This is a genomic window from Polaribacter litoreus (genome assembly GCF_054584775.1).
This window is the reverse complement of record NZ_JBTLRD010000008.1, coordinates 57672-173014: the sequence shown is the minus strand read 5'-3', so window position 1 is coordinate 173014 and position 115343 is coordinate 57672. Positions and strand designations below refer to the sequence as shown.

Sequence of the window (115343 nt, the reverse complement as noted above, 5' to 3'; positions counted from 1 at the left end):
TTAGGTTGTGGTGCTACAATAGCCAAAGAAATTTCTTTAGGAAAAAAAATAGGGATTATAGATTTAACAAGAGGAGAGTTGGGTACTCGTGGATCTGCAGATTTAAGAGATATAGAGGCTAAAAATGCAGCGCAAATACTAGGCGTTAGTATTCGAGAAAATCTACATTTTGCTGATGGTTTTTTTACAAATGATAAAGAGCATCAAATAGAAGTTATAAAGATGATTCGTAAATATCAGCCTGATATTGTTTTATGTAATTCAATTGATGATAGACATATAGATCATCCAAAAGGTAGTAAATTAGTATCTGATGCTTGTTTTTTAAGTGGATTATTAAAAATAAAAACAACAGTAGAAGGGAAGCAACAAGAAAAATGGAGACCAAAACAAGTATACCATTACATACAATGGAAAAACATTGAACCTGATTTTGTAATTGATGTTAGTGGCTTTATTGATATTAAAGAAAAAGCTGTGATGGCATATACATCTCAATTTTTTAACCCGAATAGCAAAGAACCAGAAACGCCTATAACAAGTAAAAATTTTATAGATAGCATACATTATAGAGCAAGAGATTTAGGAAGGCTTATAAATGTAGATTTTGCAGAAGGTTTTACTTCAGAGCGTTACGTTGCTGTAGAAAGTTTTGAAAAATTAATTTAATTTTTTCTTTTTTTTAAACTTAAAATATATTTATATTTGCACCCGCAACAAATGGTGGTTGTAGCTCAGTTGGTTAGAGCGTCGGTTTGTGGTACCGAAAGTCGTGGGTTCGAGCCCCATCTTCCACCCAAAATTGTACTATAAAACCTATCCTTGTGATAGGTTTTTTTATGCTTAAAAACTAAATAAATGCTATTGTTTTAGGGATCAATACCAAAAGTTGTGGGAAAGCAAAAATTGATATTTTCTAAAAAATTATGTTATTAATTAGAGTTTTTAATTGAATCTTCAATGTTCAACAATTTTTGAATGATATCTTTTGTTAGTTCTTCAAATTCTTTTCTAACTATTTTTTTAATATGAATTTCGATTGGTGATTCTTCTGGTGGAAATTGTAAATGGCTAATGTTATGATTTCTTGTTTTACTTCCTGTTCCTGTAAATAGCCAAACAGGGTCTATATCTGCTATGTGATCTATAATAGCAAGTAAAATTGTAGCATTAGGCTTTTTGGTATAATTCACTACGGCGCTTACCAATTGTTGGGAAACCCCTATGAGTTCCGAAAATTGCCTTTGGTTTAATCCTGAGTTGTTAAAAACTTCAATGACTCTGTCTGCTCGTTGTTTGTCTTCTCTTTTCATATAAACATGTCAAATATACTATTATTTTTACTACAAACAATGATTTTTTACCATTTATAACGACTAAATTGCTGTTAAAATTCTATAAAAAACTGAATTAGAGATCAATAATACTTATAGGTGAAGTTTTTAAAATGATTAAATATAGCACTCAAATCCTATAAATAATATTTTTTTTATGCCTATGGATTATTTATCCAGCTTAAAAAGCAAAAATAGTTTAGAAAAAGGGAAGGTTAGTAGTTTCCAGATCTTAAATCTACTATACTGTATAGTTCAACATATTTAAATTATATATTGTTATTGTATAAATACAAGAGGGCAAAAACCCTCTACATCCTTAGCTTGGAGTATTTTACCATTATTAAATAATTAACGATTGTGTAAGATTTTAAATAAACCACAAATAATGTTATTTTACTACAAGTGATGTTTGTGAGAATTAAATCAGAAATTATTTTTTAAGAGCATTAATGATTTCACTTTTTTTTCTTGCTGATACAGGAATATTAGAAGAATCATTTAATATTAAATATCCTCCATCAGATTTAATAAACTCTTTAATAAAAGATTTATTTATTAAGTGGCTTTGATGAACTCTTAAAAAATTTACATCCTTTAAAATGTCTGAATAGTATTTTAAAGTTTTTGAAACGAGAATTTTAGACTTATCTTGAAGGTAAAATGTAGTGTAATTGTTGTCTGATTTACACCTTACAATATCTTTAATGGCAACTACTATAATTTTTTCTGAGGTGTGCAATGATAATCTTGTAGGTTTTTCTAGAGGCTTTGTAACAATTTGCTTTAAAAGACTTAATTGTTGCTTTTGGGGTTGTATCTGTGCTTTAGCTTTACGAATTGCGGACGTTAAATCTTTTAAAGAATAAGGTTTTAAAAGGTAATCTACAGCTGCAAATTTAAATGCTTTAATAGCGTAATCTTCGCTAGCAGTAACAAATATTACCTTAGCATTAAGGTTGGGTACAATTTCTAAAATGTCAAAACCAGTGCCATCTCCCAGCATTATATCTAAAAATAAAATATCTGGTTTTTTAGTTTGTAGTATTTTGCAAGCCTCTACAACACTTGATGCTTTTCCGATTATCTCTATCTCTGGATGCGTTTTTTTTATATCATTAGATAAAAGATCTAGAGCATCTGGAATATCATCTACCACAAACGATGTAAGTTTATTCATTATGGTTGTATTTTTAAATTAATAGTCTGTTTTTAGTGGTATTTTAAAACTAACTTTTGTACCTAATACCTTATTATCTGTTAGTATCTCGTTAATTCTAAAAGAGCTGTTTTTAGTCAATACAAATAACCGCTCTTTAGCTATTTTTATAGCTACAGGTTTATGTGTAGAATTGCCTTTTCTTTTTTGCGATTGATAAATCCCTATACCATTATCTGCAATAGTACATTCTAAAAAGCGATGTTTAACACTAAAACTTATTGTAATTTCACCTGTAGCGTTTATTTTAAATGCGTGTTTTATACAATTTTCAACAAAAGGTTGTAAGAGCATTGTGGGAATCAATATTTCATCAGGATCTATGTGATTTAAGTGAGTTACAATTCTATAGCAAAATGATTTTGAGCTCATTTTTTGTTCTAATTCGATATAATTCTTTAATAATAATATTTCATCTTTTAAAGATATTTCATCCTTTCTAGAGTTGTTTAATATTCCTCTTAACAGTACTGAAAACTTAGAGATAGTATTGTTTAATTCATTGATATCTCCTCTGTTTCCTAATGCTTTTATTCCGTTTAATACATTAAAAATAAAGTGAGGATTCATTTGTAATTGTAATGCTTTATGTTCTAAAGAAAGTAATTGATTTTTTTGTTTGAGTTGATTAATTTTTTGTTTGTTTCTAGTATTGATTTGCTTTAAATAGTAATCTAAGTAAAGATAACTAGCTAGTAAAAGAGTTATAACAACAGTGAAAATAAACCAAGCTTTTTGATAAAAAGGAGTTTTAATCATAAAGGCTAATGATTTTATTTTACTTTTTTTATTCTCAATTTTTGATTGTATTTTAAACTGGTAACTACCAGCATTTAAATTGGGTAATTGTACGTTGTTGTTAAAAGTCCATGGAGAAAAATAATCATTGAGCTGATATCTATATTGTATTTTTTTAGGATAGGATAGATTAACCGTTTTAAATGAAATGGAAATATTATTTTCTAAATGAGACAAGATGAATTTCTTTTTTGCGAGTAAAGTATCTGCATTTTGATGATTTACTTGGAAATTTTCAAAATAAACCACAGGTTTAAAATCAGATGTATTTTTACTAACCAAATTTTTTAAAACATAAACTCCTTTTGATGAAGCAATATAAGTAGTTTGATCATCTGTTTTAAAAACATCGTAAATGGTATTGGTTTGCAAAGAATTGTACTTGTTTATTTTTTGTTTAAATGTAAAAGAAGGCAGTGAGTACACTTCAATTCCGTTAGTTTTAGAGCTTACCCAAACTTCATTTTTTATTTTTCTTATTGAATTGGCATTACTTATCGTTTCTATGGTTTTTAGAATAGAATCGTTTTTAACTTCAATAATTTTACCATTTGATTCAGTAGCAATATAGCTGTTATAAGATTTATCTATAGAGGTGAAAACACCTTTTTCAATTTTATTTAAATAGCTTTTATTCAGTGATATATGTAATTTATATAAACCTTTAGTTGATGTGATAATAATCCCTTTTTCGGTAGATATCATACCGTTAACAGAAGGTAAATTTACAGTACTATTATTTAGTAATGGATATAATTCTTTATTTTCTAAGCTATAGATACCTTCTATAGTACCTGTATAAATCTTGTTTTTGTGTTTAACGATAGAAAGAATTTTTTCTGATTTTATAAAATATTCGTTTGATTTGTTTTTAATAAATAATCCGTTCTCTAAACCTGCGTATATAGTAGATCCATCAATAAAAAGAGTGGTTGTTTTTAGAGAGTTGATTAACGTAAAATCATCACCATCAAATTTAACCAATCCTTTTTCTGTGGCTATCCATAAGTACCCTATTTTATCTTGTTGAATATCATACACAATATTGCTAGGTAAACCATCTTGAATGGTTAAATTTTTAACGCTATAATTCTGAGCATCGATTTTCATCACAAAAAAGAGAAAGAAAATAACGATATACTTTTTAAAAACATACATAAAACAAACTTACTAATTAAAACGTCATCATACTATTTTTGTATAACAACGTTTTCTAACAAAACTTTTTTGACCTATTTATTTTATAGCATACAATCGCTTGTTATTAGTATCTGGTGTTATGTATTCTAAATCTCCATAAGGTTTAATTAATGGTTTTAACACTATTAACACTGTGGTTTTACCTTTTATAGTTAACATGCTATTGTGCATTGAATATGTCCATCTAAATTTTTCAATTGGTATGTTAAGCTGCTCCACTTCTAAAAATAGCGCTTCTTGCTGTTCAATAAAATCAATGATTTGATCTTGATTTTCAAAAGTTGGAATTTCTTCATCAGAATTATGGTAATCTAATTGAAATTTTAAAGGGATTGTAAATTGTTTGGTATAAGCTTCACCTATAAAACGTTCTTCGTAATTATATAAAGCATCTAACCAATTGATGTCTTTTTCAGAATCATATTTTTTAGCAATTTCTTTAGATAAATCTACTTTTCCTGGTGAATGCGCAGTTGGATAAAAAACATAGTATGGTTTGGCCAAGTAATGTTGTGTAAATTCACCATCAAAAACTGTATAATATGGTGATGTCATAATATTAGGTAATTCGTTAGCGTATAAAGCATCCTTAAATGTAGTTAATAATTCTTTATTATTACTTAAGCCATTAGCATGAAAAATTATTTTAGAATTGGCATTTACACTTTCTTGTAAAACAGGTAAAGTACCTTTTGTAATATGTTTTCTAAGGCTTTCTGCAGTAACTTTTTCTCCGTTAATAACAGTTTCTAAAGTTAAACCCTGAAAGGCATTGCTGTTGTTTACAATGTGAATTTCTCCATAGGGTTTTTCTGATTTATTTTCATTTAACCAATTTATAATTTCTTCTAATGAATATTGATCTTCTATAATCTCATAATTGTTATCTTTAAAGTATGTTCTTGCATTGTGGTAAAATCTTTCTACACCTTTATCAAAGCCTGTAATAAAAACGATAGAATTTCGGGTAGCTACAGTCTTTTTAATACCATATTCTTTAATATTTTCTACAACTTTAGTTTTAAAATCATCGTTTGTGGTAATGTCTTTATGGTTGCAATTGGTAAAAAAAGCTGCTGTTAAAATTAGAGCTGATGCTAAAACCGATTTTTTAAGTGTTAAGTTCATAATTCTTGTTTTTTAAATGTTAATACATGATAAAAATACAAGGGAACACTTCTTTAATTTTGGACATATTAGAATTCGTGAAAAGTCAATTAGAATTCGTAATAGTTTAAACAAAAAAAACCTTACAAAATTTTAAAATTTTGTAAGGTTTTTGAAAAATGTTGGGGGATAATTTTACATGCAAATATACTATTAGATATTACTGAACTACATAAATATGTTGTGAAATATTGTAAAATTGTTGTAACCTAAATAATTATTGATGTTTAATGTTTTGAAAAATATTAAGGTTTTAAGCTTTAAAGTTGAAGTATATGTACATTCCATTTTTTGGATTGATTTCTGCTTCTTCACCCAATTGATTTACCAATCTTAATATTAAGTTTATACCTATTGATTTATTTTTATCTAAAGCTTTAAGGTCAAAACCTTGTCCATTATCTTTGTAAAAGAAAGAGTACCCCTTGCTTGATTCGCGAATGGTTATGGTAATAAGGTTTTTATATGTACTTTCTGTAAATGCATATTTAAAAGAGTTGGTTATCAATTCATTAATAATAAGTCCAATGGTTGTTTTTTTATCAGTATCTAAAAACAAGTTTGGTTGTATATCAATGCTAAAGTCTACTTTAATCTCTGGATTTATAATAGATTTTACCAAATAATCTTTTAAAGTAGTAATATAATTTAAAAGATCTACTTTATCTAATTGATTTTGAGAGTACAAGCTATTATGAATTTGAGAAAGTACTTTTACTCTATTAACTGCAGATTTAAAGTGTAATTTAGAATTTTCGTCCTTTATTTTAGATGCTTGCAAAGAAATTACACTACTTACCATTTGTAAATTATTTTTTACACGATGATTAAGTTCTTTAAGAAGCGTATTATTATTTTTTAAAGCGGTTTCTATTTTGTTTTTTTGAGATTCTACAAGTACTTGCTTTTTCTTAATATCAAAATAGAAATAAAGTAGTACCAGAAAAAAAACAACGGTTATAAAAGATACCACTAAAGATAATCTAATCTTCATAGATTTAGAATAATCTTGTGCTTCTAACAATCTTATTTGCTTTTCTTGGCTTTTTAATTTGGCATTAACTTCTAAAACCCCTAAAGATTCTATTTTTTGCTGTTTCAGTTTTTGATTAAAAATAGAATCTGAAATTTTAATAAGTTTTTTAGAATACAATAAAGTAGAGTCTTTATTTCTTAATTTTGTAAAATATTCTACTTTTAAATCGTAATAAATAGATTTTAATTTTTTTAGTTTTTCAATATAGTTCTCTCCCTTTTTAAATTGATTTGTATGTATATAACATCTTGCAATTCTGTTGTATACTTTTTCTGAATCAAACCAATCATAAGTATTATAATAATCTCTGCATGCTTCAATTTCGTAGAGATATCTAGGTATTGCTTCTTTATAGTTACCTTGTTTTAAAAGGCAAGTACCAATATTACCAGCAACAACACCTAGCATAAGTTTTACATCTCGACTTCTATAACTAGAATCTTTCTCTTTTTGTTGTTTAAAAAGTAAGTTTGCTTTATTATAATAATACAGTGCAGAATCAATTTTATTATCATACATAAAATACACTCCAAAATCGTTGTTATGAAATGCTTGGGTATATAAATCATGCCTTTTATACGTTGGTTTACCATAATCTATATGCACTCTGTAGTCCTTGAGAGCCAAATCATATAAACCCATGTTAAAGTAGATATTGAATAACATAGCATCGTTTTTACCACAGGTTTTAAACTTTTCTTTGTTTAAGCGAATTAATTCTAGATTATTATTCTTTAAATAATAACAGGTTTCTAACTCTTGTAAAAGATTACATAATAGAGTTTTATGTGTTTTTTTTTCTGAATTAATGTAGTATGTTTCTATCCCTAATTCAATAGCTTTTTCTAATTGACTAGAAATTCGATATAAATGTACAAGAATAAAATTTACATAAAGTGATTCTTCTGTGTTGCTATACTTTTCACTCTTTTTTTTAAAATATGCAATCCATTCATCTATATTATCTACGTAATTATTAGAGTATATCGTAGATCGTATATAAAAAGAGTATTGTTCTTGTGGATTTGATAATGAAGTGATTTTTTTAAATTTTGACTCATTCTCAACTAAATTTTGCGAATAAAACGTAAAGCAAATAAAAAAGGTTAGTGTAAACTGTAGGAACTTGTTAATTTGAAAAGTCATTTTGATTCGTTAATTTAAAAGCGACTTTAAATAAGGTTTAAACTCTTTAGAAACAGGTATTTGTACATTATTTATAAATACATAATTTAAATTAAAACTTTCAATTTCATCAATATTAATTATATAAGATTTATTGCATTTATAAAAATGAGAAGGTAATTTTTTTATGAACTCTTTTAAAGTGTTTCTAACTAAAAACTTTTGATTGTTTTTCGTAAATATTTCTAAGTAAATATTGTCTGATTTTACAAAGTAAATTTCATTATATTTTATCTTATGATACAGATTATTTTTTTTCAGATACAAAAATTCTCGCAAATTAGAATTGTCCATTTGCTTTTTATTAAAACTATTTACAGCTACTTCAATGGATGTATAAATGGTTTTTACATCAAAAGGTTTTACTAAATAGGATGCTGGCAATGTTTTTGAAGCTTCCCCAATAGTTTGATCATCTATATTAGAGGTTAAAAATATAAACGGAATTTTTAAATTAAGGTTTATGTATTCTGCTAAATCTATACCTGTTTTATGAGTGGCTAAATTAATATCTATCAGTACCAAATCTACTTTATGATGCGATAAAAAATGAACTGCTTTTTCATAAGAAATTACATTTCCAGGCACATCATAACCAAAACCTTCAATGATTTGTTGCAAATCATCGGCTATAATTACATTATCTTCTACGATTAGAATTTTAAATTTAGTGCTCAAGGTAGATTTAATTTCCTTTAAAAATAAGAAAATTAATAGAAGTAAAAATTTTTTACTTCATAAACATTAAAAAAAAGTACAACTTATTTTGATAAAAAAACCAAATTATTTAGCTTTCTCTACAAGCTCTAGTTTGGCTAGTGTTGTTTTAGTGGTAAAAACACCATAATTAATTGTTACATTTTTTCGGTCTATTTTATCAATAGTACCAACAGAATTTGAGTCGATAATTCTTACCTTATCGTTCACTTTAAAAATATATTCAGATTTTGCTTTGGCAATTTTAGCCTCTTCTATTTTCTTTACTTTTCGTACTTCAACTACTTTTTCTAAAACCTCTTTTTCTACTTTTTTTATGGTTTCCTGCATTTGCTTTTTCACAATTTTTGCTTTTTGCTTTTGCGATTTGGTTTTTGGCTGTACAGGATTTTTTTTGACATGCTTTACTTTTTCATCAGCCACCCATTTGTTAAAACTTATATTTAACTCCTTTTTATTGTTGGTCTGAAAGTATTTGTTTAAAAGCTCATTTAATTTTCTCCCTAAAGACAACATTTTTTGATTCTGATCATACAATTCTTGAAAACCCGCTAATTTCTCTTGTATGCGTTGTTCTTTTTCTTGCAAACTCTCTAAATGCTCTTGGCCTTTTGTTTTTTGTTTTTCTAAGCTATCAGAATTTTTTTGCAGTCTATTTCTTTCTTTTTGTAATTTAGAAATCGTTTTATCCAAACGAACTTTTTCAGTCTCCACGCGCTTTTTAGCTTTGTTAATTAAACTAAAAGGAATTCCGTTTTTCTGTGCTACTTCAAAGGTAAAAGAGCTACCTGCTTGCCCTACAAATAATTTGTACAAAGGCTCTAAAGAACGTTCATCAAACTGCATATTTGCGTTAGTAACATTTTCTAATTCGTTAGCTAGCACTTTTAGGTTAGAGTAGTGGGTGGTTATAATACCAAATGCTTTTTTGTTATAAAATTCTTCTAAAAAAATTTCAGCTAATGCTCCTCCTAGTTCTGGGTCAGATCCTGTACCAAATTCATCAATTAAAAACAAGGTGTTTTCATTACATTTTCGTAAAAAGTAACGCATATTTTTCAAACGATAACTATAAGTACTTAGTTGATTTTCAATAGATTGATTATCTCCAATATCCGTTAAAACAGTATCAAAAATATAAGTTTCACTGCGTTCATCAACAGGAATTAAAATACCACTTTGTACCATAATTTGCAGTAAACCAATGGTTTTTAAGGTAATACTTTTACCTCCCGCATTTGGCCCAGAAATAACAATTATTTGTTGTTTATCATGTAAAGTAATGGTTTGAGAAACAGTAGTAATGTTTTGTATTTTATTTTTTTTCCATAAAACAGGATGGTAAGCATTTTTAAAAAATATTTTTTTCTTTTTGGTTATTTTTGGCAAAACTGCATTCATTTCTAAAGCATATTTTGCTTTGGCGCCAACAGCATCAATATGAATTAGAAATTCGATATACTCTCTTAATAAAGAAACCAAAGGTCTAATTGTGTCTCCTAAAGCTCGTAAAATTTTTACAACTTCTTGTTTTTCTTCGTACACTAAATTTTGATATTCTCTACTGTATGCCAATGTGGCTTGCGGAGCAATATATACAATACTACCAGATTTTGATGATCCTAATAAACTACCAGCAACTTTTCTTCTATACATGGCAGAAACAGCTAAAACACGCTGATTGTCTATAACAGTTTCTTTAATATCATCTAAATATCCTGCTGCACTAGCTTTTGATAAAGCTGATGAAAAACTGGAGCCTATTTTACCACGAATATTGTTAATATCTCTTCTTATTTGCTTTAATGTAGGTGATGCACTGTTTTTAACTTCACCAGATATATCTATAATTTTCTTAATTTCATCATTTATATAAGTGGTAAATTCTATTTGTTGTGAAAGTGTAAAAAAGGTAGGAAACTGAATTTGAAACTTCTTGAAAAACTTAATTAATTCATTTACAGTTAATGAGGTGGTGGCTATTTTTAAAAATGCTTCAGTTTCAATAAAACTATTTTCTATGGCCAATCGTTTTACACTTTCTGTGATATTATCAAAACCATGATTCGGAATTCTATTTTCGCTCTCAAAAGAAGCCAAATACTCATCTACAAGATGCAACTCTTTAAAAAGCTGTTTTCTACTACCAATTGGTTTTGTTTCAAATATGCGTTCTTTTCCTAAACCAGAAATACAAAACGTTGAAATGTGTTGTAAAACTGTCGAAAACTCTAAATCTTGAAGTGTTTTTTCTGAAATATTCAATTTTGTATCTTTACGAACTTATAAATCCTCTTCGGCTTTTAAATCTCTCGAGGTCTTTAATTCGTCACAAAAATAATAAACAATGCAAGTAAAAATAGCTGATTCTTGGAAAAATATTTTACAGCCAGAATTTGAAAAACCCTACTTTTTAGAACTAGTAAATTTTGTAAAAAAAGAGTACGAAACGCATATTTGTTACCCTAAAGGAAATGCCATTTTTGCGGCTTTCGATTTTTGTGCTTTTAATGATTTAAAAGTAGTAATTATTGGTCAAGATCCTTATCACGGACCAAATCAAGCCAATGGATTGTGTTTTTCTGTAAAAGATAATATTTCTCATCCACCATCATTAATTAATATTTTTAAAGAAATCTCTAACGATTTAAACATAGAATATCCAAAAAGTGGAAATTTAGAAAAATGGGCAAAACAAGGCGTTTTATTATTAAATGCTACGTTAACAGTAAGAGCACATGAGGCTGCTAGTCATCAAAATAAAGGTTGGGAAACTTTTACAGATCAAGTAATTCAGCAAATTTCAAATCAAAAAGAAAATATTGTTTTTTTACTTTGGGGAGGATTTGCGAAAAAGAAAAAAAAGTTAATAGACACCAAAAAACATCATGTTTTAGAATCTGGTCATCCATCACCTTTAAGTGCAAATAGAGGGTATTGGTTTGGTAACCAGCATTTTTCTAAAACAAATTTGTATTTAAAGTCAATTGACAAAAATCCAATTAATTGGTGATGTTTAACAGCGTAAATAAAACACCAATTCATGTTAGAAATACTTTTGTCTTTTGCACTTGCTACTGCTGTGTTGGCATTGTCTCCAGGGCCAGATAATATTTTTGTGTTGACGCAAAGTATTGTAAATGGAAGAAAGTTTGGTTTAGCAACTGTTTTTGGTTTAATTTCAGGCTGTTTGGTACATACCACTTTATTGGCTTTTGGTGTTTCAGCGATGATAAAACAATCAGAAAATTTATTTTTTGCCATCAAATTATTTGGAGCCATTTATTTGTTGTTTTTGACTTATAAAGTATACAAATCAGATGCAAACATTGTTTTATCCCATAAAAATGTTGCAGAAAAAACAACCACACAATTATTTAAACAAGGGTTTATTATGAATGTGTTAAACCCTAAAGTATCTATTTTCTTTTTGGCTTTTTTTCCTGGGTTCTTATTTTCTGATCATCTTTCAATAGTTATACAATTTTATGTATTGGGAGGTGTTTTTATGATGGTTTCTTTCATCATTTTCTCTACAATTGCCATTTTAGCAGGTGCAATTTCTAATACAATAAAAGAAAATCAAAAAATCGCATTGTATTTAAAATGGATGCAAATTGTGGTTTTTTTAGCTATTGCTGTTTTTATTTTGGTATAGATTTGCTAAGGTAATTGGTCATAAATATATTTATAATTTTTATGTCAGTTAGTTAAAATATTGTTGATTTGTAGTTTATGCTACAAACTTAAACTGTTGGGTTTGCAAGTTATTTCAAATGTCTTTTTAAATATCTGATTATTTATTGGATAACTACATCTTATTCCATTTCCATCAATTATCTCAAAATAAACATTATATATACCTGAATTAGAAAGCTCTTTTTTGGGTATTGTCATTTTAAACATAACATGATTTTCTTTTGAATTTTCTGAAATACCAAAGCTTTTTTCACAGGTTGCTCCCGAGTTAAAGTAACATGTTGAGGAACTATTATTTGAAAACATTATAGATTTACAGACTTCATAAGTATTCTTTTTTGAAAATGGAGAAAAGAACCTATCTATCAAAGAATCTACTTTTTGATTATTGTTAAAATCAACCCAAATTTGGTAATAATCAACTTTTGGCCATTTGCCATGTATATCGTTTGATTTGTCTCCAATGAGATCAAAAGAGAATTCAATAGTATCTTCTTTACATTGATATGAAATTACATGTAAATTATTTCTCACTAAATCAGTTTTATTTTCAATTACAGATAATTTAGAAAGAAAGATTAAAATATATAAATAGCTTTGATAAGGAATAATCATTTTTTTAATTTAATTTTCATTCGTGTGTTAGTTTTTAAACTTCGGTTTTAAGCAGGGCAGTTTGAACTACCCCTGTTCAAAGTTAAAGATTTCTCTTATCTTAATTAATGTATCAACAAACAAAAAAACATCTTTTTAAGAAATAAAATTCAACAAAAAACCAAATCTTGATAAATATTATAAACCGTCAAAAATATATCGATTATCATTTGGAAGTTATTGCATAATATTAAGATATTTGTACAAATAAAAAAAGTAATGAACTTTATTCAAACACATCACCATCATTTTTACAATTGCTCTCAAGCGATTTAAAAATGTATTGAATAAAATCAAGATATTTATAAACCTGTTTGAGCAAATCAAACAGGTTTTTTAATTTTAAAACCAATTTGCTCAAACCAAACTAAAAAAAATGAGTAACTTAAGAATTGCAGTACAAAAATCAGGAAGATTAAACGAAGATTCAATGCGAATCTTAAAAGACATTGGTATTTCTATCGATAATGGAAAAGACCAATTAAAAGCAGCTGCAAGAGATTTTCCTGTAGAAGTTTTTTATCTTAGAAATGGCGATATTCCTCAGTATTTAAAAGACGGAGTAGTAGATGCAGCCATAATTGGCGAGAATGTTTTAATTGAAAAAGGAAACGATATTCAGTTTGTAGAACGTTTGGGTTTTTCGAAATGTAAAGTTTCTATTGCTGTGCCAAAAGAATCAAATGCTAGTTCATTAAAAGATTTGGCAGGCAAACGAATTGCAACTTCTTACCCAGAAACTGTAAAAAAGTTTTTAAAAGAACAAAATATTGATGCTCAGTTACATAAAATTAATGGTTCAGTAGAAATTGCACCCAATATTGGTTTAGCAGATGGTATTTGCGATATCGTTTCTAGTGGAAGTACACTATTTAAAAACGGTTTAAAAGAGATTGAAGTTTTATTAAAATCGGAAGCAGTTTTAGCGGTTTCACCTCAAATTAACGAAGAAAGAAAAGCAATTTTACAGAAAATACAATTTAGAATTCAGTCAGTTTTAAAAGGCAGAAATTCCAAATATATATTGCTAAATGCACCAAATGATAAATTAGAAAGTATCTTAAAATTGTTACCAGGTATGAGAAGTCCTACTGTTTTGCCTTTGGCAGAAAAAGGTTGGAGCTCAGTGCACACTGTAATTTCTAAAAACGAATTTTGGGAAATCATAGACGAATTAAAAGCCAATGGAGCAGAAGGTATTTTAGTATGTCCAATCGAAAAAATGGTGCTTTAATTTTCCTGCAAGGTTTTAGCAACCTTGTAGGTATAAATGAACAAGATAAATAATTTTTTGGGCGTTTTAACGGGCTTTCATTACTCGCTTTTTTTGAGAAAAACAAAAAAGAGCTCAAACAAGCCATTCAATCCCTAACGCTCACGCAAGTTTATAGAATTTAATCATTATGAAAATTATCAATAATCCATCTAAAGAAACTTGGTCTCAAATTTTAGAAAGACCAACAAAAACAGTTGATGATATAGAAGGTATAGTAAATGAAGTTTTTGCTGATATTCAGAAAAATGGAGATCAAGCTGTACAAAAATATACAGCCAAGTTCGATGGTATTTCTTTAGAAAACAATATTGTTTCAGAAGTAGAAATTGCAGAAGCTATAAATTTAGTTTCAGAAGATTTAAAAGCAGCTATACAATTAGCAAAAGAAAATATTACTAATTTTCATAAAGCTCAAAAAACAGAAAAAGTTTTTGTAGAAACTGCAAACGGAGTAGAATGTTGGCAAGAAAAAAGACCAATTCAAAAAGTAGGTTTGTACATTCCTGGAGGTACAGCACCTTTATTTTCTACAGTTTTAATGTTGGCTGTTCCTGCTCAAATTGCAGGCTGTAGCGAAATTGTTTTGTGTTCTCCACCAAATGCAGCAGGTAAAATTAATCCAGCTATTTTATACACAGCTAATTTATGTGGTGTAACTAAAATTGTAAAAGTTGGTGGAATTCAAGCCATTGCCGGTTTTACATTCGGAACAGAAACTATACCACAAGTGTATAAAATTTTCGGACCTGGAAATCAATTTGTAACGGTTGCCAAACAATTAGCAACTAAATTTGGGGTGGCAATAGATATGCCTGCAGGACCAAGTGAATTGTTAGTAGTTGCAGACAATGCTGCAAATGCAAGTTTTGTGGCATCAGATTTATTAAGTCAGGCAGAACATGGAGTAGATAGTCAGGTTATTTTAGTTTCCACATCAAAAGAATTGATTAATGAAGTTGAAAAAGAAATAGAAAAACAATTAGCAGTATTACCAAGAGTAGAAATTGCCCAAAAAGCCATTGCCAACTCTAAATCTATTTTAGTTGAGAATGATGAAGTTGCTTTAGAATTAATCAACGAATATGGACCAGAACATTTTATTGTTTGTACCAATAATAATGATTTTTATGTAGATCATATTGCAAATGCAGGCTCTGTTTTTATTGGCAATTATACACCAGAAAGTGCAGGAGATTATGCGTCTGGTACAAATCATACTTTACCAACAAATGGATTTTCTAAAGCCTATTCAGGTGTAAATTTAGATAGTTTTACAAAAAGTATTACTTTTCAAAAAATATCTAAAGAGGGGATAAAAAATATTGGAAATGCCATAGAATTAATGGCAGAAGCAGAAGGTTTAAATGCACATAAAAATGCAGTTACATTGCGTTTAAAAGATTTAAAATAAGATGTAACACAAAGGCAAACTTTACAGTCTTTTAAATATATGAAAGCAAATTTTAACATACAAAATCTCGTTAGAGAAAATATCAAATCTTTAAAACCATATTCATCTGCAAGAGATGAATATAAAGACATCAGTAATAAGGATATGATTTTTTTAGATGCCAATGAAAACCCTTTCGAAAATGGCGTAAATCGTTATCCAGATCCACAACAAATTAACGTAAAAAAAATATTAGCAGAAATAAAAGGGATTGACACTCAACATATTTTATTGGGTAATGGAAGTGATGAAGTTTTAGATTTATTATTTAGAGCCTTTTGTGAACCCCATGTAGATAATGTAATTACATTGCCACCAACTTATGGAATGTATGGCGTTTTAGCGAATGTAAATGCTATAGAAAACAAACAAATATTATTAAAAGATAATTTTGAACCTAATGTAAAAGCTATTCTTAGTGAATGTGATGTAAGAACTAAAATTCTGTTTTTATGTTCGCCTAACAATCCTACAGGAAATACTTTTAACGAAAAAAGTGTTCACGAATTATTAATTCGTTTTAAAGGTTTAGTAGTTATTGATGAGGCATATATCGATTTTTCTCAGCAAAAAAGTTGGCTAAAAAAATTGAATAAATTTCCGAATTTAATTATTACGCAAACCTTATCAAAGGCTTATGGTTTAGCAGGTATTCGTTTGGGGGTTTGTTACGCATCAAAAGAAATCATTCAAATATTAAATAATATAAAACCTCCTTACAATGTTAACGAATTAACGCAACAAAGAGCAATAAGTAGATTGCAAAAGATTGATGAAATAAATAACGAAATTGCACAGTTAATCAGCGAAAGAAAACGCTTAAAGCAAGAGTTAGAATGTTGCGTAAGTTTTATAGAAAAAGTATATCCTTCTGATGGTAATTTTTTATTATTAAAGGTTGATGATGCCAACAAACGTTACCAACAGTTGATAGAATATGGAGTAGTAATTCGTAACAGAACAACACAACCATTATGTAAAAATTGCTTAAGAATTAGTGTTGGAGTTTGCGAAGAAAATCAAAGATTAATTAGAGCTTTAAAATCATTACAATAATGAAAAAAGTATTATTTATAGATAGAGATGGAACTCTAGTTTTAGAACCACCTGTAGATTATCAATTAGATAGTTTAGAAAAGTTAGAGTACTATCCTAAAGTATTTCAATACATGGCAAAAATTGCCTCAGAATTAGATTACGAATTGGTAATGGTTACCAACCAAGATGGTTTGGGTACAGCTTCTTTTCCTGAAGATACTTTTTGGCCAGCTCAGAATAAAATCATTGCTGCATTCGAAAAAGAAGGCGTTGTTTTTTCTGAAGTTTGTATCGATAAAACTTTTCCGCATGAAAATGCTGAAACCCGTAAACCAAGAACAGGCTTATTAACCAAATATTTTTCTGAAGATTATGATTTAGAAAATTCATTTGTTTTGGGTGATCGAATTACAGACATGGAATTAGCTAAAAATCTTGGAGCAAAAGGGATATTTTTATCAGAAAATCCGGAGTTAGGTGCAGATGAAATTGAAACTTCTAAACAAGAAATTTTAAATTGTATTGCTTTAACGTCTACAGATTGGAAAGCCATTTACGAGTTTCTAAAACTAGAAGATAGAGTTTCTGAAATTACCAGAAATACCAATGAAACTAAAATTTACATCAAACTAAATTTAGATGGTTCTGGGAAAAATGATATTGATACAGGTGTTAAGTTTTTCGATCACATGTTAGATCAAATTGGTAGACATGGAGCTATGGATTTAACTGTAAAAGTTGATGGTGATTTAGAGGTTGATGAACACCATACCATAGAAGATACTATGATTGCTTTAGGTGAATTATTTCACAAAGCATTAGGTAATAAATTAGGCATAGAACGTTATGGTTTTTGTTTGCCTATGGACGATTGTTTAGCGCAAGCAGCAGTTGATTTTGGTGGTAGACCTTGGCTAGTTTGGGATGCAGATTTTAAACGAGAAATGATTGGAGACATGCCCACAGAAATGTTTTTACACTTATTTAAATCGTTTACAGATGGTGCAAAATGTAATTTAAACATAAAAGCAGAAGGAGTAAACGAACATCACAAAATAGAAGGAATTTTTAAAGCATTTGCAAAAGCTATGAAAATGGCAGTAAAAAGAGATGCTAATAAGATGTTTTTACCATCTACAAAAGGACTTCTTTAGTTGATAGATGATAATTTTTAGTCGTTAGTTTTTTTTTGAACCATCAACCAAAAACTATCAACCAAAAACCAATAGAAAAATGAAATTAGTGATTATAAATTATGGAGCAGGTAACATAAAAAGCATTCAATTTGCCTTTAAACGTCTGGGGATTGATGCTGTTTTATCGAATAATATTGATGAAATTAAAGCTGCTGATAAAGTAATTTTTCCAGGAGTTGGAGAAGCAAGTTCTGCTATGAAAATGTTACAAGAAAGTGGTTTAGATAAAGTAATACCTACTTTAACACAACCAGTTTTAGGTATTTGTTTGGGCATGCAATTGATGTGTAATTTTTCTGAAGAAGGAAATACTAAAGGCTTAGGAATTTTTGATGTTGAAGTAAAACGTTTTTCTAATGATGTAAAAGTGCCTCAAATGGGATGGAATGTAATTTACAACCTAGAGTCTGAATTATTTGCTGGCATTAAAGAAAAAGAATTTATGTATTTGGTGCATAGTTTTTACGCAGAAGAATGCGCAGAATCAATTGCAACTACAGATTATGAAATCGAATATGCATCAGCATTAAAAAAAGATAATTTTTATGGAGTGCAATTTCATCCAGAGAAGTCTGGAATTATAGGTTCAAAAATTCTTGAGAATTTTCTGAACCTATAATTCCATTCTGAACTTGTTTCAGAAACTTTTAAAATGAAAAAATATTATTGTTACATATTATCAAATAAAAATAGGTCAGTTTTATATGTTGGTTATTCAGAAAATCTAAAAAAAAGAATCTGGCAGCATAAAACAGGAAATGGAGCATTATTTACAAAAAAATATAATGTTATTGATTTAATTTATTTTGAAGAATTTGAAACATCAAAATTAGCGAGAAATAGAGAAAAACAGTTAAAAAATTGGCACAAAGAATGGAAATGGAACTTAGTTAAGCTATCCAATCCTAAATTATTAAAAATAGAAATATAAAAAAGGCCCTGAAACAAGTTCAGGGTTGATTAACAAGTAAATCAATGCGTATAATTCCAGCCATAGATATCATAGAAGGAAAATGTGTTCGTTTAACAAAAGGCGATTACAATACCAAAAAAATATATAACGAAAATCCGTTAGAAGTTGCTACAGCATTTGAAGCAGCAGGAATCGAATATTTACACGTTGTAGATTTAGATGGCGCTAAAGCAAGCCAAATCATCAATTATAAAGTGTTAGAGCAAATTGCTACCAAAACCAATTTAAAAATTGATTTTGGAGGTGGATTAAAGTCTGATAAAGATTTAGAAATTGCTTTTAATTCAGGCGCAAATCAAATTACTGGAGGCAGTATTGCTGTTAAAAATCCACAAATATTTGAAAGTTGGATTGCTAAATATGGTTCAGAGAAAATAATTTTGGGAGCCGATTTTTATCCTGATGCAACAGGAGGAAAAATTGCTACAAATGGTTGGCAAGAAGAAAGTGCTTTAGAGTTGATTCCTTTTATTTCTGATTATCAACAAAAAGGAATTCAGTATGTAATTTGTACAGATATTTCTAAAGATGGTATGTTGCAAGGCCCAAGTTTTGATGTTTATAATGATATTTTAAGTAAAACTGTCATTTCGAACGGAGTTGAGAAATCTCTAAAACTTATTGCGTCTGGAGGAATTTCTAAATTCGATGAATTGCCAAAACTAGCGGAAAATGGTTGCGAAGGCGTAATTATTGGTAAAGCGATTTATGAGAATAAAATCAGCTTAAAACAATTAGAGAATTTTATAATTAATAAACAATGAAAAAACTAACTTTAGCATTAGATTGGACACCAAATATTAACCATATTGGTTTTTTTGTAGCCAAAGAAAAGGGGTTTTATAAAAGTTTAGGTATTGATTTAAATATAGTTGATCCTTCTGTTGATAATTACCAGATTACACCAGCAAAGAAAGTTGAATTAGAACAAGCTGATTTTGCATTGTGTCCTACAGAAAGTGTTATCAGTTATCAAACTAAAAAAAAATCATTTGATTTGGTAGCAATTGCAGCAGTATTAAAAGAAGATTTAAGTGCAATTGTTGTTAAAAAAAAATCAGAAATCACTTCGCCAAAAAATTTAGATGGCAAAATTTATAGCTCTTACAAAGCAAAATACGAAGACGGTATTGTAAAAGAAATGATTAAAAATGATGGTGGATTTGGAAATTTAAAAATTACTTATCCAGGTAAATTGGGCATATGGAATACTCTACTAAATGGAGGTTCAGATGCAACTTGGATTTTTCTAAATTGGGAAGGTGTTGAAGCTGAAAATTATAAAGAAGAACTGGCTTATTTTAAAATGAAAGAATTTGATATTCCTTATTCGTATTCTCCAGTAATCGCATCAAGTTTATCAAAATCTATAAAAAACAAACAAGCCGTAAAAGATTTCTTAAAAGCAACCAAAAAAGGTTTTTTATACTGTAAAGATAATCCAGAAGAATCATCAAAAATTTTATCGAAATTCATTTCAACTTCTGATCAAAAAATCAATTTAGATAAAGCTTTAGCCATAAGTAGCCCATATTTTGGAAACACTTTAAATTGGGGAAGGTTAGATGAAAATGTAATCTCTAAATTTATAGATTGGATAAAGGATAAAAATTTAGAAGAGAGTACAATCAATACAGCAACCATTTTTACAAATCAATTTTTAGAATAATGCTAACAAAAAGAATAGTACCTTGTTTAGATATCAAAAACGGAAGAACTGTAAAAGGGGTAAATTTCGTGAATTTAATTGATGCTGGAGATCCTGTGGTTTTAGCAAAACAATATGCAGATTTAGGTGCAGACGAATTGGTTTTTTTAGACATTGCAGCTACTTTAGAAAATAGAGGAACTACTTTAGATATGGTTTTAAAAGTGGCAGAACAAGTAAATATTCCGTTTACAGTTGGTGGTGGAATATCTTCTGTAGAGCATGTAGATGCCTTATTAAAATGTGGTGCAGATAAGGTTTCTATAAATTCATCCGCAGTAAAAAGGCCAGAATTGGCAAGTGAATTGGCAGATAAATTCGGAAGCCAATGTGTGGTTGTTGCAATTGATGCAAAACAGATTGATGGAGAATGGTTTGTGCATTTGGCAGGAGGTACAATACCAACAGATATTAAATTATTTGATTGGGCAAAAGAAGTGGAAGAAAGAGGAGCAGGAGAAATTTTATTTACTTCTATGAATCATGATGGTACAAAAGCTGGTTTTGCAAATGAAGCTCTGGCACAGTTATCAGAATTGGTAAATATTCCGATTATTGCTTCTGGTGGAGCAGGAACAATTCAGCATTTTGCAGATACTTTTATTGATGGGAAATCTGATGCTGCTTTGGCTGCTAGTGTTTTTCATTTTGGTGAAATACCAATTTTAGAATTAAAACAAGCATTAAAAGAACAAAATATACCTGTAAGATTGTAGTGTCATTACGAGGAAGAATGACAAAGTAATCTTATTAAATAAACAGATTGCCACAGCAAATTATCATTTGCTTCGCAATGACAGAAAAATAATATTATGAATATAGATTTCAATAAAAATAACGATGGTTTAGTACCTGCCATCATTCAAGATGCAACGACAAAAAATGTGTTGATGTTGGCATATATGAATGAAGAAGCATTCAACAAAACCAAAGAAACGAATTTGGTAACTTTTTTTTCTAGAACTAAAAACAGGTTATGGACTAAAGGTGAAGAAAGTGGCAATGTGTTGAATTTAGTGGATATGAAACTAGATTGTGATAATGATACTTTATTAATTCAGGTAAATCCAAAAGGGCCAACTTGCCATAAAGGATCAGATACTTGTTGGAACGAAGAAAATAATTCGAATTTTGGTTTCTTTTCTACTTTAGAAGATGTGATTAAAGAACGCGTTGAAAATAAGGATACTAAGAAATCTTATGTGGCGAGTTTGTTTGCAAAAGGGATTAATAAAGTAGCACAAAAAGTAGGAGAGGAGGCTGTAGAAACAGTTATTGAGGCTATGGATAATAATGATGAGTTATTTTTATACGAGTCAGCAGATTTACTATTCCATTATTTAATGTTATTACAAGCCAAAGGATTTACTTTAAAAGATATTGAAGCCGAATTAAAAGGCAGACATAAATAAATTTTACTACTGTCATTCCTTTTGAAAAATCCAAATAGATATTCGTTTATAAAGCCCAAAAAAATTCCGTTTTTTTACGGTTATGTAGTTTTATTTTTTGGAAGTATTGGAGTGTTATTTAGTATTCCTGGTCAAACTGTAGGAGTTTCTGTATTTACAGACCCTGTAAAAGACGCATTAGGCTTAACAAGAAATCAGTTTAGTAACGCATATATGATAGGCACTTTATTAAGTGCTTTTTTTGTAACCAAAGCAGGGAGATTGTTTGATAAATTTGGAGCAAGAATGGTAGGCTTTTTTGCTGCTTTTGTTTTAAGTTTGTCATTGGTGTTTTTTTCATTTTCTGAAATTATTAGTAAAACAATTCAAAAATTGTTTCATTCAGAATCTTGGCTAATACCATTTATTTTATTGTGCTTTTTGTTTTTTTTAGTCCGTTTTTGTGGCCAAGGTGTTTTAACAATGTCTTCTAAAAACATGATTATGATGTGGTTTGATAAACATAGAGGCAAGGTAAACTCTGTTAGTAGTATTGCTATTTCTTTAGGATTTTCTAGCTCACCAATGTTTATAAATTATTTAATTGATAATAATGGATGGGAATTTAGCTGGCAAATATTAGCACTTTGTTTGTTGCTTTTTAGCTTCTTAGTGTTACAGTTTTACAGAAATAAACCAGAAGATTTTGGGATGCTTCCAGACGGAATTAAGAGCGATACAAAGCAGAAATCGATTGATAAATCTGTTGAAAAAAACATCACCTTACAAGAAGCAAAAAAAACAAGGGCTTTTTGGATGTTTGGTTGTGCTTTGGCTTTTAGTAGTTTTTTAATAACGGGTTTTACGTTTCATGTAATTTCAATTTTTGAATCAAATTCATTTACAAGAGAAGAAGCAATTTCAATTTTCTTACCCATTTCATTAATAGCCATTACAGTTTCAACAATTGCTAATATTTTAAGTGATTATGTTGCACATAAAATTTACCTATATCTAATGATTTGTAGTGGTTTTTTAGCTTCATACGGACTGTTAATTTTAGAAAATTCAAACGGAATTTATTTTTTAATAGCAGGTTTAGGAATGTATAGTGGTTTATTTGCTGTGGTAAATGCTGTAACTTGGCCAAGATATTATGGCAGAAAATTTTTAGGAGAAATTACTGGTAAAGTAGCTAGTTTTTTGGTAATTGCAAGTGCAATAGCTCCTACTTTATTTAGTTACTGTTTTACTTCTTTTGGCGATTATAAATTTATAAGTTACCTCTTACTTCCTTTTTTAATTTTTATGTTTTTTGCGGCATTTAAAGTTCAAAATCCGCAGGTGAGTTTATCAAATCTAAAGTAACTATATACACATCTTTTTGTAGTATTTTTGCTTTTAGTCAGGCGTAAAAACGCATCACAAAAATACCTTCTTTTTCTCTTATTACCCAATCAAAAGAATTGGCTACTTTTTTATGAAATTATCAGAAGTTACAATTTCGGGGTTTTTATAGTAGGTTTCAATAAGTGTAAAAAAAGCAATTACTTTAATAAAAATATGATGTTTTATTTTGTTTAAGATAGATTCTTTGAGCTCTTTTCTAATTTCAAATAACGTATAAAGTTAATCGTAAAAAGTGTATGTAATGCTCTTAAATCAATTAAATTTTAACGCATTTCAAAAATACATCATATTTAACTTTTATAAAATTCTTTTAACAGCTCATTAACTGTGAAGCCTTTAAATATACTATAACTTTAAATGAATTTAAAAATTAAAACAATGAGTATAATTAAGGAAAACAAAAAGTTTAAACGAGAAAAAAGACAAAAATCAACAACAAATCCTGATGGTAAACTTAGTGATAACAAAAAGTTTAATCTAGAACACAAAACCATTAAAGATCAACAAACAAAGCATTAAATTTTTTGGTTTTTGAAAAAGTAATATTTTAGAAAAGCGTGAGTTTTATTTAAAAAATATTGTGTATTAGTTCGTTAAATTTTGTTCAAACATCAATTATATTATGTTTTTAAATGAAATATAATTACGTAAATTATTTCGAACTCGCGTTTTATTAATGAAAACAATAAACTTAAAAAAATACGATAAATACATTAAGTTAATTTTAATGTGTAACAAACTTATTACAAAATAAATAATAGTATGAAGAAACAACCGTTATTACAAAATTTTAATAACATCGATAATTTACCACTCAAAAACAGAATTGTAATGGCACCTATGACAAGAAGCCGTGCAAATAACGAGGGTAATTATCCCACAGAAGATTTACAAGGATTATACTATGCACAAAGGGCATCTGCAGGATTGATAATTACAGAAGGATCTCAAGTATCTAAAGAAGCTGTTGGATACATTAATACACCTGGTATTTACAGCGATCAGCAAATTGCTGGTTGGCAAAAAGTTACAGAAAAAGTTCATAAAAATGGAGGAAATATCTTTATTCAGCTTTGGCATGTTGGAAGAATTTCTCATCCTGATTTTCACAATGGTAATTTGCCATTAGCTCCATCTGCAATAAATCCTAACGAAAAGGTTTTTACGTTTGATGGAGAAAAGAAAACAGTAACGCCAAAAGAAATGACCAAAGAGGATATTAAAAGAACTGTTAACGATTTTAAGAATGCAGCAAAAAATGCAATGGATTCTGGTTTTGACGGTGTTGAAATTCATTCTTCAAATGGATATTTATTCCATCAATTTTTTAACAAATCATCAAATAAAAGAACAGATGAATATGGTGGAAGTATAGAAAACAGAGCACGTTTCTTTTTTGAAGTTTTAGAAGCAATTAAGGAAGTATTACCAGACCAAAAAATAGGGGCAAGATTTAATCCTTCTTTAGATGGATTATTTGGTATGAAAATGGACAATGAAACCATACCTACTTTTGAATACGTTATAAAAAAGCTTAACAATTATAATTTAGCGTATGTACATTTATCTGAGCCTTTTACAGACGTTTCTGATATACCATATGCAATTCAAAACATTGCAGCGCATTTTAGACCATTATATAATGGTACCTTAATGATTAATGGTGGTTTTAATCAAGAATTAGGAAACAAAGTACTTGAAAATGGTTATGCAGATTTAGTGGCATTTGGAAAACCATTTATTTCCAATCCTGATTTAGCAGAACGTTTTGAAAAAAAATTAGAACTTACAGATTGGAATAAAGACACATTTTATACGCCTGGACCTGAAGGTTATACAGATTATAAAAATGCTGAAAAAAATCAACTTATTTCTAGTTAAAATATATCTTTACATTTATTGATACAAAAAAAGCTTGTAGATATTTCATACAAGCTTTTTTATGTCTTGTGTTTTGAACCTACAAAACAATTTAGGTTAATCTATCCAAATTGTTTTGGCATTTACAAATTCTTTAATACCAAAGCTAGACAATTCTCTTCCATAACCGCTGTTTTTAATTCCACCAAAAGGTAATCTCGGGTCAGAGGCTACTAACTTATTTACAAAACTATTTCCAGCTTCTAATTGAAGGGCAATTTTTTCACCTCTATTTACATCACTTGTACAAACTCCAGAACCTAAGCCAAACACTGAATTATTAGCCAATTCTATAGCTTCTTGTTCATTTTTAGCTTTTATTACAGCTGCTACTGGACCAAATAACTCTTCATCAAAAGCAACCATTCCAGGGGTTACATCAGCTAAAATAGTTGCAGGATAATACGCTCCTTTTTGTTTTGGTATCTGCCCTCCCAAAATTAATTTACCACCTCCTTCAATAGTTTTTTTAACTTGTAGATGTAGTTCGTCACGTAAATCTAACCTTGCTAATGGACCATAATAACTGTTTTCATCTATTGGATTTCCCATTTTAGCATCTTGCATTTTTTTTGTAAGAAGTTTTAGGAAATCATCGTAAACTTCTTCCAAAACAATAAATCTTTTTGCGGCAATACAAGTTTGTCCATTATTTTGTAACCTACCATGTAAAGCAAGGTCTGTTACTTTTTCTAAATCTACATCTTCTAAAATAATGTAAGCATCAGAGCCACCTAATTCTAAAACCGTCTTTTTTAAATTTTTTCCAGCAATTTCTGCTACATTGCGTCCTGCAGGTGCACTACCTGTTAAAGTTACAGCAACAATATTTTTATGTTCGATACTATTTTTTATTTCACTTGAAGACACATTTATATTGGTAAATACACCTTCTGGAAAGCCAGCTTTTTTAAAAGCGTCTTCTAAAGCAAATGCACAGCCTTGAACATTGGATGCGTGTTTTAGTACTCCCACATTACCTGTTATTATTGCAGGCGCTGCAAAACGTATAACTTGATAAAACGGAAAATTCCATGGCATAATAGCGAGTACTACACCTAAAGGCTGATAAGTAACATAACTTTTGTAAGCCTCAGTTTTTATCATTTCATCGGCTAATAAAGTTTCAATATTTTTGGCATAATACCTACAAACCATGGCGCATTTTTCAATTTCTGCTCTAGATTGTTTAATAATTTTACCCATTTCTTGTGTAGCTAATTGGGCATAGGCTTCTTTATGATCTTCAAATACAGTTGCCAATTTGTACATTAATGCAGATCGTTCTTTTAAACTGGTTTTTTTCCAAGTTAGATAAGTTTTATTAGCGATGTTTATTTTTCTTTTTGCTTCTTCTTTAGATATTCTCTCGTAAGACGCTATTTTTTTTTCTGTGGCAGGGTTTATACTTATGGCTTTATTCATTTTTATAGGTAATGTTATGATGAAATAGTTGATTATACAAGTCTTAAAATTACTAATAATAGCAAGCTTTACAAGGAAAATCATCACTAAAAAAAAGTTAATCTTAAGCAAATAATGTTATAAAAAGTTAAATTCTTAAAAGCGTTAAAGATTAATGTAAATGAACAAACCTTTAGAAGCATAAAGAAATACTTTAGCTAAAAATATCACTTAAAACAGACTAAAAATGATAAAACCAAGAGAAAAAACACCAGAAATAGAAATAAGTTTAGTAAATGATACCAATTGGATTTTGAGTGAACAAAATCCTAAAAACTTTACACTAATTGTTTTTTATAGAGGAAAACATTGCCCTGTGTGTAAAAAACAATTAGAAGAGTTGCAGAAAAATATCGATAAATTCACTGAAAGAGGTGTAAATGTTATTGCCATTAGTGCCAATACAAAAGAATTGGCAAAAGAAACACATAAAGAATGGGAAATTGAAGATTTACCTCTTGGCTATAATTTTACTGTAGATGAAGCTCGTAAATGGGGATTATTTATAAGTAAGGCCATAAAAGATACTGAACCTGACACATTTTTTGAACCAGGTATATTTTTAATAGATACTGCACAAAAAGTATATTGGCAGTCTGTACAATCTATGCCATTTGGTAGGCCAAAATTTAGAGAAATTTTAAATGGAATAGATTATATTTTAAAAGAAAATTATCCTGCTAGGGGTGAAGCATAAATAAAAAATCACCTTTTATATATGGTATAATATTCTTTTTAAAAATCAAAATAACAGACTTGAACAACAAATTTAAAATAATACATTTTCCAAAATTACTATTTCAAACAAGTAAAAATTGGTTGAATAACGAGCCTTTTGCACTTAGTGCAATTGTGGCTTATTATGCCATTTTATCATTACCCGCTTTAATGGTAATCATTTTGAATTTAGTAGGTAATATTTGGGGTAAAGATATTGTACAAGGAGAGCTTTTAGAAGAAATTACAGCTGCTGTTGGTGTACAAACTGCAGAATCTATTAGGCAGATGATGTTAGATAGAGGTAATGAATCTGTATCTGTTTTTACAACAGTTGTAGGTTTTGGTACATTAATTTATGGTGCTACAGGTGTTTTTTACCAACTACAGGCAGCTTTTGATAAAATTTGGAAAGTAAGTGAAGAAGCTAAACCAACAGGAATTATAGAAATTTTAATAAGCAGACTTAAAAGTTTTGGATTTATTTTAATTATCGGTTTTTTATTGTTGATTAGCTTTTTGCTTACTTCTCTAATAAGCGCTTTTAGCAGGCGTTTAGAAAGTTTTTTGCCAGATTCACTTTTTGATTATATGTATGTAATTGATTTCTTTATTTCGTTATTATTTATTTATGCTCTTTTTGCAGCCATGTTTAAATACCTACCTTCTAAAACTTTACAATGGAAAGCTGTTAGAATTGGGGCAGGACTTACGGCTATTTTATTTGTTATCGGTAAATTTTTAATGGCTTGGTACTTTAGAGAAATGGAACCAGGTTCTACTTATGGTGCAGCAGGATCTGTAATTTTAATTATGCTTTGGGTTTCTTACTCTAGTTTAATTCTTTTTTTCGGAGCTCATTTTACTAAGGTATATTCAGATAATTATTTATTAGAAAATAATAAGGTTTAATTACAATAAAACAAGTTTAGAAACTGTTTTAAAAGTGTAAAACTTATTATTTTGATAGTATTAGAAAATATTATTTAGATAATTAAATGCATATATTTTTAAACTTCTCTCAAAATAGCGTGTAAATCTACTTTTTAAAACAGCTTCTTTAAATTAAAAGAAAAATAGAACGTTTAATATTCATTCATTAGAGTTACCTTTAAATTCGGATAGTTTGTTTTTAATTCTTGCTCTAAACCAATAACATGTGCAGCCCCAACAATAACAATATTTTTTCTTTTTTCTGATGCTAAAACTTGGGTAGCTATATTTTTAGCCATCCTCATATTGCGTTCGTTCCAATATTTTCTACCTTCTAAACAACCTTTTGTATTTTCTGTAACATAACTAAAAGAACTCATTGTATGCAATTCATTTAATGATTTCCTTTTATTTGTATGCTTGCCTAATCTTCTTAAAATAGCCGGTATTTTAGCAGCATTGTATTGTTTTTTATTGATTTTAGAGCCAACTGCGTTACTACCATTTTTACTACCCTCTTTTACACACTTACGCCAAGCAATATGATATTGTTTATTGGTTTGCTGATCGTCCATATTTTTTACTTTTAAGTTTTTTTGAAGTGCCAATTTAAAAGTTAAATCACCATCTTCATGTCTTGTTGGTTTCTTAGCACCATTAATTCCGTGTTTTTTTAAATAAGAGATCAATTGATAATTACCATGATCTCGTTGATATAGGTATGCACTAATCAAATAATCGATTTCTGTTGATGTTAAGTGTTCGTAATTCTTCTTTGACAAGAGATCAAATTTCTTAGTATTGAATGTAAATGTGTTTTGGATTGAATCAGATTTTTTATAAAATTTTTGATATCCTTTAGACCATCCATTTTTTAAATATTCCCAAGATTTGTTGTCTTTAGCCATAGGCGATTCTACATAAATAGCCTCTGGATTGTAGTTTTTTGCAAAACGATACATGGGTTTATAACTCTTTTTTACAATTTTAGGTACAGTATGCATAGTACCCACAATTAAAATTTCTTGAGGTTCTTTTTGTGAAAATCCATTAAAAATTGATACAAATAAAACAGTAATTAGTGTAATTTTAAATTTCATAATTCTAAATTTTGTGGTGAAACTTTCTTTGACAAAAGTAAAAATCACATCACAATAAACTCAATATTTACAAGTGTTTGGGGCGAAATACAGCTATTCTGTGGTAGAATTCAGAAGGCTTTTTACATTACTTTGGTAGGTTCTAGAAACAGGCACTTCTATGTGGTGAAATAAAATTACAAACAGTTTGCTTTTTTCTGTTTTCCATTGTAAAAAATGATATGGATTTATCAAATACGAACGATGAGTTCTTAATAATTCAGGAAATTCATTAGCAATAACAGACAACTTGTTTCTAATTAAAGTTTTGCTCAATTCTTTTCCGTTTACGTAAAAAACCTCAATATAATTGTCAGAAGATTGAATGGAAATTATATCATTTAAAAATAAACGTAAGCCTTCATAATTTCCTTCACCTTTAATTTCTATCTTTTTTGCTTCTATTTGTTTGTCTTTATATTTTCCAAAAGCAAAACGTCCAAAAATAATAATGGGTAAAATAGTAGCAATGGCAGGTAAAAAAATACGTTGTAGCATGTACCACAATTCATAAGGGTTATTTTCATTTGCCATTATAATATACAAATAATATAATCGAGCAATGCTTATGGTACAAAAGCTAAATGTAAAAATGAATAAAAACTCGCTAAAAACTGTCCATTTTTTATTGTTCTTATTAAAAATTACATATTGAAAAGGTAAAAAAAGGAGATAGCAAAACCCTCCAATAAAACTATATCCTGATAAAAAAATTAGTTTTTCATCTTCATAAAATTCGTGAACATCTAAGGGTTCAGTAAAGTAAAGAAAAATAAAAATCCATAAATACAAGCCTAAAGCAACAATAACATGATGTTTTACAGACGGATCAAAAGGATATTTACGCTTCAATTTTTAACTATTTTTTAAGGTTATAATTGGTGGTTATTTTAATAATTAATAAACCAAATCTAGATTTTTTAACTCAAATATAGCATTTCTAAACTTTGTTTTAAAAAAATCAATAGCACGAATATTAATGCTATTTTTGAACTTTTAAAACATCTAACTTGAAAAACTCTAAAGTACTCATTATCTTATCGTTTATAGCTATTTATGTAATTTGGGGTTCAACGTATGTTTTTAATAAAGTAGCGGTTACAGAGTTACCACCTTTCTTTTTAGCTTCTATTCGGTTTTTTACAGCAGGTTGTATAATGGTGAGTATTGCTTATTTTACCAAAGCTAAATTAAACATATCAAAAGAAGAGTTTAAAAACATTTGCATTACTTCTTTTTTCTTTTTGGTGTATGGCAATAGTGTGTTTGTATGGGCTTTGCAATTTGTAGATAGCGGTTTTGGTTCTTTAATTGCTTCTACAAATCCTTTGTATGTTCTTATTATGATGCGTATTATCGATAGAAAACCAATGCAAAACAAATCTATTTTAGGAGTTGTTTTAGGTATTTCAGGAATGATTTTGTTGGTAAGTCAACAAGAGCTAACCACATCTAAAAACAGTTTGATTGGTATTTTGGTAATGTTGAGTTGTGTTTTGAGTTGGAGCTATGGTAGCATTTTTGTATCAAAAGCAAAATTACCGAAAAACTTTTTAGTAAGTACTGGTTATCAAATGGTTATTGGTGGTGTTTTCTTGGCATTAATCAGTACTCTTTTTCATGAAAGTTGGTCTTCGCCTACCTCATGGACTTCAAACGTACAGCTATCTATGTTTTTCTTGGTTCTTTTTGGAGGAATTATTGCTTTTACTTCTTTTAATTACTTATTAAAAGTAGTACCCACAGAAAAAGTATCTACTTCTGCTTATGTAAATCCTGTTATTGCCCTGTTTATGGGATGGTATTTTTTAGATGAAAAATTAACCTTACAATCTGTAATTGCATCAGTAATACTTTTAACAGGTGTATATTTTATTACTTCTAGAAAAAAAGTAAAAACTAAGTAATCTTCTTTTTTTTATGATTTTCATAAAGTATTGATTAATTAAATACACTAAAAATAATATTTAATGAAAAATTAACAATTTCATAAAAAAAAAGTTACATTTGTTTTTTGGTAAAAATAAAATCTTTTGAAACATAATAATCTAACTGCTATAGAACAATCTGTTCTTAATGCATTACAAAATGAACACCTAACAAGTTTTGAAATTTTAAAAAAAGTAGAGAATGTATCTTTAATTTTATCTCTATATAATATTTTAGATAACCTGAGTAGTAAAGGTGTTTTAAAAAGCTATGTTAAACAAAATCGCAAATACCATTACGCTGCCTAATTTTATAAAATATAGTATAATTTATCATAAAGTTAGTATATGGTTTTTAACCATTAATCTATAGATAAATGCATTACATATAACTTATTATTGCTTTTAGCTAATAATTAAAAGCGCATTTTATATAAATTGTAATTTTACGTAGTATTAAAATCCATAACTATGAAACTTAACAATTTAACAGAACAGCAATTATCGGTATTAAATGTTATTAAAGAGCAACCCTTAACAAGTTTTCAAATTTTAAAAAAAGTAGAAAACATTAATATGATTTTGTCTTTGTACAATATTATGGACGAACTTAAAAATAAGGGAGCTTTAAAAACAATTACAAAAGAAAATATAAAATATCATATTGCTTCGTAATTGCCTTTTTATATTTAAAAAGGTCTAATATCTACAGCAACATTTAAAGTGCTATCTCCAGAACCATAAATAACACCTTTTAAAGGAGGTACGTCATAATAATCTCTGCCATAAGCAACAACAATATGTTGATTTTTTGGTATCTGATTATTGGTAGGGTCAAAGTCTATCCAACCAAAATCTGGAATATAAACAGAAAACCAGGCATGAGATGCGTCTGTACCAAATAATTTTTCTTTTCCTGGAGGTGGAAAGGTTTCTATGTAGCCACTTACATATCTTGCAGGCAAGCCTACAGAACGCAAACAAGCTATGGCAATTTGTGCAAAATCTTGGCAAACCCCTTTTTTTGCTTCCATTACTTCATCAATTGGTGTTGCTACAGTACTAAAGTTAGCATCAAATGTAAATTCTTCAAAAATACGTTGCATTAATTCGTGTGTAGCATCAAAAACCGATCGTTCTTTTTGAAATGATATACTTGCATATTGATGTATTTGATTTGAAATATTTTTAATAAAAGTAGCATCTAATAGATATTGCTTAATATTTATAATTTCTGGAGACAACACCTTTAGTTTAAACAATGCCTGCTCTAAAGTAATGCTTTTACAAGCTTCTGAAATCAATGCATTTTTTTGATTTTCAAAACAACGCTTTACCTTACTTTTGGCAGTTACTATAAGTTTTTTGTGTTGTTTTTCTATAGAAAAATGAGCTACCGTATTTCCAAAAAAGTCTATATTTTCTTTTAATACAGTTGGCTTTGGTTCTATTACCAATTCATATTCTAGCAGTTCTTGACCAGCAAAAGTTTTGGGTTTTAAGATTGCTAAATTATGACAATACGTTACATTATTTGCGTAATTGTATGTTGTTTTATGAATAACAGAAAAAATCATATTAAAAGGTATAACTTTGATTAACTAACTGTATTTGTTCGTCAGAATGATTGAAATACATATCTGTTAAAGACATTGAGGTTTGATGAATTAAATCACTTAAACTGGCCAGTAAAACCTCTAATTGAGTTCTTGTAAATCCATTGTTATCAACTTGTATCAACGCATTTGCATTTGCATTTTCAATGATCTTGCATGCCTCTAAAATAGTTGTTTCTAAAGGTGTTGTTGCAGTATCATTATTTCTTTTTGGTAACCTGGCAATATCTCTTCGAATTCTATTGATTTGGTACTTTAATGATCTGGAGTAAGCATTATCTAATAAAATAAGTTTAATTACATTTTCTACATTTAAATAAGATTTAAAGCTGTACCTGTAAATGTTTAAACTTTCATGGCTGTTTAATAACGATTCTAAAATTTCATACTCAACATCTTCTTCATAAGAAATGATTAATAGAGCTCTTGTTTTATCAATAGTTATAATGGCTTGTTCCATTTGTAAACCAATAAAATAGAGTAATAAACCTTGGTCTACCAAAATACTTTCTTCAATTAAACCAATAAAGGCAATAAGTTTGGTAATTACAGTATCTAGTAATTTTGTAATTTTTTGAACATTATGATAGTCTTTTTTATCAAAATCATTCCAATCTTTTTTCAACATATCAAACACCCTCCACATGTCTTTAGACCAAAGATTTCTTAAAGTGTAATATGAGTTGTTAAATGAGGATAGGGAATGGGCTAAACTTCCCATTTTAGTTTCATCAAACAAAACTATTGCAATTTCTTTAAGTGGATTTTCAATTGCCTTTTCTTTATTTTCTCCAGTAAAACCAGGAAAAATAGAGGTAAGATGAGTAATAGATTGATACAGAATATGCAGCGTTTCTGTATCAGATTCTCTTTTATTAAATTCAGAATTTGTCATCTGATTTAGTACCATTCTAATATACCTAGCTGTAACCAAGGTTCTTGCTAAATATCTACCAGACCAAAATAAGTTTTCGGCAGTGTTACTTGGTAAATTTCCAATTCCAGAAAAGGTATTTGTATTAGAATGATGCCAATGATAACGTTGTCTTTTTTTATGAGATTTATTTGCAGAATTTGTTACCCAAAAATCTTTACTTGTGCCTCCTTTTTGATTAGAGACTCTCAATTCTTCTCTTTCAGCAGCTACTCTTACCAAACCTCCAGGCATTATACTATAAGATGTACCTTTTGCAACTGCAAATGTTCTACACATTACTTTTCTGGGTTCTAAACTATCTTTTGTTAAGTTAGGAGCCGTAGAAAATGATATCTTTTCTTGGGCTACATATCGATATGGTTTTGCTAAAATTTCTTGTTTTAATGCGTCAATTTCTTTGTTGCTTAAAAACTCACAAAAATAAATATGTTTTCTTTGGGTATTATCTATAGGTTTTACAACTAATTTTCTAATGTTTTCTAACACATATTTCAGTTCCTTTTCTTGTCCACACCACCAAGAAGCAATCTGAGGTAAGATTAAATCTTCTTTTAAGTAATATTTACAAACTGAATTCATAAATGGAATTAAACCTGGGTTTTCTAAAACCCCACTTCCTATTGGGTTTATGATGGCTACATTTTGTTGCCTAACTACATTTAGCAATCCAGCAACGCCTAAATAAGAATTTCCTTTTAACTCTAAGGGATCTGAATAGGCATCATCTACACGCCTATAAATAACATCAACTTGTATTAAACCTTTTAATGTTTTAATCCATACTTTATTATCTCTAACAACTAAATCGTTTCCTTTTACCAAAGGATATCCTAAGAAAGATGACAAATAGGCATGCTCAAAATACGTTTCATTGTGAGGCCCAGGTGTTAGAATAACAATGGTTGGATTTTCTTTGTTTGTTGGGGCAGCACTAATTAATAAATCATTAAAATCATTAAAGAAACTAAAAGGTTGTTTTACATTAATTTCTTTAAAAAAATCAGGCACAACTTGCCTTACAGAAAAACGATTTTCTAAAGAATATCCCATTCCAGAAGGCGCTTCGGTTCTGTCGTTTACCACCCACATTCTGCCATTTGGGCCTCTTGCCAAATCTGTAGAATGTATTAATAAATGTTGTGCGGTTTTATATTGAATTTGATGACATGGTCTTAAAAAACCCTTGTGTGCAAAAATAATTTCATACGGTACAATTCCGTTTTTTATAAGATTTCTTTCGCCGTAAATATCCTTTAAAACCAAATCTAAAAGATGCGCTCTCTGTTGCAGGCCTTTTTCTATGGTTTTCCATTCTTTTTGGTCGATTACAAACGGAATTATATTTAAACTCCAAGGTCTGTTCAATCCATTAGGATCGTTATACACGTTGTAAGTTACTCCGTTTTCTGCCAACAGCCAATCTAAATCGTCCTGTCTTTTATTCAAATCGTCCATACCTAACTTAGAAAAATTAGTTAATAATTTTTCCCAAGTTGGATTAATATTCATATCAGATTTTAAAACTTCATCATAATTTTCAAAATCTTTAAAATAATCACTAAAAAAAGAGGTTATTGGTTTTTTTGTCAATCTGTATTATTTTTTAAGACGCAAATCTAAGGTATTTGGATATTCTGGGTTTACAGGAATCTCTTTAAAACTGAATTTTTTTGAACTTCCTTGAATTGCTACCGTTCTTCCAATGTCATTTTTATTATCAATAATCGTTTCTTTTTTCTTTTCTTTTTTATCCGATATTTCTCCCTGTGTATGTCCAAAATCCCAAAATCTATTAATTCTACGAGATTCTGCTTCAAAACTATTTACTGGGTAGGTTTCATAAGATCTGCCTCCAGGATGTGCTACAAAGTAAGTACATCCACCAATAGAACGTTTGTTCCAAGTATCTACAATATCAAAAACCAAAGGAGTGTCAACCCCAATTGTTGGATGTAAGGCAGAGTAGGGGTTCCAGGCTTTATATCTTACCCCTGCTACATACTCTCCATGAACTCCAGTGTTTTTTAGTTGTACTTTTACACCATTACAAGTTAATGTGTATCTTTCTTCAGTAAAATTAGTGACTTTTACTTGCAATCTTTCTAAAGACGAATCGACGTATCTGGCAGTTCCTCCTCCAGTCATTTCTTCACCCAACACATTCCAAGGTTCAATTCCTGCTCTTAATTCTAGATGAATATTATTGATATCTACCATACCATATAAAGGAAAACGGAATTCAAAAAATGGATCAAACCAATCTTCTTTAAATTTATAACCAGCTTTATTTAATTGATTTACAATGTCTTTAATATCTTCTCTAACAAAATGTTCAATTAAAAACTTGTCGTGTAATTCTGTACCCCATCTTACTAGGTTGTGTTCATAAGGTTTTTTCCAAAACCAAGAAACTAATGTTCTTACCAATAAGTTTTGTAATAAACTCATTTGTGCATGAGGGGGCATATCAAAACCTCTTAGCTCTAAAATACCCAATCTTCCAGAAGAAGAATCTGGTGAATATAATTTATCAATACAAAATTCTGCTCTGTGTGTGTTTCCTGTTAAATCGGTTAACAAATGACGAAACAATCGGTCTGTTAACCAAAAAGGAACATCGCCGTCTTTAGGAATTTGACTAAAAGCAATTTCCAATTCGTATAAACTATCGTGTCGTGCTTCATCTACTCTTGGTGCTTGACTTGTAGGCCCAATAAAAGAACCAGAAAACAAGTACGACAATCCTGGGTGATGTTGCCAAAACGTTAGTAAACTTCTTAGCAAACTTGGTTTACGCAACAAAGGACTATCTTTTGGTGAAACACCTCCTAAGGTAACATGATTACCTCCTCCAGTACCTGTGTGTTTGCCATCCAACATAAACTTTTCAGTTCCCAATCTTGCTTTTTTGGCTTCTTCATAAATTGTAAATGTGGTTTCTTTTAAGTCTTTCCAGCTTTTTGATGGATGCACATTTACCTCTATAACTCCTGGATCTGGCGTAATTTTCATAGACTCTAAACGATTGTCATGTGGTGGACCATATCCTTCTAAAACAACAGGGATTTCTAACTCTCGAGCTGTTGCTTCTATAGATGCCAATAAATCTAAATAGTCTGCAGCTGCTTCTAAAGGAGGTAAAAATAAATGCAACTTAGCATCTCTAACTTCAGAGCACAAAGCTGTTCTTACAAAATAATTAGGCATATTTTTAGGTACACCATTTTCTAAAAAGTTTTTATGACGTTTAGAAACCATTTGCCTAAAACTTGGCAAGCGTTTCTTTTTAGAAAATAAATCTGGCTCATAGATTGGAAAAAGTTCGTGTTCTGGTTTTTGTTGTAGAGAATTTAGAGGCAAACGTAATCCTATGGGAGAGTTTCCAGGTGTTAAATAGATGTGATTTCTTCTAAATGTCCATTCGCTACTAAACCATTTGCCTTCGGTTTTATTTAGAGGCAATACGTAACCTACAGGCTTTGAGGTGCCTTCCTCAAGAATTTCTTTAATTTTTTGATCTGCTAAAGAAGCATCTTTATCTTCTGCAGGGTTGTAATCAATGGGCATATTCCCTTTTTCATACATCAATAAAAAAGCATCTTCAAACGTAGGTTTAATATGTTTTTGCGTAACCCCTAAGTAACGTGTTAACGTTTCTAAAAATAGGATAGCTGCATTTTCTGGAAGTTCAGTTTTAGGACCAATTGCCGCTAATAAATTTTGATTAAACCATATTTTTCTACCGTCTTTTCTCCAACATAACTCAATAGACCAACGAGGTAAAGGTTCTCCTGGATACCATTTTCCTTGCGCATGATGTAAAAAACCGCCTTCGGTAAATTTATCCAAAAATCGTTTAGATAATTCTTTGGCTAGCGCTCTTTTATGTTCTCCATCAGCAGCAGTATTCCACTGTTCGCTTTCCATATCATCAATAGAAACGAAGGTAGGTTCACCACCCATAGTTAAACGTACATCGTTTTTTTGCAGTTCTTTTTCAACCTTTTTACCTAATTTATCTATAGCTTTCCATTGGTATTCAGTATACGGTTTTGTAACTCTTGGCGATTCAAAAATTCGTTTCACAGAATTTTCAAATTCAAATGTCGTTTCACAAACATCAGAAAGTCCAAATACAGGAGCTGCGCTTTCAAAAGAAGGTGTACAGGCCAAAGGGATATGACCTTCGCCAGCTAATAAACCAGAGGTAGCATCAAAACCAATCCAACCAGCGCCAGGCAAATACACTTCTGCCCAAGCATGTAAATCTGTAAAATCTTCTGCGGGTCCAGAAGGGCCATCTAAAGATTGCTCATCAGATTTTAATTGTACTAAATATCCAGAAACAAAACGCGCCCCAAAACCTAAATGACGTAAAGCTTGTACAAACAACCACGCATAATCTCTACAAGATCCATTTTTTTGGCCTAAAGTTTCTTCACAAGATTGCACCCCAGGCTCCATACGGATATTATAATTTAAATATTCGTATATTTTTCTATTGATATCAATTAAAAAATAAATGGTTTTACGAGGCGTCATATCTAAAGACGCTAAAAAGTTTTTTAATAAAGGACCGTTTTCTGTAATTTCTAAATATGGTAAAAGCTCTTTTTTTATGGTATCATTGTATTCAAAAGGAAATTCTTCTGCAGATTCTTCTACAAAAAAATCAAACGGATTTATGGTTTTTAAATCGGCAATAATTTCTACATCTATAGAAAGTTCGGTAGTTTTATCAGGAAAAACAACTCTTGCCAAATAATTACCAAAAGGATCTTGTTGCCAATTGAAAAAATGGTTTTCAGGTTCTATCTTTAAAGAATAAGACTCTATGGGTGTTCTTGAATGTGGTGCTGGCCTTAATCTAAAAATATGAGGAGAAAGTTGTACAGAACGATCGTATATATATTTTGTTTTATGAGAAATTACAATTTTTAATGCCATAAATGACTTTTTAATTTTTAAAGTTAATTGTATTTGTGAAATTACTAAAACTGATACAAATATTACAAAATAAATGCTACTTATTGCAAATTATTGTATTTTTAATGAAAAAGATTTTTTTTTGAATAAAAAATGTGTTTTTATTAAAGTTGATTAAAATAATTTAATAATATTGCCAAATATCAACTAAAAATTACATTTTATTTTATTAAATTTACGCAAAAAAGTATTTGATTTGAAAGCACCAACCAATTTACCTATTTTTTCTTCTTATGAATATGATTCTCGTTTTTATGATGAGATTTTTACAAAAAACAATGAAGTAAGACAAGTATATCAAACGTTATTTAACTTATTTAGTGAATATTCTGTAAATGATTTTGCCAACTTAAATGATAAAGCAAAAGACGCTTTTTTTAATCAAGGAATTACGTTTCAAGTTTATGGCGATAAAGAAACCAAAGAAAAAATATTTCCTTTCGATTTATTTCCAAGAATCATTAGCCATAAAGAATGGTGCAAAATTGAAACTGGTGCATTACAACGTAGTAAAGCATTAAATGCTTTTTTAGACGATTTATATCACGATCAAAAAATTATTAAAGAAGGCGTAGTACCTATTCAATTAATTAATTCATCTGTTAATTTCTTAAAAGAGATGAAAGGGTTTAATCCTCCTGGTGGTGTATACAATCATGTGTCTGGTACAGATTTAATAAAACATTCTGATGGAGATTATTATGTATTAGAAGACAATATTAGATGCCCTTCTGGAGTAAGTTATGTGGTAGGAAATAGGGCTGCTTTAAAACGAACCTTGTTTGGAGTTTTTGATCATTATCAATCGTATAATGTATCTGATTATGGCGAAAATTTGTTAGATATTATAGAATCTGTAAAACCAAAAGGTGTAGATATTCCTAAATGTGTGGTATTAACTCCTGGTGTTTACAATTCTGCATATTATGAACACTCTTTCTTAGCAAAACAAATGGGGGTAGAACTTGTGGAAGGCCGCGATTTATTTATAGAAAATGATTTCGTGTACATGAAAACCATTCGAGGAAAAGTTAGGATAGATGTAATTTATAGACGTGTAGATGATTTATTTATAGATCCGTTAGTATTTAAAAAAGACTCTTTATTAGGTGTTCCTGGTTTATTTAACAGTTATTTAAAAGGTAAAGTGTGTTTGGTAAATGCTCCAGGAACAGGTGTTGCTGATGATAAAGCCATTTACACTTACATGCCAGAAATTATTAAGTTTTATTTAGGCGAAGAACCTATTTTAAATAATGTACATACGTACCATTGCAGCAGACCAGATGAACTAAAATATGTATTAGAAAATGTAGATAAATTAGTGGTTAAACCCGTAGATGAGTCTGGTGGTTATGGAATATCTATTGGTAATAGATTGACCAAAGAAGAAATTGAAAAAGTAAAAATTACCATAAAAGAAGATCCAAGAAAGTATATTGCCCAACCAATTATGTCTCTTTCTACACATGCAACTTATATTGAAGAAGAAAACTCGTTTGAACCTAGACATGTAGATTTAAGAACATTTACCTTACTAGGTAAAGACAAAAGCTTTGTGTTAAAAGGCGGGTTAACTAGAGTAGCATTAAAAAAAGGCAACTTAGTTGTAAATTCTTCTCAAGGAGGTGGGTCTAAAGATACTTGGGTATTAAAAAAATAATAGAAGTTTATGTTAGCAAGAGTAGCCAATAATTTATTTTGGATGGGACGTTATTTAGAACGTTCAGAACATATCGCAAGGTATATGAATGTCAATTATTTCTCGTCATTAGATGCTCCTACAGAGTTATCTCAATCAAGACAGTTTGTATTGCGTTCTATGCTTTTTGTAGCGGATGAAGAAGAGCTAAAAGAAGCTAAAGAATTAGAAGAAAAAAAGGTGTTGTTTGATATAGGCTTAAATCCAGAAAAGCAATTTTCTATTTTATCTTCTATTAGCAATGCACAACAAAATGCCAATAGCGCAAGAGATTTAATATCATCAGAATTGTACGAATCTATAAATACTTTAAATAGAAACGTAAAAAATTACGATAAAGATCTATTTGTAAAAAACGGTTTGTTCGATTTTACAACAATGATTACCGCCAATATAGCTTCTTTAAGAACTAAAATAAGAGGCACTTTATTACATGATGAAGTGTACGCAATTATTATGTTAGGTATTTATATTGAAAGAGCCAATCAGGTTATTAGAATCATCAACTCTAAATATAATGATGCCTTAGTAGAAAAAGTAAATTCTGGTGCATCAGTAACTGCAAGTTTTGAGTGGACTACCTTACTAAAATGCGTACAAACTTATGACATGATGCGTAGGTATTATAGAAAAATACCTTCAAGCCACAATGTATTAGACTTTTTAATTTTAAACCCATATTGTCCACGTTCAATCATGAATTCATTAAATCGTATTCAGCATTATATAGGGTTTTTATCTAAAGACGAAATACCTCAAAAAGATACAGCAGCATTTTTAATAGGAAAACTAAAATACGAACATCAATACACTACTATTGAAGATGTTCAAGGCAATTTAAAAGAATTTATAGAAAAATTAGTAGCTGATTTATTTTTAGTTGGTGAAAAAATGCATAAAGACTACTTTAGTTTAGATTAATGATTCACAATATTTTAAAGTCTAAAATATTTAGCTTATCTTGATGGTATGTTATTTCAGACCAAAAAAATATGTTCAACTGTTTTTATAATTCTTTTTGTCTTAGTTGCCTGCCAAAATAAAAAAGAACAAAAAGAAGTTCTAAAAACCGAAAATGATGTTAATGAAATTATTATCAATTCTTCTGATAAAGATTTAAAAGATATTAAAAAAGAGGGTACTTTAAGAGCTTTAGTTGTATATAGTAGCACCAGTTACTTTTTATATAAAGGGCAACCTATGGGTTTTGAGTATGAATTATTACAGCGATTGGCAAAACACTTAAATTTAAAATTAGAAATTGTAGTTTCTGATAATTTAGATACCCAATTTGAAGTTCTAAATCGTGGAGAGGTAGACTTAATTGCTCATGGAATGACTATTACCAATCAACGAAAATGGGAGGTAGATTTTACAGAGTACTTGTATCTAACCAAGCAGGTTTTGGTCCAAAAAAAACCAGATAACTATAGAACAATGTCTTGGGGTAGTCTACAAAAACATGTTATTGACGATCCTTTAGATTTAATTGGTGATACTGTTTCTATTCGTAAAAACTCATCTTATGTAGAGCGTATTGTAAGCTTAGCCAACGAAATTGGGGGAGAAATTTATATTGACACTTTAGATAGTAAACTCTCTACAGGTGAAATTATAGATATGGTTGTAGATGGTACAATAAAATATACAATTGCTGATGAAAATTTAGCCAAAATCAATGCATCTAGCAATCCTATTTTAAAAATCGATGTTCCTATTTCATTTTCACAACGCATTGCTTGGGTTACTAGAAAAAAAGCAACTAATTTTAGAAAAGTTGTAAATGAATGGATTTTATCGGAAAGAAAAGAGTTAGACTATTTTGTAATTTATAACAAATACTTTAAAAATAAACGATTTTTTAAACGCAGAATTAAAAGCGATTATTACAGTTTAAAGAACAATCAAATTAGTGAATATGACGATTTAATTAAACAATATACTAAAAAATTAGGTTGGGATTGGCGTTTATTAGCTTCACAAATTTATCAAGAATCTAAGTTTGATCCTGATGCTAAATCCTGGGCTGGTGCTAAAGGGTTAATGCAGATTATGCCACCAACTGCAGAAGAATTAGGAATTACAGATGTTACAGACCCTGTGCAAAGTATAAGAGGTGGAACTACCTATCTGAATCAGATTTATGAGCGTTTTACAGATATACCTGATGAAATTAATCGCATTAAATTTACATTAGCTTCTTTTAATTGTGGTTATGGGCATGTTAGAGATGCGCAACGTTTAGCAGATGTCAACAAATTAAATCCTTTAATTTGGGAAGATAATGTTGATAAAATGTTATTAGCGCTACGTTTTCCGAAAAATTATAATAAAGAATTTATTAAATATGGCTATGTAAGAGGCACAGAACCTTTTATTTATGTAGAGCAAATCTTCGACAGATTTCAGCACTATAAACAATTTATTGATGATGATGAGCAAAAGAAACAAGAAGCACCAAAATAGTTTTTTTTAATTATTAATTCACCTTTTTGATAGAAGTAAAACTAACCTTTATATAGTTTTAGCTGTTTTTTGCCAAGTAAAACCAATCGTTAATCCTTTTCCTTTTTCTGAAGAAACTGAAATTGTACCATTATTATTGGTTACTATTTTTTTAACAATTGCTAACCCTATACCTGTGCTATTCACTTCTTTTTGATTGACCTCTAATTGACTAAAAATTCTAAAAATTTTACTGTGATACTGTTTTTCTACTCCAGGACCATTATCACTAACAGTAAAAAGGTATTCATCGCCTTTATCAACAAATGCAACTCTTATAATTGCTATATCTTTGTCATTATATTTTATAGAATTTCCCATTAAGTTTTGAAAAACATGTTCAAATTCCAATTTGTTGGCGTACACTTTTACATCTTTTTCTGGCAGTTTAAGAGTGCTTTTTTTATGATGCTGTATTAAATTAAAAACTTTTGTTAATGTAGTATTAACGCTAAACCACTCTTTACGTTTGCTTCCTTTAGCAACTTTAGAGTATTCTAAAAGTCCGTTTATAGAGGCTTCCATTTTAGAAATCACATCTTTCATCATACCAATATGCTGTGCCGTATTTTCATCTAAACTATCCTTTAAATCTTCTTCTATAAACGAGGCCAAAGAATAAACAGAAACCAATGGAGTTTTTAAATCGTGAGAAACAATATGATTAAAATCTTCTAACTCTTCGTTATTGTTTTCTAACAGTTTTAAGTTTTCCTCTAATTGTAAATTTACACTGGTTAATTGTTTAGACTTTTTAGAAATTTCTTTTTTCTGAGCTAAAGCAAGCGTGTTTGCAGTTTCAAGGTCTCTAAAAGAGTTAGAGAATCTTCGTAACAAAAGCATCGAAATTAATAAAAACACTACAATATAGCCAAATTTCACTTGAATTAAAGCAAGTTCATTTTGTTGTATAAAAAACACAATGTTAGCTAAAAATACAGTAGTACCAAATACAATACCTATTAACAATAATTTTGAGGCTTTATTTTTATCTACAATTGCTCTAATGGTTGTAAAAACAATATACGCAATAGTTAACATCATAAAAACTAAAAAAACAGGTATTAAATAGGTAAAATAAGGTGCAGGTAACACCATAGCAGCAAAAATAAAACTTGCTGTGCTATATTGTATTACATTTTTAAACCAAGAATGAACATATTTTTTAAGTACTATAATAAAAAACATACTTGCACAATACCCAACAAGATAAGAAGCAATATATTCTGTTTTAGCTAGAAAAACCCAACTAATATCTTTAAAAACTTCGGAAAGAGGTGCGTATCTATCATTTAAAGTATGATAAGATAAGGCAAGGCACATCAATGAAAAAAACAAAACAGCTTTATCTTTATTCCAATACAAAAGATAAAAAATTAAAAAAAGAAATCCAATAAAAGAAAAACTACCTACAGCAGTCATATCTGCCATAATTTGTAATGATTTTTTGTAAAAAAGATGCTCTGTACTACCCAAAAGTATCGGTTCTGTAATTCCTGCATTTTTGTTGTAAAAGTTAGCTACTTGTATAACTATTTCAAAATCGGTATCATTAGAATTTAAAGGAATAATTTTAGTAAATCGTCTGTGTAGTGTAGTATTTTGAGTAGTTCCAACACGACCAGTTTCTAAAATAAATACTCCATTTACCCAAATCTTATAAGCACCAATAATTCTTGGTATATATAAAGAGGTATTGGGTCTATCTTTAGGTATTGTAAATTGTTTTCTGTAAGTAGCGTATCCAAAAGCGGGTAAATTTTCATTGTTTTTATCTACATAATTGGTCCAAGAGGTTAGGGATACAAATGTTAATTGCTCTTGTTTTTTAAAATCTTTTGGGTTGATGAAAGCGTTCCAATAAAATTCCCAATTGGTATCTAATCGAACACCTTTTTTTTGAAACAAGGTATCATTACTAAAGTTTAAAGTGTTTTTGTTATTTTCTTGATAAAGATTCCCAAAACTATTCTGAAAACTAAAAACTAGCCAAACAAGTAAAATATAATGTTTTAAGGGATTCATATGTAGTTAGGGTAATGCCAAATAAAAGCCAATAAATGTAATTATTTTTTTTGATTATTGATAAAATTTAAATTAAAAATTAGGTATGTAATATAAATTTAAAGCATTTACAACAACGGATAAAGAATTTCCCAAACAGTATTGGCTACTATTTTATGCCCTTTTTGAGTAGGATGAATACCATCTTCTTGATTTAATTCTGGTATGCCACCAACATTTTTTAATAAAAACGGAATTAAAGAAATGTTATTTTTAGTTGCCAATTCTGGAAATATAGCTTTAAACTCAGCAGTGTAATCTTGTCCAAAATTTGGTGGAATTTGCATACCTGCTAAAACTATTGTGGCATCAGGATATTTTTTTTGAACAGCATCAATCATAAATTGTAAATTCTTTCTGGTTTCTGTTAAAGGCACACCACGTAAACCATCATTAGCACCTAGTTCTAAAATAAAAAGATCTGGTTTTGTATTCAACACCCAATCAATTCTATTTTTACCTCCAGCTGTAGTTTCTCCACTAACACCAGAGTTTACCACAGTATAGGGCAGTTCTAAACTATCAATTTTTGTTTGAATAATGCCAGGATACGCATCTTCAACATCTTCTAAACCATAACCAGCAGTTAAACTATCTCCAAAAAAAACTATGCGTTTTGTAGTATTTTGTTCCTTACTTTTTGTGGATGTAATTGTTGTGGTAGTATTATTTTCTTTTGTGTTAGATGCGTCAGATTTACAAGAAATTAAAAGTATTATAAGAGAAAAATAACAAAATTTTAAGAAAATATTTCTGGTTCTATTGTGCATATTCATTGTCAATTGTCTATTTTTCAATATCAGCATACTTAAGAAAAATTTAAAATATAATGTCAAAGATATTAAAGATTAATGATGTAGAGAAAACCTACACCAGTGGTTCTAAAAAATTAACAGTTATTAGCAATATTTCTTTTGAAATAACGCAAGGAAGTGTTTTTTCTATCGTAGGCCCGTCAGGTAGTGGAAAAACAACCTTGTTAGGTTTGTGTGCAGGATTAGATTACCCAACTTCTGGTACAGTTGAATTATGTGGCGCTATTTTACAAGATTTAAATGAAGATGAACGTGCTGCTTTACGCAATAAAGAAGTGGGTTTCATTTTTCAGAATTTTCAACTTTTACCCACCTTAACCGCGTTAGAAAATGTAATTGTGCCTTTAGAACTGCAAGGAGATAAAAATGCTGCCAAATATGGTAAAGCATTGTTAGACAAAGTAGGCTTGGGGCATCGTTTACATCATTACCCAACACAATTGTCTGGTGGTGAGCAACAAAGGGTAGCTTTAGCAAGAGCTTTTTCTAACAAACCTTCTATTTTATTTGCTGATGAACCTACTGGAAATTTAGACGAGGAAACTGGCGAAAAAGTAATTCAATTGCTTTTTGAATTGAATAAAGAAGCAGGAACAACTTTAGTTATTATTACCCACAATTTAGATTTGGCAAATAGAACCCAACAAATTTTACGCTTAAAAGGAGGAAAGATTGTTTCAAACGATAAAATAGCTACTATATAATGACCAATACGAATTCAAAAGCTGATTTTAATTGGTTGCTAAAAATGGCTTGGAGAGATGGTAGAGCGAGTATTTCTCGATTATTGTTGTTTATGGCTTCCATCATTTTAGGAATAGCAGCTGTAGTTGCTATACAACTTTTTAGCGATAATTTAAAAAACAACATTCAAAAGCAATCCAAATCTTTAATGGGTGCTGATTTTATTATTGATAGTAGGCAAAAGCCATCCGAAAAAGTACAAACCATCATTGATTCTTTAAAAGCAGATGCCTCTGAAGTTAACTTTGTATCTATGGCAGCTTTCCCAAAAAATGGAGGTACAAAATTGGTAAAAGTACGTGCCATGGAGGGAGCTTTCCCTTTTTATGGCAATATTACTACTTCACCAGAAAATGCTGGTAAAAATTACCAAAAATTGGGTGGTGCTTTAGTAGATGCCACTTTAATGTTACAATACGAAATTAATCCAGGAGATTCTATAAAACTAGGCAAAGTAACATTTCCTATTATTGGCGCTTTAAAATCAATTCCAGGCAGCACTGCTATTTCATCTTCAGTAGCTCCTACAGTGTTAATTCCTTTTCGTTTTTTAGCACAAACCGAATTGTTACAATTAGGCAGCCGAAAAGAATATCAATATTTCTTTAAAGCACCTACAACAGATTTAGAATTGTTAGATAAGAAGATTGATCCTATTTTAGATGATGAAAAAGCCGATTTAGACACGCATACAAGCACCAGCAGAAATTTAGGCAGACGCTATGAAAACGTGAATCGCTTTTTAAACTTGGTTGCTTTTATAGCGTTGTTATTAGGCTGTGTTGGTATTGCCAGTTCAGTACATATTTATATCAAAGAAAAATTAAAAAATGTAGCTGTTTTAAAATGTTTAGGGGCTTCTAGAAAGCAAAGTTTTTTAATTTATGTAATTCAAATTATTGGTATAGGACTTATTGGCGGTATTATTGGTGCTATTATTGGCACTACTTTGCAATTTGCATTTCCGTATCTTTTACAAGATTTTTTACCTTTTGATATAGAACTATCAATATCTATACAACCTTTATTTATAGGGATAATATTGGGGGTTTTAATGTCGGTTTTATTTGCATTACTACCACTTTTAAACACTTGGTATGTATCGCCTTTAGAAGTATTAAGGGGTAGTGAAGATCATCTTCAAAAACCCAAAAAAGCAAAAATCATTATGGTTGTTATCATCTTGTTGTTTGTTTTTTTGTTTTCTTTTTGGATGTTAAAAGACGCTGTAAATAGCTTGATTTTTACAGTCGGTATTTTAGTAACATTTGCAATAATGGCAGGTATTTCTAGCTTGTTTATCAAACTTATAAAAAAATATTATCCTGCTTCTTGGGGATATACGCAACGTCAAAGTTTATTGAATTTGTTTAGGCCTAATAATCAAACTATGGTGCTAGTATTGTCTATTGGCTTGGGTACGTTTTTAATCAGTACATTATATTTTACTAAAGATATTTTACTAGAAAAAACATCTATAAAACAAAAAAAGAGTGATGCTAATATCATTTTAATGGACGTGCAAAGTAGGCAAGAAAAAGCACTGTTAGCAAATTTTAAAAGTAAAGGTTTAGAGGTTATTGATAATATACCTATTATTACCATGCGCATGCACAGTATTCGTGGAAAATCGGTTAACGAAATCAGAAAAGATACTGCTGTAAAAATGCGAAAATGGATGTTAAACCGTGAGTTTAGAGTTACCTATAGAGAAAATTTAGCGGAAACTGAAGAAATTATAGAAGGAGAGTGGATTGGAAAAGTGCAACATGAAGAACCTATTCCTATTTCCATTTCAGAAAGTATTGCCAAAGATGCTAACTTAAAATTGAATGACGAATTAGCATTTAACATTCAAGGAGTGGTAATGCAAACCAAAGTTGCTAGCATCAGAAAAGTAGATTGGAGTAGTATGCAAGTCAATTTTTTAGTGTTATTTCCAACAGGAGTGTTAGAAAATGCGCCACAATTTAATGTAATGACTACTTATGTGCCTAACAAAAAACGCTCAGCTGAGTTGCAAAGAGATTTGGTAAAAAACTTTCCTAACGTTACTATTTTAGATTTACGACAAGTATTTACCATCATCAAAGATATTTTAGATAAAGTTTCTTGGATTATCAACTTTATGGCATTTTTTAGCATTCTTACAGGTTTTATTGTTTTAATTGGCTCTGTAAGAAACAGCAAATACCAACGTATTAAAGAAAGTGTTTTGCTAAGAACTTTAGGCGCAAAAGGCAAACAGATTATACAAATAACAGCTTTAGAATATGTGTATTTAGGAGTTTTAGGTAGTTTAACTGGAATTTTATTATCTTTAGTAGGCAGCCAATTATTAGCTACATTTTTATTTAAAGAACCTTTTATACCCTCTATAGTTCCGTTTGTTGTGTTTTTACCTGTAGTAACTTTATTGGTAGTTGGTATTGGGTTAAGCAATTTAAAATCGGTATTACAAAGTCCGCCTTTAGAAGTTTTACGTAAAGAGGTATAAAATATGTGTTAACAGATTATTTTTACGAATCAAAAATTATATCAGTATTTTTTACTAATAAAATAGCGCTTAATTTTTTAATTCTTTTTTATTTAAGTAACTTACAGTAAATCAATAATTAAATTAATAACTATGTATAATTTACTCCAAATAATTAATCTTCAATTACCCATTGGAACGCCTAACCCAGATGATAACCAACCCTTGGATTTATCGGATCCTTTTGAAGTTATTGTTTTTATTGTATTGCCTATTTTGGTTATTATTTTTTACTTTTTATGGAAAAAGCAAAACAACAACAAAAAGTAATGTTACTTTTCTTTACCATAATCTGTATCTAACTCTATATTTTCAATAGGTTCGTTGTCATTCGTTTTTTTATTTACTTGATTAGAATGCCTATCATTAGTTAATGGTCTGGCCATTCTACTACCAGGAATGTCTAAATTATTTTTTGCAATTTCTGGCTCATTTTTACTTTTTTTTAGTGTTTTTCCTGTTTTTTTTTCAGTTTGTAAGTTTTTATGATCTTTCATTATCTTTTTTTTATGTGATTATTAACGCTTATTAATTAAGCATTGTTTTAAGATACACTCAAATTACACAGAATATGTTTTTAAGATTAACGCAAATCAATAAAATCTTAATGCTTTTGATAATCATAAAAGCACTTAGCAAAATGATTTAGAAATTCTTACCAATTTCGAAGTAGATTGCAAACACACATAAACGTTTATAGCTAAAAATCTCTCTTATTTAAAAAGGCGATTTTATTTAGAAGAATATTTATTAAATCATACAGGATATAAATGAACTCATAACAAATACCTTCTTTTGCACAGATACTAGATTACATTTTATGAGAAACTATAACTTTCCCTTTTTCTTGAATTGCATAATCCCCCCAATCTGCAATAGATTGTACTAACGGAATTAATGTCTTTCCAAAATCGGTTAAAGAATACTCTACTTTTAATGGTGGTTTAGAAGTATACACTTTTCGTTTTATAATACCATCTTCTTCCAAAGTTTTAAGTTGTAAACTTAAAGTGCGTTCTGTAACTGTTGGCATTGCCTTTCTTAACTCGTTGTAACGCAAAGTACCACCAATTAAATGGTATAAAATAACTGTTTTCCATTTACCACCAATAATACCCATAGTTAAACTTGCGCAGCAAGGATATTCTTTTCCTTTAAATAAATACATCTGTTTTAAATAAGTTTTTGCAAAAATAATATACCATAGTCAATTGTACAACTATAATTTTTATAGTGTAAAAATAAATACATAAAGTATTGATAGTAAATATTTTAATTTAACAATAGTATACTATCATTTTTAACCGTTATTGCAAGGCACATTTACTATAACTATTTTTGCTACTATATTAAATATAGTATTAATATAAATAGATATAAAATGAATACACCTAATATTGCAAAAGAAGATATTTTAAAAGCTTTTAATTATAGGCACGCAACCAAAGAATTTGATGCCAAAAAACGCATTTCAGAAGAAGATATTAAATTTATATTAAAAACAGCAAACTTATCTCCAAGTTCGTTTGGTTTTGAACCATGGCATTTTATTGTTGTACAAAGCAAAGAGTTAAGAGAGTTACTAAAGCCTGTAGCTTGGGGTGCCCCTTTAAAACTAGATACTGCAAGTCATTTTGTTTTGGGTTTAAGCATGAAAGCGCCTATGGTTAAGCACGATGCTGCTTATATTACTCACATGATGAAAGACGTAAAACAAATGCCAGAAGATGTTATTGAAATGTATGCTAAGTTTTATAAAGAGTTTCAAGAACGTGATTTTACTTTAGATACTGACAAAAAATTGTTTGATTGGTCTTCTAAACAAACCTATATTGCTTTAGGTAATATGATGACTTCGGCTGCTTTAATAGGTATTGATAGTTGTCCTATAGAAGGTTTTCACCAAGAAAAAGCCGAGGCATTATTACAAGATAAGTTTGAGGTTGATACCGATAAATATGGTTTATCTTTTATGATTGCTTTTGGATACCGAAAAACAGATCCAGAACATCCAAAAACCAGAAGAAGGCTAGAAGATGTAGTTACTTGGAAATAAAATTATAAAAACAGTGTTCTTTACCAATATAAATCGCATCGTTTTGTGATAATTCTATATTGATAAAAAAAAAATTATTGAGCGCTTTTGATGATGAGTTGTATTTTAAATAGTTCATTATCAAAAGCATTTTTTTCATATATAATATATAAGCAACTACACAAAGTAATTTTTATCAATACGCTTTTGTTTTCATCGATTAATTAGTAGCTTTCGTGCTCAATTAACCACTCATGAAATATATTCATTTTCTATGTGTTTTGGTGTTGTTGTCTTCTTGTAAAAAAGAGCATCAAAACCTTACTAAAATAACTGCAAAAAACATTGCAATAGACACTAGTATTGCAGCTTCTAAAGAAATCAATTCGTTGATCAATCCATATAAAGAAGAACTTACTGGAGACATGAAAGAGCCTTTAACTTTTACACCTATAGTGCTAACCAAAGAAAATAGGAACAAACAAAGTGTATTGGGGAATTTGTTGGCAGATTTGTGTATGGAAATGGCAAACCCTGTGTATCAGAAAACAACTAACACGAATATCGATTTTGCCCTATTTAATTCAGGCGGAATTCGTGCAATCATCCCTCAAGGGGTGGTTACCAAAGAGCATGCCTTTAAAGTAATGCCTTTTGAAAACGAATTGGTGGCAGTTACGCTTAGTGGCGCTAAAATGGAGGAGTTACTACACTATTTTATAAAAACCAAAGCTGCACATCCTTTGTCTAAAAACATCAATTTAACCATTAGTGATGATGCTTATGCGTTAAAAATAAACGGAACTCCTTTTGATATCAATAAAAATTACACGGTTTTAACCACAGACTATTTACAAGGAGGTGGAGATAGAATGAACTTTTTTAAAGAACCTGTTAAATTAACCGTTTTAGACTATAAAATGAGAGATGCTATTATCGATTATTTTAATAAAGTAGATACTTTACAAACAGCTATTGATAACCGCATAAAACTACAATAATGAAAAGAAGAGATTTTATAAAACGTACAGGAGCTGTTTCTACATTTGCATTGGCTGGTGGTTTGGTTTTACCCTCAATGATAGCTAAAAAGCAAAAGCACATTACCATTTTACATACCAATGATACACACAGTCATATAGAACCTTTTAGTGCCAATCATAGTAGAAATCCGAATAGAGGAGGAGTAGCCAGAAGAGCAACTTTAATTCAGCAAATAAGACAAGAAAACAGCAATACCTTATTGTTAGATGCTGGCGATATTTTTCAGGGAACTCCGTATTTTAATTATTTTGGTGGCGAGTTGGAATTTAAACTGATGAGCATGTTAAAGTATGATGTAGCTACCATCGGAAATCACGATTTTGACAATTCCATAGAAGGCTTATACAAACAATTGCCCAATGCAAAGTTCGATTTTGTGTCTGCCAATTACGATTTTAAAAATACTGTTTTAGACACCCACGTAAAGCCTTATAAAATTATGGTAAAAGAGGGCATTAAAATCGGAATCTTCGGATTAGGAATTGAATTGGAAGGCTTGGTAAACAAAAAGATGTACAAAGAAACTGCTTATTTAGATCCTTTAACAGTTACACAAGACATTACAGATCAACTTAAAAATAAAGAACAATGCGATTTAATTATCTGCTTATCGCACTTGGGTTATTATTACAAAAACAATCCGAATAAAATCTCTGATTTAAACTTGGCAAAAGCCACCAAAAACATCGATTTAATTATTGGGGGGCATACCCATACCTTTTTACCAAAACCTACCATTGTAAAAAACAGTGAGGGTAAAAACACATTAATCAATCAAGTGGGTGCTTATGGTTTAAACTTAGGTAGAATCGATTTCTATTTTGATGAAAATAATGAGAAATCATCTAAAGGTGCTACGATTTTGGTGTAACTTTATTTTAATATTTTTTGTTGTATTTCAATACTACATAACAGAAGTCATTGTTTTACTAACATTCCCTTTTTTAACCCTAAATACATCATATAAATTCAGACAAGTTCAACACAAAAGAACTTTAGGCATATCAATTCAAATTCAAACTAGTACACTTATGAAAACTTTGTCCACTTTTCTATTGTTTTGCGTCGCAATTTCTTTGCAAGCGCAAAAAAAAGTAATGCAACATGAAGATAAAGCATTATGGAATCAGATTAAAAATGCAAGCATATCCAATTCTGGGGATTATGTTTTATACGGCTTAGCCCAAGACGAAAAAGACCAAACCTTATACTTAAAAAGTACTAAGGGCAATGCTATTATGGAATATCCTCGTGCGAAAGGAGGAGATTTCACCTACGATTCTAAATTCGTGGTTTTTTCGGTGAATGCATCTAAAGACAGTATTACTGCATTGAAACGTAAAAAGACCAAAAAGAAAGATTTTCCGAAAGATACTTTGGTGATTTATAACATTCAGAAAGAAAAGGTAGAAAAAATACCGAATGTAAAATGGTACAAAATTCCGGAAAAATGGGCTGGTATTGTGGCTTATCAATTAGAACCGGTAACACCTAAAAAAGGGAAATCAGAAAAAACAGAAAAGCCAAAGAAAGAAAAGCAACCTGAAAAAACAGCAAAGGCAAAAACCAAAAAACCAAAAGTAAAAAAGGTATCGAGTAAAAATGGCTATCATATTGTAATCCGTCAATTAGAAACAGGTATAGAAGATACCTTAAAGTTTGTTACCAAACATGCTTTGTCTAAAGAAGGTAAGGTAATAACCTATGCAACTACAGGTACAAAATCGGGAATTAAAAGTGGTGTTTACCAATACAATGTAAAAGATGGAGCATCTACATTGATTTTTGAGAGTCATGCTAAAACCAAATACCCACAAATGGGTATCTCTGATTCTGGAAAACGCATTGGTTTTGTAGTAGATGCAGATTCTACCAAAAGCCTAATTAAAAAGCCAAGTTTGTTTGCTTGGAAAAGCGGAACTGCTACTGCACAGGAATTGGTAGCCTCTGAAGAGAATGCAGCCAACTTATTGGTATCGCCAGATGAACGATTGGCCTTTTCTAAAAATGAAGAACGTTTGTACTTTGGATTAAGAAAACCGCCTATTGTACAAGATACTACCTTACTTAAAGAAGAAATTGTAAATGTAGAAGTGTGGAGTTATAACGAACCAAGATTGTACACTGTACAAGAAATGCAAGTAAAAAGAGATCGGAAAAAAGCCTTTTTGTCTTTGTATGATTTTAGCTCGAACACAATGGTGCAGATTGCAGATGCTGAGTTTGATGTTGCACGTTATGCAGATGAAGGCAACTCAGACTATGCCGTTATTGGTAACAATACGCCTTATATGTTAGAGAGTCAATGGACAGGGCAACGTGCTATGGACATGATGAAAGTAGATTTATCTACGGGTAAAAAAACGATGTTGGGTAAAAAGATTTACGGAGGAAACGCATTGAGTCCGAAAGGGAATTATATGTATGGCTATTCTAGAAAAGACTCCACTTGGTTTACTTACAACCTTAAAACATCGAACTACAAAGCCTTAACCAAAGGAAAACAATTCTATAATGAGTTGCACGATTATCCTGATGATCCAAGAAGTTATCGAGCTATGGGCTGGACAGAAAACGACGAAAAGCTATTGGTTTACGATCGTTATGATATTTGGGCTTTTGATCCTGATACAGGAGCTGCAGAACAATTGACAAATGGTAGGGCTAAAAAGACCAGCTATCGTTATATTAAATTAGATGATGATGAAAAGTCCATCTCAACAAAGAACACTTGGTTGTTAAGAACCTTTAATGATGAGACCAAGTTTGGTGGAATAGCAAGTTTTCATCCGAAGAACAATAAAATAACCCAATTGGTGGAATCTGGCCATACGTATGGAGCCTATAAAATGGCGCAAGAAGATAAGAAAAAGAGAATGCTGTTTACACGTCAAAATTTTACGGAATTCCCGAATTATTATGTTACAGACGTTAGCCTAAAATCACCCAAACAAATAACAGATGCTAATCCGCAACAAAAAGACTACAATTGGGGAACAATTGAAATGGTGGAATGGACTTCTTTAGATGGCAAACCCTTAAAAGGGATGTTGGTAAAACCAGAAAACTTTGATCCGAATAAGAAATACCCAATGATTGTGAATTTCTATGAGAAAAATTCAGACGGTATTTACAGACATCGTGCGCCTTCTTATGGTAGATCTACCATCAATTATCCTTTTTATGCCAGTCGTGGATATTTAATTTTTAATCCTGATATTTATTATAGAGATGGGTATCCTGGAGAAAGTGCTTTGAACTGTGTTATACCTGGAATTACCTCTTTAATAGACAAAGGATTTGTAGACAAAGACAATATTGGTGTGCAAGGGCACAGCTGGGGAGGGTATCAAATTGCCTATTTAGTTACCAAAACCAATATCTTTAAAGCTGCAGAATCAGGAGCACCTGTACCGAATATGATTAGTGCTTATGGAGGAATCCGTTGGTGGACAGGTTTAAGCAGGCAGTTTCAGTACGAGCATACCCAAAGTAGAATAGGAGGTACGCCATGGGAATATCCGCAGCGTTATGTAGAAAACTCACCGATTTTTAATATCGATAAAATACAAACTCCATTATTAATTATGCACAATGATGCAGACGGCCATGTGCCATGGTATCAGGGAATTGAATTCTTTGTAAGCTTAAGACGTTTGGGCAAACCTTCGTGGTTATTGAATTATAATGGCGAACCCCACTGGCCTTTAAAAATGCAAAATAGAATAGACTTTAACATTCGTTTGGCGCAATTCTTTGATTATTATTTAAAAGGAGCCCCAAAACCAATGTGGATGGAACGTGGGGTACCTGCTATAGAAAAAGGAATTAACCAAGGGTACGAACTCATAAAAGAAGATAAATAACAGATAGTATGAAATTTAAAACAATAAAAATTAGTCTTCTTTTTGTATTGATGGCATTGGGAATTAAAGCTCAAGATTTCGATGCTTTTCAGTACAGAACTGTAGGGCCAGAAAGAGGAGGAAGAGTAACCACAGTAACAGGAACTCCACAATTACCAGGCACCTTTTATTTAGGAGCTACTGGTGGTGGCGTTTGGAAAACAGATGACTATGGAGTGTCTTGGAACAACGTATCTGATGGTTATTTTGCTACCCCATCTATTGGAGCTATAGAAATAGCCGTTAACGACCCTAATATTGTATATGTTGGTACAGGTTCTGACGGATTACGAAGCAATGTAATTGCGGGTAAAGGAATGTACAAATCTATAGATGGTGCAAAAACTTGGGAGCATATAGGATTAAAGGATGTAGGCCAAATTGGAGCTGTAGAAATAGACCCGAACAACCATAATGTAGTTTGGGTAGCAGCCATTGGGAATGCTTTTAAAGCCAATAGCGAACGCGGTATTTATAAAACCACAGACGGAGGGAAACATTGGGAAAAAGTTTTATTTGTGTCTGACCAAGTAGGTTTTGCCGATTTGGAATTGTTACCCAACAATCCGGATATTGTGTATGCTGCAGCTTGGAAAGCAGAACGCAAACCTTGGACGATTATTTCTGGAGGAAACAAAGATGAAGGCGGAATCTATAAATCTATTAACGGTGGTAAAGACTGGGTAAAATTAGAAAACGGATTGCCTAAAGGATTGATTGGTAAAATTGATTTGGCAGTATCGCCTGTAAATTCTAGCATTGTGTATGCGGTTATAGAAGCCCCTGGCAAAGAAGGCGGTTTGTATAAATCAGTAGATCAAGGGAAATCTTTTACACACATTTCTAACAACAAAGGTTTGGTAAACCGACCATTTTACTATACCAATATAGAATTAGATCCTACCAATCCAGATATTGTGTATTCTAATGCCAATCCGTTGTTAAAATCAACCGATGGTGGAAAAACTTGGAAACGTATGAGCGTACCCCATGGAGACAATCATGATATTTGGTTGAATCCGAAGAATCCATCACTATTAATTCAGGCCAATGATGGTGGGGCCAATATATCGCATAATGGAGGGAAAACTTGGTCTACCCAATTTAACCAACCCACAGCAGAATTGTATCAAGTAGAAGTAGACGACCAATATCCGTATTGGTTGTATGCAGGGCAGCAAGACAATAGTAGCACTGTTTCTGTGCCTAGTTTTCCGCCAAGTGCCATTCAATATCCGGGTGTAGGCTGGATTATGAATACAGGAGGTTGCGAAACAGGCCCAGCAGTACCCAAACCAGGCAATGCCAATATTGTGTATGCCAATTGTAAAGGTCGCTTTTTTGTATTCGACAAAACCACAGGTACCGAAAAAAGTTATTATGTTGGAGCATCTAACATTTATGGACACAATCCTAAAGATTTAAAATACCGTTTTCAGCGCGTAGCACCCATTCATGTATCGCCTCACAATCCTGATGTGGTGTATCATGGATCGCAATATTTGCATAAAACCGTAAACGATGGCGAGAGTTGGGAAACCATATCACCCGATTTAACCGCTTTTGAAGCCGACAAACAAGTGATTTCTGGCGGGCCGATTACGAGAGACATCACCGGAGAAGAATATTACAGTACTTTGTATTCCATTAGAGAATCGAAACTAAAAGAAGGGTTGATTTGGACAGGATCTAACGATGGAGTAATTTCTATCACCCAAGATGGAGGGAAAACTTGGAAAAATATGACCCCTAAAAAAATGCCTAAAGGCGGACGCGTAGAGTCTGTAGAACCTTCGCACCACAATCCTGCTAAAGCCTATATTGCCGTAGAAAGACATTTGTTGGGTGATGCGACACCGTATATTTATAAAACAGAAAACTATGGAAAAAGTTGGGAATTGCTTACCACAGCAACTAACGGAATACCTACTGATTACTATACGCGAGTGTTAAGAGAAGACCCTGTACGAGAAGGTTTGTTGTATGCAGGTACAGAATATGGGATGTTTGTTTCTTTTGATGATGGTGAGCAGTGGCACTCTTTTCAGCAGAATTTACCTGTAACTCCCATTACCGATCTTAAAATATTTAGAGGCGATTTGGTATTGAGTACCATGGGACGAGCATTTTGGATTCTAGACAATATTACGGCTTTGAGAGATGCACGTATTACTCAATTAAAAGATGCCCCTGTGTTGTTTCAGCCAGACAATATTATCCGTTATCGATATCCGAAGGTAAGCAGTAGAGCAGGGGTGGCACAATACCCTAGAACCAGTGTACGTATTGATTATTATTTGCCAAAAGGCCACAAAGGCCCTATTGAATTGGAAATTATAGATGCCCAAAACAAAACGGTTGCTAGTATTGTAAGCAACAAAACCTTATTGCCAAAAGTAGAAGAGGTAGAAGACATGAACCTGAGTCAGGTTTTTCGATATGTAGATACTAAGCTAGAAACCAAAGCAGGAATTAATCGTTTTGCGTGGGATTTACGACAAAAAGGAGCATGGTCTAGCAACCCAAGAAGAAGTTTTAAAAGAGGGCCTATAGTAGCGCCTGGCCTGTATACCGTAAACTTAAAAGTAAACGGACAAACGTTAAGCCAGCCTTTTGAAATTAAAATGGATCCTAGAGTTGCCAAAAGTGGATTGCGCAAAACGGATTTGGTGAATCAGATTGCGTTGCAAGAAAAAGTAATTGTATTACTTTCTGACGCTAGAAAACTGCAAGCCCAATTGGAGAAAAGCAAGTCAGAAACTGCTAAAAAAGTACTACAACAACTTAAAAATGATGATGTAGTGTATCCGCAACAAATGTTTGTAGCTCAAGTAGGGTATTTGCTAAACATGATTAGCAATGCAGACCAAAAACCAGGACAAGAAGCCGAAAACCGTTACAAAGAATTATTGCAACAGTTTAAAGCATTGCAACAAGAAGCTGCAAAGTAAGGCTTTTTGAACAACACTTTTTTAAAATTGGTATGGTTACTTTTAGAAGTAATGCTACCAATTTTTTTTATGCTGTTTTTGGGGTTTAAACATGCTTTTATTGAATGCCTAATTGCAAAATATCAATAGATTTTCTTGATTTGTGTATTATTTACTAGCTTTATAGTTTGAATTACGAAACAAAACATCAAAAAACAACAATGTAGGTAATATGGCAAACGACATTCCGTATATAAAATTTAATCATTCTACAATTGAAAATATAGGTTTTGAAATTGTACCTATAAAAAAAATTGCTCAAACAAAAGAACAGCAAGAACACAATCCAGAATTACCACATCAGCTAAAATTTTATAATTTAATTTTTTTCACTGAAGGAATAGGTAGGCATTATATTGACTTTAAATGGTATCCTGTTAAAAAAAACACATTGGTTTACCTTACTAAAGAACAGGTAAATGCGTTTGAATTTTCAGAGGGTTTAAAAGGGGTTTGCATGGTATTTACAGAAGAGTATTTTATTAGTTGTTTTTCTAATTTAACAGAAAATTTTGTGTTTAGGCTCTTCAATCCACAATTATTCTCACCTATTCTCCAAATCCCAAATGAATCTGAATTTGAAGAATATTTTAAGTTACTACAAAAAGAACACAATAATTTTCAATCATTAAATCAAAAAAACATCATTAACTCGCTTTTTATAATTCTTATATTAAAAGCGGAAAACATCAAACAAAACCAAACCATATATATTAAGGAAACTTCAAAAATTGGTGTTTTTCAGAAATATACTTCACTTATAGAGCATAATTACTCTCAAAGTAGAAGTGCAAATTTTTATGCTGATAAATTGGCTATAACATATAAACATCTTAACACTATTTGTAAAGAGTTAGTAAATAAAACAGCCAAAAAAGTAATTGATGATTACATTGTGCTACAGGCAAAAAGAAGCCTAATTAATTCAAGTTCAAAAAGTACCGAATTAGCTTATAAATTAGGTTTTGAAGACCCTACAAACTTCACTAAATATTTTAAGAAAAATACAGGTTTAACCCCAAATTCTTTTATAAAATCAGTTTCCATCATCTAAAGGTTCGGTTTTAACCATTTTAATACCTTTTTTCATCTTTTTTACAGATGTTTCTTGTCTCATCTTTGTATCAAGCAAAACACATAGATATGAAACAAATAATTACAACTGTTACAATGGCTCTTTTAATAGCATCTTGTAGCACAACTAAAAAAGAATTGATCACAAAAAAAGTAGAAAAAATGGAAACAAAAACGGAATTATCAAACAAAGAAAAAGCTGCAGCACTAATTAAAAGTATGGAAACAGGGGATCAATCAACAATTGCCTATATAAATCCTACGAATTACAAACAACACAACCTAATGGTTGCAGATGGTTTAAAAGGATTTGGAGAGGTATTGCATAACGCCCCAGAAGGTGGTTTTAAAGCAAAAGTTATTCGCTCTTTTCAAGATGGAAATTTTGCATTCACACATACAATTTATGACTTTTTTGGACCAAAAGTTGGATTTGATGTTTTTCGTTTTGAAAATGGACAAATTGTAGAACATTGGGACAATTTAATTGCTATTCAGCCTAAAAATCCAAGTGGTAGAACACAAACAGATGGAGAAACTACTTTAACAGATTTAGATAAAACGGAAAATAATAGAAAAGTAGTTCAGAATTTTATAGACGATATTTTGTTTGCTCATAAAACCAATTTTACCGATTATATCAATCCGACTAAATACATCCAACACAATCCAGCAATTGCTGATGGTTTGGAAGGATTTGGAGCTGCTATGAAATACTTTGCAAAAAATGGTTTGGTCATGGAGTTTGAGAAAACCCACAAAGTTTTAGCAGAAGGAAATTTTGTTTTAAGTATGAGCGAAGGAAAATTTGGGAAAGGAGAACACACTGCTTTCTATGATTTATTTCGTTTAGAAGATGGTAAAATTGTAGAGCATTGGGATGTTATAGCACCAATTCCACCAAAATCTGAATGGAAAAACAACAATGGTAAATTTTAATTAAGAACACATAAATCTAAAAAAAGAACATCAAAAATTTGGTGTTCTTTTTAATAATTAAAAAAATTATGACTTTTAATCTCATTGATGCAACATTGGTTGACCTTTATAAGGATTCAAAATTCGATGCTTTAAAAATAATAGAAGGAGCTGCAATAAGTGTGTTTAGACCTATGCAACCTTCTGATTTTAAAGAAGCTTATCTATCTATATCAGCAGAACAAGGAGAATTTATTGTAAAAATTATTAAAGAAAATAATCTAAAAAACATAGTAGAGTTCGGAACTTCATTTGGCATATCTACCCTGTTTTTAGCTAAAGCAGTTATAGAAACTAAAGGAAATATCATAACTACAGAATTGTTAGAATCCAAAGCAAAAAAAGCTATGCAAAAGTTTAAAGAAAAAGCAGATAAACTGGAAAAAGAACTTAAAGAACTAAAAACTTACAAATAAATGGACTTCATTAAGAAAAATTTTGGCTGGATGATAGTTGCTATTTTAGCAATTTTGCCATTATTGGTTGTTTCAAGTATGATTCAATTCGACGTTACAAATGGTTTTTCATTAGCTGAAACTTCTGCTGATACAAATAAAACAACCCTTGAAATGCTATATCACGTTACAGGCGAATTTGCTATAAGATGGATGACTGCTGTACTAACATTAACACCTGTTTATATTATTTTTGGCATTACCAATCTATTTGTTAGACAAGCAATGGGAATTGCAACAGCAGTTTGGAGTTTGTTGCATTTTGCCTTTTTTATTTGGAAAGAAGGTGTTTTAGAAACCTTTACGCAATTTAATTATATACTTGGCTTTTTTGCAATATTAATTCTAATTCCATTGCTTATCACTTCCAACAAGAAATCAATGAAAAAACTTAAAAAGAATTGGAAAAAACTGCAAAGTTTGGCTTATCCTGCAATTGTATTAAGCTTAATTCACGTAGCAATTTTAGACAAAACTTGGCTAATTTATGCCATAGTTGTAGGCATTGGTTTTATTATACGAATCCCATTTATTCAAGATAAATTTATAGTCATCAGAAAAAAGAAAAGAAGGGTTAATTAAGTAAATTTTGTTAAAATATGATAAGATATCTTAACTATAAAAAATGAACTTAAGAAAACTTAAAGTTAGGCTTATAAATGTAATTATTTAAAAATACAAATAAACACTATATATCAAATCAAAAAACTATACTTTTTATAGTTTGTTTTAAAGCCTCAAAAAACTTAAATACAGTATTTTATAAATTTAAACACATACTATCATTTTTGACCGTTATTGTGAGAATTAATTACTATACTTAATTTTGTCACTATAAAATATATAGTAAATAAAAAGACAAAATGAACTTAAAAGAAACACTAAATTGGAGATATACAACAAAAGAATTTGATGCTTCAAAAAAGATATCAGATGCTAATATGTTAGAAGTTAAGAATTTGTTGAGAATGAGTCCGTCAAGCATCAACTTACAACCCTGGCATTTTATTATTGCAGAAAGCAAAGAAGGTAAAGCAAGAATGGCAAAAGGAACACAAGGATTTTTCCATTTTAACGAACCTAAAATTACTAATGCTTCTGCTGTGGTTTTATTTTGTGCTAAAACCAATGTGGAAGAAGATTATATCAATCACATTGTTGATACAGAAGATAAAGCCGGAAGATTTCCTAATGAAGATATAAAAAACGGTTTTTATGGAGCGATGAAAGCTTTTATCGATATTCATAAATACGACTTAAAGGATGTGCAACATTGGATAGAAAAGCAAGTGTATTTAAATATTGGTAGCTTTTTATTAGGCGTTGCAACTTTTGGCATAGATGCTACACCAATGGAAGGAATAGATGTAAAAGCACTTGACGAAGAATTCGGTTTAAGAGAGCAAGGATTTACGGCTTTAGTGGCAGTTTCGTTAGGCTATAGAACTGCAACAGATTTTAATGCTACAGACAAAAACCCAAAGGCAAGATTGGCTGAAAACGAAATATTTACCACAATATAAAGATGTTAATTATGAAAAACAATTTAGTAATAGTAATTATTTTTATGGCTTTGATGATAAGTTGTAAAAACGCAAACAAGAAAAATTCAATAACCCCTTTAACTCCTAAAATAATAAAAAACCCAACAAACTCAGTTTTATTAAGCTCAGAAATTAAGTGGGAGAAATTAAATCCTGCAAGAGGAGATCAAAGTCCACAAGCAGGAACCCTTTGGGGTGATAGAAAAGGAGAAGTTGCTACTGGTTTTTTAGCGAAATTTGTGGACGGATTTTCTTCACCACCGCATATACATAACGCCACTTATAGAGCAGTTGTAATCAAAGGTAGTATCCATAATGACGATCCTGCAGCAGCAAATATGTGGATGAAATCTGGTAGTTTCTGGACACAACCTAAAGGCGAATCGCATATTACCTCTGCTCAAGGTAAAGAAAACATCGCTTTAGTAGAAATAGACAAAGGGCCGTACTTGGTACAACCCATTGAAGAAGCTTACGATAATGGCGAGCGACCAATCAATATAGATGTTTCAAACATAGTTTGGTTAGACAGTAAAAAAACGAACTGGATAAATGATGATAGTAACGCTAAAATTAGTTTTTTGTGGGACGCTAATGGCTCAAAAGGACTTTTTGTAAAGCTTCCGAAAGGATTTAAAGGTACATTTCATACATATGGTACAGAGCTACATGCAGTTGTAATTCAAGGCGATTTGAGCTATACATTACCGCAAAACAAAGAAACCAAAATGTTGGATGTTGGAAGTTCGTTTAGTGCAACAAGCAATGCAATTCACAAGGTTTCTAACCCAAGTAATCATGTTCTCCTTTATTTTAGAACTAATGGAGATATTAAAATAGTTTAAGATGAAAACAAATTGTAATCACATGAAATACATATGGTTATAAAAAATTAACTGCAACAAAACTTGCAAATACCGGACATCAAATCATTTTTCACGGAAGAAGTTTTGAGAAACTGAAAACCACAATTTCAGAAATCAAATAAAAAACAAGCTATGATAAAATCAGTGGTTTTATGTCAGATTTATCAGACTGTGATACAAAACCTTAAATCCTAGCCTATGTTCTATTCGGTTTATATTTGCTAACTTTACCACATAAACCTATAACTTAGCTTATACAACAAAAAAAACACATTTGAGAAATGAAATATAAATTGGTGTATATATTTTTAATACTAGTATCCGCTTGCCTGATATCTTGTGATCGACCTAAATGTAATAATAAAAATATAATATTTGAAACATATGAACCGAGTTCTAAAAAATATAAAGATGAGTTAGTGAATCAATTAAATAGAATTGACCGATCTAAACTTAGGTATTGGCTTCAAAAGTATGATGAGTACGATGGAAAAGAAAGCTTATATTTTAACATTCAAGGAGATGGATTGTGTGCCATTTTACATTTAACAGTTAAAAATTGGAATAAACTGGAAGATGTAAGAGAAAAAAAGGAGTTGGTCGTAGAGGTGCAGAATTTACGAATTTAAAATTTCAAATTAATCAAGATTCTGTATCAACTGATTTTATGTACATCACGTACGACAATTTAATAGATTAAAACAGTGTGACAACAAAACAACATCTATTAACACGTTTTGTAAAAGCTGAACTAACATCAAGCTATTCAAAAACTTAATACAACAAAATGTAATGAACAGATTTTACTTTTTGATTTTTTTAATAGTTGGATGTTCAACACAAAAAGAGAAATCTGAATACGAAAAACTTTTGGATTATGAAGGAACTTACGAATATGTAAATCAAAGCACACTTGATATTGTAGCCTCAGAACCAAACACAACACTCTATGCTGTTATCGTTAAAGCAAAATATCCTTTAAATTATATCGCCTTAGATAGTTTTACAAATATTCAAGACATCTCTGTCGTTTTTAAAAGAGATCAATCTAACAAAGTCATAAGTTATAGAACCAGCGGACAATCTTTTGCACTGATAACGACTGAATTTGAAAAAATGGATATATTTTCACGAAAAAAAATTTTTTACACTCCTGATAACTATACATACCAAAAACCAAAAGAAACTTCAGATGGTCTAAAATCGTGACTTATACAAGAAGAATTTAAAAATACCCAACCAATAGGATGCTCTTAATTTTCATAAATTATTTGCTGTAGAAGCATCAAAATTAGATGTTTCTAAAGCAAAACCAAGTACTGAGTTAAATAGATTCAATTTATACAATCAATTAGCTTCTACATATTACTCAATAATTCTTGCTCAAGAAAGTATTGAGGTTTATGAAAAGAATTTATTAGCATCTAAAACGATTCTTGAAAACCCATCAAATCAATTTGAAAATGAAAAGTATTGGTGTTTTTTAAATATAGCAGTACAAAAGTTTTACAAGGAAAAGGAAACTATAGGTATTGTAGTGATTAATTTTAAAAAAATCCTCCATACTATTTGTTGAATAATTCATGCGTAAAAATTAATGCAATGACTCATAAAAAATGGATAATCAGGTGTTTATTCAATATATTTATTTATTTTTAGAAACAATATGCAATGCCTTTAGAAAAGAAGTTTTTTTTAAACGATTATATTATAAAGGTACTTGTGTAGCATAAGTGTACAACGATTCATAAATTGAATAAAGAGGGTCTTTAAGATGGTATTCTATGATTTTGCTGTAGTTGTTTTGTGATGTTTACCTTAGGATACACCATTCAGAATAGATAAAAATAAAAATTGCGAAACCGATATATAAATTAAAAAAAACAATATGAAAACACAATTTCTCTACCTGTCTCTGATCTTATTACTAGTTTCATGTAAACAAGAATCATCCAAAATATCTTCTTTAATCGATTATCAAGGAGATGAAAACTTTTCTGTTATTATAAGTGGTACTACTGTAGGTCATCTTAAAACCCATACCGTAGGCGATACCATTCAGGTAGATTACGATTATAAAAACAATGGTCGTGGACCTACATTAAAGGAAACCATTGTGTTAAATACCGATGGTTTTCCTGTGCAATGGAAAATTAATGGCAGCACTACATTTGGCAGTAAAGTTAATGAACATTTTGCATTACATAAAAATATTGCCTCATGGACCGATGCTACTGGTAGCGATAGTACTTCTGTAAACAAGGCTTTGTGGTATGTAGATCAATCTGGTAGCCCTTATTCGTCAATTCTTATTGCACGTAGCCTTTTAAAATCAACCGATTTTTCAGCATATGTACTTCCCGCAGGTAGGCTAAAGCTTACAGAAATGGATAAAATAAGCGTTACTGTAGATTCAACTACCGTCAACCTTACCAATTATGCTGTGTCTGGGGCATATTTAAATCCTTATTATTTTATAGCCGATAATGAGAAACGTTTATTTGCCATAATTAGTCCTTCGTTTGTAATTGTTCGTGAAGGATTTGAAGCAAAAGAAAAAGAACTTAGAACCTATGCAGAAAATTATTCTACCCAACGATTTGAAACATTACAAAAGAAATATGCCCATAATTACGGAAAAAAAGTACGAATAGCTAATGTAAAAATATTCGACCCCAATACCTTGTCACTTACAGAACCATCGTCTGTGTTGGTAGATGGTGAGCGTATTGTAAGTATAGATGCCCCAAACACCAAAGGTAATGACGAAGTGCTTATTAACGGGGCAGGTGGCACCTTAGTCCCTGGTATGTATGAAATGCACGCCCATACTTGGGATGAAGATGCCTTATTAAATATTTTGGCCGGAATTACTTCCTTTCGAGATATGGGGAATGACAATGAGGTATTAGACGAATTAATTCAAAAAATCAATACAGGGGTTTTGGCAGGACCAAGGGTTCATCGATTGGGTTTTATAGAAGGACAAAGTGAATATAGCGCAAATATGGGCATCATTGTGTCTAGTAAAGAAGAGGCCTTGGCTGCTTTGCAAAAATATCATGACAAGGGTTTTTATGGAGTAAAATTATACAATTCTATGAATGGAGATTGGGCCCCGGACATTGTTAAAAAAGCGCATGAGTATGGGATGTTTGTATGTGGCCATGTACCAGCATTCTCCAATGCCAATGCAATGTTACGCGCCGGTTTTAATGAAATGACTCATATTAATCAAACCATGTTGGGGTGGGTGTTAGAACCTGAAGAAGATACGCGTACTTTACTTAGACTTACCGCATTAAAACGATTTGGTAGTTTAGATTTAAATAGCGCCAAGGTGCAACAAACTTTAGATTTGTTTATTAAAAACAAAACAGCTATAGACCCCACTTTAACAATTCATGAAATATTAATGAAGGCTAGGGATGGTGAGGCATGGGAAAGTACAAAAGATTTTATAGATCATATGCCGCCAAACATTCAACGCGAATATAAGGTTGCCTTGGCAGACATTAGTACTGAAAAAGATGACAAAGAATATCGTGAGGGATATGATAAAATTGTAGCTACCTTAAAAATGATGAAGGATAAAGGAATCTTTATAGTACCAGGTACCGATTTAGGTGGTGCTTTTTTTTACCATCGCGAATTAGAGCTTTATCAACAATTGGGGTATACCCCAGCAGAGTTGGTAAAACTTGCCACCTATGATATGGCTCAATATTTGGGTGATGAGCATCTTGGAAGTATTGTACCAGGTAAATTGGCCGATTTCTTCTTAATTCCTGGCAATCCAGTAGAAGATATTAAAGCCATTAAAACCATATCGATGGTGTCTAAAGGCGGTACTTTTTACTATCCAAGTGAGGTATATCCTAATTTTGGTATTAAACCTTTTACCTCAATGCCAGAAGTAACAGAAGAATAATGCATAGCTACCAAACATTTAGGGGGTATTTATATTTACCAAATTTTAGAATAGTAAAAGTTGAAATGAAATACTTGTAAATTTAAAGCCGCTAACTTTGTTATGCATAAACAATGCACAAACTCAATACGATAGAAATAAAAATTATTAGCATCATACATCATAACCCAACTACTGGGGTTGATAACAAATATAAGTTGTATGTATATTTTTGTTAGAGCTAATTATCTAAAAACCAATTACATTATGAATACTTCCAGATTTTTATTAACAATACTAATATCTTTTATTTTAGGATCATCTTGTATTGCACAATACACTCAACAAAATAAAAAACTCACTCTAATGATTGAGCAAGGTATAAAAGATTGGCAAATTCCAGGACTTTCAACTGTTGTAGTTAAAGAGGGGAAAGTAATCTTCAAAAAAACATATGGTATTAAGGATATTGAAACAAAAGAGCTTGTAAATGAAAATACATTATTTAGTATGGCTTCAACTACCAAAGCACTAATTGCAATCTCATTAGGAATACTTGTAGACCGCAATAAAATTTCTTGGGAAGATAAAGTAATTGATCACCTTCCCTCATTTAAACTCTCAGATACATACATTACAGGAGAGGCAAGAGTAAAAGATTTACTAACGCATAATTTAGGAATTGAAAATGCAGATTTATTATGGGTAGTAGACAGTGTTTCAACAGTCAAAACAATTGATAAATTTAAATATGCAAAAAAAAACTATCCTATAAGAGGTGGTTTTACTTATCAAAATATAATGTATGTTGTAGCTGGAGAGCTTATTAAATCTGTAAGCGGACAACATTGGACACGTTTTGTAGAAAACAACATACTACAACCTTTAAAAATGAATCGTACCCAAACCAATTCAATAGATATTATAAAAGCTGGTAATTATACCGCGCCACACGTTAATGATTACGAAGATGGTATTGTAAAGGTAGGCCAAACTTTTTCTGATCAAATTGGAGCTGCGGGTATGATATGGTCTACTACAAATGATATCAGTAATTATTTAACTTTTCTTGTAAATGACGGAGTTTTTAAAAAGGATACCATTCTTAAAACCAACACTTTTCAATATATATTTAAACCACATGCTTTACTAACAGAGCCTGCCTATCCAACAAGTGTATTGACAAAACAAAAGTGGAACACCTATGGTTTAGGATGGTTTCAACACGATTATAGAGGTTACAAACTAGATTTTCATACAGGTAGTATAAGTGGTTTGGTTGCAATAGCAGGAATTATGCATGATAAAGATCTAGCAGTCTATGTTTTTGCTAATCTTGATCATGCAGAGCTGAGGCACGCAATAATGTATAAGGCGATAGACCTTTATGCATTTAACGATGATAGTAAAAACTGGCATGACGATGTATTTAAATTATATAGTGATTTTATTAAACAAGATAAAGAATATATAAAAAACTTAGATAAAAACCGTGTTCTAAATACAAAAACAACATTACCCTTAAATGAATATATAGGTACTTATCACCATAAAATGCTTGGAAAAGTTAATGTTAAAATAGTTGAGGGAAAATTACACGTTAACTTTAATAACTATTTATATTATACGCTTAAGCATTGGCATTACAATACATTTACAACAAATAAAGATCCTATATATCGTAATAAATTTTTAATAAATTTTAATTTAAACGAATTAGGATTGATTAGAGATCTTGAAGTTTTTGGAGAAAAATTTACAAAATAACAGAGCTCAGCAATCCATCATACCAATAATTAAGCAAAATCCATTCATTTTTAATGATAGTATGACTCTAATTATTAGATCATAAATCCAAATTTCACGAAACTAAAACCCGTTTTACACATTACAATATGGGGATAAAAACAAGTAAAATAGGGGAAAACACCGTTTTTAAATGTGTTTTGTTACAAAGCACTAAAAATGAGTTGTTTATATAGTGATTAATTGTTATATTTAGCAAAAAATTGTACAACGCATAAAACTTATTAGCATTTAAACCTATCTCAGCTATTGCTGTTGGTTAACAGTTGATCGTTTTATGTATAAACAAGCTACCTACATGTTAAATTAAAAAACTTATACCTATGAAAAAAGTATTCTTACTTATTGCTGTAATTATTTTGGCACAGCCTGCATTGGCCCAATACAATTACCCTACTACTAAAACTATTGAAGTAACCGACACTTACCATGGTACAACCATTACAGACTCATATCGTTGGTTGGAAGATGTTAAAAATCCCGAAGTCCTAAATTGGTTCAAAACTCAAGCGGAGTACACCAATACTGAAATGGCAAAAATACCCAATCAAGACAAATTGATTCAAGAATTTCAACAGCTCGATGCAATGCGTTCCGTTTCTTACTCATCAATATCCAAAGTGGGTGGTAACTACTTTTACAAAAAGCGTTTGCCAAGTGAGCAAGTTTCAAAACTCTATTGTAAACAAGGTGAAAACGGAAAAGAAATATTGCTATTTGAACCACAGCAATACATTCCAGGCAAAATATTTGAATTCAGCATAACTGTAAGTGATGACGGAAGTAAAATAGCAATGAATTTAAGCGAAGCGGGTAGTGAATTAGGTGATATTAGAATTTTAGATGTAGCTACAAAGCAGTTTTTACCAGATGTAATTCCGCATAGTGGTTATGGTGAGTTTGTAGAAGGTAGCAATACCGAAATTATGTATACCGAATTTAAAAACTACGATACGCACGATCCAGAAAATGCTTTAAATACACCATTTAAATTACATGTTATAGGAACCTCTGTTGATAGTGATTTGGTAATTGCAAGCTCTAAAAAGAATCCTGAACTCAACATACAACCAAAAGATTACCCAGACGTTGATGTGTTTAAGAATTCTCCATATATGATTTTAGGAAAATACACTGTTGAAAACAACCTAACTTTATATTATGCACCAAAAACTGAACTGAAATTAGAAAAGATAAATTGGAAACCACTAACCACAGAAAATGATGAGATTCGACAATTTTTTGTTCAAGGAAAAGACATTTATTTTTTAACAACTAAAGGAAACGATAAGTTTAAAATCATTAAAACATCTTTTGATAAACCTGATTTGCAAAATGCTACAATTATTGATCAGGGCAATAAAGAATGGAAAATATCACCAGATTACATTGCACAATCTAAAGACTACCTCATTTACAACAAAACCAAAAATGAACTGACAACTAAAACGTATCAATACGAATATAAAACAGGAAAAACCACCGAAATCAATGTTCCTTTAAAAGGAAATATTTTAGCACTTGGTTTGTCTAAAGAAGACAATGAAATACTATTTGTAAATTTGGGTTGGACAATTCCACATAATTTTTACAGCTATAATGCAAGCTCCCAAAAAGTATCAAAAGGCATTTTCAATATCAAATTAAACTACCCTAATATAGATCAACTTGTTTACAAAGAAGTAGAAATCTCATCATGGGATGGAACACTTGTTCCACTAAGTATTGTTTACAACAAAAGCAAACTAAAAAAAGACGGAAGCAACATTACTTTTATGGAAGGATATGGGGCTTATGGTTACAATGCTTACATTCCTTTTTTTGATGAATACAAAATGGCATTACTAAATAGAGGAGTAATCTTAGCGTATGCACACGTTCGAGGTGGTGGCGAAAAAGGAAACGAATGGTATCTTGCAGGCAAGAAAACCACAAAACCCAATACTTGGAAAGATTTTAATGCGTGTACAGAATGGCTCATAAACCATAATTATTCTTCGGCAGATAAATTTGGTATATCTGGTGCAAGCGCTGGCGGTATTTTAATTGGTAGAGCAATTACAGAAAAACCTGATTTATACAAGGTTGCAATTCCTAAAGTAGGTTGTTTAAATGCGTTAATAATGGAATTTGAGCCAAACGGACCTGCAAACATTCCTGAATTTGGTACAGTTACCATAAAGGAAGAATTTGAAGCTTTACTAGAAATGGATGCTTTTCATCACATTATTAAAAATGAAAAATATCCTGCACAATTAATCACAACTGGGTTCAATGATCCAAGAGTTGAAAGTTATATTCCTGCAAAATTTGCTGCAAAAATGCAAGCCCTAAATGGCTCAGAAAACCCGGTCTTTTTAGATGTAGATTATAAAGCAGGCCATTTTGGCGGCAGCACTATCAAAGAACAATTTGCACAAACAGCCAAAGAGTATGCGTTTTTGTTATGGCAATGTGGTAATGAGGAGTTTCAAAAACCACAATAAAAAACACCACAAATTACAACACCTATAAAAATAGGCGAAATAGGAAACCTACTGAAGTTTTGTTTTACTTGTACAACTTCGGAATTAATCGATAATTAGGTACTTCTAGATCGCCTATTTTTTATATATTTAGCGCTGGCAATATAATCCTATGAAGAGAATTTTCAATTACATAAGTATATTCGGAAAAAAAAGATTTCAGAATATATTCGAAATTATTTTTAAAATTTCATTAAAGGGATTAAATTATAAAAGTAGAAATTTTGAGAAAAATGGTGAATTATATGTATTGAAATATATTCAAGAAAAATTTGGAAAAGAAGCAGCCTTAACCATATTTGATGTTGGTGGAAATGTAGGAAACTATTCAAAAAGTTTGTCTATTTTTTTTAATGATAAAGCAACTATACATTCATTTGAACCTTCTAAAAAAACATATCAAATATTTTTAGAGACAACTAAAAATATTCAAAATATAATACCAAATAACTTTGGATTAAGTAATCATGTTCAAAATCAATTATTGTATACCAACTGTGATGGTTCTGGATTAGCCTCAATGTATCAAAGAAATTTAGATCACATTGGCATATCAATGGAGAAAAGTGAAGAAATAGCACTATCAACGATAGATAATTATTGCGAAGCAAACAACTTGCAACGAATTCATTTTTTAAAATTAGATATCGAAGGTCACGAACTAAAAGCTTTAAATGGTGCTAAAAAAATGATGGGTGAAAAGAAAATTGATTTTATTCAATTTGAATTTGGAGGTTGTAATATTGATTCAAGAACTTATTTTCAAGACTTTTACCTACTGTTAAAAGATAATTACAAAATATACAGAATTTTAAGAAAATGTTTATTTGAAATATCTAAATATAAAGAAACCTATGAGATATTTACAACCATTAATTATTTGGCCATTAGAAAGTAAAAATTATGTTTACACACAAAAAGTACTGTGACAAAAACAAATAAAAAGGTGTTTATTTTTCACTAAAGTATTGCTGTAATTATAAAGATATCATAATCTTGATATTGTACCAATAGATATATTCCAAATATCATATCATTACATGTTTAGAAATAAAGAATATAAAAAATAAAATATTTATTTGTAATTATTCCAAAACTTAGTACATTCGCGCACCTTTACTAAAAAAGGGAGTTATTTTACAACAAAAGCCGATGTAGCTCAGCTGGCTAGAGCAGCTGATTTGTAATCAGCAGGTCGTGGGTTCGAGTCCCTCCATCGGCTCTAATAACAATTACAATTTTACCGTAATTGTTCCGTTCTTAAAACAGGAAATAACTAGGGGAGATACTCAAGCGGCCAACGAGGACGGACTGTAACTCCGTTGACTATGTCTTCGCAGGTTCGAATCCTGCTCTCCCCACATTTTTTTCTTTTCTCAACGATAGATTTAATAGTCAAAGTTTTTTATTTAATGCTCAAGATTTCTGATTCAAGATGCAGGAGCCAAGAACCAAGATTGGTTTAGTGTTTTCTTTACTATAGGGTGTGGAATATTATTCAAACCAAACGTCATTGCGAAAGAAACTATAATGTAGTGAAGCAATCTTTGTATTAAAACTAAGAAATTCTACAAACAATTACAATTAACATTCAATTACTGTCATTCCTGCATAGGCAGGAATCTCCTCATTAACAAAATCCATTAAAACTAAGAAATTTATTCAAGTTTTTTTATTTATTGCTCAAGGTTTTGGATTCAAGAGCCAAGAACAAATTAGATTGGTGTTTTGTATACTATTGGTGTGGAATATTATTAAAACCAGCCGTCATTGCGAACAAAACGATAGTGTAGTGAAGCAATCTTTGGATTAATACTAACAAATAAATTACAATTAACATACAATCACTGTCATTCCTGCGCAGGCAGGAATCTCCTCATTAACAAAACCCAAATCACACTGTCAGTTCGAGTGATTTTGAGGCACGAAAAATAGTATCGAGAACTCATAGGTTTACATTAAAAAAATCTATTTCCATAGTAAAATACTAAACCCAAATCACACTGTCAGTTCGAGTGATTTTGAGGCACGAAAAATTGTATCGAGAACTCATAGGTTTACATTAAAAAAATTTACTTTCATAGTAAAATACTAAATCCAAATCACACTGTCAGTTCGAGTGATTTTGAGGAACGAAAAATTGTATCGAGAACTCCAAAACTAGGCATAAAAAGCCTACCAACATAATAGAAAATTTGTGACCCCAACTGACCCTGAATGACCCTGAATGACCCCACCTGACCCTCAATGACCCTCGTTTTTAGATTTTAGGGGGTTTTGTTCGAGTCTTGTTCGGGTTTCCTTCGGGTGAGCTAGGGGTGTATTTTTTAAAAATGGACGTTTTAGGGAGAAGACCCGAAGCAAACTCGAAGCAACCCTCTAGAAAGGACACAAAAATGCTGTTATTTTGGGGCCGAATACCCTTTTTTATATGCGTTTTTTGTTTAAAATAAATATCATTTATATTGTAATGAAGAAATCTTAAGTTAAACCTCTCAAATTTTCTTTATTTTTTCTTTCTAAAATCTTCTTTTAAGAAAGTAATGAAACCGAATTTATTAGGTACAAGAATTCCTATAAAAAAACAATAATAGAGTTATAATTAAATACGCTTTTTACAAAACGACGATAGGAGAGTAGTGAAATGTGTATAGAATGGGCTTTTAGCTTTGATAAATAATATAAAAGTCATAACTATGATTTATGTAAAAATTGATATTGCAAAAACTGCACAAGTTGGTTTTTTTTAGGTGGTTGGTTTAGTTGGAGCTTTACGGGCTTTTGCAGGAATAATACTTTTATACTTAGCTCTTAAGCTTCAAAAAGACGAACTAAAATTGAGTAGAGCCGTTTTAAGGGATTCTGTACAAACTTAAAAAGAAACAGGAGGTTATGGAAGAACAGAAAAAGTTTAAATAAATTCTATGTTTTAATGTTTTTGTAAATTGTAGGTATAAGAAACAGTGGCATAATATTTGTTACTTTATTTATAAATAAAAAATATAAAATTATGAAGATTAAATTATTTACCATTTTAATATTTACTTTGTCTTTTATTGGATGTACCAATGAAGATGATATCATTAAAGATAACTCGACTAATAAACAAAGTATAGAGACTATTTTTGAAAGTAATAATTATGAGAGTTTAAACAATTTTGAAAATTCATTAAAAATAGAGAAAACTATCAGTAAAGAAGAATTTGAAAAAATCAAACTTATTCAGAAAAAGACATTCGCTAAACTTTATGATATTGAATAAAATTGAAGTTTGTTAAATAAAAAAGGTGTATTCATAAATTCACCTTTTTAAGTTATTAATTAGATCCAAAAATTTCTAAAAAATTATCTCTCTCACTGTATGGTTCAATTTTTACATCAAATTTTTTCGCATGTAATTTTAAACCATTGTCAGTTAATTCGATGTGCCTTCTTTGCAAAGCTACATATCTTTTAAAAGATATAAATTTCTTTCCTTTTATTAAAAGAGCATTTTCATTTTTGAAAACTTGTATTTTTTGCACAGGGTATTTGATCTTTTTAAACGATATTTTAAAGAAACCATCTACTGATTCAGCTTCTAAAATCATTCCTGGCAAAACTTGAAGTTTCCAAGGACCATAAGGAAGTGGGATATCTTGAGTGTACCAAGCTATATATTTACGCCCTCTAAATTCAACAGTTGCTTTATTACAATTAAAATTACTGCGTAGCATAATTATTTTTAAAAAGAAATCGAGCCTTTTTTGAAAGAGTCAATTTAACATAATGGCGAATTATAGCTACAAATTTTAATGCTCTAAAGTTTCTTATAATTGCGTATTTAAAAAATATCATTGAATAATACCAATTACAAGATTCTACGGAATTATAATTAATACTTGTTGACGAATGTTAAAACACCCCCAAACGAATGTTTATTGTGCTTTCAATACTTTCTGGGATATTTTACATAATAGAGAATTATAGCTATCAAAGCACTTGTACTATATTGTTCTGCGTTATGTAACTTGAGCTTTGGCTAAAAGCGAAAGTTGTTACTACATTTTCTTTAAAAAATTTATTCTCAAAAGTTTCTTCTACAATGTTAATGGAACACTTATTATGCGACGACGTAGGAGGGAAGCGTAATGTGTGTGGAATGGGCTTTTAATTATAAAGGTTAATTACTAAATCCTACAACTAACTGTTTTTTTTTATTAATGAAGGAAAAATGAATATTAGTATTGCTTTCAACTTTGGATTAAATTTAGATTTTTTAAAATAATTTTATTTTCATCTTTAACACTTAAAGTACATATACTATAGTTTATCTTTATAATAAAAGGTAATTTTGTTTTTTTTAAATTGAAAACTTATAAAATGAAAATTACCCTTACCGTAATTCTACTATTTGTAATAACCTTTGCGCAAGCACAAGAAACCATTACCATTACTGGTCAGATTATCGACCAAGAAACAAAAGAAACATTACCTTTTGTTACGGTAGCAGTAAATGATGAAACTACAAATGAAATCGTAACAGGAACGATTACCGATGATTTTGGACGTTTTGAAATTAAAGATTTAGCAACAGGAAAATATATTGTAAATATCACTTATTTAGGATTTGAAACCGTACAATGTAAAATAGTATCTGGTGGATTAAACCCAATCTTTGACTTAGGAAAAATAGAACTAAAACCATCTGCTGAAGCTTTAGATGAAGTAATGATTGAAGCAAAACGAGCAACTGTTAATTCAGCACTCGATAAAAAAACCTTTAGTTTAGCAGATAACGTGGCGCAATCTGGTGGTTCTGTACTTGACGCTATGAAAACAATGCCAGGTGTTGCTTTTGACCAAGAAGGAAAAGTGGTCTTGCGTGGTAGTGATAAAGTGGTCGTTTTAATCGATGGCAAACAATCTAGTTTGACTGGTTTCGGGAATCAAAAAGGATTGGGTAATATTCCTGCATCTAACATAGAACGTATTGAAATCATAAACAATCCATCTGCAAAATACGATGCTAACGGTTTTGCTGGTATTGTAAATATCATTTACAAAAAGGAAAAACAAACCGGACTCAATGGTAATGTAGGCTTATCTTTTGGATTAGGCGCATTATCTAAAAGAAAAGAAGATACACCAACAGATTTAGGTAGCTATTCGGTAAACCCAAAACTAATTCCTAGTTTAAATTTGAATTACAGAACCAAAAACCTCAATTATTTTTTGCAATCCGAATTCATCATCCAAAAAGCTTTACCAAACAATGAATTCACAACTAGAAACTATGATGATGGTCGCAATATCATATCGCAAGTGCCAGAAAATAGAAGACAGTTCCGTTCAATCATCACAGGTGGAGTTGATTGGGAGTTAAGTGATAATGATGCGATTACCTTTTCAGGAATGTTCGATAGGGAAAAACATATTGATACCTCACAAGTCGCTTTTATCAATCTCGATAATAATGTGCGAAATCGCCTTTATACTTGGAAAGAAGAAGAAGTTACTAGTTATATCAACGTTACTGCCAATTACAAACATAATTTTCCACAAGCAGGACATTCGTTATCTGCAAATGCACAATACACAAGAGGTTTAGAAGATGAAAGCTACTTTTTAAATGATAGTTCTGCGGTTCGTATCGGACGAGATATGACCAACATTAGAGCTATTGAGCATACTACTAGTCTATCCACCGATTATGCGCGTGCATTGAGTAGTGGTAAAATTGAAGCTGGTGCAAAAGTTAGGTTTAGGAATTTACCTGTGGATTACAGGATAAATCGAGGAAATCAATCTATTATTTATCCAGATTTAGGCGATTTTTCAAAATGGAAAGAAAACCTCTATGCATTCTACGGAAACTACCTTTTAGAAAAAGAACGTTTTGATGTCGAAGCTGGTTTGCGAGCAGAACAAACAGATGTTTCTTATGAACTGGATCCACAAAATGCCTACTACCCAAGTAATGATAAATATGATTATTTTGAGCTATTTCCAAGCGTGCGATTTACTTATAAATTGAATGATAAAAACAAATTATCATTATTCTACAACCGTCGTGTCGATAGACCAGGCGAACCAGAATTGCGAGTGTTCCCAAAGTACGACGACCCAGAGTTGCTGAAAGTTGGAAACCCTTATTTGCGCCCACAATTTACTAATAGTGTAGAAGTTGCCCATCGATATAACTGGGATTCAGGTTCATTGTTTTCTGCTGTGTATCATAGACAGATTAAAGGTGCATATCAACGTATTTTAAGTATAGATAACAGTAATCCAGATTACGATATTGTGAATAAAATTTATCAAAACACTGGCGAAAGCACTAATACAGGAATTGAATTATTATTCAGTCAAGACCTTACCGAAAACTGGAAATTAACAGCAAGCACCAATATTTATCGAAATAGTATTGATGCCTATCAAGGAACATTATTATTTCCATTTGTAAGACCATTTACAATAGAAAAAACATCAAATACATCAGGCGATTTTAAATTGTCAAGCACTTTTACGTTGCCTTTAGATATTGAAGCACAAATCACAGGTCTGTATTTTTCAAAACGAAATATTCCACAAGGCGAGGAGTTGGCGCGTTCATCCATAGATTTTGGACTTAAAAAGAGCATATGCATATGGAATGAGACTGGAGAAATCACATTGTCTGCAAGCGATTTGTTTAATAGCTTCGGATTGCGTCAGCGAATAGATGGAGAAAGCTTCACAGCTTTATATGAAAACTATTATGAAACACAAATTGTGCGATTAGGGATGAAATATAAATTCTAAAACTTAAGATTCTCTAAAACAAAGAAGAATTTTAATAAGTTATTCTGAAAGATTAAATGAAATCAATCAAATAATCCAGGTTTAAAATATATAAAGCCTGATAATAACATTATGTAAAATAGAATATCGATATTAAACTTGGCCTCATAAAATTTTGGTTAAAACTATAGGCGAAATGAGCGTCCATATTTTAGGGGTTTAGTTATACAGTATCGGAAGAGTTTCAATTATACAAGGGATTTCAAAGCAATGTAAACGAGTTCCAATGTTTCCTAAAATATAGCGAATGAGCCGTAAATTGTTTCCAAAAGTTTATGCAGCCTTGAATTTTTGTTTCTTTTGTTTTAAGACAAAAGAAAATGAAAGAATGAAAAAAAAGATTAATTGAAAGATTAAATATAACAAGTGCATAGAATTTTATTTTTCTTAAAATTTATGCTCTTGTGGCAAGCTTACGAGAATCGTCTAAAATTTTTTATGACGGACATTTTATCGAATACGCGATTTTTAATAAGAGCAAAAAGGTTAGCTTTTATTTTGGCGTTGGTAAGCGTTGGATAATTAAATTGCCAGAGCAATTTGATTTTATAAAACAATCGAGCGCTTGGTAGCGGCTATTTTATATAACGGCTAATTATAGATACATAATGTTTTAAAAAACTCTGTGAAGCAAACCGATTTTTAGTTTAATGGCCCAAGTTCCAATTATTCTTATGAAAACGAATGTTTCTGGGATATTTTACATAATATCATTATAGCTTACAAATGTGATACTTTGAATTAAATAACAAACATGAGCATTTGTACTATAATTTATATTATGTAAAATAGAATATTTTACAACCCACCTATTAGTTTAGATTTAACAATAAATATCAAATTACATGTTTTGTGTGTAGTAATTGTAATCCTTTAAAATAGTATCAATAAAATCAGAATCACTTTTGTGTACAGATTTAATGTCGGTTACTTCTAAGATTTTGGTACGCAATTTAATTAAGGTTTTAAAATCGTTATTTTTAACGGCATTCTTAAAGGTCTCTTTAATAATCCGTGCATCGTTGTCAGACAATTTAATAACGTTGGCATATGTAGGCACATAAGTATCCTTAATGTTTTCTAAAATGGTTTCAGAGAATTTAACATCATCTTTTAAATAAATAACTATGGTATTGGCAATAATATCACCAAAACGCTGACTCTTTGAGGTTAAAATAATCAACAGAAACCCCACCAGTTTCCCAAAAACAAACAAGCTCATTAACAACCCTGCTTGATCGTCAAATCCTAAGGAAGCTGCGTAAATAAAAATAAGAATAAACAAATTAAAATCGATAATGCGTAAAAACCATCTAATAATATAATCGGTAATAGACGGTTTAAAACCATCTACATTAATCACTTTAATTTTTAACAGGCGTTTGCCTAAGGTTTGCCCATCCATCAAAATTTCAGAATACAAGGTGTAAAATGTAATGGGCAATAAAAAAAGCACTTCTATGGCTCTTATGGTCCAACCATCGTTGCTTAAAGTATCGTCTAACAGGTTAAATCCAAACAATTTAGCGGCAAAATAGAAATAGGCAAACTTAATTACATTATCTACAGTAAAAGCCAAAAGACGCTGAAATACATTTGCTGCCGTAAATTTAATGTTTACATTTTGTGCTGTTTTTATTTGGAGTGTTTTCATGCAATGATTAAATTCGCTCTAATGAGAGAGGTCGCTTTTATAAAGCAAAATAAAGAAAAATGGCTTGAATTTGAACAAGGATTTAAAAATAATAACAAAAAAAGTCCTGATGATATTGCCAACTTGCATATAAAAATTATGAATGATTTGGTATATGCACAAACCTATTACCCTAAAAGTAAGGTTACTGTATATTTAAACAAGTTAGCCAAAAACAGTTTCGACCATGTGTACGATGCCAAAAGAACGGATAAAAATCCGTTTCTCTACTTCTTTTTAGACAAAGTACCACTACTCTGCTATAAATACCGCAGTTATTTCTATTTGTCTTTCATTGTCTTTTTTGTCTGTTTTTTTGTAGGATTATTATCTACCTTTAATGATGAAACTTTTGCCAGACAAATTCTAGGAGACAATTATATAGACATGACCCTAGAAAATATAGAAAGTGGCGATGCAATGGCAGTGTACAAAGGCGGCAGCAATTGGGGGACTTTTATAGGCATTTACGACAACAACCAACGTGTAGGATTGTACATGTTTTTATCGGGAATTTTTCTGGGGATTGGTACTGCCTTTTACATTATTAAAAATGCCATTATGGTGGCTGTGTTTCAGGCATTCTTTTACCAATACAATAGTTTGTTCGATAGTTTAAAGGGCATTTGGATTCATGGAACTTACGAGATTTTCGGAATAATTATAGAAGCTGCAGCTGGTTATATTATTGGTGCAAGTATTTTATTTCCAGGTACTTTAAAACGTTTTGAGTCTTTTAAAAAAGGAATTAGAGATGCTTTTTATATCTTTATCAGTACCATTCCGTTTACCATAATAGCTGCATTTTTAGAAGGTTATGTAACTCGCTATTCTAACAAAATGCCGGTTGTTTTTTGCTTTTTAATTATTGGTTTTAGTTTGGTAAGCATTAGTTATTATTATTTGATTTTGCCTTATAAAGTGGCACGTAAACACAGTTTAAGGTAAATGAAAAGAATACTCACTTCCCTCCTGTTCTGTTTTATTTTAGTGGCAAATGCACAAGAAATTCAACTTGTTGAAGAAGGTGTTATTACTATTGATAGTATTTTGTTACATAAATCTACTGAAATTGATCAAGAGCGAACATTTTCTACAGATCTAAAAGAAAAATACAAAGGCAAAGATTTTGAATATACAGAAGACAAAACAGTAAAACAAGAAGAAGCACCTAAAAAGAATTCAGGGTCACCACTACTAGGAATGTTTGCTTTTTTTATGTCGACTATTTTTCCTTTTCTATTAGGAGGTTTTGTCATATTTGTCATTTTAAAATCGGTTTTGGGTATCGATGCTCGTTTTTGGCAAAAAACCAATAAGGCCAAGGTAACATCAACGCAATTGATTTACGAAGACGAAGACATTAACGAAATGAACTTACAAGGCCTATTGCAACAAGCCATAGACCGCAAAGAGTATCGCTTGGCCATTAGATATTATTATTCAACCACTTTAAAAGCACTGTCTAACAAACAATTAATCGATTATCATAAAGATAAAACCAATTCAGAATACCTTTTTGAGATAGAAAACACTCAAACCAGAACCGAGTTTTCTTACCTTTCTTATGTGTTTTCTTATGTTTGGTATGGCGAATTTACTGTGGATGAACAAAGCTTTACCATAGCACAAAACAAGTATCAATCTTTCTTAAAAACTTTAGTTTGATGCTGATAAGGAAAATAGTAAAAATACCATTGCTCTTTATAACAACTTTAGTTCTACTTACAAGTTGTAACAAAACCAATTGGCACGAAAATTACCGCGAAAAAGAAAAAAGTCCGTTTGGTACTTATATCATTTACAATGAGGTGGATGATCTTTTCCCGAATCAAGAAATTGTACAATTAAAAGAAAACTTCTACGATTATCTATTTTTAAATTACGATAGCTCTAAAGCTGATTTTGGCAACTATATTTGTATTAAAAATACTGCTAATAAATTACCAGAAGATGGTGTAACAGATTTGTTATCTTTTGTATACAATGGTAATAATGCTTTTATTTCTTTAAATTATTTTAGTGATGATTTGTTAACTCAGTTAGACATCACCACCAATAATCTAGACAAACATGTGTACGATAAAGCAGCATTAAAAGGCTTAAAAGGTGAATTCTCTTTAGTAGATGAACATTTTGAAGATCAGCAATTTACCTTTGATAGAAACATACAAAGGCACTATTTTGTAACGTATAACGAAGACAAAACCATGGTATTAGGCAATGCCAAAATAGACGGAGAATTAGTACCGAACTTTTTAAAGATTTATCATGGTAATGGGGCTATTTATGTACATAGCAACCCGATTGTATTTACCAATTACAATTTATTAAAAGGCAAAGAGGAGTATGCAGCACACCTACTCTCCTATTTACCTTCGAATACCATTTTTTGGGATCCTCAAATAAAATGGAGCAAATATGCCAACAATAGAGCTAAAGATCAAGACTCCGTGTTTAAATTCTTTCTACAACACAAAACCCTTACTTGGTTTTTGTTTGTGGCTTTGGCAGGCGTTTTATTGTTTATGCTTTTTAATTTTAGAAGAAAACAACGTGCCATACCTGTAATACATCCGTTGCAAAATACCACAGTTGCTTTTACACAAACCATTGCAAGTTTGTATTTAAAAGAACAGAATCATAAAAATTTAGTCGATAAGAAAATCGCCTATTTCTTAGAAAAAGTACGCACAAAATACTTGCTAAATACCACCAATTTAAACAAAGAGTTTATTAGAGATTTAGCAGCAAAATCGGATAATGAAATTAGAAATACCAAATATTTAATCAATACAATCATCACTTTAAATAAAAAGTCAGAATGCTCTGAAGAAGAGTTAATTGTACTTCATAAAATGATTGTAAAATTCTTTAAAAAATAAGTTTATGGAAACACCAAATGAGCCATTGCAACAACCAGAACATATAGAAACACCAAACAACCTAGCCTTTGAGAGTAGAATCGATTTGTCTGAATTACAAGAAAGTGTTTTTAAAATAAAACAACAACTGCAAAAGGTAATTGTAGGTCAAAAAGAAATGATGGATTTGCTGCTAGTTTCGTTATTAGCAAATGGCCATATTTTAATAGAAGGTGTACCAGGAGTTGCCAAAACCATTACTGCCAAATTATTGTCTAAAACCATTAATGTAGGCTTTAGTAGAATTCAGTTTACACCAGATTTAATGCCTTCGGATATTTTAGGTACTTCTGTTTTTAATGTAAAAACCTCTGAATTTGAGTTTAAAAAAGGGCCTATATTCTCTAACATGATTTTAATTGACGAGATTAACAGAGCACCAGCCAAAACACAAGCAGCCATGTTTGAAGTAATGGAAGAAAAGCAAGTAACTATGGATGGAACAACTTATACCATGCAAGAGCCATTTATAGTATTAGCAACGCAAAACCCTATAGAACAAGAAGGTACTTACAGATTGCCAGAAGCGCAATTAGATCGTTTTCTGTTTAAAGTGATTATAGAATACCCAAATGCAGAAGAGGAATTGCAAATTATAATGCGAGAACAAGCCTTAGAAAACACCACTAAAGTGGAAAAAATTGAAGCAATTATAGATGGTGCTAAAATAGTAGAATACAGAAGTTTAGTCAACCAAATAAAAATAGAAGAAAACCTGTTAAAATACATTGCGAATATTGTAGTGAATACACGTACCAATTCCTTTTTGTATTTAGGTGCTTCACCAAGAGCCAGTATTGCTATTTTATCGGCATCTAAAGCCTTTGCAGCCATAGAAGGTCGTGATTTTGTAACTCCAGAAGACATTAAAAAAGCCACCATTCCTGTATTGCAACACAGAGTTATCGTAACACCAGAAAGAGAAATGGAAGGATTAACCAGTAAACAAATTATAGAACAAATTATAGAGGCAGTAGAAATACCTAGGTAGGTTTGCAGTGGTCAGTTTTCAGTTGGCAGTTGGCAGTTGGCAGTACAATAGTCTATTGAGATGTCATTTCGAGTGATTTTGAGGAACGAAAAATAGTATCGAGAAATCTAAACATAAACAATTACATATTTCAGTGAAACATTTTTACAACACATTATTCTTAAACCATCGATTCTTTTATGCACTCGCCATAATTGCAACCTTATTTGTTGTTGGTTTTTTTGCGCCTATCTTTTTCGAGGTTTCTAAAGTGTTGTTATTTATGCTAATTGTGCTAACATTTATAGATATTTTAATCTTATATCAAACTAAAAAAGGAATTCATATAGATCGTAATTTACCAGAAAGATTGTCTAATGGCGATGAAAATAAGATCTCGTTGTTCATCAAAAACAATTATCCTTTTGTAGCGCATTTGTCATTAATAGAAGAATTGCCTTATCAGTTTCAAAAGCGTGACTTTATTTTTAAACAAATCATTCTAAAAAAAGAAGACAAAACACTGCATTATAAGTTAACTCCCAAAGAAAGAGGGGGTTATTTATTTGGTCATGTAAATGTATATGCCAATTCAGCCTTACAATTGGCAACTCGTAAATATGTTTTAGGTGATGAAAAAGAACTCAAATGCTATCCATCCTTCTTAAAATTAAAAGAGTTTGATATTCAGAATTTTAACAGTTCTACCACTTCTTATGGATCTAAAAAAGTACGTAGAATTGGGCATTCTTTAGAATTTGAACAAATTAAAGAATATGTTTCTGGTGATGATATTAGAACCCTAAACTGGAAAGCCACTGCCAAAAGAAGTCAATTAATGGTGAATCAATATGTAGAAGAAAGATCGCAATCGGTTTATGCCATTATTGATAAAGGACGTGCCATGCAAATGACTTTTGATGGATTAAGCCTGTTAGATTATGCTGTAAATGCAACTTTAGCCATTAGTAATGTCATCTTAAAAAAACAAGACAAAGCTGGGATGCTCTCTTTTTCTACAAAATTAGAAGATTGGGTGGTTGCCGAACGCAGAAACTCGCAAATGAGCTTAATTTCTGAGGCCTTACACAATATTAAAACCAATTTCGAAGAACCTGATTTTAGTACTTTATATTCCGTAGTAAAAAGAAAAATAACCCACAGAAGTTTATTAATTCTTTTTACCAACTTCGAAACTATTGATGGTTTAAACAGACAACTCCCCTATTTAAGAGCCTTGGCTAAAAACCATTTGGTATTAGTGGTATTCTTTAAAAACACAACATTAGATGCTTTAATTAACTCAGAATCAGAAGATATTCAAGGAGTGTATGACAGCATTATTGCAGAGAAGTTTATGTACGAAAAGAAACGCATTGTAAACGAATTAAAAAAATACGGCATACAGTCTGTATTGACCAAACCACAAGATTTAACAGGTGCAAGTATCAACAAATATTTAGAATTAAAATCGAGAGGTTTGTTCTAAATTATTAAATTTGAAAAAAATAAAGGATGAATTGGTATCTTAAGGTTTTAAAGCAATATTTTGACTTTTCGGGTCGTGCAAGACGAAAAGAATATTGGATGTACATATTGTTTCACCTTATTTTTACTTTTGTAACAATTTTTTTGGATACATTATTAGCTACAGAAGTTAATAATGTTGGCTTTTTTTATCTAATTTACGTTCTTTTAAACATTATTCCAGGTTTAGCAGTTTCTATAAGAAGATTGCATGATATTGGTAAAAGCGGTGCTATGATTTTAGTAAACATTATCCCTTTTGTCGGTCCAATTTGGTTTTTAGTATTAACTTGTATGGAAGGGCAGTCTAAACCTAATAAATGGGGAGAAAATCCAAAAGGAGTTGGAAATGATACTTTTATAAATCAAATAGGAACTGAATAATTATTCCGTTTGCCAATTACCTGTATAGTTTATAGCATTTCTATGCGAACTATTCACCTGTAGAGTTGCAGATTTATTAGCATACATGGTTAGATTTAGCTCTAAGTTTTCTTGACTTTTATTAATTCTACAACTAATTTTATAACTATTTTTTTTAGGATTAAACTTAGTTTCCAAATGCTTAACGATACCCTTAAAACTAAGCCCATTATCAGAAGTACCATACTGGCCTCCCAACCTTCTTACACCATAATAGGGCATGTGAAACTTAATACTATCATTTTTAATAATTAAATAATTCTGATTGCCAATTAAATTGATATTCGCTAAATTACTTCCTACAGGCAATAAACTTTCTAAGCCAGTTACACCAGAAATAGCCATAGGATTAGCAGCATTAGCTACAAACTCAATATTTTTATTTTTAACCACTTCTTTTAAAGCATTCAAATCAGCTAAGGTTGCAGTCGATTTACAACTATTGAAACTTAAAATTAAGATTAGTATTGCTAAAAAGCGAAAAATACAATTCATAAAATACTGATATTTAATAGATTAAATTTATAAAAAAAGAATTATAATTGTGATAAAAAAATCATAATTTTTTACAAAATAAATAATAGTATTTTTATCCTCTTAAATTAAAAAATGAGTTTAGAAATTATTTTTGAAGACGATTATTTGCTATGTTTAAGTAAACCTAATAATGTTTTGGTACATCATGCCTATCATTCTAGAAATGTGGCAGATGAAGCCTCTTTATTGCAAATTATAAAAAATGAAACGGATTTAAAAGTGTATCCCATTCATAGATTAGATCGTAAAACCTCAGGAATTATTTTATTGGCAAAAGAAAAAGAATATGTTGCTAAGTTTCAAGAATTGTTTACTAACGATGTAATTCAGAAAACCTATTTTGGGGTCGTTCGTGGTTTTTCTCCGGATGTAAAAACCATAGATTCTCCTGTAAAAGGTCGCGATGCAAATGTACACAAAGATGCCTTAACAGAATTAAAAACATTAGCAAACATCACTTTAGATATTCCTGTAAAACCCTATGATTCTTCACGTTACAGTTTGGTTCAATTATCACCAAAAACAGGAAGAATGCATCAATTAAGAGTGCATATGAATAAAATTAGTCACCCTTTAATTGGCGATGCAAAATATGGTGATAAAAATCATGATGTAATGTATGCTGAAAACTTTGGTTGGCAAAACTTGTTTTTACACGCAGGGAAATTAGAGTTTACACATCCTTTTACATCAGAAAAATTAATTTTACAAGCTAGTTTTCCAAAAAATTGGTTGGCTTTGTTTGATGAGTTTGATTGGGAAAATCCGTTAGTATAAAGAAGCTAAGAAACCTACTTGGAGTTCAAAACTTTAGGAACTTATGAAACCTACAAGGTTTTGAAAACCTTGCAGGTTGTTTTTACTGCTCTATAGACTGTGCATTAAAACCAATTAATTCTCCATGTTCAAAGGCAGGTGAAACCTCAATAGGATTGCAACAAACCTCGCAATCTTCAATGTAGGTTTGTTGCTGAACACTAGTATCTAATAGCATTGAAATTTCTTCCCAACAATATGGGCATTGAAAAAAATGTTCCACTATTCTTCGATTACTTTTAAAACTAATTTGCCTTTTTTATCCCCAGAAAATAATCTATGATAGGTTTCTTGAAAGTTTTCTATGCCTTCGTAAATATCTTCTTTCGATTTTAATTTACCTTCTTGCATCCAAGTGCCCAATTGTTGTGCAGCTTCACCAAACTTATCAGCATAATCCATAACTACCATGCCTTGCATTGTAGATCTGGTGATTAATAACGACAAGTAATTGCTTGGTCCGTTTATTTTAGATGTATTGTTGTATTGCGAAATGGCGCCACAAATTACCACTCTTGCATGTTTATTTAATTTACTCAATGCTGCATCTAAAATTGCGCCACCAACATTATCGAAATACACATCAATTCCATCAGGACATTTTTTCTTTAAAGCTGTATAAATATTTTCTGATTTATAGTCGATTGCATCATCAAAACCTAATTCATTTACTACATAATCACACTTTTCTTTTCCACCAGCAATTCCGATAACTGTACACCCTTTAATTTTTGCAATTTGCCCTACAATACTACCAACAGCGCCAGCAGCTCCAGAAACCAAGACAATATCTCCTTTTTTAATTTTACCAACTTCTGTAATTCCGAAATAAGCAGTCATACCAGGCATCCCTAAAGTACCAATATACACAGGCATTGGCGCTAAATTGGTGTCAACTTTATACCAATTATCGCCATTGGTAATTACAAATTGTTGTACACCACCCCAACCCGAAATTACATCGCCAACGCTAAAATTTGGGTTACCATTATTTTTGATAATTGTACCAATAGAACCCGCTCTCATAACAGCATCTAAAGCCACAGGTGGAATGTAAGATTTAGAATCATTCATCCAACCACGCATTGCAGGATCTAATGAAATATAATGCTGTTGTACTAAAATTTCGCCTTCTTTTAACTCCGGAATTTCTTTTGACTCTAATTGCCAAGTATCTGAATCTGGGACTCCTACAGGACGTTTTTTTAAGATAATTTGTTTATTTTTCATGTATGTTTTAATTAATATTGATGTAAAAATTGTATTCTTTCTCTTAATCTATTTTTTGATAAATATTGATGTTCTAAATCTGTTTGAAAAGGAATGGGTGTATCTAAACTTGCCACACGTTGTACAGGCGCATCTAAAAATTCAAAACAATTTTCGTTGATTAATACTGATATTTCACTTGCAATTCCGCCAAAAAGTGAATCTTCTTGTACAATCATTGCTTTTCCTGTTTTTTTAACGGATGAATAAATCGTATCAATATCTAAAGGTTGTAAAGTTCTTAAATCAATTACATCAGCATAAATATTTGATAGATTTTCTAACGCTTCTAAAACCCAATGCACTGCAGCTCCATAACTAATAATTGTAAGGTGATTTCCTTGTTGAACTAAGTTTGCTTTGCCGATTTCTGTAGTATAATACTCTTCAGAAACATCTTGATACACAGATCTGTATAAAGCTTTGTGTTCAAAAAACAAAACAGGATTTGGGTCTTGAATTGCACTAATTAATAATCCTTTAGCATCTTGTGGAAATGCAGGATAAACAACCTTTAAACCAGGCGTTTTTGTAAACCAAGCCTCATTGGTTTGACTGTGAAAAGGACCAGCCCCAACTCCTGCTCCACAAGGCATTCTAATAACAACATCTGCAGCTTGTCCCCATCTGTAATGCGATTTTGCTAATAGATTTACAATTGGATTAAAGCCAGAAGAAACAAAATCTGCAAACTGCATTTCTACCACTGATTTTATGCCATTTACAGCCAAACCATAAGCTGTGCTTACAATTATGGATTCGCAAATGGGAGTATTTCTCACTCTTTCTTTTCCAAATTTTTCTAAAAAACCTTCTGTAATTTTAAACACTCCACCATATGCTGCAATATCTTGTCCCATAATTACCAAATCAGCATGTTTTTCCATGGCAAATTTTAATCCATCAGAAATTGCATCAACAAAACGAATCTTTTTTTTGTTTGATGAAGGTTTGATTGGCTGATAATTAAAAGGTTTAAAAACATCATTCAACTCTGTTTCTAAATTCGGAATTATTTTTTCTTCATCAAACGCAAGTTGTAAATGCTCATTGATTTCAGCTGTAATTTCTTTTTTATATTCATCGATTAAAGAACTGGTTAAAACCCCTTTATTTATTAAATAGTTTTCAAAATTATCAATTGGATCTCTGGCTTTCCAAAACGCTAACACATCTTCAGGAACATATTTTGTGCCACTAGCTTCTTCATGACCACGAACTCGAAACGTTTTAAACTCAATTAAAATGGGTCTAGGATTTTTACGAATACTTTTCGCAAGTTCATCCACTTTAGTGTAAACTTCTAAAATATTATTGCCATCTATTATAAGACTTTCCATTCCATAGCCAATGCCTTTATCAGCAATATTTTTACAATTAAATTGCTCTGAATTGGGCGTAGACAAGCCATAACCATTATTTTCTATGCAAAATAAAACGGGTAAATTCCAAACAGACGCAACATTTAACGCTTCATGAAAATCGCCTTCACTTGTGCCACCTTCACCAGAAAAAACAGCACAAATTTTGTTATTGTTTTTTAGTTTGTTGGCCAAGGCAATTCCGTTTGCAACTCCCAATTGAGGCCCTAAATGCGAAATCATACCAACAATCTTGAATTCTTGCGTACCAAAATGAAAACTTCTGTCTCTGCCTTTTGTAAATCCGTTTGCTTTTCCTTGCCATTGAGAAAATAATCGATACAAAGGAACATTTCTATTTGTAAAAACACCAAGATTTCGATGCATGGGTAAAATATATTCCTCTTTCTCTAAAGCTAAAGTTACACCTACAGCAATCGCTTCTTGCCCAATACCAGAAAACCATTTCGATATTTTACCTTGACGCAACAGAATTAGCATCTTTTCCTCGATTAAACGAGGTTTTAATAAACTTTTGTATAAATGCAATAAAGAAGCATTATTAAAGCTTGTATTTAAAGAATAATCAATATTTAAAGGCATTAAATCTGTTTTTGGCAACCCTAACAAATATAAATAACTTTATTCCATAAAAAAATCCTTATCATTTTTTGTGATAAGGATTGTGTAGTATTGATGTAATTTTATTTCTATAATTCAGCAAAAATTGCGTGCATCATACGTTTTTTATCGTTAATGCTTTCTTCTAGTGCAATCATTGTTTCAGTTCTGTTTACACCTGGCACATCATCAATTTGATAAATAATATCTTTAGCATCGTTGGTGCCTTTTGCTCTAACTTTACAGAAAATATTGTATTTGCCTGCAGTTACATAAGCTACAGTAACATTTGGTATTCTTCTTAAATTTTCAATAACACTTTGTGTCATTGATGTTTTCTCTAAATAAACGCCTACATGCGCTATAAACGAATAGCCCATTTTTTCGTAGTTTAATGTTAATGTAGAACCTTGAATGATACCTTCATCCTCCATTTTTTTAACGCGTACGTGAATAGTTCCAGCAGAAACTAGTAACTGTTTTGCAATATCTGTAAAGGGAGTTCTAGCATTTTCTATTAAAATATCTAAAATTTGATGATCAATTTCGTCTAAGATAAATTTTTTCATTTTAAGTATTATTCAATTATCGATACAAATTTATAAATTAAATTTAATTAAACAAGTAAAAAAATGATAAATACTTAATTAATTTCGCTGTCGAAAACGATTTCGGAGTGTCCTATTTTATCATTCAGTGAATTTTCGCCTTCAACCTTGCTTAAATGTGATACAAATTTGCCTTCAATTATACTATCTTGATATTGAAAAGCAATGTTTTTTGAAGAGTTTTTATATCTGTGGATGACATCATAAAAGATTTTTACATTATTAGGGATGTCAAAATAAGGCGAATAATGAGAAAAGTCGTCAGAAACTGCAATGTGAAAAATACCTTGTAAAATTGAATAAAAAGTATATTCTCTAGAAATTTCCCTGTCATAATCATCAGGATAATGTCCTGATTCAATTAAAATGGTGTTAAAGCCTAATTTCTGAAAATTATCTCCTGTAGCTGTTGGATAAAATTCGTCTGTATATCTCCCCACAAAATTAGGAATCATTTGTTGTAACATGGCATTCATGGCTAGAATTACATTCATGGTTTCTTTTCTACCTTCTGTAATGGCCCTTGTTTCTTCTTCTGATGGCGCTAAAAATGATATTGTTGCTGGATTTTTAGTGCCTTCTACACCAAAAATAGTTCTTTGGTCATGTAAATTGAAACAAAACTGCGGATCAAATTCTTCTAAAGTTGTTCTAAGCAATTTACTTTCTTTTGCAACTCGATCTACAGCATCTCTGTTTAAATCAACTCCATTAGCGTTAATTCTTGTGTAGGCTTGTGCACCATCAGGATTTAGCATTGGTATAAACAGCAATGTGCATTTTTTTAAAATTGTTTCTAAAAATTGATTTGAGGTATTAGAAAAACAATTAAACAAATCGAACAAGGCTTTAGTACCTGTACTTTCGTTTCCATGCATCTGAGACCATAACAAAACTTTCTTTTTCCCTGAACCAATTTTTAAGGTGTAAATTTCTCTTTGTTGTTCAGAAAAACCAAGTTGTTTGATTTGAAAACTCTTTTGATGCTTTTTAAATAAACTTTCGATATCGTTTAAAGTTATCCATTTGCCAAAAAGTTCGGTTTCTTTTTGTTCTTTAAAAATGGTTTTTAAAATTTCGGGTGATAAAATATTCACTGAGTTGTATTTAGAACGACAAATTTAGACTATTGTATATTAGTATACAATTCTATATTTACAATTGTAAATTGCTGTGATGTTACAAATGTAAATTAGAAAACACTGTCCATTTGTTAACTTTGTAAACTAATTTTTCAGAATAGGTTTTTAAGTTATTTTAAAAAATAAAAATAATCAATACTAGAATTAAAAATACTTGTAAAATACTTAAAATAAATTGTTTAATAAGTTTCATTAAAGTAATGGTTTAATCAATATATTATCAATTAAAAGAATCAGTATTAAAAAATTGGATGCTATTTTATATTGATTTACATTTGTAATAAACAAGCTATTTACAATGTTAAACAGTTTAGAATTTACAACTCGAATAAAAAAAATAATGGATTATCATCAACTAACAGCATCTTTATTTGCTGATAAAATTGGTGTACAACGTTCTAGTATTTCTCATATTTTATCAGGCAGAAATAAACCGAGTTTAGATTTTATTCTTAAAATTACTTCTCAATTTAATGATGTAGATATTGATTGGTTGATAAAAGGAGAAGGAACTTATCCAAAGAAAATTGAAAAAAAAGAGGTTGCTTCTACTCCAACTTTGTTTTCAAATCCGTCTACAAGTGATGAAAAAAAGATTCAAAGAATTGTTGTTTTTTATTCTGATGGAACTTTTGAGGAATATCACAAATAACATATCTTAGTTTTATGAAAACAATTGATATTAGAACTGTAAATGTGGTGCAGTATTTACAACCTTTAAGAGAAGGTGGTTCTTTGCCTGCTATTGTAAAAGCTGATGACGGATTTTTATATGTTCTAAAATTTAGAGGTGCAGGACAAGGAAAAAAGGCTTTGATATCAGAATTTATTGGTGGCGAATTGGCTAGAGCTATTGGTTTACATGTTCCTGAATTGGTTTTTATGAATTTAGATGATTCTTTCAGTAAAACTGAACCTGATGAAGAAATTTAAGATTTATTAAAGTTTAGTGTAGGTCTTAATTTAGGATTACATTTTTTATCTAGCGCTATTACTTATGATCCTTTAGTTTCTATTGCAGATGAATTTACAGCCTCTAAAGTGGTAATTTTAGACAGTTTAATTAGCAATATTGATAGAACAGCAAAAAACACCAATCTTTTAAATTGGAACAACGAACTTTGGATTATTGATAATGGAGCGAGTTTTTATTTTCATCATAATTGGGAAACTTGGGAAAATCATTTAACTCGAACTTTTCCTTTGATTAAAGATCATGTTTTACTACCCAAAGCGACTCAATTACAAGAAGCTTCTAAAGAAATTCAGCAATTGATTACTAATGATGTAATAGCAGAAATTGTTTCTAATATTCCTGAAGATTGGTTGATTAACGAAGGCGAAACTTTAACAACAGACGAAATGAGAGCTGCTTACATTCAGTTTTTATGTGCAAAACTTACAATGATTGATAAATTGGTAAAAGAAGCTGAAGATGCAAGATAAAGTTACTTTTGAATATGCCATTATTAGAATTGTACCCAAAGTGGAGCGTGAAGAATTCTTTAATATCGGCGTTATTCTTTTCTCGAAAAGAAAGAAGTTTTTAAATATGAAATACCATATTAATCCTGATAAATTAAAGGCTTTAGCACCAGATTTAGAAGTTGATTTTTTAAATAACTATCTAAAAGCTTGGAAATTAATTTGCGATGGAAAATCTACAGGAGGTAAAATAGCCGAGTTTGAAATTTCGGATCGTTTTAGATGGTTGGCTGCTTGCAGAAGTACTATTATTCAGAGTTCTAAAACACATCCAGGCCTATGTGATGATCCAGAAAAAGAGCTTCAAGACATTTTTAAAAAATATGTTTTATAAAGTAAAACTATCGAGTTTAGCTAAAATATCTGAAAAATTAGGACGCTGATTTACAGTAGAATCCAAACAATCATCCATCAAATTAATTAGTGCTTTGTATTTAGAATTCTCAATTTCTGATTTATCAACTAAATTTAATAAATCCTCTAACAAACAACCAAAAGCTCTTACTTCAATTCTTTCGATATTTGCGCTTAATTCACTGCTTTTATCATAAAATGTGGCAGCTCCAAAATCACCAAAAAGAATTTCTGATGTATTATTAATTAAAATATTGTGCGCATATAAATCTCCATGATGAATCCCTTTATTATGCAAATGATTAGCAACTGAAGCCATACTTTTGGCTATTTTTAAAACTTCATCTATTGTAAAATGCTTCTCCTCAAAAACATCTCTTGTGCAAGTTGTTAAACTTGGCGGATTTCCTAAATTGATAAAACTCGGCGCTATCAATTTCATTAACAAAGCATTCTTATTTTCTGGATGCGCCTTAATTTTTCCTAAAATCGGGATTAAATTTTGATGATTTCCTGCAGCAATAGACGCTTTCATTTCATCTTCTGGCAAACCATCACTCGTAACATCACCTTTAAAAACTTTTAGAGCAACATCTTGATTTTTAGTAACCCAATGCGCTTTTGATATAATTCCTGAAGCTCCTTGACCTAAAACCTTACTGATCTTAAAATCTTTCCAATTATAAGATGGCAACTCATTATCTATTTTGATGTTGTGTGTAGCCGGATTTCCATCAAAAGCAATCCAAGATAATTTTGGTAAAGAAAATAACCATTTTGGAATTGTTTTGAGTTGGTTTGATGAAACTCTAAGCAATTCTAAATTTTTACAACTCTCCATTTCTTTAGGCAACTCTTCTATTGAATTACCAGCCATGGGAAGTTTTTGTAAATGAACACAATTTCCAATACTTTTAGGAAGTTCTTTTAAATTGTTATTGGTTAAAATTAACCATCTCAATAAAGGTGGAAAAGCATTTTCTGGAATGGTATGAATTTGATTAGATTTAAAACCAATCATACTCAACATTGGCAATTCTGCAAGTATTTTTGGGTATTCAGTAAACTTGTTATTCCCTAAAAAAATAGTTTTTAAGTTTTTTAATAGAACAAGATCGTTAGGTAATGCTGATAACTGATTGTTAGATAAATCTAAAATTTCTAGTGATTCTGATAAGGAGTATATTTCTTTTGGAAACTCGGTAAGACCACAAGATATATTTACTCTTTTTAACCCCTTTAATTTACCTAATTTTAAATCGTCTAAATTATGCGTTGTCATTTGCCCGTTTTTAGGCAAACATATGCAATAATAATTAGGATAAATTTAAAAATTACAACAATTTAGCCATAGCCGTTTTAATTATTTCGATATTTCGATATTTATTGCTATTATCGGTTTTTTTCTGGTCATTTACCATATTTCGCATTAAATTAATTACAACCTTATCAAAATTAAAACCTTTAAACTGATTTCCTTTTACAACCATATCATCTACTACATTTTGTATGGCTTCTGTATTGTTGCTTTCAGAAATTTGCTGAAATGCCTTTTGATACAGCGCTTTAGTAGTATCATCATTAGTTAAAAACATACCAGAAACAACAGATTTTGCAATAAATGGCAATTCAGATTCATCTTTTTCTTCGATAAAAATTTGTGTTAATGGCGTTGCTAAAATTTTACGAACTTCATCTGGCAATTCTTTCGATTTTTTAATAGCCAACTCTTTATCTACATAATACATAGAAACTAAAGCTTTACCCAAAACCGAATACGATTTACTATTTAGAGCTTCTACAAAAATTGGTTTTAATTCAAGATCTGTTAATTTACCTAAAGTATGTATTGCTTCTGCCTGTACTAATGTTTTAGGGTCGTTATTTGCCATTTGCATAATTTTTCTGATGGCATCTTTTTTAGAAAATTTATTGATTAAATCAATTTTTTGGAGTGCTAAAATTCTAATTTTATAGGATTCATCATTTAAAGCGCTTACAACTGCATTAAAAACATTTTTATCATCTTGCTTACCTAGAATTTGCAGTAAAGCTTCTCTTCTGTGGGCGTAATTATCAGCATTTTTTAATTGAAAAATATACTCACTTACTATTTTATTTTCATGGATTTCACAAAGCAAAACATTATCTGCATTTACTTGAATTAAATTAGGTTGATTGGTATAAGGAAATGTAAAAGATGCATCATTGGCTTCTACAAAAACCGTATGCCTTGTTTTTTTAGAACCTTCAAAAATATCGATAGTAAAAGGGAATTGAAACGTTTCTCCTTGCAACTGAATAATATTTACGGTAACTGTTTTTTGCAAAGTATTATAATCGTAAGAAATTTCTATATTTGGATGATTTGCACCAAAATACCACTGGTTAAAAAACCAATTTAAATCTTTTCCTGTCAGTTCCTCAAAAACCAAACGCAATTCATGTACTTCCGCAGTTTTGTATTGGTATTTGGTTAAGTAATTTTTTAGGCCTGTAAAAAAGGCTTTATCGCCTAAATAATTGCGCAACATATGCAAAACTGCACCACCTTTATTATAACTTACTAAATCGAATAATTCTTCTCTATCATCATAATTAAAACGGACCAAAGATTTACTTGAATTCTGTCCATTTTTATAGGCTTCAACTTGTTCAAAATAATGCATTTCTGCGGCCACTTTTCCATATTTATATTCTTTCCATAAATACTCTCCATAATTTGCAAAAGACTCGTTTAAAGTAACATTCGCCCAACTTTCTGATGTAACTAAATTACCAAACCAATGGTGCATGATTTCATGTGCAATGGTGTTTTCTTGTGCATTATGATCAATTAATTGCCCTGGTTTTTGATAGGCTTGCTCTCCATGTACAACTGCTGTAGTATTTTCCATAGCTCCAGAAACATAATCTCTGACCACTATTTGGCTGTATTTGTTCCAAGGATAATCAACACCTAACTTATCTGCAAAAAAGCCTATCATTTCTGGTGTTAAACCAAAAATAGCTTTTGCATAAGGCGCATATTCTTTTTCTACATAATAATTTACAGGAATATTTTTATAAAAATCTTTAATAATTTCAAATTCGCCAATACCCATAAACGCTAAATATGGTGCGTGTTCTTGATCTAATTTCCAATAATCGGTTCTGTTATTACCGTTTTTGGTTTGACTTATTAATGCGCCATTTGATAATGTTTTATATTGATTAGGAACAGTAATATAAATTTCTTGAGACATTTTTTGATTTGGGGCGTCAATAGTAGGAAACCAAGCCGAGTTTGCTTGAGTTTCTCCTTGTGTCCAAATTTGAGTGGGCTTATTTTTATCGATACCATCTGCATTGATAAAATACAAACCTTTGGCTTCTGAAATTTGTTGAGTTGTTTTATCTTTTACCTTTTCTGGCTGTGCAATGTATTTGATATAAATGGTAAATTCCTCATTTCTTTTATAGGTTTTGGGCAAGTCTATGATTAACTCATATTCATCATAATTGTAGCTTACCTCTATATCATTTAACGTTATTTTTTTGATAACCATTGCATTTGCATCTAAGGTAATTTTATTGGTGCTGTAAAAATGAGGTTTTGCGGTTATCCAAGCTTCACCATTCATTGTTTTATCAGAGAAATTAAAATCTACTTTTAATTTGGTGTGTACTAAATCGTGAATTTTTTCTCTTTCGGATTTATAGGCGCTACTTTGACCAAAATTTTTTATACTAATCAGCAAAAAACAAAAAACTACTATTTTTTGAAATTTCATAAATATCATTTTCTTGAAGCTTCAAAAATACTAAATATGATTATAGAAGCTGTTAATGAGCAGTTAAATTCAAAAATTATACCAAATACCTCAAAAAAAGCTGCAATTCCCATAGAAATTGCAGCTTTTATTTTTTAAAAAATCGAAATTTATATTCCGCTGAAACCTTGCATAAAATTTTGTAGTGCTCTACTATTACCTTCCATTTTTACGCTATTCATCATGTCTATAATTTTGGCAGGATTCATGTTTTCGCCCAACAATCTGGCTACACCAACACCTTGTTTGTCTCCATAGCCAAAAGCAATAACTTCATCTATGGCATCTGTATCTCCAGTGTAAAAAACTTTTACATTCATTCCTTGAAATTTCATTGCCATTAAGCTTTTATAATCTTTATTGTCTTTAAAAATAGCATTCAGTTTTACTTTTTCAGCTTCGTAACTCGTTGTATTTTCTGCTGTTTTTGGTAAAAAGACATAATTTATTTTTTTGATACTTTTTATCGTTTCTTTTACATCATCAGAAACATCAACTTTAGCAGACATTAAAGAGCTAATTGGTAAATCTCCCGTAAAAAAACCTTCTTTTCCACTGGTATCTACCAAATAGCTTTGTAACGATTTTTCATTTTTACAAGAACTGGCAAATACAACTAGAAAAACTAGTGCAAATATTGTGGTTAATTTTTTCATTTTTAATGTTTTTATGTAAAAGTCAGGTTTAATGTTTTAAACCTGACTTTTAAAGTTAATTACTTATTTTCTTTAACAATCTTGTCTGTGTATTCAGACATTTTGTTAATGTCTATATTACCTGTTAAAGATAACACCATAGCTTCTGATACACCTTTGGTATGTTTATCTATGCCTTTTACAAACATTAAAACTTCGCTAACATAATCTTTATTGCTTGTGGCTTTTACATAAATCTTAACCCTAGAACCATCTTCTTTAATTCGCATTAATTGAGTTAATTTCTTAGATTTAATTGATGTGTTTACCATACTTTCCATTTTAGAAGCAATATCTAAATCTTTAGTAGAAAACATTTTAAATTCTTTTAAATCACCAACCATTTCAAAGGCTTGTATTACTTCATTATCATCAGATTTGACATTTTTAGGCTGAAACTTTTTTAACAGCTGAAAAGCATCTTTGGTAACTACTACCATATCTACACCACCCATATCTTCTAAACTATCGAAAAGTGATTGTGCGCTTGTAAGCATTGGTGCTACAACAAATGCTATTAATATTATTATTTTTTTCATAATTTCTGTGTTTACTTGGTTTTACTAATTTATACTTGGTTTTTATTTTAAAGCTTTATTGGCTTTGTCTTCTTGTTTGTACAATTGTGCTACTGCTTGTTCTCCTTTCTTTAAGTTATTAGATAACAATTGTAAGCCTTCATTTACTTGTGCGTAAATTCTTTCTGCTTCTTTTCTTTGCTTATATTCTTGGTATTCTTGTTGACCAATAAATACGCTAAATAAAAGTACTATTGATGCTGCTACAGACAACCATTTAAAGTTTATCTTATTCGATTTTTTAGGTTCTAACTTTATGGTTTTTGTATACGTTTCATCTTTGGATGTAGCAAAATAGGAGAACATATAACTGTACTCTTGCAAGTGTGGTGCAACATCCTCTTTTGTAAAATAGTCTTTTAGGATTGCCTCTTCTTGTAGCGTAGTTTCTGCGTTTTCGTATTTTTCTACTAATTTTTCTATGTTAGCTAACTCCATAGTTGTGTTTTTTAATTAATTCTTGTCTTATTGTTTTTCTTGCTCTAGATAATGCTACTCTTACTGCAGTCGGTTTCATAGCTACCATTTTACAGATTTCTTCAAAATCATACTGTTCAACATCTCTTAATTGAATAATTATTTTTTGTTGTTCTGGTAAATTTTCTATCAATTGGTGTACTTGGTTTACACTGTCTTGATATTCCATTTTTTTATCTAAAGACGTTTCTTTCTCTTTGTAATTACTATGTACTAAAGTTAAATTACTGGCTTGCTTACTTTTTAAACGATCATAACAATAATTTTTTGTCATGGTCATTGCAAATGCTTCTACATTCTTGTAATTTTCAATCTTTTCTTTGCTTCTCCATAATTTAAAGTACAATTCTTGAGTAGCGTCTTCGGCTTCTTCTGTAGAAACTAATAAACGTTTTGCAAGTCTAAAAACTTTATCTTTAAAGGGTAACACAACTTTTAGAAAGTCAGATTGATTCATTTTTTTATTTATTTTCTGATATTTTATCTTTTTTTATCAGGTTTACATAATTACGACGAAGCACAATATATTTTGTTACAAATTATGATAAAAAAATACTATTTCTGTTTATATTGCGTTACAATAAGTGTATTTTATATAGTATTTTATGATAAGAAAAATATTCTATTTCTTTTGTTTGATTGCTTCAGTTTTGGTTTTTCAAAAGTGTAACAAAGATTCTTACGAATTGCCTGAAGATTTGGTTGTACACGATTTTGTTTGGAAAGGATTAAACGCATATTATCTATATCAAGAAGATATTAATAATTTATCGGATACAAGATTTAGTTCTGATAGAGAATTAAATGCTTTTTTAAGCAGCTACCCAGATTATAATGAATTATTTAACAGTTTATTAATTCCTGAAGATATAAAATCTACTTTAATAGAAGATCACGCTACAATTACTGAGCCACAACTTAGAACAAGTTTTACACATGGTTTAGAATTTACTGTTTTTAAAGAACAAGATTCTGACACTTTACTTGTTGTTGCTTTAGATGTTTTACCATTATCTTACGCAGCTACACAAAATATTTCTAGAGGTGATTATTTTTTTGCAATAGTAAATACTGCAAAAGATACCATAGCATTACGAAATGATAATTTTGAGGATGTATTAATTAATTACAGCCAAGATACTTTAAAGTTGGTAAAAGCAAATTATAATGGAATTGATGTTACTGAAACCAATGAGGTTATTGCATTAGTGAAAAAAAATTACACGCACCCTGCCATTAACCTACAAAAAGTAATTGCAAATGGCACAAATACAATTGGCTATTTAGTTTACAATAATAATTTTTCTACGAATTATATCAACAATTTAAACACTGCTTTTTCAGACTTTAAAAACCAAGCTGTAAATCAATTGATTTTAGATTTACGCTATAATATTGGTGGTGGCAGTTTTGCTGAAAATATTGCGCAAATATCAAGTATGATTGCTGGTCAGTTTCCTCAAGAAATTATAATAAAAGAAGAGTGGAATGCAAAAGCACAAACATGGTTTTTAGAAAATCAACCTGATTCGTTACAAACAAAATTCCCTACACTTTTAAACGAAACTACACCTATTGAAAGTTTAAATTTAACCGATGTTTACATTATTTTAAATGGCGAAAATTTTACAGGTTCATCTGCAATAGAATTACTTATTAACAGTTTAAATGCTCATATAAATGTTCATGTTATAGGGAATCAAACAGCAGGAAATAATACAGGAGCCATTACTTTATACGATGCTATAGATTATGATTTTGAGGGTAAAAATGAAACCCATACAGTGGCAATTCAACCTTTAGTATTGCGTTTTTTAAATAATAATAACGAAACCTACGAAAACGGATTTACACCAGATATTGACCTTTGTTTGCAAGAAGATGCACTTAATTTAGGAGTTTTAGGAGAAGATTCAGACCCTATTTTAAACCAAGTATTAAACTACATATTTACGGGAAATTCAGTATCTAATAACAATTGTAACCCAAATAATTTAGAGTATTTATACCATAGTATTAGTAGCCAAAGAGAAACAGATAATGGTGTATTTATAAAACAAGATTTACCCAATACGAATTAATATGAAATCAATTTTTAAGCTTAGCATCCTCTCGTTTTTATTTCTACTTGTGTCATGTTCTAAAAAAGAAGATGAAATCAACACAGTTATAGAAGAAGAATTTGTAGTTTCTGTTGAAGATGAAATTAATTTTTTTATATGGAAAGGTTTAAACCTATATTATCTATGGCAAAAAGATGTTGCAGATTTAGATGATGATAAATTTAAAATAAGTGAAAATACCATTAATTTAACTGATCTATACACCCATTTTAGACAATATAACTCGCCAGAAGAAACTTTCGAAAATTTGTTAAATAGACCAACAGATCGTTTTTCTATTATTGTTGATGATTACGTAGACTTAGAAAATTCTTTTCAAGGCTTAAACTTATCTTCAGGAATGGAATTTGGCTTGGTAAGATATAGAGATACCCCAAGTAATGTTTTTGGCTATGTACGTTATGTTGTGCCCAATTCTTCTGCAGCTTCTAACAATGTGCTTAGAGGTCAAATTTTTAATACTGTTGATGGGATGCAAATTACAGAAAACAATGCTTTTGCTTTATTGTTTGGCAGCAACACAAGTTTTACCATTGGTTTGGCAAATTATAATAATGGTAACCCAACAGCAAATGGCCAAACCATATCTTTAACTAAAACAGAACTTCAAGAAAACCCTGTTGCGGTTGCAAAAGTAATTACAGAAGGGAATCAAAAAATTGGGTACTTAATGTACAACCAATTTGCTTCTAATTACGATGCACAATTAAATGCTGTTTTTGCAGACTTTAAAGCAGAAAATATCGATAATTTAATTGTAGATTTAAGGTACAATCCTGGTGGTTTTGTAAGTTCTGCCACGTATTTAGCAGGCATGATTACTGGGCAGTTTAATGGTGAATTGTTCTCACAGAATATTTGGAATAGTAAAGTTATGAGTGCTTTTTCTGCAGATAATTTTACCAATAATTTTACCAATGAAATAAGAAATACCGATGCCAATGGCAATGTAGTTTTGCAAGAAAACCTTAACAGTTTAGGCTTAACAAAAGTATATTTTATTACCTCTAATGCTTCAGCTTCAGCATCAGAATTAGTTATAAATTCGTTAAGTGCTTATATAGATGTGCGTGTTATTGGCACTACAACAACAGGTAAACAAGAAGGGTCAATTACCCTTTATGATTCTGATGATTTTTCAAAAAATGGTGCAAATCTGAAACAAAATCATAGATATGCAATGCAACCTATTGTTTTTGAAATTAGCAATAAAGATGGGATAAATTACAGAGATGGAGTTGTGCCTGGCAGTGAAGCATTTCCAGGTGTATTCTTGCCTGAAGATTTTGGTAACCTTGGGGTTTTAGGTGAACGTACTGATCCTTTATTAGAGGAAACTTTGAATTATATCAGTACAGGAGCAAAATCAACACAAAAGGCATCTAAAAAAAACAATTTTAAAGAGATTTTTAATTCGAAACTGGCATATCCAGCCAAAGATAATATGATTGTTGATTTAAAATAAAACTGCAAAGCAATTGCTATTTTCTATTCTTGTCTTTGTAGTACAGTTAAAAAAAAACGTAATTTAGGTAATTTCAATAGAGCTTTTTAGATTGATACAGATTTAATTTACAATAAACTCAACTGCCCACTATCATTTAGAGTTTCGTTATGATTAGGAATTTGTAGATCGAATCCGAATTCCCTGTTTAGATTTTTTATAAAATATGCCGCCAATAATGGAGATTCTTTCTCTATGTTTTGATGGATAAAAAAATGTATGTTTTCAAACCTGAATCAATCCACTCTTTAAGTTTTATAATCCAATCGTCTAATCTTTGGTAATCAGAAGGGTGATTTGCACCTACAAAACGTATAAATGCCTCATTATTGGTTAAACGATTGTGTATCATATCTCTTCTTCCAGCAGTATCAACCAAAACATTGGCTATGGCATACTGCTCTAATAAGTTTGTAAATTCTTCAAAAATTGATTTGTCCGCAAACCAATCTTTATGTCTAACTTCTATAGCCAAAGGTAAATCTTTAGGCCAACTATCAATAAAGTTTTGGAGTAATGTAAAATTTTTAGGGCCAAAATTAGCATGAAGTTGTAAAAAAATTGTTCCTAATTTTTCTTTAAGAGTACTAAAATTATCAATATAAGAATTTACAACAGCTTCTACCCCATTTAAACGTTTCCAATGGCTAATTTCCTGTCCTAATTTTGGAAAAAACTTAAAATCTTTTGGGGTTTTATCTTTCCATTTTTCAAACTGTTGTGCTGGAAAATTTCTGTAAAAAGTAGCATTTAATTCAATACAATTAAATTGTTTCGAATAATATGCTAATTCGTCTTTTGTCCCTTTTGGATAAAATCCTTTTAAATCTGCTTTATTCCATTTTGCACAACCTACATAAAAACTTGGCTGCCTATTTTTTTTATATTTAGACAGCACTTTATAGGTTTTTGGGTGAGTTTCTGGAATTGCAAAATCTATAAGTTCTGGATCTTCTACTCTACCAAATTTCATTTTTTCATTTTTAAATAGGCTTATAATTATTCTAACAAATCAATAAATTTAGTGTTTTTTTAGCTTATTGACTTAAATATATTTAATATGATACAAAGTCCATTTGAGTAATTACTACAGAAAAAAGCTTCTCAAAAACCTAAACGTTCATGTTTTCAACATTATCTATTCCTTCATCTATTTCTTGATCTGTCAATACATCTGGTCTAAATTCGCTCATTAATTCTTCACGTTTAGACTTTGCGTATTTAAAACCAGATTTCCACCATTTGCGCATTTTCTTTTCATCAAAAACTAAAGAATTTGTTGTTAACACAGTGGGTGTATAATATAAATTTAACTTTACGTTCTTATTATTTGCAGCTAATTTACCAATGGTAATGTTGTGTCTTTCTACTTGAATCATCATAAACTCAAAAACATCAAATAGCAAGGAAAACGGATTTTTAGAATGCAATCTATTTATTTGTGTAACTTCAGTTTCTAAAATTATGGCATCAATTTCAGTAGCTCCTCTTAAAATTGCTTCTCTAATAGGTACTAAAGACCCAAAACCACCATCTGCATATTGTTGATTGTTTTTTTCAAGTAAACTCATAAAAGGTACATAATTGCAGGAACCCCAAATCCAATCACAAAAATCTTCGTAAGTACAATCATTACTCGATTTATATTCAATTTGATTGGCGGTTAAATTAGAAACTGTTACCACTACTTCTTTTTGCGTTTTTGCAATGGCTTCAAACATTTCTTGGGTAATGTTCTGCCTAATTAAACTCCTTAAATTTTTACTTTCACCAAATGTTTTTCTACCTTTTAAAAAATTCATTAAGGTATTAAAATGATTGATGCTCACTACTTTTTCGCCAGCCACTTTTTTTATTACAAAAGGATTATTGCTAAAAATAGTTTTTTGATTCACATTGGTGTACAACTTCTTCAACTCATCTAACATGCCTAAAGCCAGATGAGACACCATTAAACTACCTGTAGAAGTACCTACAAACAAATCATACTCTCTTTGTTCTTTGGTCATTAAATATTGCGCAACTCCACCTGCAAAGGCGCCTTTGCTTCCACCACCAGAAATAACTAATGCTTTTTTCATCAAAAAATGTTTACATAAAGAATTCTATAAGACTTGCATCTGTTTCTTTTAAAATACTTTATTTTAGCTTATAAAAATAATCAAAAATGAAAAGAATACCACTATTTACCCTTGCTTTACTTTTTATCATTTCTTGCGCTTCAAAATACGAACCCAGAACACTTGATTCTATAAATATTAAAGAATTCAAAATTCCTAAAACCAGCATAAGAGCTATAAAAGCGATTGATGCAAAAACAGTATTTTATGCGGGCTCACAAGGTGATGTTGGTTTCAAAACAGATCAAGGAGTTTCCTTAAATGCCTTGAATATCAAATACCACGATACTATAATTCCTCATTTTAGAAGTTTAGCTTTTAATGGTAGCGATTATTTTGTGCTTTCTATAGCAAACCCTGCTTTATTGTATAAAATTTCTGAAGGAAAATCTAGTTTAGTATATGTAGAACAACATGAAAAAGTATTTTATGATGCCATGAAATTTTTTGACGATAATACCCATGGAATTGCAGTAGGCGATCCTACAGAAAATTGCGCATCTATTATTTTAACTGCGGATGCTGGAAAAACTTGGCAAAAAATAGCCTGTGATAAACTCCCAGAATTCGTTGATGGAGAAGCTTTTTTTGCGGCGAGTAATACAAATATAAAAACCATAGGCAGTACAGTTTGGATTGCCTCTGGAGGTAAAAAAGCCAGAGTATTAAAGTCTGATGATTTTGGGCAAAATTGGCAAGTTTTTGAGACTCCAATAGTGCAGGGCAATGGGCCTCAAGGTATTTATTCTATAGATTTTGCTGATTATAATAACGGAATTATAATAGGTGGAGATTACTCTAAACCTAATAAAAACAAAGCCAATAAAGCCATTACTATAGATGGTGGAAAAACATGGACTTTAGTTGCAGATAACCAAAACCCAAATTATAAAAGTTGTGTACAATATGTACCTAATACAGATGGAAAAGAAGTTTTTGCAGTGGGTAAAACTGGTATATCATTTTCTAATGATGGAGGAATTACTTGGAATGAAGTTTCTAAAGAAAGCTATTATGCCATTGATTTTGTTGATAAAAATACAGCTTGGCTAAGTGGAAATGAAAAGATTGGAAGATTTGTTTTAGATTAATTCATGAAGTATTTTTTAAAATTTTGTTTATTCCTTTTTTGTATTTCTCTATCCCTTACTTCATGTAAAAAAAATCTCAACAAAGTAAAAAGTATCATCGTGATGCTAACTTTATAAATTCTGAATTAAAAATATTGAGGACTTCAAAAATCATTTTTCTATCCAACTCCCTAAAAATTGGAAAGTTGAATTGTATTATGATAATATTCAATCTTCTATTTACGGCGCAGATACCACAAAGCAATTATCAAATACTACTATTTTAGACATTTAATTAATTCAAAAGAGTTTTTTTTTGATGAAACTATGAAATTGAATTTTGAAAAGGAATTGTTAAAAAATAATTTAATAAGATTAGATCAACAAAACTTAAAATTTTATAATAAAGAATCTTATGTTTCAAATTCAGTGGGAAAAAAGGGAAATAAAAAATACAGCGAATTAGATTATTTTATAAAGTTGGATAACCAAAAATTTATACATTTAAAAATAGCTATTTATGGAGATTCTTTGGTTGATGAAAGAATTTGTGAAGCTATTCAGCTAATTGAAACTATTAAGATGAATTAATAAAAATGATAAATATCATATTTTAAATAGTGAATATTCTTAAATTTTGTTGAATTATTAATTAAAAAAAATTATGAAAAAATTTGTATTATTTTACTGTATTATTTTAGCATCTGTTTTTGCTTGTTCAAAAGATGATCATTTTGAGACTGAAGACTTTCTCTTGGAAGAAAACTTTATTGAATTATCGTTTGTAAAAAAAATTTCTAAAGAAATTTTATTTGAGGATAAAAAGAATATTAATAAGAGTACGAAAAGTAAAAAACTAATAGATCAGAAAAGAACTCCAAAGGATATTAGTGAAGTAAAAAATGATAAAAATAAAACTACGTTTTATGTAATAAATTATAACGAAGGCGGCTATATTCTTTTATCTGCTGATAAAAGGACACAACCTATTCTTGGTTTTTCAGAAAAAGGGGAGTTTATTGTTAATGATAATATTTATCCAATTGGATTGAAGTTTTGGGTAAAAGATGTAAAAAAAAGAATTGGAGATATACAAGATTCTGATATTAAACAATCAAAAAAAAATAAATTAGCTTGGGAAGAGGTTCAATATGCTTTAACAACAGAAAGTCGTAGCGCTTTTGCTAAAGTGATAGACCCTGGATGTACCAATTATACTGAGACTATTCAAGTTGGACCTCTCATGAGTTCAAGTTGGCGTCAAAATTTAGGTTTTAATGATGCTTTACCATCTATAACTTGTAATAGCTCTAACTATCAGGTCTTAGCTGGTTGTGTTCCTATAGCTATGGGACAGGTTATGAAATTTTTAGAATACCCAACAAATTATAACTGGTCTTCAATGCCGTTAACCACAGCTACTACAACAACTGCAAACTTTATAAAAGATATACATAATGCTATCGATGATGAATACCCTAATAGTATTACATATCTTTGTGGTGCTACAGGAGTAGCTTCTTCTGCCAATATGGGTAATGTTTTAAAAAACCAATTCAATTATTCTTCTGCTGATTGGGCTAATTATAATTATTTTACCGTCAAGACTAACTTAGCAAATAATAGACCAGTTATTTTAAGTGGTGATAACGGCTCATCTGGTCATATGTGGGTATGTGAAGGATATAGACAAACCTCAATTTATTATGACGATTGCACAGGAGTAACATTCACTCCTCTTTTTTATATGAATTGGGGATGGGGAAGTAGTTATGATGGTTATTTTTCGTACAATAATTTTGATCCTGGCAACTCAAATTACAATAATAATAAAAAAATGATTTATAATATAATACCATAAAACTATGAAAAATTTACTAATAATTTTAGTTGCAATTGCCTTTTTGTCATGTAGTAATGACAACGAAAATGAAATAATATGTTGTTATAATTTAGAAAGCTTTTTTGATTTTTCTGTTTTTAATCAAGACGGTGAAGATTTATTAAACCCAAACAGTTTAAATAAACTTGACCAAAGAGATATAAAAATTTTTTATGTTTTAAATGGAGAAAGTCAAGAGGTAAACTTAGGATCAAATTATGCCTATCCTAGGGGTTTTAGGATATATGAATATCAATCTGAATATAGAATAAGAGTCTTCTTAAATCATTCAGAAAATGAATCCAAACCTATTACCTATATTAAATGGGGAGAAGATTATGGTACTGATAAGATTGATGTATCTTTTCAAAGGCATCAAAACTCACTTTTACAAGATACAATTTGGTTAAATGATGAAAAAATTTGGGAAAGAGGTGATAATACCACTAATCCTTATCTTTCCTTAATAAAATAAAAGTTAATGTATATTTTAAAAAGAGCCTTACATAACGTTTGGCTCTTTTTAATTATCTTTATTTTTAATTTAAAACTAAACTTCTAATTAGTAATGATTGATAAACAGCATATTACAAATCGTTTTATAAAATATGTAACTATAGATACAGAATCAGATCCTAATAATCCAGCTTTTCCGAGTACAGAAAAACAATGGGATTTGGCAAAACTATTAGAACTAGAGCTCAAAAAAATTGGCTTACAAGATGTTGAGCTCGATGACAATTGTTATTTAATGGCAACTTTACCTAGTAATATCGATTATAAAGTACCAACAATTGGTTTTATTGCTCATATAGATACAAGTCCAGATTTTACAGGAAATAACATAAAACCGCAAATCATCAACAATTATGATGGAAAAGACATCATACTAAATGAAGAACAAAATATTGTACTTTCTCCAAATGATTTTGATGATTTATTGCAATACAAAGGGCAAACTTTAATTACCACAGATGGTACAACTTTATTAGGCGCAGATGATAAAGCAGGCATCACAGAAATTGTATCTGCTATGGAATATTTGGTAAATCACCCAGAAATTAAACATGGAAAAATTAGAATTTGTTTTACACCAGATGAAGAAGTTGGCAAAGGAGCACATTTATTTGATGTAGAAAAATTTGGTGCAGATTGGGCATATACTATGGATGGCAGCCAGATTGGCGAGTTAGAATATGAAAATTTTAATGCAGCGTCAGCAATTGTTACGATTAAGGGAAAAATTGTACACCCAGGTTATGCAAAAGGTAAAATGATCAATGCTATGTTAATTGCAAATGAGTTTATTGCGGCACTTCCATCAGAAGAAGTGCCTGAAAAAACAGACAATTACGAAGGTTTTTTTCACTTATATGATATAAAAGGTGATGTAGAAAAGACGATTTTAGAATATATTATTAGAGATCACGACCTCGATTTGTTTGAAAAAAGGAAGTTTTTAATGCAAAAAATTGCCTCTGATTTCAACAAACGCTGGCATAAAGAATTGGTATCTGTTACAATTAAAAATCAATATTTTAACATGAAAGAAAAGATTGTGCCTGTACTACATATTGTTGATATTGTAGAAGAAGTAATGCAAGAAATTGGCATTAGAACTTTAATAAAACCAATTCGCGGTGGTACTGATGGTTCACAATTATCTTACAAAGGTTTGCCTTGCCCAAATATTTTTGCTGGTGGTCATAATTTTCATGGTCGTTTTGAATATATTCCTGTAGAATCTATGCAAAAAGCAACAGAAGTTATTGTTGGTATTGTTAAAAAAGTTGCAAAAAACTACCAATAAAAATTAATGAAAATCAATTTAAATTAGAAATTTAATCCATTCAAATAACGCAATTGTTACCTACCATAAAAAAATCTCCAAAAATTACTTTTTGGAGACCTAGTTGTAACAATTTGTAACAATGAAAAACTATGCTTTTCTTTTTAGATAAAAAAATCCCTATATTTTTAAATCAAAAGAAACATAAGATAAAAGTAGTTTTTTGTTATGGTTTTTAAAAAAAAATTAGGATAACTCAGGGTTTTTCCCCTTAACATTAAAGAAAAACCCCTCAAAATAAGCAAAATCTTTTTCTTTGTTATCTGTAGGGTAATAAGGTTCAGAAAATTTTATTTGTTTATTTTCAAAATCTAACGTTGCCATAACTATAGGTACGTTGGCACCTTTAGCTATATAGTAGAAACCTGTTTTCCATTTGTAAACTTTTTTTCGTGTTCCTTCTGGTGATAAACCCAAACGAAACTCTTTTTTTGAGTCAAAAATTTGAACAATAGCATCAACCAAATTTGCACTTTTACTACGATTTACAGGTGTACCACCTAAAGCCCTAAAAAAGAAACCAAAAGGACCTTTAAATAGCGTATCTTTACCAATAAAATTAACCATAACACCAGATGCCATTCTTGATAAGATAGCAATAGGAAAATCTACCCAACTGGTATGAGGTGCAGCAATTACTACATATTTTTTAATGTTTTTAGGAAAATCTCCCTCAAACTTCCATCCTAAAATTGTAAATAAAATAAATCTTGCTATTGTTTTCATCGACTTTTTAATAAATCAACGAAATTAAGGATTAATTATCTTAACATTAAAACTTATTTTAATGTAATAAAATATCATTTTAACTATTTCACAAAAATAATAATCGTTACAAAAAGTATAATATTCCTTACTTTTACGCTGTTAAAAAGTATTATATGAACGAGATTTTGGCTTATGTTATCATAGCATTGATTTTTAGTTTGATAGGTTTCTATATCGGAAAAATATTATCAAAATTAAATTTCGAAAAAGAAAAAACCAATGTAGAAAAAGAAAAGTCTACTTTGCAAGAACGTGTTGTTTTATTACAACAATCTAAAGATTTGGCAGAAAACAATTTTATTGAACTGCAAAAAGAGGTAAAAAACAGTCAGCAAGAAAAAGAAAACTTACTACAATTAAATACACGTCAAGATTCAGAAATAAAAAACTTACAGCTAAAATTAGAAGAACACAAAGCCGAAGTTGAAAAATTACAGAAAAAATTTACCAATGATTTTGAAGTTTTAGCTAATAAAATATTAGAAGAAAAGTCTAATAAATTTACAGAACAAAACAAAGAGAACATCAAAAACATTTTAAACCCACTACAAGAAAAAATTAAAGTTTTTGAAGATAAAGTAGATAAAACCCATAAAGAAAGTATTGATTATCATGCGGCTTTACGTCAGCAAATTTTAGGCCTAAAAGAGCTCAATCAACAAATGAGTAAAGATACTTTAAATTTAACGAAAGCCTTAAAAGGTGATAGTAAAATGCAAGGAAACTGGGGCGAATTGGTTTTAGAGCGAGTTTTAGAAAAGTCTGGCTTAGAAAAAGATAGAGAGTACTTTGTACAGCAAAGTTTTACTACTGATGAGGGCAAAAGAGTGTTACCTGATGTAGTGATTCATCTGCCAGATAACAAAAAAATGATTGTAGACTCTAAAGTTTCATTAACCGCTTATGAGCAATTTATTAATGAAGATGATGAAACTAAAAAAGAACAGTTTTTAAAAGAGCACATCAATTCTTTAAAACGTCATATCGAACAATTATCAGCCAAAAAATACGAAGATTTATATCAAATAGAATCGCCTGATTTTGTATTGTTATTCATCCCAATAGAACCTGCTTTTGCTGTAGCTTTAAATGCAGATAACCATTTGTATAATAAGGCTTTTGAGAAAAATATTGTAATTGTTACACCTTCTACATTATTGGCTACTTTGCGCACCATAGATTCTATGTGGAATAACGAAAAACAGCAAAGAAATGCCATGGAAATTGCAAGACAAGCTGGTGCATTGTATGATAAATTTAATGGTTTATTGGCAGATTTAATTGCTATAGGAAAACGTATTGATGATAGTAAAAAAGAATATTCTAATGCTATGAATAAATTGTTTGATGGAAGAGGAAACTTAATTACAAGCGTTGAAAAGCTAAAGAAAATGGGAGCAAAAGCCAAAAAATCTTTACCTGATAATATTATTGAAAGGGCTAAACAATAAGATGTAGAAATTCTTTTACTTTTCGATGGCGTTTTACAAAATAGAATTTATTATTTCTCTAATTTTTTTCTGTGATAGTCAAAAAAATATCGATTGTTACCTATTTTGTTGTTTTCTATGAAACAATTATTGAAAAATATTTTATTTCATGTAATGAATCAATAGCCAAAATCTTAGAGCTATTCAAACACCTACAATTCCCTTTTATATAAGTACAAATACATAAATGTATTTTGCTTTGCAATTGGTTAAAATTCACACAACTTAAAACCTGAATAACAGCATTTTTAATGTAATTAATACCAGTGTATAAAAAAACCAATTACATTTCCATTTTCTCATATCATTTTAGCTAATGAGTTAATATTAGCATCGATGTCGTTAACTCAAACATTAGCATCGCTTTACATTTGTAGTGAAGTTAATGTTAAAATAATAGTGATATGAAGACAAAAAATGAAGAGAAACTTTTTACAAATGAAAAAACAGATGGAATCACTAAAAATGTTAAAGGGGAACAAACCATACAAACCGAAAAAACTAAAATTTTAAATAAAGAAAAGGATAAAAATAATTCTGAAATTTTAATCGGTAAAGACATTGAAGATGTGAGTAAGGTTAAAGAAAGTAGCGATAATTTACAGAAAAAAATCTTAGAAAAATTAATGAAATAAAATAATGGATAAAAAAAATAAACAAAAAAGTGCTGAGAATGTAACGAAAGGAAATGCTGAAGATAAACACGAAGATAAGCTTCATCCTTTAAAAGGAACCGTTAAAGATGATGATTATAAAGATCAAGATGCATCCAAAAATAGATTAGAGGGCACTGATAAAGACAAACTAGAAAAGCAGACACATTCTGCTACAAGCAATTCAAATAAAAAGGTTGCTGACAAAATTCAAAACGAATAAATTTTGATTTTGAAGAACAATAAGTATTAACATTTAAAATTTACAATTATGAATAATGACACAAATGAAGGAAAGTGGAAACAAATTAAAGGAGAATTTCAAGAAAAATATGGTGAAATTACCAATAATGAAACTTTAGAAGCTGAAGGTGAAAAAGAAAAACTGATTGGAGAAATCCAAGAAAAATATGGAAAGACCAAAGATGAAATCGCCGAAGAAATTAAAAGTTGGTAATTTTTAGTATCTAGACTAAAAGAAAGTTGTCTAAAAAGTATTAAACCTTGTTATTTATATTGTAACCTGAAAATCTTACGAATTGGTAATAAAAAAAACAGATTTTTAGACTTCTAATAATAATATGTTGATCTGCTTTTCAGGCAACTTTTTTTTATATTTTAAACTTATTTACCAATTTACCTACTGTTAAGCCTTGTGCAATAATTGAAAAAACAACTACAATATAAGTAATCACTAAAAACAATTCGCGATGCATTTCAGACGATAAACCAAGTGCTAGTGCAATTGAAATGCCTCCTCGTAAACCTCCCCAAGTCATAATCAAGTTGGTTTTGGGTACAAATTCTAATTTTTTTTCAAATATATTAATTGGCAAAAATAAAGATATATACCTACAAAGTAATACAATAGGGATAGCAATTAAACCTATAAGAATGTATTTACCATCTAAAATCAAGACTAGCATTTCCATACCAATTAAAACAAATAGAATTGCATTTAAAAGAATGTCTAAAAGTTCCCAAAATTTATCAACGTATTTTTCTGTAATCTTAGACATAGATGAAGATCGAACAGTATCATTACCTACTATTAAACCCGCTGTTACCATGGCTAAAGGAGCAGAAACATGTAATTTGTGTGCAATTACTGTACCCATCATAACCGCTGCTAAAGTTATAATAACCTCAATATCATAATCATCAATAGCTTTCATCAATTT

101 protein-coding genes, 3 tRNA genes and 2 pseudogenes (2 of these 106 cut by a window edge) are annotated in these 115343 nt (G+C 30.3%); 70 read left to right on the top strand and 36 right to left on the bottom strand.

Annotated features, from left to right (window positions below; translation table 11 throughout):
* Positions 1-669, top strand: partial view of a bacillithiol biosynthesis deacetylase BshB1 gene (bshB1, locus tag ACW9UN_RS09185; protein WP_459485986.1) — the 3' portion only. The gene continues 48 nt to the left of window position 1, outside the view; 669 of the gene's 717 nt are visible here — the last part of the coding sequence; its start codon lies off the left edge, out of view; it ends in the stop codon at positions 667-669.
* 53 nt (positions 670-722) lie between these two features.
* Positions 723-798 (top strand) — tRNA-His (locus ACW9UN_RS09180).
* A 134-nt stretch (positions 799-932) separates the two neighbouring features.
* Here ACW9UN_RS09180 and ACW9UN_RS09175 read toward each other — a convergent pair.
* The 7 genes from ACW9UN_RS09175 to ACW9UN_RS09145 form a co-directional block, all read right to left on the bottom strand.
* A complete protein-coding gene (locus ACW9UN_RS09175) occupies positions 933-1313 on the bottom strand; it encodes a helix-turn-helix domain-containing protein (RefSeq protein ID WP_459485958.1) in 381 nt (126 codons plus the stop codon).
* Between the two features lie 454 nt (positions 1314-1767).
* The gene (locus ACW9UN_RS09170) at positions 1768-2514 is read right to left on the bottom strand and encodes a LytR/AlgR family response regulator transcription factor (protein WP_459485957.1); all 747 of its coding nucleotides are present in this window, start codon (positions 2512-2514) and stop codon (positions 1768-1770) included.
* A gap of 18 nt (positions 2515-2532) precedes the next feature.
* On the bottom strand, positions 2533-4461 hold the full coding sequence (locus ACW9UN_RS09165) for a sensor histidine kinase (protein WP_459485956.1): 1929 nt from the start codon (positions 4459-4461) through the stop codon (positions 2533-2535).
* Positions 4462-4587: 126 nt separating this feature from the next.
* A complete protein-coding gene (locus ACW9UN_RS09160; RefSeq protein ID WP_459485955.1) occupies positions 4588-5679 on the bottom strand; it encodes a hypothetical protein in 1092 nt (363 codons plus the stop codon).
* Between the two features lie 292 nt (positions 5680-5971).
* Positions 5972-7900: a histidine kinase dimerization/phosphoacceptor domain -containing protein gene (locus ACW9UN_RS09155; RefSeq protein WP_459485954.1), complete on the bottom strand. Its 1929-nt coding sequence runs from the start codon at positions 7898-7900 to the stop codon at positions 5972-5974.
* A gap of 9 nt (positions 7901-7909) precedes the next feature.
* Positions 7910-8617, bottom strand: a complete 708-nt coding sequence (locus ACW9UN_RS09150) for a LytTR family transcriptional regulator DNA-binding domain-containing protein (protein WP_459485953.1) — start codon at positions 8615-8617, stop codon at positions 7910-7912.
* Between the two features lie 105 nt (positions 8618-8722).
* Complete coding sequence (locus ACW9UN_RS09145) at positions 8723-10921, bottom strand: endonuclease MutS2 (RefSeq protein ID WP_459485951.1); 2199 nt, start codon at positions 10919-10921, stop codon at positions 8723-8725.
* 82 nt (positions 10922-11003) lie between these two features.
* Here ACW9UN_RS09145 and ACW9UN_RS09140 point away from each other — a divergent pair, with 82 nt between their 5' ends.
* Both ACW9UN_RS09140 and ACW9UN_RS09135 read left to right on the top strand, forming a co-directional pair.
* Entirely contained in the window at positions 11004-11669 is a 666-nt protein-coding gene (locus tag ACW9UN_RS09140; protein WP_459485950.1) for a uracil-DNA glycosylase, read from the top strand.
* A gap of 30 nt (positions 11670-11699) precedes the next feature.
* Complete coding sequence (locus ACW9UN_RS09135; protein ID WP_459485949.1) at positions 11700-12314, top strand: LysE family translocator; 615 nt, start codon at positions 11700-11702, stop codon at positions 12312-12314.
* 80 nt (positions 12315-12394) lie between these two features.
* On the opposite strand, the gene ACW9UN_RS09130 is transcribed toward ACW9UN_RS09135, so the two are convergent.
* Positions 12395-12970, bottom strand: a complete 576-nt coding sequence (locus ACW9UN_RS09130) for a hypothetical protein (protein WP_459485948.1) — start codon at positions 12968-12970, stop codon at positions 12395-12397.
* 415 nt (positions 12971-13385) lie between these two features.
* On the opposite strand from ACW9UN_RS09130, the gene hisG reads away from it, so the two are divergent.
* The 13 genes from hisG to ACW9UN_RS09065 all read left to right on the top strand — a co-directional run bounded on the left by hisG (position 13386) and on the right by ACW9UN_RS09065 (position 25332).
* Positions 13386-14243, top strand: coding sequence for an ATP phosphoribosyltransferase (hisG, locus tag ACW9UN_RS09125; protein WP_459485947.1), 858 nt, complete (start codon positions 13386-13388; stop codon positions 14241-14243).
* A gap of 169 nt (positions 14244-14412) precedes the next feature.
* Positions 14413-15696: a histidinol dehydrogenase gene (gene hisD, locus ACW9UN_RS09120; RefSeq protein WP_459485945.1), complete on the top strand. Its 1284-nt coding sequence runs from the start codon at positions 14413-14415 to the stop codon at positions 15694-15696.
* A 39-nt stretch (positions 15697-15735) separates the two neighbouring features.
* Positions 15736-16791: a histidinol-phosphate transaminase gene (hisC, locus tag ACW9UN_RS09115; protein WP_459485944.1), complete on the top strand. Its 1056-nt coding sequence runs from the start codon at positions 15736-15738 to the stop codon at positions 16789-16791.
* On the top strand, positions 16791-17927 hold the full coding sequence (hisB, locus tag ACW9UN_RS09110) for a bifunctional histidinol-phosphatase/imidazoleglycerol-phosphate dehydratase HisB (RefSeq protein ID WP_459485943.1): 1137 nt from the start codon (positions 16791-16793) through the stop codon (positions 17925-17927). The genes hisC and hisB overlap by 1 nt, the downstream gene beginning before the upstream one ends.
* Positions 17928-18006: 79 nt before the next feature.
* On the top strand, positions 18007-18588 hold the full coding sequence (hisH, locus tag ACW9UN_RS09105; protein ID WP_459485942.1) for an imidazole glycerol phosphate synthase subunit HisH: 582 nt from the start codon (positions 18007-18009) through the stop codon (positions 18586-18588).
* Positions 18589-18621: 33 nt separating this feature from the next.
* Positions 18622-18900, top strand: a complete 279-nt coding sequence (locus ACW9UN_RS09100) for a GIY-YIG nuclease family protein (RefSeq protein ID WP_459485940.1) — start codon at positions 18622-18624, stop codon at positions 18898-18900.
* 44 nt (positions 18901-18944) lie between these two features.
* Positions 18945-19706: a 1-(5-phosphoribosyl)-5-[(5-phosphoribosylamino)methylideneamino]imidazole-4-carboxamide isomerase gene (gene hisA, locus ACW9UN_RS09095; RefSeq protein WP_459485939.1), complete on the top strand. Its 762-nt coding sequence runs from the start codon at positions 18945-18947 to the stop codon at positions 19704-19706.
* A complete protein-coding gene (locus ACW9UN_RS09090; protein WP_459485938.1) occupies positions 19703-20611 on the top strand; it encodes an ABC transporter substrate-binding protein in 909 nt (302 codons plus the stop codon). Before hisA ends, ACW9UN_RS09090 begins: the two co-directional genes overlap by 4 nt.
* A complete protein-coding gene (hisF, locus tag ACW9UN_RS09085) occupies positions 20611-21366 on the top strand; it encodes an imidazole glycerol phosphate synthase subunit HisF (protein WP_459485937.1) in 756 nt (251 codons plus the stop codon). Before ACW9UN_RS09090 ends, hisF begins: the two co-directional genes overlap by 1 nt.
* A gap of 96 nt (positions 21367-21462) precedes the next feature.
* Positions 21463-22062, top strand: a complete 600-nt coding sequence (gene hisIE / locus ACW9UN_RS09080) for a bifunctional phosphoribosyl-AMP cyclohydrolase/phosphoribosyl-ATP diphosphatase HisIE (RefSeq protein WP_459485936.1) — start codon at positions 21463-21465, stop codon at positions 22060-22062.
* Between the two features lie 21 nt (positions 22063-22083).
* Positions 22084-23409, top strand: coding sequence for an MFS transporter (locus ACW9UN_RS09075; RefSeq protein ID WP_459485935.1), 1326 nt, complete (start codon positions 22084-22086; stop codon positions 23407-23409).
* Positions 23410-23829: 420 nt separating this feature from the next.
* Complete coding sequence (locus ACW9UN_RS09070) at positions 23830-23970, top strand: hypothetical protein (protein WP_459485934.1); 141 nt, start codon at positions 23830-23832, stop codon at positions 23968-23970.
* Positions 23971-24213: 243 nt separating this feature from the next.
* Positions 24214-25332 carry an alkene reductase gene (locus ACW9UN_RS09065; RefSeq protein ID WP_459485932.1) on the top strand — a complete coding sequence of 373 codons (1119 nt, stop codon included), beginning with the start codon at positions 24214-24216 and terminating at the stop codon, positions 25330-25332.
* Positions 25333-25428: 96 nt separating this feature from the next.
* Here the strand turns inward: ACW9UN_RS09065 and ACW9UN_RS09060 are convergent, their stop codons facing one another.
* Entirely contained in the window at positions 25429-26796 is a 1368-nt protein-coding gene (locus ACW9UN_RS09060) for an NAD-dependent succinate-semialdehyde dehydrogenase (RefSeq protein ID WP_459485931.1), read from the bottom strand.
* A gap of 226 nt (positions 26797-27022) precedes the next feature.
* On the opposite strand from ACW9UN_RS09060, the gene ACW9UN_RS09055 reads away from it, so the two are divergent.
* Positions 27023-27532 carry a peroxiredoxin-like family protein gene (locus ACW9UN_RS09055; RefSeq protein ID WP_459485930.1) on the top strand — a complete coding sequence of 170 codons (510 nt, stop codon included), beginning with the start codon at positions 27023-27025 and terminating at the stop codon, positions 27530-27532.
* Positions 27533-27591: 59 nt separating this feature from the next.
* Positions 27592-28464 carry a YihY/virulence factor BrkB family protein gene (locus ACW9UN_RS09050; RefSeq protein ID WP_459485929.1) on the top strand — a complete coding sequence of 291 codons (873 nt, stop codon included), beginning with the start codon at positions 27592-27594 and terminating at the stop codon, positions 28462-28464.
* 173 nt (positions 28465-28637) lie between these two features.
* Here the strand turns inward: ACW9UN_RS09050 and ACW9UN_RS09045 are convergent, their stop codons facing one another.
* Both ACW9UN_RS09045 and ACW9UN_RS09040 read right to left on the bottom strand, forming a co-directional pair.
* A complete protein-coding gene (locus tag ACW9UN_RS09045) occupies positions 28638-29585 on the bottom strand; it encodes a DUF5694 domain-containing protein (protein WP_459485928.1) in 948 nt (315 codons plus the stop codon).
* Between the two features lie 93 nt (positions 29586-29678).
* A complete protein-coding gene (locus ACW9UN_RS09040; protein WP_459485927.1) occupies positions 29679-30476 on the bottom strand; it encodes a LytTR family DNA-binding domain-containing protein in 798 nt (265 codons plus the stop codon).
* 158 nt (positions 30477-30634) lie between these two features.
* On the opposite strand from ACW9UN_RS09040, the gene ACW9UN_RS09035 reads away from it, so the two are divergent.
* The 3 genes from ACW9UN_RS09035 to ACW9UN_RS09025 all read left to right on the top strand — a co-directional run bounded on the left by ACW9UN_RS09035 (position 30635) and on the right by ACW9UN_RS09025 (position 32227).
* Positions 30635-31531 (top strand): DMT family transporter, encoded by an 897-nt coding sequence (locus ACW9UN_RS09035; RefSeq protein WP_459485925.1) that lies wholly within the window; start codon positions 30635-30637, stop codon positions 31529-31531.
* Between the two features lie 126 nt (positions 31532-31657).
* Positions 31658-31861, top strand: coding sequence for a hypothetical protein (locus tag ACW9UN_RS09030; protein ID WP_459485924.1), 204 nt, complete (start codon positions 31658-31660; stop codon positions 31859-31861).
* 162 nt (positions 31862-32023) lie between these two features.
* On the top strand, positions 32024-32227 hold the full coding sequence (locus ACW9UN_RS09025) for a hypothetical protein (protein ID WP_459485923.1): 204 nt from the start codon (positions 32024-32026) through the stop codon (positions 32225-32227).
* A 14-nt stretch (positions 32228-32241) separates the two neighbouring features.
* Here ACW9UN_RS09025 and ACW9UN_RS09020 read toward each other — a convergent pair whose 3' ends face one another.
* The 3 genes from ACW9UN_RS09020 to ACW9UN_RS09010 are packed head-to-tail and all read right to left on the bottom strand — an operon-like array spanning position 32242 to position 39052.
* Positions 32242-33129: a transglutaminase family protein gene (locus tag ACW9UN_RS09020; RefSeq protein WP_459485922.1), complete on the bottom strand. Its 888-nt coding sequence runs from the start codon at positions 33127-33129 to the stop codon at positions 32242-32244.
* Between the two features lies 1 nt (position 33130).
* Positions 33131-35695: a circularly permuted type 2 ATP-grasp protein gene (locus ACW9UN_RS09015; RefSeq protein ID WP_459485921.1), complete on the bottom strand. Its 2565-nt coding sequence runs from the start codon at positions 35693-35695 to the stop codon at positions 33131-33133.
* A 6-nt stretch (positions 35696-35701) separates the two neighbouring features.
* Entirely contained in the window at positions 35702-39052 is a 3351-nt protein-coding gene (locus tag ACW9UN_RS09010) for a transglutaminase family protein (protein WP_459485920.1), read from the bottom strand.
* 235 nt (positions 39053-39287) lie between these two features.
* Between ACW9UN_RS09010 and ACW9UN_RS09005 the strand changes: the two genes are divergently transcribed.
* From ACW9UN_RS09005 to ACW9UN_RS08995, 3 genes are read left to right on the top strand one after another with little or no spacing between them, the layout of a single operon-like run.
* Positions 39288-40754, top strand: a complete 1467-nt coding sequence (locus ACW9UN_RS09005) for a circularly permuted type 2 ATP-grasp protein (protein WP_459485919.1) — start codon at positions 39288-39290, stop codon at positions 40752-40754.
* A 9-nt stretch (positions 40755-40763) separates the two neighbouring features.
* Positions 40764-41714, top strand: coding sequence for an alpha-E domain-containing protein (locus ACW9UN_RS09000; protein ID WP_459485918.1), 951 nt, complete (start codon positions 40764-40766; stop codon positions 41712-41714).
* Between the two features lie 48 nt (positions 41715-41762).
* Positions 41763-43259, top strand: coding sequence for an MltF family protein (locus ACW9UN_RS08995; RefSeq protein WP_459485917.1), 1497 nt, complete (start codon positions 41763-41765; stop codon positions 43257-43259).
* A gap of 48 nt (positions 43260-43307) precedes the next feature.
* Here ACW9UN_RS08995 and ACW9UN_RS08990 read toward each other — a convergent pair whose 3' ends face one another.
* Together ACW9UN_RS08990 and ACW9UN_RS08985 are read right to left on the bottom strand one after the other, a co-directional pair.
* The gene (locus ACW9UN_RS08990; RefSeq protein ID WP_459485916.1) at positions 43308-45323 is read right to left on the bottom strand and encodes an ATP-binding protein; all 2016 of its coding nucleotides are present in this window, start codon (positions 45321-45323) and stop codon (positions 43308-43310) included.
* Between the two features lie 107 nt (positions 45324-45430).
* On the bottom strand, positions 45431-46132 hold the full coding sequence (locus tag ACW9UN_RS08985) for an arylesterase (RefSeq protein ID WP_459485984.1): 702 nt from the start codon (positions 46130-46132) through the stop codon (positions 45431-45433).
* A 59-nt stretch (positions 46133-46191) separates the two neighbouring features.
* Here ACW9UN_RS08985 and ACW9UN_RS08980 point away from each other — a divergent pair, with 59 nt between their 5' ends.
* The 3 genes from ACW9UN_RS08980 (at position 46192) to ACW9UN_RS08970 (ending at position 49727) form a co-directional block, all read left to right on the top strand.
* Positions 46192-46881 (top strand): ABC transporter ATP-binding protein, encoded by a 690-nt coding sequence (locus tag ACW9UN_RS08980; RefSeq protein WP_459485915.1) that lies wholly within the window; start codon positions 46192-46194, stop codon positions 46879-46881.
* Positions 46882-46925: 44 nt separating this feature from the next.
* Positions 46926-49418: an ABC transporter permease gene (locus ACW9UN_RS08975; protein ID WP_459485983.1), complete on the top strand. Its 2493-nt coding sequence runs from the start codon at positions 46926-46928 to the stop codon at positions 49416-49418.
* A 132-nt stretch (positions 49419-49550) separates the two neighbouring features.
* A complete protein-coding gene (locus ACW9UN_RS08970; protein ID WP_459485914.1) occupies positions 49551-49727 on the top strand; it encodes an adenylosuccinate synthetase in 177 nt (58 codons plus the stop codon).
* A gap of 2 nt (positions 49728-49729) precedes the next feature.
* On the opposite strand, the gene ACW9UN_RS08965 is transcribed toward ACW9UN_RS08970, so the two are convergent.
* Both ACW9UN_RS08965 and ACW9UN_RS08960 read right to left on the bottom strand, forming a co-directional pair.
* The gene (locus ACW9UN_RS08965) at positions 49730-49954 is read right to left on the bottom strand and encodes a hypothetical protein (RefSeq protein WP_459485913.1); all 225 of its coding nucleotides are present in this window, start codon (positions 49952-49954) and stop codon (positions 49730-49732) included.
* 314 nt (positions 49955-50268) lie between these two features.
* Positions 50269-50625: a winged helix-turn-helix transcriptional regulator gene (locus tag ACW9UN_RS08960; protein ID WP_459485912.1), complete on the bottom strand. Its 357-nt coding sequence runs from the start codon at positions 50623-50625 to the stop codon at positions 50269-50271.
* 213 nt (positions 50626-50838) lie between these two features.
* On the opposite strand from ACW9UN_RS08960, the gene ACW9UN_RS08955 reads away from it, so the two are divergent.
* The 20 genes from ACW9UN_RS08955 (at position 50839) to ACW9UN_RS08855 (ending at position 75851) form a co-directional block, all read left to right on the top strand.
* Positions 50839-51513, top strand: a complete 675-nt coding sequence (locus ACW9UN_RS08955) for an NAD(P)H-dependent oxidoreductase (protein ID WP_459485911.1) — start codon at positions 50839-50841, stop codon at positions 51511-51513.
* Between the two features lie 233 nt (positions 51514-51746).
* On the top strand, positions 51747-52493 hold the full coding sequence (locus ACW9UN_RS08950) for a 5'-nucleotidase C-terminal domain-containing protein (protein ID WP_459485910.1): 747 nt from the start codon (positions 51747-51749) through the stop codon (positions 52491-52493).
* Positions 52493-53407 carry a bifunctional metallophosphatase/5'-nucleotidase gene (locus tag ACW9UN_RS08945; RefSeq protein WP_459485909.1) on the top strand — a complete coding sequence of 305 codons (915 nt, stop codon included), beginning with the start codon at positions 52493-52495 and terminating at the stop codon, positions 53405-53407. The genes ACW9UN_RS08950 and ACW9UN_RS08945 overlap by 1 nt, the downstream gene beginning before the upstream one ends.
* Before the next feature lie 226 nt (positions 53408-53633).
* Positions 53634-56402: a S9 family peptidase gene (locus tag ACW9UN_RS08940; RefSeq protein ID WP_459485908.1), complete on the top strand. Its 2769-nt coding sequence runs from the start codon at positions 53634-53636 to the stop codon at positions 56400-56402.
* A gap of 8 nt (positions 56403-56410) precedes the next feature.
* The gene (locus tag ACW9UN_RS08935; protein ID WP_459485907.1) at positions 56411-59392 is read left to right on the top strand and encodes a WD40/YVTN/BNR-like repeat-containing protein; all 2982 of its coding nucleotides are present in this window, start codon (positions 56411-56413) and stop codon (positions 59390-59392) included.
* A 211-nt stretch (positions 59393-59603) separates the two neighbouring features.
* On the top strand, positions 59604-60485 hold the full coding sequence (locus ACW9UN_RS08930) for a helix-turn-helix domain-containing protein (RefSeq protein ID WP_459485906.1): 882 nt from the start codon (positions 59604-59606) through the stop codon (positions 60483-60485).
* A gap of 89 nt (positions 60486-60574) precedes the next feature.
* Entirely contained in the window at positions 60575-61444 is an 870-nt protein-coding gene (locus tag ACW9UN_RS08925) for a nuclear transport factor 2 family protein (RefSeq protein ID WP_459485905.1), read from the top strand.
* A 68-nt stretch (positions 61445-61512) separates the two neighbouring features.
* The gene (locus ACW9UN_RS08920) at positions 61513-61899 is read left to right on the top strand and encodes an O-methyltransferase (protein ID WP_459485904.1); all 387 of its coding nucleotides are present in this window, start codon (positions 61513-61515) and stop codon (positions 61897-61899) included.
* Entirely contained in the window at positions 61900-62520 is a 621-nt protein-coding gene (locus ACW9UN_RS08915) for a ferric reductase-like transmembrane domain-containing protein (protein WP_459485903.1), read from the top strand. It begins immediately after the preceding gene.
* Between the two features lie 281 nt (positions 62521-62801).
* Positions 62802-63461, top strand: coding sequence for an oxygen-insensitive NAD(P)H nitroreductase (gene nfsB, locus ACW9UN_RS08910; protein WP_459485902.1), 660 nt, complete (start codon positions 62802-62804; stop codon positions 63459-63461).
* Positions 63462-63472: 11 nt separating this feature from the next.
* Entirely contained in the window at positions 63473-64327 is an 855-nt protein-coding gene (locus ACW9UN_RS08905) for a DUF4437 domain-containing protein (protein ID WP_459485900.1), read from the top strand.
* Between the two features lie 302 nt (positions 64328-64629).
* Positions 64630-64977, top strand: a complete 348-nt coding sequence (locus tag ACW9UN_RS08900; RefSeq protein ID WP_459485899.1) for a hypothetical protein — start codon at positions 64630-64632, stop codon at positions 64975-64977.
* Between the two features lie 163 nt (positions 64978-65140).
* Complete coding sequence (locus tag ACW9UN_RS08895; RefSeq protein ID WP_459485897.1) at positions 65141-65557, top strand: hypothetical protein; 417 nt, start codon at positions 65141-65143, stop codon at positions 65555-65557.
* Between the two features lie 679 nt (positions 65558-66236).
* Complete coding sequence (locus tag ACW9UN_RS08885) at positions 66237-68279, top strand: amidohydrolase family protein (RefSeq protein ID WP_459485895.1); 2043 nt, start codon at positions 66237-66239, stop codon at positions 68277-68279.
* A 246-nt stretch (positions 68280-68525) separates the two neighbouring features.
* Complete coding sequence (locus ACW9UN_RS08880) at positions 68526-70025, top strand: serine hydrolase (RefSeq protein WP_459485894.1); 1500 nt, start codon at positions 68526-68528, stop codon at positions 70023-70025.
* A 362-nt stretch (positions 70026-70387) separates the two neighbouring features.
* The gene (locus ACW9UN_RS08875; protein ID WP_459485893.1) at positions 70388-72550 is read left to right on the top strand and encodes a prolyl oligopeptidase family serine peptidase; all 2163 of its coding nucleotides are present in this window, start codon (positions 70388-70390) and stop codon (positions 72548-72550) included.
* A 151-nt stretch (positions 72551-72701) separates the two neighbouring features.
* A complete protein-coding gene (locus ACW9UN_RS08870) occupies positions 72702-73487 on the top strand; it encodes an FkbM family methyltransferase (RefSeq protein ID WP_459485892.1) in 786 nt (261 codons plus the stop codon).
* A gap of 250 nt (positions 73488-73737) precedes the next feature.
* Positions 73738-73811: transfer RNA gene (locus tag ACW9UN_RS08865), tRNA-Thr, on the top strand.
* Positions 73812-73868: 57 nt separating this feature from the next.
* Positions 73869-73950: transfer RNA gene (locus ACW9UN_RS08860), tRNA-Tyr, on the top strand.
* A gap of 1649 nt (positions 73951-75599) precedes the next feature.
* Complete coding sequence (locus tag ACW9UN_RS08855) at positions 75600-75851, top strand: hypothetical protein (protein WP_459485891.1); 252 nt, start codon at positions 75600-75602, stop codon at positions 75849-75851.
* Between the two features lie 55 nt (positions 75852-75906).
* Here ACW9UN_RS08855 and ACW9UN_RS08850 read toward each other — a convergent pair whose 3' ends face one another.
* Positions 75907-76305: a GLPGLI family protein gene (locus ACW9UN_RS08850; RefSeq protein ID WP_459485890.1), complete on the bottom strand. Its 399-nt coding sequence runs from the start codon at positions 76303-76305 to the stop codon at positions 75907-75909.
* 646 nt (positions 76306-76951) lie between these two features.
* On the opposite strand from ACW9UN_RS08850, the gene ACW9UN_RS08845 reads away from it, so the two are divergent.
* Entirely contained in the window at positions 76952-79372 is a 2421-nt protein-coding gene (locus ACW9UN_RS08845) for a TonB-dependent receptor (protein ID WP_459485888.1), read from the top strand.
* A gap of 880 nt (positions 79373-80252) precedes the next feature.
* Here ACW9UN_RS08845 and ACW9UN_RS08840 read toward each other — a convergent pair.
* Positions 80253-81065 (bottom strand): RDD family protein, encoded by an 813-nt coding sequence (locus ACW9UN_RS08840; protein ID WP_459485887.1) that lies wholly within the window; start codon positions 81063-81065, stop codon positions 80253-80255.
* A gap of 21 nt (positions 81066-81086) precedes the next feature.
* On the opposite strand from ACW9UN_RS08840, the gene ACW9UN_RS08835 reads away from it, so the two are divergent.
* From ACW9UN_RS08835 to ACW9UN_RS08810, 6 genes are all read left to right on the top strand, one after another.
* Positions 81087-82052 (top strand): stage II sporulation protein M, encoded by a 966-nt coding sequence (locus ACW9UN_RS08835; RefSeq protein WP_459485885.1) that lies wholly within the window; start codon positions 81087-81089, stop codon positions 82050-82052.
* Positions 82053-82772, top strand: coding sequence for a hypothetical protein (locus tag ACW9UN_RS08830; RefSeq protein ID WP_459485884.1), 720 nt, complete (start codon positions 82053-82055; stop codon positions 82770-82772).
* Positions 82772-83989: a DUF4350 family protein gene (locus tag ACW9UN_RS08825; protein ID WP_459485883.1), complete on the top strand. Its 1218-nt coding sequence runs from the start codon at positions 82772-82774 to the stop codon at positions 83987-83989. Before ACW9UN_RS08830 ends, ACW9UN_RS08825 begins: the two co-directional genes overlap by 1 nt.
* Before the next feature lie 4 nt (positions 83990-83993).
* A complete protein-coding gene (locus tag ACW9UN_RS08820) occupies positions 83994-85019 on the top strand; it encodes an AAA family ATPase (RefSeq protein WP_459485881.1) in 1026 nt (341 codons plus the stop codon).
* A 133-nt stretch (positions 85020-85152) separates the two neighbouring features.
* Entirely contained in the window at positions 85153-86487 is a 1335-nt protein-coding gene (locus tag ACW9UN_RS08815) for a DUF58 domain-containing protein (RefSeq protein ID WP_459485880.1), read from the top strand.
* 26 nt (positions 86488-86513) lie between these two features.
* Positions 86514-86909: a DUF805 domain-containing protein gene (locus tag ACW9UN_RS08810; RefSeq protein WP_459485879.1), complete on the top strand. Its 396-nt coding sequence runs from the start codon at positions 86514-86516 to the stop codon at positions 86907-86909.
* On the opposite strand, the gene ACW9UN_RS08805 is transcribed toward ACW9UN_RS08810, so the two are convergent.
* Entirely contained in the window at positions 86910-87443 is a 534-nt protein-coding gene (locus ACW9UN_RS08805) for a DUF4251 domain-containing protein (protein ID WP_459485878.1), read from the bottom strand.
* A 114-nt stretch (positions 87444-87557) separates the two neighbouring features.
* On the opposite strand from ACW9UN_RS08805, the gene ACW9UN_RS08800 reads away from it, so the two are divergent.
* Positions 87558-88262: a pseudouridine synthase gene (locus tag ACW9UN_RS08800; protein WP_459485876.1), complete on the top strand. Its 705-nt coding sequence runs from the start codon at positions 87558-87560 to the stop codon at positions 88260-88262.
* 82 nt (positions 88263-88344) lie between these two features.
* On the opposite strand, the gene ACW9UN_RS08795 is transcribed toward ACW9UN_RS08800, so the two are convergent.
* From ACW9UN_RS08795 to ACW9UN_RS08775, 5 genes are all read right to left on the bottom strand, one after another.
* Complete coding sequence (locus ACW9UN_RS08795) at positions 88345-88527, bottom strand: CPXCG motif-containing cysteine-rich protein (protein ID WP_459485981.1); 183 nt, start codon at positions 88525-88527, stop codon at positions 88345-88347.
* A complete protein-coding gene (locus tag ACW9UN_RS08790) occupies positions 88524-89531 on the bottom strand; it encodes an NADP-dependent oxidoreductase (RefSeq protein ID WP_459485875.1) in 1008 nt (335 codons plus the stop codon). Before ACW9UN_RS08790 ends, ACW9UN_RS08795 begins: the two co-directional genes overlap by 4 nt.
* Positions 89532-89542: 11 nt before the next feature.
* Positions 89543-91534 carry an alpha-ketoacid dehydrogenase subunit alpha/beta gene (locus ACW9UN_RS08785; protein WP_459485874.1) on the bottom strand — a complete coding sequence of 664 codons (1992 nt, stop codon included), beginning with the start codon at positions 91532-91534 and terminating at the stop codon, positions 89543-89545.
* Positions 91535-91641: 107 nt separating this feature from the next.
* Entirely contained in the window at positions 91642-92121 is a 480-nt protein-coding gene (locus ACW9UN_RS08780; RefSeq protein ID WP_015480214.1) for an Lrp/AsnC family transcriptional regulator, read from the bottom strand.
* Positions 92122-92195: 74 nt separating this feature from the next.
* Positions 92196-93257 carry a M14 family metallopeptidase gene (locus ACW9UN_RS08775; RefSeq protein WP_459485873.1) on the bottom strand — a complete coding sequence of 354 codons (1062 nt, stop codon included), beginning with the start codon at positions 93255-93257 and terminating at the stop codon, positions 92196-92198.
* Between the two features lie 343 nt (positions 93258-93600).
* Between ACW9UN_RS08775 and ACW9UN_RS08770 the strand changes: the two genes are divergently transcribed.
* The 3 genes and pseudogenes from ACW9UN_RS08770 (at position 93601) to ACW9UN_RS08760 (ending at position 95121) form a co-directional block, all read left to right on the top strand.
* A complete protein-coding gene (locus ACW9UN_RS08770) occupies positions 93601-93954 on the top strand; it encodes a helix-turn-helix domain-containing protein (RefSeq protein WP_459485871.1) in 354 nt (117 codons plus the stop codon).
* Positions 93955-93968: 14 nt separating this feature from the next.
* Positions 93969-94748 (top strand): annotated as a pseudogene (locus tag ACW9UN_RS08765) (HipA family kinase).
* Positions 94738-95121: a DUF3037 domain-containing protein gene (locus ACW9UN_RS08760; RefSeq protein WP_459485868.1), complete on the top strand. Its 384-nt coding sequence runs from the start codon at positions 94738-94740 to the stop codon at positions 95119-95121. Before ACW9UN_RS08765 ends, ACW9UN_RS08760 begins: the two are co-directional and overlap by 11 nt.
* Here the strand turns inward: ACW9UN_RS08760 and ACW9UN_RS08755 are convergent.
* From ACW9UN_RS08755 to ACW9UN_RS08730, 6 genes are all read right to left on the bottom strand, one after another.
* Positions 95116-96423: a leucine-rich repeat-containing protein kinase family protein gene (locus tag ACW9UN_RS08755; protein ID WP_459485866.1), complete on the bottom strand. Its 1308-nt coding sequence runs from the start codon at positions 96421-96423 to the stop codon at positions 95116-95118. The two genes, ACW9UN_RS08760 and ACW9UN_RS08755, sit on opposite strands and share 6 nt — an antisense overlap.
* A gap of 52 nt (positions 96424-96475) precedes the next feature.
* Positions 96476-98914: a M1 family aminopeptidase gene (locus ACW9UN_RS08750; protein WP_459485864.1), complete on the bottom strand. Its 2439-nt coding sequence runs from the start codon at positions 98912-98914 to the stop codon at positions 96476-96478.
* Between the two features lie 149 nt (positions 98915-99063).
* Entirely contained in the window at positions 99064-99609 is a 546-nt protein-coding gene (locus tag ACW9UN_RS08745; protein ID WP_459485862.1) for a GFO_1091 family lipoprotein, read from the bottom strand.
* 59 nt (positions 99610-99668) lie between these two features.
* Positions 99669-100187 carry a GFO_1090 family protein gene (locus ACW9UN_RS08740; RefSeq protein WP_459485860.1) on the bottom strand — a complete coding sequence of 173 codons (519 nt, stop codon included), beginning with the start codon at positions 100185-100187 and terminating at the stop codon, positions 99669-99671.
* A gap of 42 nt (positions 100188-100229) precedes the next feature.
* Positions 100230-100664, bottom strand: coding sequence for a PG0215 family putative anti-sigma factor (locus tag ACW9UN_RS08735; RefSeq protein ID WP_459485858.1), 435 nt, complete (start codon positions 100662-100664; stop codon positions 100230-100232).
* The gene (locus tag ACW9UN_RS08730; RefSeq protein ID WP_459485856.1) at positions 100651-101160 is read right to left on the bottom strand and encodes a GFO_1088 family ECF-type sigma factor; all 510 of its coding nucleotides are present in this window, start codon (positions 101158-101160) and stop codon (positions 100651-100653) included. The genes ACW9UN_RS08735 and ACW9UN_RS08730 overlap by 14 nt, the downstream gene beginning before the upstream one ends.
* Positions 101161-101308: 148 nt before the next feature.
* On the opposite strand from ACW9UN_RS08730, the gene ACW9UN_RS08725 reads away from it, so the two are divergent.
* Together ACW9UN_RS08725 and ACW9UN_RS08720 are read left to right on the top strand one after the other, a co-directional pair.
* A complete protein-coding gene (locus tag ACW9UN_RS08725; protein ID WP_459485854.1) occupies positions 101309-102784 on the top strand; it encodes a S41 family peptidase in 1476 nt (491 codons plus the stop codon).
* Between the two features lies 1 nt (position 102785).
* Entirely contained in the window at positions 102786-104291 is a 1506-nt protein-coding gene (locus ACW9UN_RS08720; protein WP_459485852.1) for a GFO_1087 family putative carboxy terminal peptidase, read from the top strand.
* A 107-nt stretch (positions 104292-104398) separates the two neighbouring features.
* Here ACW9UN_RS08720 and ACW9UN_RS08715 read toward each other — a convergent pair.
* Both ACW9UN_RS08715 and ACW9UN_RS08710 read right to left on the bottom strand, forming a co-directional pair.
* Positions 104399-105303 (bottom strand): annotated as a pseudogene (locus ACW9UN_RS08715) (DUF72 domain-containing protein).
* A gap of 139 nt (positions 105304-105442) precedes the next feature.
* Entirely contained in the window at positions 105443-106411 is a 969-nt protein-coding gene (locus tag ACW9UN_RS08710) for a patatin-like phospholipase family protein (protein ID WP_459485849.1), read from the bottom strand.
* An 86-nt stretch (positions 106412-106497) separates the two neighbouring features.
* Here ACW9UN_RS08710 and ACW9UN_RS08705 point away from each other — a divergent pair, with 86 nt between their 5' ends.
* From ACW9UN_RS08705 to pepT, 5 genes are all read left to right on the top strand, one after another.
* Positions 106498-107541 carry a WD40/YVTN/BNR-like repeat-containing protein gene (locus tag ACW9UN_RS08705; RefSeq protein WP_459485846.1) on the top strand — a complete coding sequence of 348 codons (1044 nt, stop codon included), beginning with the start codon at positions 106498-106500 and terminating at the stop codon, positions 107539-107541.
* Between the two features lie 312 nt (positions 107542-107853).
* Entirely contained in the window at positions 107854-108111 is a 258-nt protein-coding gene (locus ACW9UN_RS08700) for a hypothetical protein (protein WP_459485844.1), read from the top strand.
* A gap of 73 nt (positions 108112-108184) precedes the next feature.
* A complete protein-coding gene (locus ACW9UN_RS08695; RefSeq protein WP_459485842.1) occupies positions 108185-109381 on the top strand; it encodes a C10 family peptidase in 1197 nt (398 codons plus the stop codon).
* A gap of 4 nt (positions 109382-109385) precedes the next feature.
* Positions 109386-109877, top strand: a complete 492-nt coding sequence (locus tag ACW9UN_RS08690; protein WP_459485840.1) for a hypothetical protein — start codon at positions 109386-109388, stop codon at positions 109875-109877.
* Positions 109878-109970: 93 nt separating this feature from the next.
* Positions 109971-111212: a peptidase T gene (pepT, locus tag ACW9UN_RS08685; protein WP_459485838.1), complete on the top strand. Its 1242-nt coding sequence runs from the start codon at positions 109971-109973 to the stop codon at positions 111210-111212.
* 225 nt (positions 111213-111437) lie between these two features.
* On the opposite strand, the gene ACW9UN_RS08680 is transcribed toward pepT, so the two are convergent.
* Complete coding sequence (locus tag ACW9UN_RS08680) at positions 111438-111977, bottom strand: 1-acyl-sn-glycerol-3-phosphate acyltransferase (RefSeq protein ID WP_459485835.1); 540 nt, start codon at positions 111975-111977, stop codon at positions 111438-111440.
* Positions 111978-112132: 155 nt separating this feature from the next.
* On the opposite strand from ACW9UN_RS08680, the gene ACW9UN_RS08675 reads away from it, so the two are divergent.
* From ACW9UN_RS08675 to ACW9UN_RS08660, 4 genes are all read left to right on the top strand, one after another.
* Positions 112133-113470, top strand: a complete 1338-nt coding sequence (locus tag ACW9UN_RS08675) for a DNA recombination protein RmuC (RefSeq protein WP_459485833.1) — start codon at positions 112133-112135, stop codon at positions 113468-113470.
* Between the two features lie 443 nt (positions 113471-113913).
* Positions 113914-114144: a hypothetical protein gene (locus ACW9UN_RS08670; protein ID WP_459485831.1), complete on the top strand. Its 231-nt coding sequence runs from the start codon at positions 113914-113916 to the stop codon at positions 114142-114144.
* Positions 114145-114148: 4 nt separating this feature from the next.
* Positions 114149-114385, top strand: coding sequence for a hypothetical protein (locus ACW9UN_RS08665; protein WP_459485829.1), 237 nt, complete (start codon positions 114149-114151; stop codon positions 114383-114385).
* A gap of 48 nt (positions 114386-114433) precedes the next feature.
* Positions 114434-114619 carry a CsbD family protein gene (locus tag ACW9UN_RS08660; protein WP_459485827.1) on the top strand — a complete coding sequence of 62 codons (186 nt, stop codon included), beginning with the start codon at positions 114434-114436 and terminating at the stop codon, positions 114617-114619.
* A 154-nt stretch (positions 114620-114773) separates the two neighbouring features.
* Here the strand turns inward: ACW9UN_RS08660 and ACW9UN_RS08655 are convergent, their stop codons facing one another.
* On the bottom strand, positions 114774-115343 hold the 3' end of the coding sequence (locus ACW9UN_RS08655) for a cation:proton antiporter (RefSeq protein WP_459485825.1). It continues 669 nt past the right edge of the window; only the last 570 of its 1239 coding nucleotides appear in the window; the start codon falls outside the window, past its right edge — the gene reads right to left on this strand; its stop codon occupies positions 114774-114776.

Bases quoted from the DNA above. Each gene is read 5' to 3' on its own strand.
- ACW9UN_RS08720 (WP_459485852.1), top strand. From the start codon at position 102,786: ATGAAATCAATTTTTAAGCTTAGCATCCTCTCGTTTTTATTTCTACTT.
- ACW9UN_RS08855 (WP_459485891.1), top strand. From the start codon at position 75,600: ATGAAGATTAAATTATTTACCATTTTAATATTTACTTTGTCTTTTATT.
- ACW9UN_RS08735 (WP_459485858.1), bottom strand. From the start codon at position 100,664: ATGGAGTTAGCTAACATAGAAAAATTAGTAGAAAAATACGAAAACGCA.
- ACW9UN_RS08915 (WP_459485903.1), top strand. From the start codon at position 61,900: ATGGACTTCATTAAGAAAAATTTTGGCTGGATGATAGTTGCTATTTTA.
- ACW9UN_RS08925 (WP_459485905.1), top strand. From the start codon at position 60,575: ATGAAACAAATAATTACAACTGTTACAATGGCTCTTTTAATAGCATCT.
- ACW9UN_RS08940 (WP_459485908.1), top strand. From the start codon at position 53,634: ATGCAACATGAAGATAAAGCATTATGGAATCAGATTAAAAATGCAAGC.
- ACW9UN_RS08800 (WP_459485876.1), top strand. From the start codon at position 87,558: ATGAGTTTAGAAATTATTTTTGAAGACGATTATTTGCTATGTTTAAGT.
- ACW9UN_RS08895 (WP_459485897.1), top strand. From the start codon at position 65,141: ATGAACAGATTTTACTTTTTGATTTTTTTAATAGTTGGATGTTCAACA.
- ACW9UN_RS08730 (WP_459485856.1), bottom strand. From the start codon at position 101,160: ATGAATCAATCTGACTTTCTAAAAGTTGTGTTACCCTTTAAAGATAAA.
- ACW9UN_RS08785 (WP_459485874.1), bottom strand. From the start codon at position 91,534: ATGCCTTTAAATATTGATTATTCTTTAAATACAAGCTTTAATAATGCT.
- ACW9UN_RS08790 (WP_459485875.1), bottom strand. From the start codon at position 89,531: ATGAAAAATAAACAAATTATCTTAAAAAAACGTCCTGTAGGAGTCCCA.
- ACW9UN_RS09140 (WP_459485950.1), top strand. From the start codon at position 11,004: ATGCAAGTAAAAATAGCTGATTCTTGGAAAAATATTTTACAGCCAGAA.
- ACW9UN_RS08880 (WP_459485894.1), top strand. From the start codon at position 68,526: ATGAATACTTCCAGATTTTTATTAACAATACTAATATCTTTTATTTTA.
- ACW9UN_RS08675 (WP_459485833.1), top strand. From the start codon at position 112,133: ATGAACGAGATTTTGGCTTATGTTATCATAGCATTGATTTTTAGTTTG.
- ACW9UN_RS08680 (WP_459485835.1), bottom strand. From the start codon at position 111,977: ATGAAAACAATAGCAAGATTTATTTTATTTACAATTTTAGGATGGAAG.
- ACW9UN_RS08905 (WP_459485900.1), top strand. From the start codon at position 63,473: ATGAAAAACAATTTAGTAATAGTAATTATTTTTATGGCTTTGATGATA.
- ACW9UN_RS08755 (WP_459485866.1), bottom strand. From the start codon at position 96,423: ATGACAACGCATAATTTAGACGATTTAAAATTAGGTAAATTAAAGGGG.
- ACW9UN_RS09065 (WP_459485932.1), top strand. From the start codon at position 24,214: ATGAAGAAACAACCGTTATTACAAAATTTTAATAACATCGATAATTTA.
- ACW9UN_RS09020 (WP_459485922.1), bottom strand. From the start codon at position 33,129: ATGATTTTTTCTGTTATTCATAAAACAACATACAATTACGCAAATAAT.
- ACW9UN_RS09060 (WP_459485931.1), bottom strand. From the start codon at position 26,796: ATGAATAAAGCCATAAGTATAAACCCTGCCACAGAAAAAAAAATAGCG.
- ACW9UN_RS08830 (WP_459485884.1), top strand. From the start codon at position 82,053: ATGAAAAGAATACTCACTTCCCTCCTGTTCTGTTTTATTTTAGTGGCA.
- ACW9UN_RS09165 (WP_459485956.1), bottom strand. From the start codon at position 4,461: ATGAAAATCGATGCTCAGAATTATAGCGTTAAAAATTTAACCATTCAA.
- hisG (WP_459485947.1), top strand. From the start codon at position 13,386: ATGAGTAACTTAAGAATTGCAGTACAAAAATCAGGAAGATTAAACGAA.
- ACW9UN_RS09000 (WP_459485918.1), top strand. From the start codon at position 40,764: ATGTTAGCAAGAGTAGCCAATAATTTATTTTGGATGGGACGTTATTTA.
- ACW9UN_RS08660 (WP_459485827.1), top strand. From the start codon at position 114,434: ATGAATAATGACACAAATGAAGGAAAGTGGAAACAAATTAAAGGAGAA.
- ACW9UN_RS08985 (WP_459485984.1), bottom strand. From the start codon at position 46,132: ATGCACAATAGAACCAGAAATATTTTCTTAAAATTTTGTTATTTTTCT.
- ACW9UN_RS09155 (WP_459485954.1), bottom strand. From the start codon at position 7,900: ATGACTTTTCAAATTAACAAGTTCCTACAGTTTACACTAACCTTTTTT.
- ACW9UN_RS08665 (WP_459485829.1), top strand. From the start codon at position 114,149: ATGGATAAAAAAAATAAACAAAAAAGTGCTGAGAATGTAACGAAAGGA.
- hisH (WP_459485942.1), top strand. From the start codon at position 18,007: ATGAAATTAGTGATTATAAATTATGGAGCAGGTAACATAAAAAGCATT.
- ACW9UN_RS09135 (WP_459485949.1), top strand. From the start codon at position 11,700: ATGTTAGAAATACTTTTGTCTTTTGCACTTGCTACTGCTGTGTTGGCA.
- ACW9UN_RS08885 (WP_459485895.1), top strand. From the start codon at position 66,237: ATGAAAACACAATTTCTCTACCTGTCTCTGATCTTATTACTAGTTTCA.
- ACW9UN_RS08920 (WP_459485904.1), top strand. From the start codon at position 61,513: ATGACTTTTAATCTCATTGATGCAACATTGGTTGACCTTTATAAGGAT.
- ACW9UN_RS08845 (WP_459485888.1), top strand. From the start codon at position 76,952: ATGAAAATTACCCTTACCGTAATTCTACTATTTGTAATAACCTTTGCG.
- ACW9UN_RS08810 (WP_459485879.1), top strand. From the start codon at position 86,514: ATGAATTGGTATCTTAAGGTTTTAAAGCAATATTTTGACTTTTCGGGT.
- ACW9UN_RS08840 (WP_459485887.1), bottom strand. From the start codon at position 81,065: ATGAAAACACTCCAAATAAAAACAGCACAAAATGTAAACATTAAATTT.
- ACW9UN_RS08955 (WP_459485911.1), top strand. From the start codon at position 50,839: ATGAATACACCTAATATTGCAAAAGAAGATATTTTAAAAGCTTTTAAT.
- ACW9UN_RS08870 (WP_459485892.1), top strand. From the start codon at position 72,702: ATGAAGAGAATTTTCAATTACATAAGTATATTCGGAAAAAAAAGATTT.
- ACW9UN_RS08835 (WP_459485885.1), top strand. From the start codon at position 81,087: ATGAGAGAGGTCGCTTTTATAAAGCAAAATAAAGAAAAATGGCTTGAA.
- ACW9UN_RS08825 (WP_459485883.1), top strand. From the start codon at position 82,772: ATGCTGATAAGGAAAATAGTAAAAATACCATTGCTCTTTATAACAACT.
- ACW9UN_RS08975 (WP_459485983.1), top strand. From the start codon at position 46,926: ATGGCTTGGAGAGATGGTAGAGCGAGTATTTCTCGATTATTGTTGTTT.
- ACW9UN_RS09010 (WP_459485920.1), bottom strand. From the start codon at position 39,052: ATGGCATTAAAAATTGTAATTTCTCATAAAACAAAATATATATACGAT.
- ACW9UN_RS08745 (WP_459485862.1), bottom strand. From the start codon at position 99,609: ATGAAAAAATTAACCACAATATTTGCACTAGTTTTTCTAGTTGTATTT.
- ACW9UN_RS09045 (WP_459485928.1), bottom strand. From the start codon at position 29,585: ATGAAATTTAAAATTACACTAATTACTGTTTTATTTGTATCAATTTTT.
- ACW9UN_RS09130 (WP_459485948.1), bottom strand. From the start codon at position 12,970: ATGATTATTCCTTATCAAAGCTATTTATATATTTTAATCTTTCTTTCT.
- ACW9UN_RS08710 (WP_459485849.1), bottom strand. From the start codon at position 106,411: ATGAAAAAAGCATTAGTTATTTCTGGTGGTGGAAGCAAAGGCGCCTTT.
- ACW9UN_RS08695 (WP_459485842.1), top strand. From the start codon at position 108,185: ATGAAAAAATTTGTATTATTTTACTGTATTATTTTAGCATCTGTTTTT.
- ACW9UN_RS08930 (WP_459485906.1), top strand. From the start codon at position 59,604: ATGGCAAACGACATTCCGTATATAAAATTTAATCATTCTACAATTGAA.
- ACW9UN_RS08980 (WP_459485915.1), top strand. From the start codon at position 46,192: ATGTCAAAGATATTAAAGATTAATGATGTAGAGAAAACCTACACCAGT.
- ACW9UN_RS08875 (WP_459485893.1), top strand. From the start codon at position 70,388: ATGAAAAAAGTATTCTTACTTATTGCTGTAATTATTTTGGCACAGCCT.
- hisB (WP_459485943.1), top strand. From the start codon at position 16,791: ATGAAAAAAGTATTATTTATAGATAGAGATGGAACTCTAGTTTTAGAA.
- ACW9UN_RS08760 (WP_459485868.1), top strand. From the start codon at position 94,738: ATGCAAGATAAAGTTACTTTTGAATATGCCATTATTAGAATTGTACCC.
- ACW9UN_RS08970 (WP_459485914.1), top strand. From the start codon at position 49,551: ATGTATAATTTACTCCAAATAATTAATCTTCAATTACCCATTGGAACG.
- ACW9UN_RS08750 (WP_459485864.1), bottom strand. From the start codon at position 98,914: ATGAAATTTCAAAAAATAGTAGTTTTTTGTTTTTTGCTGATTAGTATA.
- ACW9UN_RS09160 (WP_459485955.1), bottom strand. From the start codon at position 5,679: ATGAACTTAACACTTAAAAAATCGGTTTTAGCATCAGCTCTAATTTTA.
- ACW9UN_RS08935 (WP_459485907.1), top strand. From the start codon at position 56,411: ATGAAATTTAAAACAATAAAAATTAGTCTTCTTTTTGTATTGATGGCA.
- ACW9UN_RS08995 (WP_459485917.1), top strand. From the start codon at position 41,763: ATGTTATTTCAGACCAAAAAAATATGTTCAACTGTTTTTATAATTCTT.
- hisA (WP_459485939.1), top strand. From the start codon at position 18,945: ATGCGTATAATTCCAGCCATAGATATCATAGAAGGAAAATGTGTTCGT.
- ACW9UN_RS08780 (WP_015480214.1), bottom strand. From the start codon at position 92,121: ATGAAAAAATTTATCTTAGACGAAATTGATCATCAAATTTTAGATATT.
- pepT (WP_459485838.1), top strand. From the start codon at position 109,971: ATGATTGATAAACAGCATATTACAAATCGTTTTATAAAATATGTAACT.
- ACW9UN_RS09070 (WP_459485934.1), top strand. From the start codon at position 23,830: ATGAGTATAATTAAGGAAAACAAAAAGTTTAAACGAGAAAAAAGACAA.
- ACW9UN_RS09175 (WP_459485958.1), bottom strand. From the start codon at position 1,313: ATGAAAAGAGAAGACAAACAACGAGCAGACAGAGTCATTGAAGTTTTT.
- ACW9UN_RS08705 (WP_459485846.1), top strand. From the start codon at position 106,498: ATGAAAAGAATACCACTATTTACCCTTGCTTTACTTTTTATCATTTCT.
- ACW9UN_RS09090 (WP_459485938.1), top strand. From the start codon at position 19,703: ATGAAAAAACTAACTTTAGCATTAGATTGGACACCAAATATTAACCAT.
- ACW9UN_RS08690 (WP_459485840.1), top strand. From the start codon at position 109,386: ATGAAAAATTTACTAATAATTTTAGTTGCAATTGCCTTTTTGTCATGT.
- ACW9UN_RS08945 (WP_459485909.1), top strand. From the start codon at position 52,493: ATGAAAAGAAGAGATTTTATAAAACGTACAGGAGCTGTTTCTACATTT.
- ACW9UN_RS08740 (WP_459485860.1), bottom strand. From the start codon at position 100,187: ATGAAAAAAATAATAATATTAATAGCATTTGTTGTAGCACCAATGCTT.
- hisC (WP_459485944.1), top strand. From the start codon at position 15,736: ATGAAAGCAAATTTTAACATACAAAATCTCGTTAGAGAAAATATCAAA.
- ACW9UN_RS08805 (WP_459485878.1), bottom strand. From the start codon at position 87,443: ATGAATTGTATTTTTCGCTTTTTAGCAATACTAATCTTAATTTTAAGT.
- ACW9UN_RS08960 (WP_459485912.1), bottom strand. From the start codon at position 50,625: ATGTATTTATTTAAAGGAAAAGAATATCCTTGCTGCGCAAGTTTAACT.
- hisIE (WP_459485936.1), top strand. From the start codon at position 21,463: ATGAATATAGATTTCAATAAAAATAACGATGGTTTAGTACCTGCCATC.
- ACW9UN_RS08670 (WP_459485831.1), top strand. From the start codon at position 113,914: ATGAAGACAAAAAATGAAGAGAAACTTTTTACAAATGAAAAAACAGAT.
- ACW9UN_RS08950 (WP_459485910.1), top strand. From the start codon at position 51,747: ATGAAATATATTCATTTTCTATGTGTTTTGGTGTTGTTGTCTTCTTGT.
- ACW9UN_RS08770 (WP_459485871.1), top strand. From the start codon at position 93,601: ATGTTAAACAGTTTAGAATTTACAACTCGAATAAAAAAAATAATGGAT.
- ACW9UN_RS09170 (WP_459485957.1), bottom strand. From the start codon at position 2,514: ATGAATAAACTTACATCGTTTGTGGTAGATGATATTCCAGATGCTCTA.
- ACW9UN_RS08900 (WP_459485899.1), top strand. From the start codon at position 64,630: ATGAAATATAAATTGGTGTATATATTTTTAATACTAGTATCCGCTTGC.
- ACW9UN_RS08850 (WP_459485890.1), bottom strand. From the start codon at position 76,305: ATGCTACGCAGTAATTTTAATTGTAATAAAGCAACTGTTGAATTTAGA.
- hisD (WP_459485945.1), top strand. From the start codon at position 14,413: ATGAAAATTATCAATAATCCATCTAAAGAAACTTGGTCTCAAATTTTA.
- ACW9UN_RS08965 (WP_459485913.1), bottom strand. From the start codon at position 49,954: ATGAAAGATCATAAAAACTTACAAACTGAAAAAAAAACAGGAAAAACA.
- ACW9UN_RS08820 (WP_459485881.1), top strand. From the start codon at position 83,994: ATGGAAACACCAAATGAGCCATTGCAACAACCAGAACATATAGAAACA.
- ACW9UN_RS09055 (WP_459485930.1), top strand. From the start codon at position 27,023: ATGATAAAACCAAGAGAAAAAACACCAGAAATAGAAATAAGTTTAGTA.
- ACW9UN_RS08725 (WP_459485854.1), top strand. From the start codon at position 101,309: ATGATAAGAAAAATATTCTATTTCTTTTGTTTGATTGCTTCAGTTTTG.
- nfsB (WP_459485902.1), top strand. From the start codon at position 62,802: ATGAACTTAAAAGAAACACTAAATTGGAGATATACAACAAAAGAATTT.
- ACW9UN_RS09100 (WP_459485940.1), top strand. From the start codon at position 18,622: ATGAAAAAATATTATTGTTACATATTATCAAATAAAAATAGGTCAGTT.
- ACW9UN_RS09025 (WP_459485923.1), top strand. From the start codon at position 32,024: ATGAAACTTAACAATTTAACAGAACAGCAATTATCGGTATTAAATGTT.
- ACW9UN_RS08990 (WP_459485916.1), bottom strand. From the start codon at position 45,323: ATGAATCCCTTAAAACATTATATTTTACTTGTTTGGCTAGTTTTTAGT.
- hisF (WP_459485937.1), top strand. From the start codon at position 20,611: ATGCTAACAAAAAGAATAGTACCTTGTTTAGATATCAAAAACGGAAGA.